This window comes from Methylocaldum szegediense, from assembly GCF_949769195.1.
In the GTDB taxonomy this organism is placed as follows: domain Bacteria; phylum Pseudomonadota; class Gammaproteobacteria; order Methylococcales; family Methylococcaceae; genus Methylocaldum; species Methylocaldum szegediense.
The window spans coordinates 3,918,358-4,033,700 of sequence record NZ_OX458333.1; the positions used below are offsets into that span (position 1 = coordinate 3,918,358).

The following is a 115,343-nucleotide window of genomic DNA, read 5'->3' on the forward strand; positions in this document are numbered from 1 at the left end:
GTGATATCGAAACCGAGTCGGATATCGATTTTCGAAGCGACGAGGTGCGACCCTACGACTTCACCAGTCAGGATCGCATCGTGCGCGGGCGGATGCCCACGCTGGAGATGATCAACGACCGCTTCGTTCGGCATTTCCGTATCAGTCTGTTTAACTTCCTCAGACGCTCCGCGGAGATTTCGGTACTCGGCGTTCAAGTTCTGAAGTTCTCGGAATACGTGCACAGCTTGCTGGTTCCGACCAATCTCAACGTCATCCGGCTCAACCCGCTGCGCGGGCGGGGGCTGATGGTCATGGAGCCGACCCTGGTGTTCACTGTCGTGGACAATTTTTTCGGCGGCAGCGGCCTTTTCCACAACAAGGTCGAGGGACGCGAGTTCACTCCGACCGAAATGCGGATCATTCAGATGCTGCTCGATTTGATCTTCAAGGATATGAAAGAAGCGTGGGCTCCGGTCATGCCGATCGAGTTCGAATATCTGGGTTCGGAAGTGAATCCTCAGTTCGCCAACATCGTAAGTCCCGCTGAGGTCGTCGTAGTCTCCTCCATTCATATCGAACTGGAAGGCGGAGGAGGCGATCTGCACGTCACACTGCCGTACTCCATGATCGAGCCGATACGGGAGCTTTTGGACGCCGGGATCCAGGGGGACAGAAGCGAAGATTTGGATGGCCGTTGGCGTACCGCGCTGCAAGCGGAAATTCTGGATGCCGAAGTCGAACTGCACAGCACTCTGGTGGAAAAAACCGTGTCTTTGGATGCCATGCTGCGGTTGAAAGCCGGCGACGTGATTCCGATCGAGATGCCGGAAACCGTCACGGTCTTCGTCGACGATGTCCCCGTGTTCCGCGGGAAGGTCGGGATCTCGAGGGGCAGTTACGCAGTGGAAATCTTGGAGAAGATCAGGCGTACCAGCAGCGACAAAGAACGCTTAATCGGGGAACGCTTGATCGGGGTATTGAAAAGGGGAGTTGAACGAGTATGAGCGACGAACAGGAAGAACCGACGGAAAGGGTCGGCGGCACGGGCAAACCGAAAGGTTTCGCCGACGATTGGGCAGCGGCGCTATCGGAGCAGCGAGAGGCTGCCAAAAAAATGGCTCAGCCTCCCCGTCAATCGGCGCCTTCAGCGGCGGAGCCTGCGACCTTCGAAGAGCTCGGGAAGTCGCAGCCGGCAGCCGGTACGGCAAGATCCGAAGACATCAATCTGGACGTGCTGTTGGACGTCCCGGTGACGATTGCGATGGAAATCGGCCGGGCCAAGATCAATATCCGCAATTTGCTGCAACTGACGCAGGGCTCGGTGGTTGAATTGGACCGTTTGGCGGGCGAACCCATGGACGTGCTGGTGAACGGTACACTGATCGCCCACGGTGAGGTGGTGGTGGTCAACGACAAGTTCGGCATCCGCCTGACCGATGTCATCAGCCCCTCGGAACGGGTGAGAAAGCTGAAATGAAGAGGGGGTTCCCGATCTGGGCATCGCTGCTGATATCGCCGGTTCTGCTGGCCGATTCCGTGCCGGCTTTGCCCGAGACCTTACCTGCGATGGGTATGACGAAGAGTTTGGGCGGATTGCTGGCGGTCTTGACGCTGATTCTTGCCTTGGCCTGGCTGCTGCGGCGTTTCGGCACGTTCTCCCGGCTTGCGCCCGGGCGTTTCCGTGTGTTGGCGGCGGTGTCGCTGGGTTCGCGGGAACGGGTCGTGCTGTTGCAGGCTGGGGGAAAGCAATTGGTGCTGGGCGTGGCGCCGGGGCGGGTCGAGACCTTATGCGTTCTGGAAGATTCTGAAATGATCCCGGTCGAGGGCGGCGCGCCAGCAGCCGAGGTCTCGTTCGTGGAGCGTCTGCAAGAACTGACGGGGCGACGGCCATGAATCGCCGATTGCGCATCTCCTTGACGACTCTCGGGATGATTTCGGCCCTGTTGGCGTTGTCGACTCTCCCGGCGCAAGCCGCTCCCGGCATCGAGGCGTTTACGGTGGCCACTAACGGCCAGGGCGGCCAGACCTATACGGTCACCATACAGGTCCTCGCGCTGATGACAGCGCTGACCGTGCTGCCTGCGTTGCTGCTCAGCATGACCTCGTTCACCCGGATCATGATCGTTCTGGCCATCCTACGCCAGGCGCTGGGTGCCGGGCAAACGCCCAACAATCAGGTCTTGCTCGGCATTTCGTTGTTTTTGACCCTGTTTACCATGCTGCCGGTGTTCGAGCAGGTGAATGAGCAGGCTCTGCAACCTTATCTGAAGGAACAACTCGCGCCGGGCGCGGCTTTGGAGCGCGCCGCGGTGCCGTTCCGCGAGTTCATGCTCAGGCAGACGCGGGAGTCCGATTTGGAACTGTTCGCGCGCATTTCAGGGAAGGAGGAGATTTCGAGCCCTGAGGAAACCCCGTTTTCGCTGCTGGTGCCGGCTTTCATGACCAGCGAGCTGAAAACGGCCTTTCAAATGGGATTTCTCTTGTTCCTGCCGTTCCTCATCATCGACCTGGTAGTGGCCGCCATTCTGATGTCCATGGGCATGATGATGCTTTCCCCCATGATCATTTCCCTGCCTTTCAAGCTGTTGCTGTTCGTCCTGGTAGATGGCTGGGCACTGGTGGTCGAGACTTTGGCGGCCAGTTTTTTCGTCGAATAGGACTGTATAAGCAGGTATTTGAGTATTTTCTAAAGATGTACGGCATTCCGGAATCGTCCCGTATGGCGCGCCCGAGCATCGTCGGCTGGAGCCGGAACTGCCCGAAGGGGCACGCGAGGGATCGCGTGCGGCGACAGAGGTACAGGGACGTGCCTTCTGTCGCCCCCGGCGTAAGCCGGCGACGCGCAGGATCAGCGCGCCATCCGGGTGCCCGCCGATTCGCACCCTCCTTGGCGCGAACCCTTCGGGCGCACTCCGTGCGTCCAAATCGGCTCCCGGCCGATTTGTCTTTTGGTTACTTTTCTTTGGGCACGCAAAGACAAACTCGCCGGGAGCGACCATTCCGCTGGGAGCAGAATGGGACGAACAAGGTTCGCCCGAAGGGCAAACCCCAGGGATGGGGTTTGCAGAAGTAACTCGCCCGCGGGGCGAGACCCGCTTCGAACTTACTTGCTGCCGGAGGCAGCTTCCTTATTTTCGAGCGTACAGCAACGATGAAAACCCTCCAGGGAGAGGTCTCGAGATTACCCGTTACTTTGCCAAGGACTGGCGACGTGTTGATGCCCCTCTAACCCTGCCACGGGTAACAATAGGATTTGACTTCATTACGAGCCGTACATGACACCCGAAACCATTGCCGCCTTGGGCCAGCAAGCCATGACCGTTACCCTCCAGATCAGTGCGCCCATGTTGCTGGCGACGCTCGCCGTGGGTTTGTGCATAGCCTTGTTTCAGGCGGCCACCCAGATCAACGAAATGACGCTTACCTTTGTGCCCAAGCTCATCGCCATCGCCATCGTGCTGATGCTGTCCGGGCCATGGATGCTGCAAATTCTGATCGATTACACGCGGTCGCTAATTCGCAGCATACCCAGTCTCATAGGTTGAGATGCCGTTGCAGTTCAGCGAAAGCTATCTTCTCGCGCTGCTTGCCGGTGTGGCCTGGCCTTTCTTCCGCGTGAGCGCGTTGTTTCTTTCGATCCCGATTTTTACCGGCCATATGGTCCCGATGCGGGTCCGCGTCATGCTGGCGGTTTCCGTCACCTGGCTGATTTCACCGACCCTGCCGGCCATGCCCAACGTGGCCCTGTTCAGTCTGTCGGGGTTTTGGATCGCCGTTCAGCAATTCTTGATCGGCCTCGCGATCGGCTTGGTTTTGCACCTGGTATTTGAGGCCATCGTTTTCGGCGGACAAAGCGTCGCCTATAGTATGGGGCTCGGTTTTGCGTCCCTGGTCGATCCACGGACCGGCGTGCAGGTTCCAGTCATCGCCCAGTTTTACCAGATCCTCTCGACGCTGCTGTTCCTAACCATGGACGGACACCTGGTGGTCATTCGGCTTCTGGTCGAAAGTTTTTACGCGCTGCCGGTGGGGTTCGCCGGTTTGAGCGCCGAAGGAATGAGGCAATTGGCGCTGTGGGCGAGCCGCTTATTCGCGGCCGGTGTCCTGCTCTCGCTGCCCCTGGTGACGGCTTTGCTGCTAGTCAATCTAGGATTCGGCGTGGCCAGTCGCGCGGCGCCCCAACTCAATATCTTCTCGGTCGGATTTCCGGTCAGCTTGGGATTGGGGCTGTTTCTGATCGGTATCAGCGTGCCGGACGTACTCAGCCTTTTTTCCGGTTTTCTCGATGAGGGATATCGGCTGATGACGGCGGTATTGCAGTAGCAGGGGAGGTCATGGCCGAGGAGTCCGATCAGGAACGAACAGAGGAACCTACCAGTAAACGCCTGAGCGACGCGCGGAAGAAAGGACAGGTCCCGCGTTCCCGCGAATTGAATACGCTGGTTCTGCTATTGACCGGTTCGGCGGCGGTGTTCGCTTTGGGCGGCAGTCTGACGCAAAGCCTGTGGCAAATCATGGAGGGCGATTTTCGGCTTGAACGCCGCGATCTTTTCGATCCGACGGCGCCGCTCGCCCATCTCAGCCGGGATCTGTTGGCTGCGGGCGAGGTCTTGTTGCCGTTTCTCGGCCTGGCGGTATTGGCCGCCCTAGCGGCGCCCATGATGCTGGGTGGCTGGAATTTCAGCAGCGAAAACCTTCTGCCCAAGCTGGAAAAGCTCGATCCGCTGAAAGGTTTAGCTCGCATGGTGTCCGTGCAGGCGCTCGCGGAAGTCGTGAAATCAGTGCTGAAGTTTCTCCTGATCGGGTTCGTGACCGGCGAGCTGCTGATGACCTATTTCGACGATCTCATGGCTCTCGGCAGGATCCCTTTGCTTCCGGCCGTGAACGAAACCGTGCACCTCCTCATAACGTTCATGTTCTGGCTGTGCGCGTCCTTGGGGTTGATCGCGGTTCTGGACGTGCCTTTCCAGCTCTGGAGCTACAAGCGCCGGTTGAAAATGACACGCCAGGAGGTCAAGGATGAGATGCGCGAAATCGAAGGTAAGCCGGAGGTCAAGAGCCGGATTCGCAGTCTGCAGATGGAACTGGCGCGCCGCCGCATGATGGACGAGGTGCCGAAGGCGGATGTGATCGTGACCAACCCGACTCATTACGCGGTAGCCTTGAAATACGACCAGGCCAGCATGAAGGCGCCCCGCGTGGTCGCCAAAGGCGCGGACCTGGTGGCGGCACAGATCCGTACTCTAGCGCTAGGTGCCGGTGTGCCGCTTGTGTCGGCGCCGCCGCTCGCCCGCGCGCTCTACGCGTCGACCGAACTCGGCTGTGAAATACCCGCCGGGCTTTATTTCGCGGTCGCCCAGGTGCTCGCTTACGTCTATCAGCTCAAGGCGGCTCGGGTTTACGGCGGCGATATTCCGACGCCGCCGACCGAATTCAAAATACCTGAAGAGTTTCTGAGTCGGTCCAACGGCGCATAAGGGCCTGGCGGTCGGCGTTTTTCCTGGGTTTTTCCAACTTGCGGCTATTCGGCACGAAACGTGATTGCCTTCGGTGTCATCGAAGGTTTTCTACGATTTTCCGTCATGGCCGCAATCGTACTCGAAAGAATTAAAGTCGTCGGCACGCTCGGTCTGGGCGCGCCTCTCGTCATCCTTCTCATGATGATGATGATGGTGCTGCCGCTGCCGCCGTTTCTCCTGGATCTCCTGTTCACGTTCAATATCGCGTTTTCGCTGCTGATCCTGCTGGTTACGATTTACACGCTGCGCCCGCTGGATTTCGCCGTGTTTCCCTCGGTTCTTCTGGTCGCCACGCTGCTTCGGCTGAGCCTCAACGTGGCTTCGACCCGAGTGGTTCTGCTGGAAGGGCACCAGGGGCCCGACGCGGCCGGCAAGGTGATCGAGGCCTTCGGCGAATTCGTGATCGGCGGCAATTACGCCGTGGGCATGGTCGTGTTCATCATTCTGGTCATCATCAATTTCGTGGTGGTGACCAAGGGCGCCGGGCGCGTGTCCGAGGTCAGCGCACGGTTCACCCTGGATGCGATGCCCGGCAAACAGATGGCGATCGATGCCGACCTCAACGCCGGCCTCATCAATCAGGAAGAAGCCCGGGCAAGACGCCAGGAAGTTTCGCGCGAGGCGGATTTCTACGGTTCGATGGACGGCGCCAGCAAGTTCGTGCGGGGCGATGCCATCGCCGGCATTCTCATACTGCTCATCAACGTGATAGGCGGTTTGATCGTGGGCATGCTGCAGCACGGTCTGTCGTTCTCCGAGGCTTTGCACAACTACACCTTGCTCGCCATCGGCGACGGACTGGTGGCCCAGATTCCCTCGCTGTTGCTGTCGGTCGCATCGGCCATGATCGTGACCCGGGTGTCCAGCAGCAGCGAGAACATAGGCGCTCAGTTCAGTGCTCAATTCTTAGCCGATCACAGGCCGCTCGGGCTTTCCGCGGGTGTGGTCGGACTTTTGGGGCTGATTCCGGGCATGCCGAATCTCGCCTTTCTGCTCTTGGCCGCCGCCTTGGGCTCTTCGTCCTATGCCATTTTCAAACGCCGGCGCCGCGAGCGCGAACAGGCGGAAGCCCGGGTCGCGGCGCGGCCTCCGGGCTCACCCGAGGTGAAGGAACTCGGCTGGGATGATGTGATGTCGGTGGATCTCATCGGGTTAGAAGTGGGATACCGCCTGATTCCGCTCGTCGACAAGAGTCAGGGCGGGCAGCTCACGTCGAAGATCAAGGGTGTGCGCAAGAAACTATCCCAGGAACTCGGATTCCTGATCCCGTCCGTGCACATCCGGGATAATCTGGATTTGGCCCCGAATGCTTATCGCATCAGCTTGCTCGGCGTCATCGTGGGGGAGGCCGAGGTGTTCCCGGATCGCTTGATGGCTATCAACCCCGGGCAGGTCTACGGAACGTTGAACGGCATCGAGGGCAAGGACCCGGCTTTCGGCCTGGACGCGATCTGGATCGACCCGGATCAGCGCGAGCACGCGCAGACGCTAGGCTATACCGTGGTCGATCCTGGCACGGTGGTGGTCACGCATCTCAGTCATTTGCTGCAGTCCCACGCTCATCAGCTGCTCGGACACCAGGAAACGCAGCAGCTGCTCGATATGCTCGCCAAATCCATGCCGCGGCTGGTTGAGGATTTGACGCCTAAAACGCTACCTCTCAGCGTCATCGTGAAAGTGCTGCAAAACCTTCTTCAGGAAAACGTGCCGATCCGCGATATGCGAACCATCGCCGAAACTTTGGCGGAGTTCGGCGGCAGAAGCCAAGATCCCGGCGTTCTGACTGCGGTGGTGCGCGCCGCGCTTGGACGGCTGATTGTCCAAAAAATCAGTGGCTTGGAGAAAGAAATTCCGGTTCTGACCCTGGATCCGGATCTGGAACAGTTGTTGCAAAAAATCCTCCAAACGGCCGGGCAAGAGGGGGCGGGCATCGAACCGGGATTGGCCGAGCAACTCCTCAAGTCTCTGGAAGAAAAGGCACAGAAGTTGGAAATGGAGGGGCATCCCGCGATTCTGCTGGTGTCCTCGCCAGTAAGGCCATGGTTGGCGCGCTTCGTACGCCATTCGATTCCGGGACTCAATGTTCTGGCCTACAACGAGATTCCGGAAGACCGGCAGGTCAGGGTGGTGGCCAGCATCGGTCAACGCGGGTAAGTAGGCCGCGAGCGCGGGCTCAATACAAAGGTTCCGAGAAAAGTCTTCCGAAAGACTAGGGCATAGGCATGAAGATCAAACGATATTTCGCACCCGATATTCGCCAGGCGATACGGATGGTCCGCGAAGAGCAGGGGCCGGATGCCGTCATCCTGTCCAACCGCAAAGTGGACGGTGGTGTGGAGATCGTCGCGGCCCGCGACTTCGACGAGCAACTGTTGTTGGAGCGGGCGAAATCGGCACCGACCGGTGCCGATACCGAAGCTTGCGCGAAGGCCGAGACGGATGCGAGGCGGCGCGCCGAGGAGGCTTTTCGCGAGGCCTTGGGCAAGGCTGCCGCCGCGCCGGAGACTGCCACGGGCGATTTGCGCAAGCCAGCTCCGCTGTTTTCGAGACCGGACGGACAGGCTAGCCCGACGGTCGAGCCCGCCGCCTTGAAGCCGGCCGCACAGTCCCGACGGGATCGTTCGGAGGAGGCTGCCGCTAGGTCGCCGGAACCGACCACGCCTAGCCCGGACGCCGACGCCCTGAAGCAGGTGCAACAAGAGCTCAAACAGATGCGGCGCCTGATCGACGCCCATTTGAGCGAGACCGGATGGCAGGCGGCGGCGAGCAGGAATCCGACCCGACTGGATTTGTTGCGTCGTTTGAGCGCGCTCGGTTTTTCCAAAAAACTCAGCCTGGAGCTCGCCGAACGGCTGGGTGGCGTCAGCGATGCCGATGTAGCCTGGCAAGCCGTTCAGCATGTCTTGGCTCGGCAGATTCTGCTGGCCGAAGACAGTCTGCTCGACTACGGCGGTGTGGTTGCCCTAGTGGGGCCGACCGGCGTCGGGAAAACGACGACGATCGCCAAGCTGGCGGCTCGCTTCAGGCTCAAGCATGGTCCCCGGCAGATCGCACTGATCACCACCGACAACTACCGCATCGGAGCGCACGAACAGCTCGCCACCTACGGCCGCATCCTCGACGTGCCGGTTCGGGCCGCATCCAGCGTCGAGGATTTACGTCAGCTGCTGTCCAGTTTCTACGACAAGCGCCTGGTGCTCATCGATACCGCGGGGATAGGGCAGCGGGACCGGCGCTTGGCCGAGCAAGCCGAGTTGTTCGCCGGTGTCGACATGCCGATCAAATCGTATCTGGTCCTGTCCGCGGCCAGCCAGTTGCGTGTCATGCAGGAAGCAGTGAACGCCTTCAAGGTGTTTTCTCCGTCGGCTTGTATTCTGACCAAACTGGACGAAACCGGCCAGCTCGGTGCCGGCGTGTCCGCGGTCGTGGAAAACCGGCTTCCGCTTGCATTCTTGTGCGACGGACAGCAGGTTCCGGAGGATCTGCACGTCGCGAGAACTCATCTATTCTTAAACCGGTGTTTTGCCGAGCAGCCCGGCACCGAGGCTGTCGGCGGCCCGATGCCTTCCTATGAAGACTGGATCGTCCATGCGAATGTTTGACACAGACCAAGCCGACGGAATTCGACGTATGGCGCCGCCGAGACCGGTGCGCGTCTTGGCGGTGAGCAGTGGCAAGGGAGGGGTCGGCAAGACCAACGTTGCCGTCAATCTAGGGGTCAGCCTGTCCGAGTTGGGCCGCCAAGTGGTCCTTTTGGACGCTGATCTCGGGCTCGCGAACGTCGACGTGCTCCTGGGGCTGCAGCCCCAGTTCAATCTGTCCCATGTGTTGAGCGGTGAGCGCACTCTGGACGAAATTCTGATCGAAGGGCCATCGGGCCTCAAAATCGTGCCAGCCTCGTCCGGCATTCAGCGCATGTCCGAACTGACCACTGCGGAACAGGCGGCGGTGATTCGCGCGTTCGGGGAAATGAATCAGAACATCGACGTACTGCTGGTGGACACTGCGGCGGGGATCTCGGGGGGCGTGGTCAATTTTGCGCGTGCCTGTCAGGACATCGTTCTGGTGGTGTGCGACGAACCTACATCGCTCACCGATGCTTACGCCTTCATCAAGTTGCTCCACCGAGACTACGGAGTTCATCGCTTCCAAATCCTGCCCAACATGGTTCAGGACTATCAACAGGGGCGGGCTTTGTTCTCTAGGCTGTGCCGGGTGACCGACCGCTATCTCGACGTGACGCTCGATCTTCTGGGCGTGGTTCCCGACGACGAGCACGTGAAGAAAGCGGTGCAAAGGCAAACGCCGGTGGTCATCGCCTATCCGCACAGCAAGGCGGCGCAGGCGTTCCGCAGCTTGGCGCAGAAATTGGACGCCCAGCCGATCTCTGGGCAATCCAGCGGCCGGCTGGAGTTTTTCGTGGAACGCATGATTCAGTACAACCGTGCGGCGGCCTTATGAGCGGTGTTGCTTTGTATGCATCGGTGCAGGCGCCCGGCTTGGAAGCCCTCGTCGGGCAGCATGCACCGCTGGTCAAGCGAATCGCCCACCATCTCATGGGCCGGCTGCCGTCCAGCGTACAGGTGGAGGACTTGATCCAGGCCGGTATGGTGGGTTTGTTGGAAGCGGCCCGCCAGTACGACCACAAGCAGGGCGCCAGCTTCGAGACTTATGCCGGGATTCGAATACGCGGCGCCATGTTGGACGAACTCAGGCGTTACGATTGGACCCCGCGCTCGGTGCATCGCAAAGCGCGTGATGTAGCGGAGGCGATACGGGTTATCGAGGCCAGGACCGGCCGCGATGCGCGCGATGCGGAAGTCGCCGAGTATTTGGGGCTGACGCTGTCTGAATACCATCAGGTCCTCCAGGACACCGTGAGCTGTCGCATGTTCAGCTTGGACGAACTGCTGGAGTCGGGGGATACGGTCTTGGATGAGTGCGAGGATTCCGCCGCGCCTCCGGTCGAAGCGTTGACCCAGTCCGGCTTCGCCGAAGCACTGGCGGATGCCATCGCCGGGTTGCCGGAGCGTGAGCGGTTGGTGATCTCGCTCTATTACGAGGAAGAGCTCAATCTGCGCGAAATCGGCGAAGTGCTTGGGGTCAGCGAATCGCGGGTGTGCCAGCTTCAAAGCCAGGCCATGTTGCGTCTTCGGGCGAGGATGCAGGATTGGCTGGATATTGAGCAATCCGCCGCGGCCCGGCCGAAGGGTCGGCGTAAGGCCGTATCGAAAGCTTGAGGCTCGGATGCCCGATGACTCGAAAGATCAATAGCGGAACGAGAGGTGAGCGTCCTTGAACAAGAACATGAAAATCCTGGTTGTGGATGACTTTTCCACCATGCGAAGGATTATCAAGAACCTGCTGCGCGAGCTTGGGTTCAACAATATCTTCGAAGCCGATGACGGGCAGAGCGCCTTGCCCAAACTGCAATCGGGGGAAATCGACTTTCTAATCACCGATTGGAATATGCCGGGAATGACGGGCATCGATCTGCTGCGCGCGGTGCGCTCCAATCCGAGCATCTCCCAGCTTCCGGTGCTGATGGTGACCGCCGAGGCTAAGCGCGACCAGATCGTGGAGGCGGCCCAGGCCGGCGTTAATGGCTACGTGATTAAACCGTTTACCGCGGCGACCTTGCAGGAGAAGATCGAAAAGATCTTCGAGCGCCTGGAAGCCTGAGCAAGACCGGCTAGAGGCGGGCAATGACCGATATTCAACCGTCCGCCGAGGTGCGGATCGAACAGGTGCGAGCGCTGCTCGCGGCTCTGGAGAGGGGTGACCACGAATCGGCCGACCGTATTCTCGATGACATCGGGCGTGTCCGGGAAACTCTCATGTTCCGGGAAATCGGCAAGCTGACCCGCCAGCTTCACGACACGCTCGCGAATTTCGCTTTAGACGGACGCATTGCGGAACTCGCAGAAAAAGAAATCCCCGACGCCAAGGAGCGCCTCAACTACGTCATTGCCATGACCGAGCAGGCTGCGAACACGACGTTGAACGCCGTGGAGTCCATCCTGCCGTTCGCCGAAAGCCTTCGCGAGCGGTCCAACGAGTTGGGGGCTCAATGGCGGCGCTTTCGCCAGCGGGAAATGCCGTACGAGGAATTCAAGTCGCTCACCCAGGACCTCACGCAGTATTTCGATGTTTCCGCAGGACATTTGGAGACCATTCAGCGGAGTCTGACCGAAGTGCTCATGGCGCAGGGATTTCAGGACCTCACCGGGCAGATCATTCGGCGCGTGATTCGGCTCGTTCAAGATCTGGAACACAATCTGGTCGATCTGATCCGCATTTCGGGGCGGCGCATCAAGCCGTCCGACGAAAGCGCGCAGGATCTCAAAGTACAGACGCTCGGCCCGGCCGTTCCCGGCGTGGACAAGGACACCGTGCAGAACCAGGACGATGTGGACAGTTTGCTGTCGAGCTTGGGCTTCTGAAGGTCCCACGCCATGGCGATCGATCTTGACGACGAAATCGTTCAGGACTTCCTGGTCGAAGCCGGAGAAATACTGGAAAAGCTCAATGCTCAGTTGGTCGAGCTCGAGCAGTCGCCGGACGATTACGACTTATTGAACGCCATTTTTCGGGGGTTTCATACCATCAAGGGCGGGGCAGGTTTTCTCAACCTCACGGCCTTGGTCGACGTTTGTCACAGAGCCGAGGACGTGTTCAACGCGCTCCGGCAGGGCGAACGGCGCGTCGACCCGGCACTGATGGACGTCATTCTGGAAGTCTTGGACGTCGTCAACACCATGTTTCGGGATATCCGCTCCGGGCACGATCCAGAGCCGGCTGATCCCTCCCTGATCAATAAGCTGAAAGCACTGGCTCAGCCGCAAAGCGAAGCGGATCCCGTCGCCAATGGGAAAGTGCCGGCATCTACTGGAGCCAAAGCAGCTCCGTCCCCGAGCAGCGTTGTGGAACAAGCGCTTGCGGCGATGCTGGAACCCGCTCCGACCGACGATCCGCCAGGGCCGGATTTCCAATCATTGTCGGACCCGTCCTTGGCCCGCTCGAAGGTCGGAACGACGAGTCCCGATTCGGACGAGATTACCGAGGAGGAATTCGAGCGCTTGCTTGACGAACTCCACGGTAAGGGCAGGCATGGCGGTGTACCCAAGGCTGCGCTGCCGAAAGCGCCCAACACCGAGCCGGAGGACGAGATTACGGAAGAAGAGTTCGAGCGCTTGCTTGACGAACTCCATGGCAAGGACAAGCACTCGGGCGTACCCGGCAACGCGATTCCGGACGCGCCGACATCGGCAGTCGAAAGCGATCACATCACCGAGGAAGAATTCGAGCGTTTGCTGGATCAGCTTCACGGCAAAGGCCGGCACGGTGGTGTGCCGAAGCAGGCGATCACCCATTCGCCCGCCATACCCTCGGTGCCTGAGGACACGCGTGGCACGCCGAAAAAGCTAGCCGAGCCGACCAAGGCGCTGCACGCTCCCGCCGTAGAAACCACGGTGCGCGTCGATACCCAGCGTCTCGACGAGATCATGAACATGGTGGGCGAGCTGGTCCTGGTCCGAAATCGCTTCAAAACTTTGAAGAGCGCGCTCAACGATGAAGAGATCGCGAAGGCTGTCGCCAATCTAGACGTGGTGACCTCGGATCTTCAGCTGTCGGTCATGAAGACGCGCATGCAGCCCATCAAGAAGGTCTTCGGCCGTTTTCCGCGCGTGGTGCGGGATTTGGCCAGAAGCCTCAACAAAGAGGTACGGCTCGAATTGCGCGGCGAGGAGACCGATCTCGACAAGAATCTCGTCGAAGCCCTGGCCGACCCTTTGGTGCACCTAGTGCGCAATGCGGTCGACCACGGTATCGAGACGCCGGAAGAGCGGACCGCGGCGGGCAAACCGCGTGAGGGCTTGATTGTCCTAACCGCGTCGCAAGAGGGCAATCACATCGAATTGACCATCGAGGACGACGGCAAAGGCATGGATCCAGAGGTACTTCGGCGCAAGGCCGTGGAAAAAGGGTTGATGGACGCGGAAAGCGCGGCGCGTTTGGACGACAAGGACTGTTACAACCTCGTTTTCATGCCCGGTTTTTCTACCAAGTCGGAGATTTCCGATGTTTCGGGGCGGGGCGTTGGTATGGATGTGGTCAAGACCCGGATAGCCCAGATGAGCGGTTCGGTCGCGATCGATTCGGTTAAGGGGAAGGGCAGTCGTATCACCATCAAGCTGCCGTTGACTTTGGCCATCATGCCGACCTTGATGGTGAAGCTGAACGATCAACCGTTTGCGCTTCCCCTGGCGAACGTCGTCGAAATCCTCGACCTCGATCTCAAGAAATCCAACACAGTCGACGGACAGTTAGTCGTACTGGTCCGCCAGCGGGCCTTGCCGCTGTTCTATCTGAAGGAATGGCTGATTCCGGGCTATCGCCACGACAGAAGCCGGAAGGAGAGCTCCGGTCATGTGGTGGTCGTGAACGTCGGGGGCCGGCATGTCGGCTTCGTGGTCGATCACCTGGTCGGGCAGGAAGAAGTCGTCATCAAGCCACTAGGGGCAAAACTCCGCAATGTATCTGGCATGGCCGGTGCCACGATCACCGGCGATGGCAAGATCGCCCTCATTCTGGACGTGCCGGGCTTGATGAAGCGGTACGCCTCTTTACATTGAACGCTGAGCAGCCGCGAGGTTTTCATGACGATTCGAGTCTTGGTGGTGGACGATTCCGGCTTCATACGCAGGAGGCTGACGGAAATCTTCAATGCCGATGCTGATCTGGAGGTGGTGGGAAGCGCGGCTGATGGCGCCGAGGCGGTGCAGAAAGCTGCTGCCCTGAACCCGGATGTCATCACCATGGACGTGGATATGCCGGTTATGGACGGTATTACCGCCGTGCGCCACATCATGAAGGAACAGCCCACGCCGATTCTGATGTTTTCCGCCTCCACCAAGGCCGGAGCCAAGGCCACCTTGGACGCTCTCGAAGCCGGAGCCATGGATTTCATGCCCAAGCAATTGCAGGAGATCAGCGGAGACCAGGATTTGGCCAAGCGTATCCTGCGGCGCCGGGTTCGTGATCTCGCCGAGCATGCGGGAAGGCTGAGGCGGCTGCGTCGGACGTCGAAGCCTGTTACCGCGTCGTCCGCTGCTGGAACCGGCGCTGCCAAGACGTCGATTCGGGATTTCCGTTTGCTAGTGATTGCCGCGTCTACCGGAGGGCCGGTAGCGCTACAGAAAATTCTGACGGCGATTCCGGAGACCGCGTCGGTTCCCATCCTCTTGGTTCAGCACATGCCGGGAAACTTCACCAGCAGCTTCGCCGAACGGCTGGACCAGCTCTGCCGCATTCGAGTCAAGGAAGCCCGGAACGGCGACGAATTGAGACCAGGCGTCGCGCTTTTAGCGCCGGGCGGTTTTCAACTGGAGTTGAGCGAGCACAGGGCACGGAAGACGGTCGTCGTTCGTGAGAGCGAAAGTGGAGAACATTTTCGCCCTAGTGCCGACGTCACCTTTACATCCATAGCCAGAAACATGCCCGGCAAGGTTCTCGCCGTCGTACTTACCGGCATGGGTTCGGACGGGAAGCTCGGAGCAGAAAGATTGAAAGCCAAGGGCGCGGTCGTCTGGGCTCAAAGCGAGCAGAGCTGCGTCGTTTACGGCATGCCAAAAGCAATCGTCGACGCCAACCTAGCCGATTGCATCTACGATCTGGACGAGATGGCGGGCGAGCTGAGGAACCTTTAGGCATGGACCCTTTAAGCGTCATCGGATTGATTCTCGGCGTCGCCGCAGTCCTGGGCGGCAACTGGCTCGAGGGCGGACACGTAAATTCGCTGCTGAACGGGCCGGCGATCGTGATCGTGTTCGGCGGCACGCTGGGTGCGACCATGCTGCAGACACCGCCGGCGGTGTTCTTCTATGCGGTGAAAATGCTCAAGTGGGTATTCGTGGCTCCGCCCATAGACCATAAGGAGCAAATCAAGAAGATCGTCGGCTGGAGTGCGCTGGCGCGGCGGGAAGGTTTGCTCGGCCTTGAAACCTTCATCGGCGAGGAGAGCGATCCCCTGGCGAAGAAGGGGCTTCAGTTGCTGGTCGACGGCAACGAACCCGGGATGATCCGGGATAGTCTGGAGGTGGAAATCTATGCTCGGCAGGAGCGGGACTTGGTCGCGGCCAAGGTATACGAGGCGATGGGAGGCTACGCGCCAACCGTCGGCATTATCGGTGCGGTGATGGGCTTGATTCACGTGATGCAGAATCTGTCGGACCCCGCCAAACTGGGAAGCGGCATCGCGACGGCTTTCGTGGCGACGATCTACGGCGTCGGTTTCGCCAATCTGGTCGTGCTTCCCATCGCCAACAAGCTGAAATCCCGTGCGCAGGCCTACAGCCAAGCGCGCGAACTGATTCTAGAAGGCATTATCTCCATCGCGGAAGGTGAGAATCCGCGAAATATCGAGATGAAGCTGACCGGTTTTCTCGACGGATGACGTTACGATGGCGCGACGCAGGCATTCCGAAGAAGAGCACGTGAACCTGGAGCGCTGGCTGGTGTCCTATGCCGATTTCATCACGCTCTTGTTCGCGTTTTTTGTCGTCATGTACGCGATTTCTTCGGTCAACGAAGGCAAGTACCGGGTGTTGTCGGAATCGCTGTCCGAGGTCTTCAAGGAACCTCGGAAAGATCATGACCTTGCCGCGACCTTAGAGCCGATCCAGATTGGCCATTTGAAGAAGGGGCAGGATCTCTTGGGCGAGCCGGTGACGCAAGAAGACTCGAAGTCCTTCGAAAGTAAGGTTGACGCGGCAACCGAGGATCTCGAGACGGAATACGCACGGCTGGAACATCTCGCGGATCAGATCGAGGCAGCGCTGTCACCGTTCATCGACGACGACTTGGTTGTTGTCAAGCGCCATGAGCTATGGGTAGAAGTCGAGATGAAAAGCGGCCTGTTTTTCGCCAGCGGCAAAGCGGATCTTTCGAAGGAATCGCTGCCCATTCTTGACCGGCTGTCTGAAATCTTGCGCGAAGTCGACAACACCATTCATGTCGAAGGCCATACCGATAGTGTGCCGATCAATACATCCCAGTATCCTTCCAACTGGGCCTTGTCTTCCGCCCGGGCTGCCGTGGTGGTTCATCAGTTGATGCGAAACGGCATCGATCCGCGCCGGATGGCCGCAATCGGGTACGGTGAGTATCATCCGGTTGCTGACAATGGGACGGATGAAGGACGTTACCAAAACCGGCGAGTGGTGATCGTTCTGATGTCCCATGCGGCGGCACGTTACAAGCTTTCATCCGCAGATCAGGTATCCGACCTCGACGCTCCCCAAAAGCCTGTGTCCGGAACATCCCCTATCGTTTCGACGGAGGTTGCCAAGCCATGAAGATCTGGGCCGTATCCAACCAGAAAGGCGGTGTCGGCAAGACCACGACGGTCGTGACCTTCGGTGGAATTCTTGCGTCTCGGGGATACCGTACGCTATTGATCGATCTCGACCCTCACGGTTCGTTGACCAGCTATTTCAGGATGAACCCGGACCGGATCGATTTCAGCGTCTACAACCTGTTTCAGGACGCGATGGCTCGGAAAAAGCCGCTTCCAGAGCCTTACATCGTTTCAACCGGGTTCGAGGGGTTGTGGGTATTGCCCGCGTCCACCGCGATCGCAACCGTCGAGCGTCAAGGCGGTGCTGGCGGCATGGGACTGGTGATCGCCAATAGCCTGGCCGCGGTTCGTGCACAATACGATTTTGTGGTGATCGACAGCCCGCCCATGCTCGGCGTTTTGATGGTGAACGCGCTTGCCGCGTGTGAGCATTTGTTCATACCGGTGTTGTCCGAGTTTCTCGGGCTCAAGGGCTTGGAACGCATGCTCCACACTCTGGATATGATCGGCAAATCTCGAAAGGCGCCGCTGAACTACACCATTGTCCCTACCTTGTTCGACCGGCGCACCCGGGTATCGGTACAGACACTGAGGATCATGCGCGAACGTTATGGAGATCGGGTCTGGGACGCAGTTATTCCAGTCGATACTCAGGTACGGGAAGCGAGCGACGCCGGAATCCCGCTCTCCCATTTCATGCCCCGGTCCCGAGCGGCCATGGCTTACACCGAATTGCTCGACCACCGGTTGTCGCAGGATCGATCGCGTTCGGCCGAGTCGGCGTTTGCGACAGCATGAAAGCCGGCCGTCCTCGACAAACGAAAACCGGCTGGCAGGAGCAGGTTGTCCTCTTTTATCTGAGGGGTTTACTGAACCAGACTTTCGGGCAAGCGGAGGGAGTGGCGGCAGAACCCGAGGAACCCCGCGCCTCGACAATACCTGAGGAGACCTCGACCGAGCCCGCGAGAGTGCCGGACTGGGGACGACCAGAATTCCAGGTCGTTTGCTTTCGGATTGGGCGGATGGTGCTTGCCGCACCTTTGGCCGAAGTGAGGCGAATCGAACGACTCGATGATAAGACGGTGGTCACCGTCCTACCGGGAAAACCCGCATGGTTCCAGGGAATCGCCAGGTTTCAGGGCGAATTGATCCAACTGGCGGATGCCGGTCTTCTCATCAGCGGCAAGCGTTCTGCGCCAGTGGATGGTGATCGTCGCCATGTCCTGCTCCTCAATGACGGAAGGTGGGGCTTGGTCTGCGGCGACATCGTTGGTTTGGTCCGGTTGCACGAAAGCGATGTCAGCTGGCGCGCCAACCAAAAGCGGCGGGCATGGGCGGTTGGTACCATCAAAGACCGCTTGTGTGTGCTGGTGGACCCGAGCAATCTGATTCCGGTAGGTCGATGCTCGGATACGAATACTATGGCTTTACATGGCTCTGAATAATGGGCGGGTTCGATTTTTGCCTTTCGACTCGGCTCAGGCGAGTGTTCAACCGGTCTGTCGAACGGCTTAATCACGGTTTCCTTGATGATGACGCTAGAAGCAAGAGGACGATATGAGCGAAGCGCTGGCAAAAAAACGCAGCGATCCGGTGAACCAATGGGTAACATTCCGCTTGGGTGACGAGACCTACGGCATCAATGTGATGCAGGTGCAGGAGGTGTTGCGCGTCACCGAGATCGCGCCGGTCCCCGGAGCCCCGGAATATGTCGTGGGTATTATCAATTTGCGCGGAAATGTGGTCACGGTCATCGACACCCGAAAGCGTTTCGGGCTTACTCCTCAGGAGCCGGACGACGCCTCGAGAATCGTCATCATCGAGGCGGCGGATCAGGTGATTGGGATTCTGGTCGATAGCGTCGCGGAGGTGGTGGAACTCAGGGCTTCCGAGATCGAATCGGCTCCCAATATCGGTAATGAGGAAAGCGCGAGATACATACAGGGCGTGACGAGCCACGGCGGGCGGCTATTGATTCTGGTCGACCTGAATCAGTTACTGAGCGACGAAGACAAAGCGCTCGGTCAGCTTTGACCGGTGCGCTCGAAGGTCGCTTTTCGAAAAGCAGCGATAAGAAAGACCATGGTCGATATTCACCCCGTGGAGCACGTGCAGCCTTTACCGGCTACAAAAAGGGTTACGCGAGACCAAGATCGAGAAAAACGGCGGGAACCCGATTTGCAGGGCAAGAATGAAAAGCGGCCGGAGAACGACGCAGACTCGCCGCCTCACATCGATAGCTACGCCTGATGGACTGGCACCTTCCCTATTTCATTCTGGCCGGATTGCTGGTTGCCTTGCTGGCAGCAACACTCATGCTGGCCCGGGCGTACCTGAGCCTTAAGCGCGCTCATGCGGCCCTGGTCGCGAAAGTCGCTCAGCAGCAAAATGACTTGATCGGGTTGTCGTCTGCCGCCGTACAGGTCGATCAGCGCATGTTGAATCAGGAACGAAGGCTTAGGGAATACGAGGAGAAGCTGGCGTCTCTTTCCCAGCAAGATACCAGCTATCAATCGTACAGGACCGCAATCGAAAAGCTCAAAGGCGGCGTCGCGCCCCAGGAACTGGTTTCCCAGTTGGGACTCTCTCTGTCCGAGGCCAACCTGCTGGCGCACCTTTATGCAGAACGCCAGGATTGATAAATCCGATTTCGTGGAAAAGAACGATTCCGGCAGGTCCGAATCGAATAGAAAAAGCTCAATCGGAAGATCATCCTGGATATGGTGGTCGAACGTGACTTCACCAATACAGTGAGCGAGAGGAGGAGGGATGCCATGATTCTTCGCGTGTTAGTTTCCATTCAAGCGGTCGGCAAACACTCCTGGAATTATTTGTTGTTTGCGCGCAAAATCGTAGCGGGATAGCAACTGAGCGTAGCGTTTCGTCGGGACTTTTATGATATAGTCGCGACGAATTTCGATTCGGACTCATGGGAAAAACAATGTTTCTTCAATTTCTCCTGGGATTATTCCTGATCGCAGCGTCCACCTTGTCCGTCGCAGGGGATGCCGTGGCGGATGCGAAACAAACGGTGGACTTACTCAACAACACCTTGATCGATGTGATGAAGGACGCCAAGAAATTGGGTTATCAGGGACGCTATAAAAAGCTCGAACCGGTGGTCAAGCAGGTGTTCGAGTTCGAGGCTGTTTCCCAAATCGCTCTCGGGAACCATTGGAAAAAGCTCGACAGGCAGCAGAAAACCGCTTTCATCGAGAAGTTGACCGACCTGAGCATCGCCACCTATGCCGCCCAGTTCAACAGCCACTCAGGGGAAGAATTCAAGTACGACTCCGCTCAAGAAGTAAAGAGCGACCGTGTGTTGTTACGCTATTATCTCGTCGCACCGAATGAAAAGCCCATCAAGTTTGAATACGTCGTGAATCAATTCGGCGGGCAATGGCACATCATCAATATCGTTGTCGACGGTATCAGCGATTTGGCTCTCAAGAAGGCGCAATATACCAGCGTTATCGACCGCGAAGGCTTTGACAGTCTCCTAAACAAGCTTTCTCAGAAAATCGCCGATTATTCGAGCAACAATTCCACGTCTGGCTAAGTTCGTCGAAGACCGCATGAAAACGTCTTGATCGGCGTTTTCATGCGGCCCGGTCTGCCAAGGGCGGGAACTATTCCTCTCAATCAGGTCTGGGGATTCTTCGCTAGGTCCAGGATAGGTTTGTCGGAAGGCTCGGGGTGAATGCCCTCGCTCGTAAGAATCCGGAATAAAAAATGCCCGTCATTCGACGGGCATTTTTTTGTGTGTAATGTCTGGTTTTTCGAATCGACTCTAGAATAGCGGCTCGCGATAAACCATCAGTATCAAGCCGATCAGGAACATCGCCACAATACCGATGAAGCCGGCGATTTTTCCTTCCAAGACACCGCCGACTGTATAACGCTCGTCGGTTTCCGCCAAACGCAGTTCCAGCCAGCGTCCGCTGGCCACGATGACGGATAAAAGTCCCATGGCCGTATGCGTCGATTGAATGAGGTATTCGCTCTTCAGCTCGAACTCCGCATGGGCGTGGGTGAGCAACAAAATGCCACCGAATGCGCACAATATCGGAAACAAATAACGTAGTTGCCGAGCCTTTGGGTTAGTGCGCGCCCGTATTTCGAGCACGCCCAACGCGAACGCCAGAAGAGTGGCGATACGGTGCTGGAACACTTCGCCGTTGCCGAAGGTGCTCTCCCAAAAGCCGATCGGGCCCAAGGGCCAGGTTTCGGCGTCGCTTCGGAAGAATAGGAAAATGCTCAGTCCTACGAAACCGAGAGGCCAGTAGCGAGCCCATTCGAAGCGCTTGCTGTAGGAAAGCATCGCAACCAGAGCCATCACGGTCAGGAAGATGCCCGATACATTGTGATTATAATCCGACCATTCCGTGGCAGCGGGTGACGGAACCTTGTCGACCACTGCCACGCGCCCGGGCTCTCCGGCCAGCAGCTGTTCGTGCGTAGGCGACGTGAGCCGGGGCATGCGAGGGGCGAACATTTCCGCGACTTCGGAAACGGAGGCGGTCAGTTCCTTGATGTCGACGGAAGGCGGTTGGGAGGACAAGGTGGCGGCGATGAACAGTATGCCGACCAGAATGAAGGTTTCGGCCTCGATATAATGCGGGACCTTGTTGTCGAGTCCTTCGGTTTGGCGCTGCTGGAGCCACAGCCGACCGGCCCGGTTGTTCAGATAAGCGAAGCCGAGCGCGACCATGAGTAGAAGGATCTTCGTGAAAACCAGGCTGCCGTAACCGGTACCGAGAAGGCCGTCCCAGCTGCCGACGTAAGTCCACGCCAGCGGAAGCCCGGTCAGTAGGAGAAGGACCACGGAACTTACGCCAAGCAGGGCGAAACGGGTGATGGCGACGGGCCAAAACGCTTTCGCTTCAGGAGATTGCCGGCTCATGTACCAGAGCCATAAGAGTTGTGCGACGCCTCCGAACCACACGGCGGCCGCAAATTGGTGCAGCACGGTTAGAATCATGAGCGGCTCCCGGTTCTCGAAGCGGCCCACGCCGTGTACCAGCCAGGCGCCGGCAATCACCAAGGGAACGATCAAAATTGCAGTGAGGTTCCAGGAAGACGCCTTGTCCGGTGTCTGTTGCAGTTGCCTGGCGACAAAAATCAGACCCAAGGAGAGCAGGAAGCGTATCAGTCCAGCCTGGAACTGAACGGTGCCGATGTAAGCGTCGACCGGGAATTCGCCCAGAACCGATGCCAGTATCACCGCCTTGATGACCAGTTTGAGCCCTTGGGTGATGGCAAGCGCAATAGCGCCGGCGCGCAGCAAGGTGACGGCTCGTCGGACCATGGATTCATGGGCGGCGAAACCGGGAGACCACACCCGCAGAATGAAGGCACTCCAGAGTAGACTTCCCACGACCAACGCGTAGCTGATCAGAATCAGTCCACCGAGAAAATCGTCGATAAAGTTGGCCAAACCTTGCATGTACATAGGGATCACCGCGGCTCGGAAACGTGGAAACGAATGACGTTCTCGGTAAAGTGTCCGTCCGCTGCGAACACCTTGTATTTCAAGGCGTACTCCCCTGGATCGAGAGCGGGTACTTTAATGTGGACCTCGCCCGGCTTCTTGCCTTTCGCTATCTCGACCGGATGGTAGATATCGCCCTTGGTGACTAGAAAAACCCGTGACAAGGGCAATTCCACGTTGGAATTGAAAAAGAGCACGACGGTCGTAGCGTGATTCGGCCGGATCGGATTTTTCGTCAGGGAGGACTCGGTGACGACGGCGTGCGCCGAAAGCCGTTCGCCGTAAGCCAGAAGCATGCAGACGGAAAACAGCAAAGCGACGAATTTCGTTCTGCGGGATACGATGGGGTGGTGCATGATGCGTACCGGTTGTGGAAGTGGAAATTAGCCCGCCTTGGATTTCAGCGCATGGCTGGTCAAGTTCTTTCCGAGGTCCCAGATGGCTCCCGGAACCTTGTGGCAGTCGGCAATGACTTCGTCGAGAGCGGCGAGTATCCACTGCGTGTCCTTTTCAGTGATGACCAGCGGCGGAAGAAACTTCACCACGTTCATGCCGTGCCCAGCAACTTGGCTCAGGATGCGGTGGTTCTTGAACAGCGGAATCGTGATCATCTGGCTGAACAGTCCTTTATTGGCGGTTTCCAGGAGGTTCCATGCGGCCTTCAGGGAGAAACTCTTGGGCGAGCCGAATTCGAGAGCGATCATCAAGCCCTTGCCGCGAGCTTCCTGGAACAACTCGTATTTGTCGACCAGCTTCTGCATCCCAGTCAGAAGTTCTTCTCCATGGCGGGCGGCTTTCTCGACCAGCTTTTCGTCTTCGATGACCTTGAGCGTGGCTAGACCAGCCGCCATCGCCATATTGTTCTTGGAGAACGTCGAGCCGTGTACCACGGCACGGTCCATGCGGTTGAAGACGGCGTCCATGATGGTTTTGGTCATCGCTACTGCACCGACCGGGACGAACCCTCCGGACAAAGCCTTGGCCGTCAAAATCATGTCGGGTTTTACGCCCCAGTGTTCGATCGCCCAGAACTTGCCGGTACGGCCGAGGCCGGTCTGAATTTCGTCGGCGACGAACAATGTTCCGTATTTGGCGCACAAGCGAGCCGCTTCCGGCAGGTAATCGTCGCTCGGCAGGTTGACGCCCTTCCCCTGAATCGGTTCGACGATGAACGCCGCGACATCCTTGTTGCGCAAGGCTTTGTCCAAAGCCTCGATGTCATTGAACGGGACGGCGATGCATTCCGGCAGCAAAGGACCGAATCCTTCGCGGAAAATCTTTTCGCCGTTCAGCGACAAAGCGCCCATAGTCAGGCCGTGGAAACCATGTTCACAGTAGACGATCTTTTCGCGCTTGGTGGTATAGCGGCTGAATTTGATCGCCGCTTCAACGGCTTCGGCGCCCGAGTTGCAAAAGAACATCTTGCTGAGATTGTCAGGGCAGCGTTTCAGCATTTGTTCCGCGAGGAGACCGCTCAGCACGGAAACGTCCATCTGCACCATGTCAGGCAGTTCGCTTTGGAGCACGTCCTGCAGGGCTTGAATGACAGTGGGATGGTTGCGGCCTAGGGCGAAGACGCCGAAGCCACTCAGGAGATCCAGATATTCGTTGTTTTGGTCGTCATAAAGGTACGGACCTCTGGCTTTTGTGTAGATGCGATCATAGCCGATGGCCTTGAGCACCCGCACCATTTGGGTATTCAGGTAATTCTCGTGCAGTTCGAAGTTTTTGCCGCGATAGGTGGCCAGCAAATCCGCTATGTAGGTGGACATCAAAACCTCGGGAAGCTTGGGGTTGACAAGACGCTCGAATTTTACACGGATCAACGCCGGTGGGAGACCCTCAGCGTACTGAAGGCGGGTAGCACGACCATAGCGCAGATCAGGGTGAGCAGAAGGCCGATCGTGAGGATCATTCCCATGCTGGCGGTGCCTTGATGAGTGGTGAAGGCCAAGGAGGCAAAGCTGAATACCGTGGTCAGCGAGCCGTAGAAGATACCCTGAGCCTCGCTGGTACTAAGCAGGTTTTCGTCGTCCGAGCGCAAATAGTGTAGACGATGCGCCATGTGTATGCCGTTGTCGACGCCGAGGCCGAACAGCAAGGGTAGGGCGATGATGTTGGCGAAATTGAACGAAATGTCGAGCAGCACCGTCGAAGCGGCGGTAAACAAGGACGCCAGAAGCAATGGCAACAAGACCAGCAGCGTGTCCTTCAGATTTCTCAAGATCACCAGCAATAATACGGTAGTGGCGACGAAAGCGATTCCGAACGCTTGTTGAAACGCTTTGATCGCCTCGTTCATGGATTCGAGATAAGCGACGGGCACGTCAGTGACGTTCTTGTCGACTTTCTGTGCCTCAAGAATGAACTCGCGCAGATTCTCAAGATCATTCAAATCCTTTTTCGGGAAAATTTGCAAACGGTACAGTCCATCGGCGCTGACCCAGCGGTTTTTCAAATCCTGGGGCAGAGTTTCCATGGCAATCGGATGCGCCTGAAGGCTGTCGCGAAGATTGGCGATGGTGGTCGGGAGCGGACCTAGGATGCTGTCCTGGAGTCGGGCGAGTATCGCTTGCCGCGTGCTTTCGTCCACGCTTTCGAGACGGACGCGCAGCCGCTTCAGGGCTTCGTCCAAGGCTTTGATCACACCGTTCTCACCTGCTGCAGCACGGACTTGCAATACCTGATAAAAATTCTCGATGACTTGGGGATCGACGTTCTCTCGTGTGGGAGGGGGGAAGCTGTCGAGTTGAGGTCCCATGATGAGCGCCAAGTCACTGATAACGGCAAGCTTCTCGTCCTGGTTTTCAGGAATGAAGTCGAAAACACTGACGACCTTGTCGACGGTGGGCAAGGCCTCGAACGCGGCTTTCTTAGCTCTGACCTCGGCTTCGCTCTGCGCCAGGGATGCTAGCGTCATGGGAGAGGTGTCTTCGAATTGCAGGAGGTACTTGAAAGTCTTGACCGACTCTGTATTGGGGTCGCGCAGATTGATCGGGTTGAAGTCTACGGTGATGTCACAGAGTAGGCCGACAGAGATCAGTCCGAGAACGACAGTTACCGTGCGGATCGGGCGTGCATAGCGAAGCGGCCAGTTTGATGACAGGAAGGAAGTTCCCTTCTTTTCTTTGCCTCGGCGTGCCGGCTTCAGGGGCATAATCTTCAGCAGCGCCGGCAGTATGGTGAAGGTCGTCGCCAGCGCGATGAACATGCTGGTGCCGGCGATGATGCCGAGTTCCGCGACACCGGAGTAATTGGTGGGGATGAAGGCATAGAGACCGGTCGCCGCGGTGATAGCGCACAAAACGAGCGAAGATCCGGTGGACGTCAAGGTTTCCCGCAAGGCTTGGCGCTGCGAAACCCCGCGCAGTATCAATTCACGGTAGCGAAGACAGAAATGCGAGGAATACGCATCACCCATACCAATGAATAGAACGGCGAAGCCGATGGAGATCAGATTAAGCTGGCCGATGGCGACAGTTGCAAAGCCCAGCGAGAAAATCAGCCCCACGGTCAGCGCGACAAAAGTCGCGAACATGAGCTTGAAGGATCGGTAAGCGACCCATAGCGTCGCCGAAACGAGAATCATGGACGCGACGCTGGCGAGCGAAACGCCGGTGCCGACCGTCAACATTTCTTCGTGTTCCAGCACGACTTCGCCGGTTTTGCGGACACTGACGTTGGCGAGGTCGCCTTGTAGTACTTCTGCCAAGACCTTGTCGATGGCAGCGATCGATTTTTCGGCGGGCAGTAATTCCTCGAAATTGAGGACCGGTGTGATGTTAATAAACCGTTTGGTGACCCCCAGACCCTCGTCTCGGGTGAGCATCAACTGCTGCCACGACAGCCGGTAGGGTTTGTCTTCGGTGGCTGCAACGACCGCCTCGCGAATTTTTTCTAGCAAAGGATTCAGTTCGATCTCGAAGCCTTCGTCCGACGCTTTCAGCGCTTCGCCCAGAATATCGAGGAGACCGCCGAGACTGTTGTTTTCTGAGATGCGACCGATAAACGGCTGGGCATTGGCGAGCTGGGCGGACAAATCTTCCAACTCTTCCAAATCCAGATAGAGCAATCCGTTTCGGGCAAAAAATTCCCCTTCGTCCGGGATGTGGACTGCCTTGATGTCGGTCGTATTCTGCCTGAGCTTCTCACCGATCAGTTTGACCGCGTCTGCGGTCTCCTCAGGTGTCTTGCCTTCGACCAGGAGAATGATGGTGCTGACGTCCTGAGGAAAGGCTTTTTCCAGCCTGATGCGGTTCTGCTGGAACGGCAGCTCCGTGGAAATCATATCCGCCGTATTCGTGTCGAATTGCAGGTTGTTCTTCGTGTACTGGAGCGTGAACCCGGCGGCGATCAAGAACAGCACGACGACCAGCCATGGCCGGCTGAGGAAGTTTTCGTCCCACCAGTTGACTATGCGGATGAAAAGGTTCTCGGCGGTTTTGCTCATGAGCGTTTGGCTTGTGAGAATTAACCGTCGGCGGACGGCATAAAAGAAAACTCCGGTCCCAAGCGATGCGCGACTCGCCGCAACGTGTTTGCCGCAGCATAGAAGGACTTGCCGAGCCGAGCCAAGGCAATGAACTCGGCAGGACGAGCCAAGGCATGACCTAGGAGCTTCGGTAGCTTGACATCGCCGCGGCTATCCACGGCGGCGATCACGGAGTTCGGGAGATTCATGCCGGCCGGATCGGCTATAGCCCGAATCGCTAGAAAAGGCAGACCTTGGGCTGTTGCAAGCGAAGCCACGGCAGCGCTTTCCATGTCGACGGCAACCGCGCCTTTGGTCACATGAAGTAGCTGTTTTTCAGCCGCGTTCGCGACAATTTCGGGGCTTCCCAACAAGAGGCCAGTCGAGATCCGCAACGCCGGTGCCAAAGTTTTTCGAACCCGTTCGTGCCATTCCGGGCAGACCGCATGTCGGTTGCCGTCAGGCGCTAGGATGTGATCGGGTAGTATCAGATCGCCAGCATTCAAGGAGGGGGCTAGTGCCGCGGCACAGCCCCAACTGATCAGAGCATCGACTTTGTGCTCAAGTAACCGTGCCGCAGCGTTTTCTGCATGAGTTGGTCCGGCTCCGGAGACGATCAGGCGATGGCCGCCCGGCAGTTCGACCAGTTCGTCGAAACGAACGCGCTGCCGGACCAGCGTGCGTGCTTCGGCCGGCAGCGCGGTGACAAACCCGACGACGTTCACGCCTTGCCGTAGCGCTCGTTACGATAGCGAGCCAGCGCCCAGAGCGGGAAGAATTTATCGTAGCCGTGGTATTTCAGATAAAAGACTCGCGGGAAGCCGGGGGCCGTGAAACACTCATCCTTCCAGAAACCATCGGCTTTTTGAGTTCGGATGAGATAGTCGACGCCGGCCTCGACCTCGGGCGAATCGGCTTCGCCGGCTGCCATCAGTGCAAGCAGTGCGAGACCGGTCTGGAACGCCGTGCTGGTGTGGAACCGCCCCCGCTTCTCGGGGCTGGCGTCGTGATAGGTGAAGTTGTCTTCGCCCCAGCCGCCGTCAGGGCGTTGTACGCTTTTCAGCCAGGCAACGGCTCTCTGTATACTGGGATCGGTCTTGGGAATGCCCGCGGCCTCGAAGCCCAAGAGTACCGACCAGGTGCCGTAAATGTAATTGGTTCCCCAGCGTCCGAACCAGGAGCCGTCGGGTTCCTGCTCCTTACGCAGATATTCGATCGCACGATCCAGTACCGGTTTCAGATCCGGACGCCGTTTCAGCATTCCGGCCAGAAACATCACACAGCGCCCGCTGACATCGGCGGTAGGAGGATCGAGCAGAGCGCCGTGATCCGCGAACGGAATGTGATTCAGGTAGTAATGCGTGTTGTTGACATCGAACGCGCCATATCCGCCGTTGTCCGATTGCATGCCGGCGATCCAGTTGGTGGCACGGCGAAGGTTCTCGTCGAATTCGGGGGTTTCCGCTTGAGCCAGGGCTTGAGCCACCACGGCGCTGTCGTCAACGTCAGGGTAATACGTGTTTGCGAACTGGAAAGCCCAGCCGCCGCCTTCCAGATTCGGTCGATTCACGCGCCAATCGCCGGGTTCATCGGTGAGCTGCTTGCTCGCCAGCCAGCGGAGCCCCTTCATCAACGCATCCGCGAGCTGCGGGTCTTTTTCGAATTTGTTGACTTCCTGCAACGCGAGGCTGGAGAGCCCAGTGTCCCAGATCGGCGAGACGCAAGGTTGGCAATAGGCGCTGTCTTCCCCGATAACCAATAGACGGTCGATCGCTTCTTTTGCGATGCGGCGGTTCTCGTCTTCCGGCGGGAAACCGAGACAGTCCATGGCTTCGTAAGCGTTGACCATGGCAGGGAAGATGGCACCCAGACCGTCTACTCCATTTAAGCGCGCCATGAACCAATCGCGCGCCTTTTCGGTTGCCTTCCGGCGTACGGCCTTCGGAATCAGCGGTTCCATAAGCCGGCCGATGCGTTCCAGCGCCAGAATGCACTTCCCGAGCGGCGTCTTGACATGGCTGAAATAATTTCGCTCCTTCTCTGGCGGGACGGTGAAGAGTTCGCGAATGCCGATCTTGCTCGGGTTACGCGCCTTCACTTTGTTGCTGCAAAGAATGAACAAAGGCACCATCACCGTGCGCGACCAGTAGGAGACCTTGTCCAGGTGAAACGGAAACCAACGCGGCAGCAGCATGATTTCCACCGGGATGAACGGCACGGCGCGCCATGGAACCTGTTCGAACATGGCCATCATGATGCGGGTGAAGACGTTAGCGCGAGCTGCACCGCCCTGAGCTAGAATCCATTCCCTGGCTTTTTTCATGTGCGGGGCATCGATGTCGTCACCGGCCAGTTTCAACGCATAATAGGCTTTTACGGTACAGCTGATATCGCCGGGACCGCCGAAGAATAGCGGATAACTACCGTCTTCCTGTTGATGCGCACGGAGATAATTGGCGATTTTGGACTGCAACCTGGTGTCGATTTCGTCCATGTAATGCATCATCAGGATGTACTCAGCCGGGATAGTGCAGTCGGCCTCGAGCTCGAACACCCAATAGCCCGATGGATGTTGCAATCGCAGCAGTTCCTGTTTGGCGCGGCGGATGGCGTTGTCCAAGGGCGATTCGTTATAAGGCTGATGGAAAGCCGTATCGAGCGCGGAAAATGCAGTCGCTTCTTTCAACATGAGTAAAGAATCCCCTGTTTTAAGTTGGCTTCTCACGTGTCGGCACGATGGCCGAACACCGGGAGCTGACCGTTGTGGCGCGGCAAGCCGGAGCCCGCGATGGAAAAGGCGGCGTTGAGTAAGAAGTCGCTTGTACGTAGCAGGCGGCTCGTGAGAACGGTCGCTTTCACTGCCCGGCGTGTAATCTTGACCTGAGACGAATCGCTGAAATAAAGATTCTTGTTGATTTTGCGCAGGGTTAGCACAGCCATCCCGAGCGCCCACAGACAAAACTCGCGTAGTCCCCTCTCGTACGAGGGAATATACAAGGTGTAGGTGAGTGCATTTTTTAAATGTCCATGAGCAATCCCGATTAATTGTCTAAATCCCTCGCAAAATGCGGGGTCGTTATGATTCGGTTTGAGTTTGCGCAAATCAAATCCGTGCTGAGCAAATAGATCGCGCGGTAGCCAGCAGACGCCCCGGGCGTGATCGTCCCAAAGATCCTTCAGAATATTCGTCATCTGCAGGCCCTGTCCAAATGAGACGGCCAGCGTCATCATCTCGTCGCGATGGGCTCCGATCGCCGGCGAGTAATGACAGAACAGCCTGGTTAGCATTTCGCCCACTACGCCGGCTACGTAATAACAGTAGTCATTCATTTCCTCCATGTTCGAGAGACCGTATCTCAGGTCTCGGTCCTGAAACTCGGCCATGCCTCTAGCCATGATCTCGACGCAGGTCGCGAGTGCTTCTTGCTGCGGCGGATCGAAGCTGTGCGTGATGGCGATGACCCTAGGAATCAAATGGATCAGCTCGTGTTCGGCCGGACTGGTGCTCGTTGAGAGGCGGGGGCCGAGCCCGTCCCTAAGTTGCTCGGCGCTTTCGCTGCCTTGGACTACGCGCGCAAACCGTTGACAGAACTTGCGCTTTTCCGCGGACGTGAGTGCGGTTTCGTCCTCGATGGTATCGACGATGCGGCACAGCAAATAGGCGTTCGAGACCGGTTTGGCCAAGACAGGCGGCAATTGTGGAATGGTGAGCGCAAACGTGCGGGAAACGCCTTCCAATAAGTGGGACTGCAAAGCGTCGTCGTCGCTCATCACGTCTGCGCCTGAGGGAAGGCTTCCGCTCGTACGGACGAGTGTTGCTCCGTTCAAGTTCAAAAATTCCAACCAGTTTTTTAGATGCGATGTTCCGGCCAGTTCGTCTTGAGATGAGGCAGCAACGGTTCGCTTGGAAAGCCGCCAATTCTAATGGTCTCGCCTCGATCGTCAAGCTATGTTGTATTTTAACGAAATTTAGTTGAGGAAAATACAACTACAAGCTAGCATGTTGCGCTAGAATCGAATTAGACCAATCCGAGTGAACCGAATTTAACTCTAAGGCAGGCGGTTCGAAGAATTCCAAAGCGTGTTGGTCAGGAATTCAGTTATGGTTTATAGTCTGCGGCGTCTTTCTGACGTTACGGAACCGGAAATATGTTGAAAGTTAATCGAACTCGTCAGACCGGGGGAAGGTGAATGAGCGTTCCAATAAGGCAACAAATCAGCGTCGCGAAGTATCTTTTGCGACAAAAATTAAGGGGAAACAAGCGTTATCCGTTAGTGTTGATGCTCGAGCCCTTATTTCGCTGCAATTTGGCCTGTGCCGGTTGTGGCAAGATCGATTATCCCGATGAAATTTTGAATCGCCGGCTCAGCGTCGAGGAATGTTTGGCGGCCGTTGATGAGTGTGGCGCGCCGATTGTTTCCATTGCCGGGGGCGAACCGCTGTTGCACAAAGAGCTGCCGCAGATCGTCGAAGGGATCATTCAGCGTAAGAAATACGTCTATCTTTGTACTAATGCGCTTCTGCTCAAGAAACGCATCGACGATTACAAACCTTCCCCCTATCTCACTTTTTCGATACACCTCGACGGCAATCGCGAGCGTCACGATGCGTCCGTCTGTCAGAAAGGCGTGTTCGACCGCGCTGTTGAAGCGGTGAAACTCGCTATCTCGCGCGGGTTCCGCGTCACTATCAATTGTACTCTGTTTCAGGGCGAAAGCGCCGAAGAAGTCGCCGAATTCCTCGACTTTTGCAAGAAACTTGGGGTCGAGGGCACGACGATCGCGCCGGGGTTCAGCTACGAACACGCGCCGCTGCAGAACATTTTCATCAAGATGCGCGACAGTAAGGAATTGTTCCGCAAGGTGTTCAAGCTCGGGCGCGGCCGCAAGTGGAAGCTAAACCATTCCAGTCTGTACCTGGATTTTTTGGCGGGCAATCAGGCTTATAACTGTACCCCTTGGGGCAATCCCACCCGTAACGTATTCGGCTGGCAAAAGCCTTGTTATTTGTTGGTCGATGAGGGATATGCTCCGTCATTCAAGGCGTTGATGGAGGAGACGCCTTGGCACAAGTACGGTAATGCCAAGAATCCGAAATGCGCCAATTGCATGGCGCATTGTGGATACGAGGCGACCGCAGTGGAAGACGCCGTGAAACATCCCTTGAAAGCCGCCTGGGTTGCCCTGTTCGGACCGCGTACGGATGGTCCGATGGCGCCGGAGCCGGTGCCGGAATACGATGTGGATACGGTAGGCGTCAAGGCTCGACCGGCTATTCGCATCCAAGCTATTGACTGAATTTGAGATTTAGGAAGGGGCCGGCGGTACGGCTTGGAGCCGAAGTATCGCCGGCCTTTTTCATTTTAGCTTCGGTGATCGATTTCGACTGGGGGTCGGTTTTGCCGTGACGGCGGGTTGCCTTTTCCTTTTGCTACAGCCAGCGCGGCACGCGGCGTTGGTATTCCTGGTAACTTTCCGCAAATAGACTGATTAGCTTGTTTTCCTCGTAAGGAATAAAGTGCCGGTCGATCACGAAAAAGAAGCCTATCGGCGCGATGAACATCGATAGCGAGCCGACGAACAAGGCGAGCCCCATCAAAGCCGTGAGAATTCCCAAATACATCGGGTTGCGAGTCCAGCAATAAGGCCCATCTTTCGCGAGTGCAGTAGGATCGTCCGTCGGCACGAACGTGGTTCGGAGAAGGCGGAATTGAAACAGTGCTGAGGCGCTCGTGGTGGCGCCCACGGCCATGAGTATGATTCCCAGGCTGGGCATATGGATGGACGGGAATCCAGTGGTTATCTGAGCTAAGCCATAGCCTAGGCCAGCAAGAGCCAAGGCGATGACAGGAGGCGGAAAACGAAGTATCTGCTGCATGATCGAATAATAATTAATAACTAGACAAGCTTAAGGCACGGCGGCGATGATACGGCAGGCATCTGTCGCCTGAAAAGCCCAACCGCGATCCGAAATTCCGGAGCGACAGCACGGGGTACGGTTAGCTCACCGCAAAAATCGATCGACGTCGTTTAATTGCCAGTGAATATCCGGTGCTCGGGCGCAGAGCGCGGCACTGACGTCCTCGCCGAGATTCAACTTCCGTAGTGACCAGTCGTCGGGAGGACCGCACGATTCCGGTATCTCTTCCCAGCGCGGAATTTCGTCAGGCGAGAGGATGCATCGGGTTAGTCCGAGCCCCAGACCCCGGCCTACAGCCTTGATGAACGCCTCCTTGCACGTCCAGACATCAAAAAATGCTGCCAACTGCCTAGAAGGGGGGAGCGCCTGCCAGCGATCGCGCTCGGAAGGGGCGAAACAACGTTCGACCAAACCGTCGACGTGCGCCAGTGGACGCCGGACCTCGATGTCGACTCCGAGCGCCATGTCCGAGCCCACCGCAAAAAGTGCCCGATCCCCGGAGTGGGAAACGTTGAATACCAAACCCTGGTCAGGTTCCGTTCCAGCCAACCGCGGTTTGCCGTGTTCGCTGCGTTCGAATCTGAGCGTATGCGGTGGTAAACCCAGATATCGGGACATTAGGGTTCGCAATGTCCCTTGCGTCGCAATGAAACGCTGCTTATGGAGCTCAGAACGGAACTTTGAGCAGCGGTTGCGCTCGCTCGGATCGAGCGTGTTCCAAAGGGCCTCCTGATCGACCGGTGTAACGGCGAGGTTCAAATGCCAAACATGGACTTCGTTGCCACTGGGCCTCTGGATCGCATTGGGTTGTGACTTCATGTGCTCTTTTGGCCGGACGAGTTCCAATAGGAATCAGGTAAACGCCGAGCTTCGTCCGCTGTTTTTTGCAGTTTGGTTCCGTAGCTTGCGGATTCGCTCTTGGGAATCCGGATCGGGATGGTTTTCATGATCCGTAAAACTTAAAATTCGCCCTCCGTTTCGACGAGTTGACTCGTTGATTGTCAATCGGCCCTGAAAATTCTTTCCGGGTATTTCGGACTAGTGCCTCCGATTCGCGTGGTCTGCCGCCGTGTCAGGGCAGACCTGCCTTGGATCACTCCTGCCTGGGCTACGGCGCGGGTCGATAAACGATGGCCGGCTAACGGGAACCGGAACATTTTAGGGTAAAGCGAAAATTTAAAGAAAATGAGCCGACATCGGCGGAGGTATCGCTTGCTCCATAATTTTGATCTAGGGTGGCCTGTTCCATGAAACGGGCATTGGTAACCGGCGGCAGCGGTGCGATCGGCGGAGCGATCGCGAGGCAATTGGCCGAAGACGGCTTGCATGTCATCGTACACGGTTTCTCAAATCGTGAGGGCGTATGCCGCGTGGTTGAAGACATTCAGGCACGGGGTGGATCTGCAGAGGCCGTTTACTTCGATGTCGGGGATGGCGCGTCCGCCGAAGCGGCACTGGAAACGCTGTTGGAAGCCGGCGCCATCCAGGTGTTGGTGAATAATGCTGGCATTCATGACGACGCGCCGCTGGCTGGCATGCGTCGGGAACAATGGCGGCGTGTTGTCGAAATTTCGTTGAACGGGTTCTATAACGTTACCCAGCCGTTGCTCCTGCCCATGATCCGGACCCGATGGGGGCGCATCGTAAACGTGTCGTCGGTAGCCGCGCTCATGGGGAACCGCGGTCAAGCCAATTATGCGGCAGCCAAGGCCGGCTTGATTGGCGCTTCCAGGTCGCTCGCTCTCGAACTTGCGTCTCGCGGAATCTCGGTAAACGTGGTCGCGCCAGGTATCATCGAAAGTCCGATGATTTCGGGTACCTTCAATCCCGAATTGATCGAGCGGCTAGTGCCGATGAAGCGCGCCGGAAAGCCGGAGGAGGTGGCCTATCTGGTCAGCTTCTTGGCCTCTGATAAGGCGTCCTATATCACGGGGCAGGTGTTCTCCGTGAACGGCGGCATGGCATGAGTCTGACTCGAACAGAGGACCCTGGTTTCGAGGGTAACGCGCAGTACGCCGTGGTGATCCCGGCCTTCAACGAGGCGGCGACCATTCGGGATGTCGCGAGCGCGGCGCTTCGGTTCGTGCCGCGCGTCATCGTGGTGGACGATGGTTCGACCGACGGCACGGCTGCGGCTCTGGCCGGGATAGCTGTCGAGTTGCTCCGGAACCCGACGAACCAGGGTAAGGCGGCGAGCCTTTGGCGCGGTTTGCAGCACGCCCTAAGGGATGAAAGCCTCATGGCCGTGATAACCATCGACGGCGACGGACAACATGACCCCGCTGAAATTCCCAAACTGCTTTCCGCGGCGCGCCGCTTCCCGCGCCATATCGTGATCGGGTCCAGGTTGTGGAATTGGGCGGCCATACCGCCGGCTCGCTACCGCGCCAATCGTTTCGCTAATTTCTGGATTGCTTGGGCTTCCGGGCAGCCGATCGAGGACAGCCAATCGGGTTTCCGGGTTTATCCCGCGGACTTGATTCGCTCGGTGAGGCTGTCCTGCACTCGGGAAAAAAGTTTCGTATTCGAAAGCGAAATTCTCATCGAAGGTGCCCGCTTGGGGTTTTATGCCATGCCGGTGCGGGTCAGCACCGTCTATCGTGGCCATGCCCGACCCAGCCATTTTCGTCCGGTGATGGACATTCTCAGGATTACGCGCATGGTGGCGTGGAAGCTGATTGCCAACGGCCTTTATCTGCAGGGACTTTGGCGCAGCCTGACCATGCGCCCGATGAATTGCGAGCAGTGTGGCTCACAACGGGACCTAACCGAAACAGAATAAAGAGAATAATTAATTTAGGATGGCGATCAACTCGGCTCAGAGCGGCGTTCAAGCCACCGAACACGTACTCTTTTTTACTCTTGTACAGCTGGCTGTCATCATCATCGCGGCGCGCGTGGCAGGTTACTTGGCGAGGCAGATCGGCCAGCCCCGAGCGGTAGGGGAGATCGTCGCGGGCCTTTTGCTCGGGCCTTCGCTGTTCGGATTGGTCGCGCCGGAGACCTTCCAAGTGATATTTTGGTCAACCGACACGACCCCCATCAGTGTCATGAGCCAGATCGGGTTGATCATGCTGATGTTTCAGGTGGGGTTGGAATTCGACTTTTCCCACCTCAAGTCGCCGCAAAACAAGCGTGCGGTCGGCTTGATAAGCATTCTCGGGGTTGCGTTACCCTTTGCGCTGGGAATGGCAGTCGGTTATGCGTCCGCACCCCATCTCGCCGCGGGTATTTCCGTGCTGGGATACGCTTTGTTCATAGCCACCGCCTTTTCGATCACGGCTGTGCCGATCTTGGGACGCATTATGATGGAGTTCGATTTGACGCGCACTCGGATCGGGGTTATCACCATCTCCTCGGCTGCCGTTAACGACGTGGTTGGCTGGATGTTGCTGGCATTCATTTCGGCTGCCGTGACGGCACATTTCTCGGTTGCCGGCATGCTGGCACAGCTAGGTTTGTTGTCGCTTTACGTCATCGTATGTCTGTACGCAGTGCGGCAAGTGCTGCGGTTCATCGTGCGCCGTTTCGAATTCAACCATCAGGCATTACCACAGGACCTCATGGCGATTCTCTTGGTTATCGTGTTCACGTCGGCTATGTTGACCAGCAAACTGGGGATCTTCGCCATCTTCGGCGGTTTCATGATGGGGGTCTTGTTGCACGATCAGCGCGAGTTGGTGGAAGCGTGGAAGCACAAAGTCGCTGATTTGGTGACGGTATTCTTTCTGCCGATTTTTTTCACCTATACCGGGCTGCGTACCGACATCGGAGGATTAGAAACCGGGGCACTTTGGCTTTGGTGCGCGGTGCTCGTGTTTCTGGCCGTTTTGGGAAAATTCGGCGGCTGTTATGTCGGGGCGCGGCTCTCCGGCTTGGGACGCGCGGATGCACGGAACATCGCCATCATGATGAATACACGCGCGCTGATGGAACTGGTTGTCGTAAATGTGGGGCTCGAACTCGGCGTAATCCCCAGCCAAGTCTTTACCATGCTGGTGCTCATGGCGATCGTGAGCACGATCATGACGGCACCGGGGCTTCGTGCCTGGTTACCGTCCGTAGGACGCGCGATTCCTGCAGAGCGTGATGCTTAACCCGGCGCTTACGCGCGCAAGCGGCGTTTCTCCAGGCTCTCGCGCCAGGATTGGGACAGCGCGTCGATGCGCAGGGCCTTTGCAATAATCTCTTGTTGACGGGGGCCTTTTATGATCGCCAGCATGGCATCCGCAATTGTCAAACGCTCCGGGTCTTCTTGAAGACGGATGATGGGATCACCGGAACCCACTTCGCCCTCTTTCAGTACGCGAAAATAAAAGCCAGTTCGGCCTGACTTGAGGAAGATGTCGACAAATGATGAGTCACCCATCTTAATCCCGAGTTTGAAACAGGGGACGCGCGGTTGGGTAACCTGAACTACGATTTTGCCGACCTGGAAGATATCGCCGATGTGAACGGCTTCGTCGGGCATCCCGCTGACGGTAAAGTTTTCGCCGAATTGGCCGTAAGGGAAAGGGGGCTTATCCAGTTTCTTTTCCCAGAAACGGTAGTTTTCCTCCGTATAAACATAAATGGCTTTATCTTTGCCGCCATGATTTTCGAGGTCGGCTTGCACATCTCCCTCGAGTCCGAATGTGCCGGCTTTAACGGGGCCGGGGACGGGTTCTTTGAAAATGCCCGTGGAAACCGAGCGGCCGTTGTATTCGACCTGTTTCGCTTGAGCCAAGCTGACTGCCAAGAGTTTCATCGGCGTTTCGCTGATTACTGAAGTGTTCTAATCGAGTTCAGGAGCGCTCGTTAACCTGACTGGTGCGAATGACCGTCGGTGGCCCGGACTCGGTCCGAATTGACGTAAGCGTGAGGTATGGAGGCGCGTGGGGTAGCCTTTGTGGAGAAAGAACTCGTAACCCGGGTAGAGGCTGTCCAGGATTTCCATCTCCCGGTCCCGGAATACCTTGGCTAGTATCGATGCGGCGGAGATCGCCGGCACGCTTGTATCGCCGCCGATGATGGCTTCTCCGGGACAAGGAAGGTCCGGATAACGATTGCCGTCGACCAATGCCAGATCCGGTTTCACGGGCAAGGCGTTGAAGGCGCGGCGCATGGCCAGCAGCGACGCCTCAAGGATATTGATCCGATCGATTTCGCTAGCTTCGGCCCGTCCAATTGCAAAGGCTACGGCTTTCGACCGGATAGCTCGGGCCAATTGTTCGCGCCGCTGCGATGTCAGTTTTTTCGAGTCGGTCAGACCCTCGATATGAAAATGACTGTCGATAACGACCGCCGCCGCGACCACAGGTCCGGCGATACACCCGCGACCCACTTCATCGAAACCGGCAATCAGCGCCATAGGAATCGATTTCGAGCAACGCCGTTAGCGGATGATGCTCCGACCGGTTTGCCTAAGAAAATCCACCATCGCTTGAATCTCTGGCGTTTCCGCCGTCATTTCGACGAGCTGCTGAATGGCTTCTTCGAGCTTGAGTCGAGATTTGTATACGATCTTGTAGGCTTTCCGAATCTGTCGGATCGACTCCGGGCTGAAACCTTGCCGTTCCAGGCCGACCGTATTGATGCCGTGGGGTTTGGTCGGGCTACCACCTACCATGACATACGGGAGAATGTCGCGGGTAATGACGCTGCCCATGGCCGAAAAGCTATGCTGGCCGATCTTGCAGAACTGGTGTACCAGCGAGAATCCGCCCAATATGGCGTAATCGTCCACGCGGACATGGCCTGCGAGTGACGCGGCGTTAGCCATGATGACATGGCAGCCTATGACGCAGTCGTGGGCGACATGGGTGTACGCCATCAGCAGGTTATCGTTTCCAATTCGTGTAATGCCTTGATCCTGGACGGTGCCGCGGTGAATCGTGGCGTACTCGCGAACGATGTTGCGATCGCCGATGTCGAGATAGGTGACCTCACCACGATATTTCTTGTCTTGTGGATCTTCCCCCACGGAAGCGAACTGAAAGATCCGGTTGTCTTTTCCGATTCGGGTCGGCCCTTTGATGACCACATGAGGACCGATTTCGGTGCCGGCGTCGATTCGGACATTGGGGCCGACGATGGAGTAGGCTCCTACACTGACATCGCTAGCTAACTCACAGGAAGGATCGATGATAGCTGTGGGATGAATCAAGACTCCTTCTCCGCCGCCGCACACATGATTTCCGCACTGGCCACGAATTCCCCATCGACCTCGGCACGACAAGAAAACGCCCAAATATTGCGTTTGTGACGCAGATAGGTCGCTTCCAACATCAGTCGGTCGCCGGGAACGACCGGGCGTTTGAAGCGCACTTTATCGAGGCCGACGAGATAGTAAACCATTCCTTTCCCCAAAACGTCCGGTGCAGTCTCCGACGCCAGCAAGCCGGTCGTCTGCGCCAGCGCTTCGATGATCAAAACCCCGGGCATGATGGGGAGTTCTGGGAAATGCCCCGTGAAAAAAGGCTCGTTATAGGTCACGTTTTTGTATGCCAAGAGCCGTTTGCCGGGATCTACCTCGAGAACCCGATCCACGAGGAGAAAAGGGTATCGATGAGGTAGATACTCTTGTATTTTTTGAATATCCAAAGGCGCTTTTCCTATTTCGAGGATGGATGGGATCACGGCTCGGCAGTATTACCGCCTGAAGCTGTCTTTCAGTTTTTTCTCGACCTTGCTGGTCACGTCGACAGTATCGCTGGCGAATACCACGCCGTCAGTTAAGAGTAGATCGAAGTTCTCGTCTTTGGCTAGGGATTGAATAGCCTCAAAGATTTCCTTCTGCAATTGGGTAAGTTCTTCGTTGCGGCGGAGATTGAAATCTTCTCGAAATTCGTCCTGCAAGCGTTTGGCCTCGCGCTTGCGGCTGAGGATTTCCTTATCCAGTTTTTGCCGTTCGGCTTCGCTCATGATTGCTGCATCTCTCGCAAGTTTTTCTTCCATTGCCTTAATTTGTTTCTGTTCCGCAACCAATTTCTTGTCGCGTGGCGCGAATTCTCGTTCGAGCTCTTTTTTCGCCCTCTCAGCTTGTGGTGCCCTTTCCAATAACCGAGCGACGTTGACGAAGCCAATCTTGAGTTCAGCGGCTTCAAGGCTCATACTCGCCAATATGCCAAGCAGTGTAAAACCAATGCTTTTCTTTAACATGTTTTTAAGTCTCACTTCGAAAATTCGGTTGATGGAAAGGTAATCGGTGGCAGAAATAGAGTTTGTAATGGTTTTGGAATCTGTAGTTGCCGTAGCATCCTAATTCCGATTATACAAAAACTGTTTGACCCCCAGCGACTCTCCACATTCTCTCTGACCGTGGGCGCATCCCTAGAATCCGGAGCCGAACGAGAACTGGAAGTTCTGAATCTCGTCTCTGCCCCGCGCATTGATCGGTTGTGCGACACTGAAGGCCAGAGCGCCGAAGGGCGATAGCCACCTCGCCGAAAGTCCCGCGGAATATCGGATTTCCCCTAAGTCGTAGGTACCGTCGAAAACGTTGCCCGCATCTATGAATGTTCCGAGGCGGAGGTTCTTGCTGTCCTGTATAAAGGGTACAGGGAAGAAGAGTTCTGCAGTGCCGACCAGTTTGCTTGATCCGCCGAAGGGATCGTTTCCGCCGAAGCCCTGGCTGTTGGGCCTGGTACGTGGACCCAGCGTATTGGGCTGAAACCCTCGCACGGATTGAGGACCGCCAGCGAAATAATGTTCGAAGAACGGCAAATCCCGGGTGTTTCCATAACCATCGCCGTAGGCGATTTCACCTTCGATCATGAAGGTCAGATCTTTTGCGATCGGAAAATAATGCTGAATTTTGTAACTGGCTTTGTAATAAGTCAGATCGCTGAAAGGCAGCGACGCCAACACCGAGATTCGCTGCGCCCCTCCCTTGGTTGGGAAGATAGCTCGGTTCAAGGTGTCGTGTACCCAGCCGGCCGATAGAGACAGAGTATTGTATTTATTGCCGTTTTCTTGGATGAAGTCGAGAATTTCCTGCGACGATCTGGATGCGGCATCAAGTTTCGTGTGTTCGAAATCCACGTTGAAGCGCAAGCTATCGAATTCGTTCAAAGGAATACCGAGGTTGGCTCCCGCCGAGGCAACATCGGTGTTGTAGCGAGCGATGTACATTCGTGACGCATCGGTGTTTCGATAACTGAGATCGAAGCCGCTGCTGATCCCGTCTAGGGTCGTGTACGGATTGAAATAGCCGATTCGGTAGATGGTGTTGACGCTACTGTTGTTGAAGGTCAGATTGATGCGTTTGCCGGTGCCGAAGACGTTGTCCTGGGTAATGCTAGCATTGAAAATGATACCTTGCGCTTGGGAAAATCCGACGCCAGCCATTAGGTTTCCGGACGGTTTTTCCACGACGCTGTAGTTAACGTCGATCTGGTCGGTGGTGCCTGCGACGGCTGGCGTTTCGACGTTAACTTCCTGGAAATAGCCGAGCCGTTCTAGTCGGGTCTTGGAACGCTCGATCTTGCTGGTCGAAGCCCATGCCGCCTCCATTTGTCGCATCTCGCGCCGTAGTACCTCGTCCCTGGTTTTGGTGTTCCCTTGGAAGTTGATTCGGCGAACATAGACCTGCTTGCCGGGATCGACGAAGAAGGTGATGGCTACAGTTTTTTGTGCCTCATTGATATCGGGCACCATGTTCACGTTGGCGAAAATGTACCCTTCGTCTCCCAATCGATCGGAAATGGCTTTGGAGGTTTCGGTAGCCAGCTTGCGCGAGAAGATATCGCTAGGACCAATCTTGACCAGCGGTGTCAATTCTTCGGGCGGAACGATCAGTTTGCCGGTTAGCTTTACTTCGTTTACCGTGTAAACCTCGCCCTCTTTGACATTGATGGTGATGTAGATCTCTTTCTTGTCCGGCGTAATAGAAACCTGGGTGGATTCAATTTCGAAATTGATGTAGCCCCGATCTAAATAATAGGACCGCAGCCGTTCCAGGTCGGCGGAAAGTTTTTGCTTCGAGTATTGATCGTCCTTGGTATAAAACGAGAGCAAGTTCGGTGTGCTGAGCTCGAATTGGTCCAAGAGCTCTTCATCACTGAAGACGTTGTTGCCGACGATGTTGATCTGCTTGATTTTGGCGACCTTGCCTTCGGAAATCTTGATGTTGATAGAAACTCGGTTACGTGGAAGCTCAGTTACCGAAGAATCGATTTTCAGTCCGTATTTTCCGCGGCTGTAGTACTGCCGCCTGAGTTCCTGTTCCACCTTGTCCAAGATTTGGCGGTCGAATACTTTGCCTTCGGAAAGCCCTACTCCTTTCAAGGCCTTGGTTAAGTCTTCGGTGCTGATGTCCTTATTGCCCTCGATCTTGACACTTGCGATGGAAGGTCGTTCGTCGACGATGACAACCAGGACGTTTCCGTCCTGTTCCAGCCGTACATCTCTGAAAAACCCCGTCTTGAACAAGGCTTTGATCGATTCCGCTGACTGCCGGTCGTCGAATAGGTCGCCGACTTTCACTGGGAGATAATTGAATACGGTGCCCGCCGAAACCCTCTGTAAGCCTTCGACGCGAATGTCTTCAATGACGAAGGGCTCAAGTCCCCAGGCCGAGAAGGAGCAGAAAATCCCTAACAGCAGCGATTTCGCCTGGATGTAGCGGCTCATGGATTATAGGGGACGGGGGTCGCAGGGGCTGATCGTTTTAAACAAACGGCTCGGGAAAACTAATAGATTAAGCTTATTAAACGTTTGAGATTCAACCGATAACGAAGCCGGAGAGCTCAACCTCCGATGCTCGAAAGAATTCCGAATTCCGTGTCGTCCACCGGAGGAACATCAAGTTTCCCGCAAATCCTTCTCCACCTGCTCAAGACTGATATGCCGGATATTTTTACCCTTGGCATAATAAATTACGTATTCACAGATATTACAGGAACGGTCGCCGATACGTTCGAGCGAACGAGCCGACCACATGATATCGAGCGACACCGGAATGGCACGAGGGTCTTCCATCATATATGTGATTTGCTGGCGTATGATGCTTTCGTATTCTCGATCGACCATCCTGTCCCCTTGGACGACGCGCAAGGCTTCATCCACATCCATGCGTGCAAAAGAATCGAGCGCCTCGCGAAGCAGTCCACGCACATTTTTAGCCAGCTGCTCGACCTCGGTCAGCTGGTTCTTCTTCGGATAATGGCTCGCGAGATCAATAGACAGTCGGGCGATACGCTTCGCTTCGTCCCCGATCCGCTCCAGATCGGTAATCGTCTTGATGACCGCCACCACTAAACGCAAGTCGCGGGCGGTGGGCTGGCGCAGGGCGATGATTTGGGTGCACTCCTCATCGATGGAAACTTCCAGAGAATTCACTTTGTAATCGTCGGCGATGACGCGCTCGGCGAGCTCCACATCGTTATTCACCAGTGCGGTAACGGCCGATTCGACCTGTTCCTCTACCAATCCACCCAGGGTGAGTACCCGGTTGCGAATGTCCAGCAGCTCATGGTCGTACTGCTTGGAAATATGCTGATGCAAATTGTCGGTGTCGAAGAAACTGGTCATTGTATTGGGTGATCGGGGTTAGCACCGGCGCAGGCGCATTGCTCGGCATTCTATCAACTCATATCGGTGCATGAAAGCTTATGCGGCGCGGTTCGGCGTCGATGAATGCCAGAAGAGTTTCGAGTGTTACTCGGTGTGCTTCGAAATGTAACCGGTAATTTCGGCGCGATCGTGGTAAAGCTGTTTGAAGGCGAGCGTATAGTCGGTGAGCGCACTTCCAAGTCGTGTTTCGATCAGTCCCCGACAACGCTTGACCTCTTCGTAACGCTTGTTCATGGGCAATTTCAGGTTGAATATGGCTTTTCGGCATGAACCTGAGGCCACCCAGTCTCCGACCAAGGCCGCGATTCGGGCAGGTTGTTCGACGACGTCACAAACCAGCCAGTCCACTGGTTTGCGGGGGCGATAACGAAAAGCGTCCATTCGCAGATGTTCGACCAGACCGGTCTCGAGCAGGGCAGGATCCAGGTTTCCGTTGTCGATAGCGGTCACTTTGATATGGCGCCGGGTCAGTTGAAAAGTCCAGCCGCCCGGTGCCGCACCCAGATCGACCGCTGTCATGCCAGGGCGAAGACTCTCTTGGGGATCGTCGAGAAAGGCCAGAAAAGCCTCTTCCAGTTTGAGCGTGGACCGGCTCGGTGCGCCGCGGGGAAATTTCAAACGCGGGATGCCCATGGGCCAGGGACTGGAGTTGCCGGGTATCGAGATGCCAACATAGGCGGCGACGGAGCTTAGAAAGAAGAGATGTAGCCGAGGATCCGGGGGAGCGCCGAGCATGCCGCTATCTGTGATGGCGCGATTGAAGGGCGCCGCAAACTTGCGCAGGAAGGTGGCTAGCGGTTTTGCCTCGTTAGTGTCCGGAGTCTCCAGGAACACTGTGGAAAATTGGTCTCCCATTTGCCTTGCCGCCCCCAGTAACGCCCGCGCGCGATCGGCGACGGGAAGGTCGCAGATGGGACCCATGGCGAAAACTAACTGTCGAGCAAAGACCAGGTCTTTGAGCCGGAAGCCCTTGTCGTGGGGTGAAATGACGAGGGCTTCGTGCGGTACGAATACGACGAACCCGCTCTCGGGTTTAGCCTTGACGTAGCCGGATATACCAAGTTCACCGGCGCGCTCCAGGATTTCGGCCGCGCATTCTTTCTCAAATCCAGCGCGGCAGTAGAGCAAGATGCAACGGGGAAGGTCAGTGATTGAGATCGTCAAGCCGAAGCCGCTTTCACTCGCCCCAGGGATGTTCGATGAGCTTCCTTTCCCAATCCAGGGATGTCTTCACGATGAAATGCAGGTCGTCGTAACGCGGTTTCCAGTCGAGCACGTCATGAATCTTGTCGACGGCTGCGACCAGTTGAGGCGGATCGCCGGGACGCCTCGGCATTTCCTCTACCGGGATCGGTGTTCCGTTCACTTTGTTAACGGCATCTATGACTTCTCGAACGCTATAGCCATGGCCGTAGCCGCAGTTCAGCGTCGTCGAGCTGCCGCCGTTGCGTAAATAGGTCAAAGCTTGAATATGGGCATCGGCGAGGTCGCTGACATGGATGTAATCACGTACGCCAGTACCGTCCGGCGTGGGGTAGTCAGTGCCGAACACACATAATTTTTCCCGCTTGCCAACAGCCACTTCTGCCGAGACCTTGATCAGTAGGGTTGCGTTGCGCGTCGACTGGCCGATTTTCCCTTCCGGATCCGAGCCGGCCACGTTGAAATAACGCAGGATGACATGTTTCAAGTCGGTTGCAGCCGAGAGGTCCCGCAGCATCCATTCGCTCATTAGTTTCGACGCACCGTAAGGGTTGATAGGCGCGGTGGGCGACGACTCGGACGCGTAAGGCCCGTCAGGAATGCCGTACACGGCGGCAGTCGACGAGAAGATGAAATGCTTCACGCCGGCATCGCGGGCGCATTGCAGCAGGTTGCGGGTATTACAGGTATTGTTGCCGTAATATTTCAGGGGATCGGACACCGACTCGGGAACGATGGTATGGGCGGCGAAGTGGAGTACTGCGTCCACTTCGTAATCACGCAGGATGCGAGATACCAAGTCCGTGTCGCCGGTATCTCCTACGACCAAATCGCCGTAAAGCACGGCCTCCTTGAAGCCGGTAGAAAGGTTGTCGAGTATCACCAGGCGTTCACCCATTTCGCCCAATTGTTTGACGACGTGGCTGCCGATGTAGCCGGCGCCGCCCGTGACCAAGACGCCTTTTCTTGCCATGGAGTGCTCCTTGTTGATGGGTTAATGCGTTGATGATATGGCCGCCTTTCTCAATTTCTTTAGCAAATTCCGTGCTGTAAATCGAACGTATTGGGCCCGTTTTGAAGACGGTAGGTGCAAAGTACTTCGAGTAAAAAGGGAAAGGGCGGCAACAGTTTCTCGGCGCAACAATCAATATCGTGCACTGGGAAGAAATTCCTCGCAAATGAACCGGGCGATTTGCTCTGGATCATTGATGTCGAGCTTTGGGATGTTGCATGTGACCGCAAGTTCGGCATCCGTGGCGATCGCGATGATGGTGTCGTCGTTGGGAAACAAAAGCGGTTTGCCGAGAACGGGTCGGTGCAACTCGATTTTCGGGAAGCGCTCTAGCTTGAATCCTTCCACCAAAATCAGATCCAGGCCAGTCTGGTCGAAATAGGCCAATTCCTCAGCCAACACCGGTTCCTCGATTACCTGGCGTTCCACGATAATGGCGCGGCGATGCGACGAAGTCAGCATGACCGGATTTGCGCCGGCTTTGCGCAATTCATAACTGTCCTTGCCTGGATAGTCTATTTCGAAATTATGATGACCGTGTTTGATGAGTCCGATATTGAGCTGGTTAAGTCGGAGCAGGGGGATAATCTTCTTCAGGAGTGTGGTTTTACCGGTGCCGCTGAACGCCGCAAACCCGAGTAGCGGTACCTGCGCATTGCTAAGATTCAGCATTCGGTTGCTACGGGTGGGCTTGTAGAGGGATCGCAGGTGAAGTGAAAGAAAATCTGACTAGGGCCGACAGGCATCGGCGCGATTCCGAGGCGTATCCGCTTCGGACAAGCCAATCGGACGCTGTTTTCTTCATTGTCGGACCCTAGGACACACCGTAGTAATCTTTGTACCAACTGACGAAGTTGGCGATCCCGACTTCTATCGGCGTTGTGGGCCGATAGCCCACGTCACGGATGAGATCGTCAATGTCCGCGTAGGTATCGGGCACATCGCCGCTCTGCATCGGTAGAAGGTTTTTTTCGGCTTTCTTGCCAAGACATTCTTCCAAAACTTCGATGAAGCGCAGAAGCTCGACCGGCTGGTTATTGCCGATATTGTAAAGACGGTAAGGCGCCTTGCTGGTTCCGGGATCTGGGTGATCGCCATTCCAATCTGGGTTCGGCGTCGCTACATTGTCAAGGACTCTCACGACGCCTTCCACGATATCGTCGATATAGGTGAAGTCGCGCCGGTGATGGCCGAAGTTGAAGACGTCTATCGGTTTTCCGGCCAGGATGTTGCGGGTAAACATGAACAAGGCCATGTCCGGGCGTCCCCAGGGCCCGTACACGGTGAAAAAGCGTAGGCCGGTGGTCGGCAAACCGTAAAGATGGCTGTAAGTATGAGCCATCAGTTCGTTGGCTTTTTTCGTCGCCGCATAGAGGCTGACGGGATGGTCGACGTTATGGTGAACCGAAAACGGCATCCTGGTATTGGCGCCGTAGACGGAGCTGGAAGAGGCATACACCAGGTGCTCAATATCGTAACGTCGGCATGCTTCCAGTATGTTGCAGAAGCCCACCAGATTCGCATCGATATAGGCATGGGGATGCGTGAGTGAATATCTCACGCCGGCTTGGGCGGCGAGATTCACTACGCGTTGCGGCCGATGGTCCGAGAATGCCTGATTCAGGCGATCGCGATCTTCCAAGGCGATGCGGACTTCGGTGAACCCGGCGTGCTGCTTTAGCCGGGCAAGCCGCGCTTCCTTGAGGCCGACATCGTAGTAATCGTTGACGTTATCGATGCCGATGACTTCGTCGCCTCGCGCCAGAAGCACGTGGGCCAGCGCCGCGCCGATGAATCCGGCCGTTCCTGTGACCAATACTTTCATTGGCGATGTTCCTGTGTGTTACAAGTAGTCGTCTACGCTGTCGTGCGGCAGCGTATACTTGACATCGAACAAGACGCCTTGAGGTTTTGCCAACGCCCGAATAGCCTGTGGGCCCATCGCCTTAAACTCCCGGTGTGCGACGGCGATTACAACGGCATCGTACTTTCCTGTCGGGAGTTCCTGGACAAGATCGATGCCATATTCGTCATGGACTTCCTCGGGATTTGCCCACGGGTCGTAAACATCGACTCGCGCGTTATAGCTTTCTAATTCTTTGATGATGTCCGTTACTCGAGTGTTCCGGATATCAGGGCAGTTTTCCTTGAAGGTCAGCCCCATGATGAGAATGTTCGCCTGGCAGACTTGAAGGCGCCTCTGGGTCATCAGTTTGACCAAACGATTGGCGACATATTCACCCATGCCGTCGTTAATGCGGCGCCCAGCCAATATGATCTCGGGGTGATAACCGATTTCCTGAGCTTTATGGGTGAGGTAATACGGGTCCACGCCGATGCAGTGTCCACCGACCAGGCCGGGACGGAAAGGAAGAAAATTCCATTTACTCCCTGCCGCCTCCAAAACCTCCAACGTGTTCAATCCGAGTTTGTTGAACAGGATCGCCAGCTCGTTGATGAGTGCGATGTTCACGTCCCTCTGCGTGTTTTCGATGACTTTTGCGGCTTCGGCTACTTTAATGCTGCTCGCTTTGTGCGTGCCTGCGGTAATGATTTTTTGATAAAGCTTGTCAACGAAATCGGCGCATTCCGGGGTCGAGCCCGAGGTAATTTTCTTGATGTTAGTAACGCGATGTTCTTTGTCTCCCGGATTGATGCGCTCGGGACTGTAACCGCAGTAAAAGTCCTGGTTGAAGATTAATCCCGAGTGGGATTCCAGGATCGGCACGCAGACTTCTTCGGTCGCTCCCGGGTAGACTGTGGATTCATAAACTACGATGTCGCCCTTCGACAGAAGTTTGCCGACGGTTTCGCTGGCTTTTTGCAGTGGCGTCAAATCCGGTCGTTTGTGCTCATCGATCGGGGTCGGGACGGTAACGATATAGACGTTGCAGCTCGACAAATCCGCAGGATTGGTCGTGTAGCTTAGACGCTTCGCCCTGGCGAGCTCTTCGGTGTCGACTTCGAGCGAGCGGTCGATGCCATCTTTCAGCTCCGCTATGCGCTGAGCATTAATATCCAAACCCACAGTATCGAATTGCTTGCCGAACTCCACCGCGAGCGGAAGTCCTACATAGCCCAGTCCAATTATGCCGATCTTTGTGTCAGCGAACGAATGCATTATGCCTCCAGATGAGTGGCGAGTCTTGGAAATCCGGCGAAAACTTAGATATATCTAGGCACCTTCTGAGATCAAGTCACGGCCGTGCGCTTTCATCTCTACGTTCGCTCTGCATAGGTCTCGAAGCAGGACGAATCCGCGCGATGCTGTGACGAAACGCCGATGCCGTAATGTCCCTTTTAATTCTAGAGGACGGTTAGCGAAGCGGAAAGCTCTTTATCGCATGAATGCTTTGAGCGTTTGGCGCGATAAAGGCATGCGTCCAACGAAATATTTGGATTCCTTGCTGAGTTTGTGGCTAGCATCGTGTCGAAGTGCTGGCTGCAAGAGCTCGGCATATCATGTTTCGTAAGATCTTGAATGTTAAACCTAAAATTGGGGTCGCTTCTCGTGGCGAACGAATGTGTTAAAGTTGTGACCGATCGCGGTCGCAGCCTGAAGGATCAGCTGGCTCGACGGTGATAGCAAAAACTCGCGAATAACAGGGAATCAGCTTCCCAAAGAACACGCTTCGTGTAGGTTCCGGGTGGCAAGTAACAATAAGAGTCTTGGTGCTTGAGGGGCGGGCATGCCCCGAAGCCGTTCGTTTCGTTTTTTCCAGAAGATCAGCGTCGACGTCCTGTGTCACTTTGGTCTTACAAAGACTTTCTAATAACTATGATTTCAATACGCTTTTTTTCCTTTGATATCGATTGATCGATTCTCATTCGGTAGTGGTGCCGACATTAAGGCAACTTAAAGGCACTTTCATACGCTCTGGCGACAACAATCTGATTGAGAATCGGCAAGATTTATGGTTCGCGTTTTTCGCCATTATATTTCGCGCGTTTATCTTGTTATTTTTTTGCTGGATTGCGTTATTTTCTTTTCCGCCTTTTATATGGGGGCGGTTCTGCGGTTTTTCCCCGATCTTGAAGGCAATTACGCTGCCATCGATTTGACCAATCCATCCGCCATTTTCTGTGCATTCATGCTGGCGAGTACGACTGGCATGGGGCTTTACCAGCGGGTGCAGCAAGGGGGCGAAGCAGCCATGCTGCTTCGCGTGCTAGTGAGTTTTGTGTTTGGCACGCTTCTGATGGGTGTCGTCTTTTATGCCTTCCCCACGATTTTCGTAGGTCGGGGCGTATTCGGCTATGCCTTGTTGTCGGCCCTAGTGCTGACAGTGTGTTCGCGCACGCTGTTCTTGAAGTTCGTGGATCGGCAGGAACTGAGGAGGCGGGTATTGGTATTAGGGTCGGGGAACAACGCGCACATTATTCAAGAGTTCGAAAAGAAAGAGTCCAATCCAACCTTTCGCGTCATTGGTTTTGTGCCGATGGGCGGCGATATTTGCCGGGTAGAGCCTCACCGGCTATGTACGTTGGAGATGCCTCTCAATGAATTTGCCATTGCGCATGATATTGACGAGATTGTCGTCGCACCGGACGACCGCCGAGGAGGGCTTGCGGTGGACGAAATTTTGGATTGCAAGATGAGCGGTATGGACGTTGTAGACCTGTTGCATTTCTTCGAACGTGAGGCGGGCCTGATTCGTGTCGACTGCCTGCATCCCAGTTGGCTGGTATTTTCCGACGGATTCCGATACAGCGGTTTTCAGCAGTTTACCAAGCGTGCCTTCGATATTTTAGCTAGTCTCGTCTTGCTCGCCGTCAGTTGGCCTATCATGTTGCTGACGGCATTGGCGATTGTGGTCGAGAGCGGTTGGCGAGCGCCGATTTTTTATTCTCAGGTCCGTGTAGGCAAGAACTGGCGGTTGTTCAAAGTGATAAAGTTTCGGAGCATGCGCGTCGATGCCGAACAGGATGGGAGAGCACGTTGGGCGACACAGAATGACGACCGAATAACCCGCGTAGGGCGGTTTATTCGGAAGACACGGATCGATGAATTGCCGCAGCTGTTCAATGTGCTGAAAGGTGAGATGAGTTTCGTCGGTCCTCGTCCGGAACGGCCTGAATTTGTGGAAAAGTTCGCGGAAACCATTCCGTATTATTCGGAGCGCCATCGCGTGAAGCCCGGTATTACCGGCTGGGCACAGCTGTGTTATCCGTACGGATCGAGTTATCAAGACGCTATAGAGAAACTTCAGTACGACTTGTACTACGTCAAAAATTACAGTCTTTTTCTCGATTTTCTCATTATGTTACAAACAATCGAAGTGGTTATTTTGGGCAAAGGTGCCCGCTGAGCGCCTGTCCGGAAGGTTTCTGCTCACCGTTGTCGCGGCTGCGCTCATCAGCGGAACGCCTTCACTTAACGCAGAAGACGCATGACGATCGGCGCCGTCAGCTATTTGGCTGGTTTTTTTGCTTTTCTCTTCTTGACCGCGCTGGTGCTGGTTAGTTGGCGCGGTAATGCTACAGGTCGCTGGCTGATTCTGGCATCGGCGGTAACTACCGCCTGGTCTGGCATCCTGGCTTTACAGGACCTCTATCATTTTTTTCCCTCAGCATTCATTTGGTCGGTCGAGATCATTCGGACCTATATATGGCTGCTTTTTCTCGGCAGGCTGTTCAATCCGCTTAAAGAAAGCGGCGCCGGATCATGTTCGACAGTGTCGAAACTCATCGATCGTGGCGTTCACGTGGCGGCCGGTGTTGTGGCGGCTTATGTCTGGATTTCGCCGGTTTTAGACCAAGCCTTTCCGGACGTTTTTTGGCCCGCATTACAGTTGTCAGGGCATGTCTGTCTGGCCCTGATCGGTCTGATCCTGATCGAGCAATATTTCCGCAATGTCCGGACCGATATTAGATGGCGGATCAAGTTTCTGTGCTTCGCACTGGGAGGCATGTTCGCCTATGACTTTTATCTTTACTCGGATGCCTTGTTGTTCCGACATATCAATTCGGACCTGTGGACCGCGCGCGGTGCCGTATCCGCCCTGTTGCCCCCTCTCTTGATCGTTTCGGCTGCCCGCAATCCCCAATGGTCGGTAGACGTGTTCGTCTCCCGCCAGGTGGTCTTTCACTCGGCAACTTTGCTCGGGTCCGGCTTTTATCTGCTGCTCATGGCGACCGCCGGGTATTACATCAAGATTTACGGCGGGGAATGGGGAGCCGTAGCACAAATCGTATTTTTGGTCGGGGCGTTCTTGTTGCTCGCGTTGCTCCTTTTTTCAGGACAGATGCGGGCACGTATGCGGGTTTTCCTGAGCAAGAATTTTTTCAACTATGCGTATGATTACCGGGAGGAGTGGCTACGCATCATCACGATGCTTTCGGACACCGCTTCCGGATTATCGCTGGAAGAGCGCGTCATCGTAGCTTTGGGGCAAGCTGTCGAGAGCCCTAGCGGCGTGCTTTGGGTGCGCGAATCAAACGGGCACTTGGTGTGGCGGGCATGCTTTGGAGATCCTGGCTGCGACATCTCTTTCATCGATCGCGACGATGCCCTGGTACGCTATATGGAAGATAAGGAATGGATCGTCAATTTGCCCGAGATGGTGGAGATGCCAGAGATGTATCACGGTGTCGTCCGTCCGTCCTGGCTCAGACCCAACTGCGATGCGTGGCTGTTAGTGCCGTTGTTTCAGCAGAAGCATCGAATGATGGGGCTTGTGTTACTGAGTCGTCCGCGTACATCGATACAATGGAATTGGGAGGTCATCGATCTGTTGAAGACTTCCAGCCGATTGGCCGCGAGCTATCTAGCGCTCGAGGATGCCGGTAGGGCACTGGCGGAGGCTCGGCAGTTCGAGGGTTTCAATCGCCTCTCCGCTTTTGTTATTCACGATTTGAAAAACCTCATCGCGCAACTAAGCTTGGTGGTGCGTAACGCGGAGCGGCATCACAATAATCCTGAATTCATGCGAGATGCTATAAAAACGGTGGACCATGCGGTCGGGAGGATGAGTCGGCTGTTGTCTCAATTGAAGAACTCCGGTTCTGGACAATCGGAGCAGATTATCGATCTTGGAGAGCTTCTTCGCGAAGTTGTGAAAGCACGGATGGTTCAGGCGCCAATCCCCACCTGTGATATGTTTAGGAAACCGATCCGGATCAAAGCCAATCGCGATCGCCTAGCGTCCTCTTTCGAACATATTATTCAGAATGCCCAGGATGCTGCCGGTAAGAACGGTCGAGTGCGCGTTCGAATGGGATTGAGTGAAAACGGATATGCTACCGTTGAGGTCGAGGATAACGGTGTAGGCATGGACGAGGAATTTATCCGTACCCGTCTGTTCAAGCCTTTCGAAACGACGAAAGGCGTTACGGGTATGGGCATAGGTGCGTACGAGAGCCGCGAGTACATACGTTCTTTGGGAGGGGAGCTCAGCGTGAAAAGCGAACCGGGCAAGCGCACGCTGTTCACCTTCTCCATACCCGTCGTATCTGATTCCGAGGCGCTTGCCCTAAACGAGGTGAAGTCCGCTTGAGCGAGCAAACGTTATTAATCGTCGAAGACGACCTTGGGCTGCAAAGTCAGCTTCGCTGGAATTTTGAGCAATACAAGGTTCTTGTGGCCGATGACCGGGAATCCGCCATTGCGGCGGTTAAACGCAACCAGCCGGCAGTGGTCACGCTCGATCTCGGATTACCACCGGATCCCGGCGGCGTAAGCGAAGGTTTCGCTACGCTCAGCGAAATCCTGACTATTGCGCCGACGACCAAAGTCATCGTCATCACCGGCAACGATGACCAAGTCAACCCGGTTAAGGCCATAGGACTCGGCGCCTATGATTTCTATCAAAAGCCGATCGAACCGGAAACCTTGTCTTTCGTAGTGGAGCGGGCATTCCGTCTTTACCGGCTGGAGGAAGAAAATCGCCAGTTTCGGCGGATGCACATTACCAACCCGCTTGTCGGTGTGATCGCAGCCAGTCCGGAGATGCACGAAGTATGTCGCATGGTCGAGCGCCTGGCACCGACCGACATTACCGTATTGCTGTTGGGCGAGAGTGGCACCGGTAAGGAAGTGCTCGCACGAGCACTCCACGCCTTGAGTCCGCGTTCGAAGAAGCCTTTCGTAGCCGTCAATGCCGCCGCGATACCGGACAGTTTGTTAGAAAGTGAGCTGTTCGGTTTCGAAAAAGGGGCGTTTACCGGCGCTACTCAGCAAACTAAGGGCAAATTCGAGTTGGCTGACGGCGGAACCTTTTTTCTCGACGAGATCGGCGATATTCCGCTTTCATTACAGCCGAAGCTGCTCCGAGTTTTACAGGAACGCGTTATAGAGCGGGTCGGGGGACGACAGCCGATCAAAGTTGACGTGCGTTTGATTTGTGCCACCCACCAGAATCTTACCAAGCTGATCAGTGAAGGGAAGTTCAGGGAGGATCTTTATTTCCGCATTAACGAGATGATCATCAATATCCCTCCGCTCCGGGAAAGGACCGGAGACGTGGTGGTTTTGGCGCGTGCGTTCCTGGATAAGTTTGTGCACCAAATGCGCCGCACCAATATCCTCGGGTTCAGTCACGGGGCATTGGCTGCCATGGAGGCTTATCACTGGCCGGGAAATGTTCGGGAACTGGAGCATAAGGTCAAGCGGGCGGTCGTTATGGCTTCCGGTCCTCTCATTGAAGCCAAGGATCTGGAACTGGCGCCGGGCGAGTTCAAAAGGCGATTATGGAGTTTGAGGGAGGCCCGCGATATGGCCGAGCGACAGGCCATTTGCGCGGCACTGAGTGAAGCCGGCGAGAACGTTACCAAGGCGGCAGAAATCCTCGAGATTACGCGTCCAACGCTCTATGCCCTTTTGAGCAAGTTCAATCTCAAAATTTAGGCGGTCAACATGGTCCGGTTTTTTCAAGCGTTTCTTCTATTAACTGCGACCATTGGTTGCAATGCGGCGAGCGCCGAGAAGGACCCACTCGAGCAGGCTAGAAATTATTTGCGGAAGGGCGAGTCCAAGGCAGCTGTGATCGAGCTGAAAAACGCTCTTCAGGCAAATCCGGAAAACGCCGATGCGCGGGTGCTGTTGGGCGAGTCTTATCTGAAGTTGGGCGATGGTCCGTCAGCGGCCAAAGAACTGGAAAAAGCGCGAGACCTGGGGGCTCCGAAGGAAAGTTGGATCGTCTCTCTGGCGCGAGCCTACTTGCTGCAGGACAAGCCGAAAGCCGTTCTGGATCAAATCTCGCCGGATGAACGCTTGAACGACATGCTTCGCGCTCAAATCCTGGGTATTCGAGGGTTGGCTCATATTTTGCTTAAACAGACAGAGCAGGCAAAGGAGAGTTTCGATGCCGCACTGAAGTTCGATTCAAAGGCGAGCGATGCGCTGTTGGGGCTGGCCATGTTGGAAGCGCAACAAAAACGGTACAAGCAGGCAATCGAATACGCCAACCAATCCATCGCCGCGGATTCCAAGAACGTTAACGCGTGGATCGTTTTGGGAGAAACGAAGAGACTGTCTGGTGACCTGCAAGGGGCAGCCGACGCGTTTACCAAGGCGCTCGATCTTCAGCCTTTCGATATAAGGGCGCGTCTCGGGCGAGCTACGGCCTATCTGGCTTCGAACAAGGCAGATGAGGCGCAAAAGGATATCAATGAAGTTCGAAAATCGGCGGGAGAAGTTCCGCTGGCCTTATATCTAGAGGCGGTCATCGCTTTTCAGAAGGGGGCATTGCAGGAAGCCGAGGACGCACTCGTCAAAGTCACTGGCGCGCTCCCGGATCATCTCCCCAGCAGACTGCTTTTAGGAGTGGTCGCATATCGGCAGGGCAAATACGAATCCGCGGAAAACAATCTCGCGCAATATGTCCGAACGTTTCCCGAGCAGTTGCCTGCGGCAAAGTTGTTGGCGGCGACGCAGATGAAGCTGGGTCGCCCGAGTGAAGCCATCCGCACATTGAAGGGGTTGGAGGATCGGGCATCCGACGACTCACAGTTCTTCGCACTGCTCGGCAGCGCTTACCTCCAGGCGAAACAATACGATTCGGCGACGGAGTACCTGAACCGAGCCTCCGAGCTCGCGCCCAACGTGGCGTCAGTGAAAGCGCAATTGGCTCTAGGGCGTATTGCGTCAGGGCAAATGGAACAAGCGGTGGACGATCTGAAATCCGCCGTCGAACTGGATCAGAATCTGTTGCAGGCGGATGTGCTGCTGGTTCTAGCCCTGATCCAGCAGAAGAAGCTGGACGAGGCGGTTGCTGCGGCCGAGAAAATGAAGGGCAAAATGCCGGGCGACCCGATGCCGCACAATCTGCTAGGTGCCGCCTATATGGCGAAGGGGAATACGGAAAAGGCGCGCGAGCACTGGCAGCAGGCTTTGAGGCTCAAGCCCGATTATGCGACAGCCGCACTTAATCTGGCGAAACTTGATCTTAGCGGCAACAACCCCGATGCCGCGGCTCAGCGTTACCAGCAGGTTCTCAAACACGACCCGAAGAACCTGGCGGCGCATATCGGTCTGGCTCAAATCGCCGAGATGCGCAAAGATTTTGAAAGCGTGGAGAAACATCTCACGGAGGCGCGGGAAAAGAATCCTAAGGCGCTGCAGCCGGCGGTGACCTTGTCCCGATTCTATTTGGCGAGGGGCAAGGCCTTGCAAGCACTTGAGGTTGCTCGTGCGACCTTGAGCGATCATCCCGATCACCTCATGGCGCTGCAAAGCCTAGGCTTGGCCCAGATGGCCAACGGGCAAGAGGCCAGTGCCATTGCGACGTTCAAAAAACTAGTGAGCAAGGTTCCGAATAATCCGGAATATCGTCATCAGCTTGCCCAAATGCTGTACAAAAAGGGCGAAAAGCAAGCCGCGGTGGCGGAATGGGAGCAGACTTTACAACAAACCCCCGATTATTTACCGGCCCTTCTGGCCCAGGCAGAGCTAAAGCTAAGGGAGAAAAAATACGACGACGCGTTAAAGATTGCTGAACGTATCAAGACTGCGCATCCGAAGTCGGCTGCGGGCTTTCAAGTGGAAGGGGATATCCGATTCGCTCAGAAGCAGTTCAAGGAGGCGTTGCCGGCATACGAAAAGGCCTTCCAATCGGCTCCGAGCTCGATTTTGGCGCGGCTCCTGTTTCAAACACGACGCGCTTTGGGGCAAGACAAGGAGGCTTTCGACGGACTGACCCAGTGGCTGGAATCGTCTCAGGAAGATGTCGATGCGTGGACGACACTTGCGATGGCCTATCAGGAATCCGGGAGGCTGAGGGAAGCCGTGGAGGCGTATGAGAAGGCTCAAAGTCTAGCGGCGGGCAGCACCGTCATCCAAAACAACTTGGCTTGGTTATACCAGGAACTGGGCAGTGATAAAGCTCTTCCGTTAGCCGAAAAGCTGCTAGCCGCGTCCGAAAATCGTCCGGAGGTCATGGACACGGTCGGCTGGATTTTCGTGCAGAATGGCAAACAGGCCGAGGGCTTGAACTTGTTGCGGGATGCTGCCGTGCATGCACCCCATATTGGTCAGATACGTATTCATTTGGCCGAAGCCCTGGCTCAAATGGGGCGGAAAGACGAGGCGCGAAAGGAGCTTGAACGTCTCTTGAAGGAAAAGAAAAATTTTGCGGAACGGGATAAAGCAGAAGCTCTGCTCAAGGGACTGTAACATAAAAAATATAAGGGAGCAGGGCGAAGAAAAACGCCCTGCGTTTTTCTCGACATAGCGGAATGATTGGCCTGGCGCTCGGATCGGGTTTCACCTGATCGCAGCAGACGGGCTATTCTGCGCAAAGCTTTGTGCACTCGATTCGGCTGTGGGTCCTAGTTCCTCCTCTCGCTGTTGATAAAAAAATTGCTCTGCCAATGCAAAAAAATACGTCCAAACTAAATCTTCTCGTGTTCATCCTTTTTGCTCCCTTTATGGTCCACGCGGCAGAGAAAGCCTATGTGACTGACAGGCTGGAAGTGCAGATGCGCAGAGGCCAGAGTTTGCAGCATAAGATCATCAAGATGGTGCCCTCTGGTACCGAGCTTACCGTGCTAGAGACAAATCCCCAGACTGGCTATTCCTTGGTGCGTTTGGTAACCGGCGAGGAAGGATGGATACTTAGCCGGTATCTGTCTGAACAACCCATCGCCATCAACCGGCTGGACGAAATGGCGAAAAAACTCGATGCGGCAGTGGAAGAAAACAAACGCCTGAAAGCCGAATTGGCTACCGTAAGGACCGGTAAACAGAACACCGATAAGGCGGCCGAACTGCTTCAGGGGGAAAACGCCCGCCTGAACACGGAACTGATGGCAATCCGCCAGTCCTCAGCCAATGCCATTCAAATTCAGGCCGAACGCGATGCGCTGCGGGAGCGTGTCGTCAACCTAGAGCGGGAGTTGGACACGCTTCGTCGGGAGAAGCAGGCTTTGGACGAAGATCAACGCCAGGCTTGGTTCATGATCGGTGCTGGCGTACTTCTCGGCGGGATTTTCCTAGGAGTCGTCCTGCCACGCTTGAGCTGGCGCAAGAAAAGCAGCTGGAGCTCGTTCTAAGAGCCTATTCCGTTAGGTCCAAAGACCCTTTGGCCCAGCAAAGGCTTTTGAGAGGCTCCGAGCATACGGTTCACCTAGGTTGTAAAAGGCAGGCCGTGGTGTCTGATGGCATTCTGGTTGAGGCAGCACCTATCCCTTCCAAGCCGCGACATCCTGGTAGTGAAAGATCCACCGAGCCGCTGAATTTACAAGCCGTAACTCGGCTCCGCCGGCGTTTGGGGATGATTGATGTCCGACAGAGAAGCCCGTTCCCTGTCACGCTATGCCATGACGGAACCGACTGAGATCGGCGGCATCTTATCTTTGCTGAAGATGTTGGCCATGAGCGACTATTCGTTGGCAAGTCTTTCGCGATGACTGGCAAAACACTTGCCCGGCTGTTGGCGGGTACACGTCCCGATTCCAAGGCGCAGGCGAAGAGACATTTCCTCAATAAACTGACAAAAATGGACCGCTGCTTGATCATCGTCAAAAGGCGCTCTCGTACACGAGGGTACGGTCGCCGAGTTTACCGAAAAGATAGGACTTTCCTTTCTAGAGGAGATTCCCGGGTATTCGATTGCGAAGAATTGGCCCTGAAGGCGATTCGGGACGGGAAGGTCCAAAAAGCCAACGAAATCCTGCTACGCTACGAAGGGCCCGAAAGGCGGGTCCGGCATGCGCAAGCAGCTTTTGCCCGCCTTCGCCGTTGTGGTCGTGGGTTTGGTCGAAGACGCGGCACCATTACCATCGACCCATCGACGTCGAGAAGCGAGAAACCAGGTTGCACCTCGCGAGGACGAGATTCGATCGTGGCTCTCAGCTTGGCACCAGTTCAAGCTGTGTAATACAGAAGGATATGCTGGCGGAATATGCTAAGCTGGCGTTGTCCGCTTCTCTGGACGCGATAACCGATATGAGTTTTGGAGAACACTGAGGCTGTGCGTCGCTCGATCCCGAAAACGCTCGAAATGATCGAGGCGCTCATCGCGCGCCCCTCGATCAGTTCCACCGATCCCCGTTACGACCAGAGCAATCTTCCGGTCATCGGTCTTTTGGCGGAATGGTTGGACGCACTGGGCTTTTCTATCGAAATCCGTCAGGTTGGCGATCGAAAAGCCAATCTCATCGCAACGCTGGGCAACCGAGAGGACAATGCCGGGCTGGTTTTATCCGGTCATTCCGACACGGTTCCCTGTGATCCCGACCTTTGGTCTTCGGACCCCTTCAAGGCGGTGGAAAAGGACGGCCGACTCTACGGCCTCGGAAGCGCCGATATGAAATCGTTTTTCGCGCTGGCGATGGAGGCGGCGAGCCGCTTCCAACCGCAGGCGTTTCGGCATCCCTTGGTGATACTCGCTACCGCAGACGAAGAAAGTTCGATGTCCGGGGTGAAGGCTCTGGTGGCCGACCAAGTGAAACTCGGGCGATACGCCGTTATAGGCGAACCAACTGGGCTCAAGCCGATCCGTATGCACAAAGGCGTCATGCTTGAATCGATCGTGGTGAAGGGGAAGGCTGGCCATTCGAGTGATCCCTCCTTGGGCGCGAATGCAATCGAGGGCATGCATGCCGTTCTGTCGGAAGTACTGGCTTTCCGGGATGAACTCAAGGAGCGGTATCGCAATCCGGCGTTTAAGGTGGACTATCCAACGCTGAATCTCGGCTCGATCCACGGCGGAGACAACCCAAACCGGATTTGTGGCCACTGCGAAACCCAGATCGACATTCGTCCATTGCCGGGAATGGAACTCGAGGATTTGCACGAGAAACTGGCAAAACGGTTGGAACCTGTATTGGGCGGAGCGGGAAGGCTCTCGTTGGAAATTCGCCCAATGTTCGAGGGATTGCCGCCGTTCGAGAGCGATCCGGACGGGGAAGTGGTGCGCTGCTGTGAAGAACTCACAGGCCACAGTTCAGGTGCCGTGGCTTTCGGCACCGAGGCGCCGTTTCTGAAGAGACTCGGACTTCAGACTGTCGTGATGGGACCGGGTCATATCGAACAGGCTCATCAACCCGACGAATACCTTCCGCTCGTACATATCCGCTCAGGAACCGAAATCTTGAGCCGATTGATCGAGCGGTTTTGCATCCAGCCCACGGCTTGACCAACGATGCCTCTGCCAACCTCGCCCGGAGATTTCGTCCGCTGGTTTCGCGATTCTTCGCCGTACATCCACGCGCATCGAGGTAAAACCTTCGTCGTGTCTTTCGGTGGGGAGGCCGTTGCCGATGACGGTTTCCCGAACACGATTCACGATTTCGCCATGCTTAACGGTTTGGGCGTGCGCTTAGTTCTGGTACACGGGATCCGTCCCCAGATCGACGCACGTCTCAGCGCCCGTGGCGTCGAGGCGCGTTACCACAAAGGACTGCGCATTACCGACAAAGTCGCGCTCGAATGCGTTAAGGAAGCCGCGGGAACGGTTCGGGTGGAAATCGAAGCCTTGTTATCGCAAGGCCTCGCCAATTCGCCGATGGCTGGCGCACGCATCCGGGTGACGTCGGGCAATTTCGTCACGGCCAAGCCGGTGGGTGTCCGCGATGGTGTGGATTTCCAGCACACCGGCGAAGTCAGGCGCATCGATGTTGATGGGATTCGCGGCGCATTGGACCGAGGCGATATCGTGCTGCTTTCCGCCATCGGTTATTCGCCTACCGGCGAGGTGTTTAACCTCAATGCCGAACAGGTGGCCACCTCGGCCGCGATCGCGCTCCGGGCCGACAAACTGTTGCTATTGACAGAACAAGATTGTGTCTCCAGTGCGGACGGCAATCTGATCCGACAGCTCACAACCGGCGAGGCCGAGTCCTTGTTGATGGATGAAGGCGCTTTGACCAGCAAGGAAGTCGTTCCGCATCTCAAGGCAGCCATCAAGGCGTGCCGCGAAGGCGTCCAGCGTGCTCATCTCATCGACCGTCACATCGACGGTGCCGTGCTACTCGAATTGTTCACCCGAGACGGCATAGGAACACTGATCAGCCAGACGCCCTTCGAAACCATGCGTCCAGCGAAGGTACAGGATGTTACCGGAGTGCTCGAGCTCATCGTACCGCTAGAACAAGCCGGTATACTGGTGCCGCGTTCGCGCGAGCGTCTGGAAACGGATATTGACGATTTCGTCGTGATCGAGCGAGATGGCCTCATCATCGGCTGTGCCGCTCTGCACGTGTTTCGGAAAGAGCGGATGGGCGAGTTGGCCTGTCTTGCGCTTCATAACGACTACCGCGGTGAAAAGCGCGGCGAGCGTTTGTTGGACTATCTAGAGTCCAAGGCACGCAGCCTGCACCTGGACCGGTTGTTCGTGCTCACCACCCAGACCTCACACTGGTTCCGGGAGCGGGGTTTTGAGCCGGCGAGCCCGGACGATTTGCCCGAGGTGCGGCGAACCACCTATAACGCCCAACGTGCCTCCAAGGTATTAATCAAGCCACTCAGGCTCTCGCGCGTTTGACCGGCGTTCCGGCGGGCTTATATGGCCTATCTCGGTAGGCTCGGGTTCCCCGAGCTCTTCGACCAGACTCGGGATGGGCTCTCACTGCACCGGCCCTATTTCTCGCGGATGTAGTCGTAGATATTGAGGTAATCCTGTCCCGGATTCTTCCACGAGAAGTCGTAACGCATCGCGTTTTTCATCAACTCCCGGAAGTGTTCGGGGTAGTCGTAATAACAGCTCAATGCCCGTCCTAATGCCGATTCCAGTCCGCTGTAATCGTAATTCTTGAACACGTAGCCATTGCGCTCGTGCAGCGGCTTGTACGAATAATCCTTGTCGAACACCGTATCCGCGAGCCCGCCGACCTCCCGCACGACCGGTATGGTGCCGTAGCGCATGGCGATCAATTGGGTCAGTCCGCAGGGTTCGAACTGGCTGGGTACCAGCATGATGTCTGCGCCGGCGTAGATGAGGTGCGAGAGTTCCTCGTTGAAGCCGATTTCGATGTGACAATCGGGATTGTCGTTCAGCTGATGTTTCAGGCTCCAGAAATAGCTGTTGATCTGTCCGTCTGGACTGGAGCCGAGCAGTACGAACTGACCGCGCCGATGCAATGTATAAAAGATAGCGTGGCGAATCAGTTCCAGCCCCTTCTGTGGGTCCAGCCGGCCGACGAAGGCAACGATGGGTTTTTCGTTGTCGGCGATCATTAGGCGGTCTCTCAGCGCCTTTTTGTTCTTGTACTTGTCGTCGATATTGTCCAAGCCGAAGTGGTAAGGAAGATAGCGATCGATTTCCGGGTTCCAAACGTTGTAATCGACGCCGTTGACGACGCCGCCATATTTGACGTGATGGATATGGAGCGTAGGCTCGAGACCGAACCCCTGACCTTGATCCTTGGCTTCGCTCGCGTGGCGCGGTGAAACGGTCGTGACGAAGTTGGAATAGACCACGCCGCCTTTCATCAGGTTCAATGCGTGAGGGTTGAAGTTATCCTGCAGCCGGTCGTAATGGAAATAGTACTCCGGCCGGTTGAGCCCGGTCGCATGGAGCAATTGCGCGCCGGTGACGCCTTGATGCTTGAAATTGTGGATCGTGAAGCACACCCGCGGGTGGGTCATACCAAGGAATTTGTAGATTTCGAACAAAAACACCGGCGCCAGCGCGGTCTGCCAATCATGGCAGTGGATGATTTCGGGATTCTTGCCTGACTTCCAAAGGAACTCCATGGCCGCCCGCGTGAAGAAGGCAAAACGCATCACGTCGTCGTTGAAACCGTAGATGCAGCCGCGGTTGAAGAAATTGTCGGCCGAATGCGGTTCGATGAAGAAACACTTACGGCCGTGCACGAATCCGAAATAGACAGTGCAATGAATGGCGCCGCCGTACCAGGGTACCCACAGGTCGTTGTAGGTTTCGCACAAACCCCAGATATGGTCGTATCTCAGGCAATCGTATTTGGGTAGTATGATTTCGACGTGATTACCGCGGATTTCCAGTTCGTTGCTGAGGCCGAACACGACATCGGCGAGACCTCCAACTTTGGCTACCGGAGCGAGTTCGGGCGTGATCTGGATGATAAACATCGACGGGATCGCCGAAACGGTATGGTGCGGCGTTGGTTCGGGCTTAGCCTCGACTTGGGCCGCCGGCGGTTCCGTTTCCGCCAGTATGAACTCCGGTTCGGGTGGGGGTGTTTCTTCCGAGGGTTTCAGATCTTGCGGTACCGGCGCGGGTCCGGCTGCCTCCATGGGCACGGGCTCTTCGTTTGGCGCGTGGTTGAGGAAGACTGGTTCGGTTGTCGGCATCGCGTCCTCGGCGTTTACCGGAACGGAAGGGGGTTCGTCCGTTTCCGCCAATGTTTTCTTATCCTCGAGCGTCGGTTCTGCCTCAGGAAGTTCTGCGGTGAAGGCGACGGAAACGCGCTCGACCGGGTTTTTCTGAGCCGGCGAAACACGGGTCGTATCGGGCGAGGAGGCTTCTGATCGGGCGTTTTCCGGTTTTTTCTCCGAAACCTCGGGCGAGATTGTTTCGGGTGCTTCCGGAGCTTTTGCTGCCGATGCCATGGTGGGAGAGGAAGTCTGTTCAGGTGCTTGATCAGCTATGTTTCTGGACACAGCAGACTCGGATTTCGCGGAAACTGCCACACGCTCCGGTGTGATGTTCGATAAGGCCTCTGCTTTTCCATCCTTCGGTCGACCGGTTTGGGCACGCTGTTTTTCAGTAGCTTTTGCGGGTTTTCCTTTCGCTTGAGCTTCGGAGGCGTCTGTTTGCTTGCCTTTAGGCGGGGTCTTTTGGGTCATGAGGTGCGTCCGGTTGCCTAACATGAACTTGACAGGGCTAGTTTAAGCGATCAACTGGTGCGAAAAAACGCCGAGCAAGGTTCAGGTTAGAAGTTAGTTTATTACTTGAGCGAACCATGACTCTGGTATTTGGCTTGGGAGTGGTCACGGGTTTGGGTGAACGGATTTGTTACTGTGTAACTAAGACTCTCCCCATTCCCGGCGTCAGCTCGAACTGGAACGGCGTCGGCAGGTAGTCCAGAGGCCATTCCGGCGAAACGTCGAACAGCGGAGGTTCACTTTGAATGAGCGAATACAGGTTGTCGGAGACGAAGTTCTGCCGATTCCACGGATCTTTGTTCAGGATGACCAAGGCTTCGTTGCGCTTTCGGCTGGCGGTCTTGTGCATCAGCAAGATTTGCGGATTGGAGTGGTCAATGAGTTGAGTGACACTCTCTTCGTTGAATACCGGATGCCGGCTCTTGATTCCGTTGATTTGTTTAATGTAGCCGGTCAAATCGATACTCGTGTTCTCCCAGTCGGCGGGTGTCGTGTGAACGACGTGAAGTGGTTTCTGGAAACCGAATTCGAATCCCATCGGGATCATCACGCCGGCGGAAAAAAGCGCCGCGAAGAAATAACGCTGTTTGATGGCTTCGATATTCTGCTGGTACTCAGCGAATGCGCGCGCCGTATCGTGGCTTTCCGGAAAGCTGATGGACGGTACGATGTCGCGGGTGAGCTGGTATTGCTCGAGGAGCCAGGGAGAAGAAAAATCCCACCATTTCGAGCTGTTGAAGATGAAGTCGAAACCGGCCCGAGCGGTTTCCCGCGTCTGTTCGGCACTGCAACCCAGGGTTTCGGCTAGAAATACGGTGTCTGGGTGTGCCCGCTTGGTTTCTTCGATAAGCCGTGCCCAGAAGCGACTGGGTAACTGGTATGCGGCGTCACAGCGCAGTCCTTTGAAACCCAAACCGATCAGGTATTCGACGACATCACGGCAATACTGGTAGAGACCTTCCGGATCAGACGTGTTGAGGTGGTCGAACTGAGCGAGATCGCGCCAGACGACCTTTTCGCCGTCGTGCATGCAATAAGGATGGGCGATGCGGGGGCCTTGTTTGACGAACCACTCGGGATGCTGCTTGAGCAAGGCCGAATCGTAGGCGCAATGATTGATGACCAAGTCGACGATCATGCCGAGCCCGAGACTTTCCGCTTGGCTCACGATTTCGCGCATTTGCGTCTCCGGTGCCGCGGAGGATCGGGGGTTCAGCAACCAGGGGTCGATTTGAAAGTAATCCTTGATGGAATAGAGGCTGCGGGAACGTCCGAGCTTTTGAACAGGATTGACGAAGATCCAATCGAATCCCATGTCCGCCGCTCTCTCCAAATGCGGCTTCCACTGATGCAGAGGACCCGCGAGCCGCGGGAAGAGATTGTAAATTTTCATATGCGTCGGAAAAAATCGGCCTTGGTACGGAATTGCCATGGGACCAAAAGCCTATCCCAGTAGGTTGTTGCCCGGAGCGCTTCGGCAGGCTCTTCGACTTCTCTCAGCGCAGGTTTGTCGAGAGGGTTCTCAAGTCTGCAGGGATAGGCTCTAACGCTGTCCGATATTGTAGACCCCGGTAAAGAGAGCCGGGTTCATTCACCGCCTTTGGTTTGAGATCTTCGCGCCACCGGTCCGTCGCCGCACCGATTCGTGACCTTTCGGCCAGTCGAGGCGCCAAGAACAGTATCGGAGCCGGTTCGATTGTGTTTCAACGGTCGATCGAAAAAGGGATGGAGGGAGGGCATCCCTTTTTCCGGTTTGAGCGTCAGACCATGGTCCTGGCGATTTTGAAAGCCTCGCGGAAGTCGTAGAAAACAGGTTCTTCCTGTTTAAGGAGCGAACGCAGCAAGTGCTGTTGCAGTTTGTATTTATAATCGCCGACCGCCAAAGCGCCGATGCCCACGGCACCAGGCGAGTTGATGGCGTGTTTGAGCGGAACACCCAAGTCCGAACGCTTGACGCCCTCGATCCCTAACGGCGGAACGGCATTAACATCGGCAGCGACCTTGAGCTGATACGCTTCCGCCAAGGTACTGGCTTTCAAAACCTGCACCCCCGCCTTGGCTGTGCAGAACACGACGTCCGCCTTATGAAGCAAGTGGGCTTTATCGGCCTCGGATGCTGCACAGGTACCTTCGAGGCGGGTTTCGAACAAGCGCCCGTAGGTCTCGGCTTTTTCCAAGGCGTTGTCGAGCGAGGCATGATCGACGATGGTGGTTTCTGCCCCGCACAATGCAGCAATGACGCCGGTGGCTATGCCCACCGGTCCGGTACCGCCGAATACGACAGTGTTACATCCTTTCAGCTCCAAGCCGTGCTTTTCCTTGAGCTGCTTTTCTACAACCGCGACCAAAGCCGCCGCCGTGGTGAAACCTCCGCTGGGGTCGGCGAGGACCGAGAATTGGAAGGGAGGCACCATGGCCTTTCGAGTCGCTTCCAACATGCTCACGGCCAAACCGATGTCGCGTCCACCGATAAACATTCCCGTCTTCTTTACGCCTTCCGGTCCGCGCGAAAAAATGGCGTCTTGTGTCAGGCCGTTGACGTCCTCTAGCCTGACATTATTGAGCGGGATAATCACGTCGAAATCCGCATCAACCGCCATGTTGATATCGAAAGGGCTGTTATGCGGCATCGGATCGAGCATGTATAAAACACTGCGCTTGGACATATTTCTGTTTCTCTGGTTAGCAAAAAAGGATTGGCCGGATGTTATTCGTCATGGACGACGGTTATGGTGACGATGCCGTGCCCAAAAACCAATTCTCCGGGCCGCTTGGCGTTCCGGATTGAGTTCGGCATCCGCTTTGGGTTTCCCAATAGGGTGTACGGAAGTTTTCTGAATCTTGGACGAGATTGCAATAAAAATCGAATAACGTCGTCTATAAAGGTACTGCCGGTTAGGTGTCAAGTCCCGCAAGATCGTAAACCTTCTTTCGAAAAAGATGAGGATGGGACAGTTGCCAGTTTTTGAGAGCCTGGATCGGGGTGAGATGGCCTAAGGCCTTTTGGGGAATGTGATGATTGTACAGCTCGACATAGCGGTGCAGGGTGGTGTCCAGATCGGCGGTTGAATCGAAGTGATGGGTTTGCAACACCTCCTCGATGCGGCCATTGAAGCGTTCCACCAGGCCATTCGTTTGGGGCCGGCCCGGCGGAATCAGGCGATGTTCGATGCCTTGTTCAGTACAGAGGCGGTCAAACTCATGCGTCCCCGAGGGCTGCCGAGTTCGGGTCAGGAAACGGTCGGTAAACTCCGAGCCGTTGTCGGTCAGGCATTTCTGGATGCGGAAAGGCGCGGCCTGAATCACCGCTTTGAGGAAGTCCTTTGCGCTTAAGGCGGAGCGGTTGGGCTTGAGGGCGACATAGACCCAGCGGGTGGCGCGGTCGATGGCGACGAACAGGTATCGGCGGGGTTCGCCGTCGATGGCGGGCAAGTACTTAACATCCAGGTGAAGGAAGCCGGGCTCATAGGCCTTGAAGGGTTTGACCTTCGCCTTCTCTGTAGGCGGAAGCAGGGTCTTGAGGGACGCCACCCCGTGGCGGCGCAGGCAGCGGTCTAGCCCGGAACGGGACACGGCGGGATTGAGAAATTCCCGGGTCACGGCCAGGAGATCATCCAAGGGGAGGAGCAGAGCTTGGCGGAGGTAGACCACGATGGCTTCCTGGGCGGGCGTGAGCGTGGTTCTGAGGGTGTGGGGCCGGTGTGAGGCATCTTCGACCGAGGAGCGGTGTTTCCACTTGCGGACGGTCGTTCGGCTAATGCCATGCTTTTGGGCCAAGGCGCGCTCGCTCAACGTGGACGCTTGAATGGCCTGCCGAACGGCCGGGGTGGTACGGGCGTTCTTATGAAGACGAATCTGCATGGAGAGAAACCTCACTTGGACGAACCGAATATCTCCTGGAGAAGGCTCCGGGCTTCGAACAGAGCATAACTCCTTCTCGGTAAATAATCACACGAGACGCGACAGTTAGGCTGCATCGGATATGACACCACTCCGCCGTCTCTTCAGCGGTGATTCGTTACCAACACCCAGGACATCAAAGATTGCGGCAGTGTTACTCATTGATGAGTATGCTTTTCTTCGCTGATCCAGTTAATTGGCATCTGAAATTGATCATTCAGTAATACTAAAAACCGCAGTTCCGGGCAGTCCTGTATTCCCTCACCCCCCTCCCAGAGGGAGAGGGGCTAAACTCGTTTCTCCCTCTGGGAGAAGGGCTGGGGATGAGGGCCTGGCGCTTTTCAGGTTGTATGCAAACGCCGGATTAAAGGTAATGTTTACCGGCCAGACGCTAGTCGCCGAACGAGGCTGCCGTCAACTCTACTCAAAGGATTAACGCACTAATGAGGCTTTTCTCTGGGACTTTAAAGCTTCTTGACGTATTCCCGAGCTACCTCGAAGGCGTCGTTATAATCCAAAAATACCGGCTTATCCGTTTGCCGCAGCTGGTATCGCATGAGATTCAGGAGTCTATGTTGGGTCTGGTATTTAATGTTGCCGATGGCTAAGGCCCCTACACCGACGGCGCCGCTGCGGGAACCTTCGATCTCCGTGCCTGCGTGGTGAGGGCCTAGGCCGGCGATTCCGGACGGAGGAACTGCATTGACGTCAGCAGCGACCTTGAGTTGCGGTGCGGAGGCGACCAATTCCGCGTTCAACACTTCAATTCCGGCGGCGGCAGTGGCGAACACCACATCGGCGGTTTTCATCAGTTCCGGTTTATTGGCATCGGCGTCGCCTTGAATATGGGTTTCACCGTTGCCGAATTCGGTATTGCACAGTTCCGCAATTCTTTGCGATCGTTCCAACTGGCGGCCAACGATCGTGACCTTGGCTCCCGCCTTGGCGGCTAGAACCGAGGCGATCTGACCGACTGGTCCGGTGCCGCCCAAAGCGAGGACATTCTTGCCTTGCAGGCTGGTTTGATGGCGTTTTTCAAGCTCCCGCTCGACCATTGCGACCATAGCTGCGGCCGTGGTAAAGGCGCCGCTCGGGTCCGCGAATACGGAAATCACGAAGGGAGGGACCATGGCTTTCTTGGCAGTGCGAAGCATGTCCATGGCCAATTTTACATCCCGTCCGCCTATGAAAATGCCGGTCCGTTTTACGCCGCTTGGACTCCTGGAGAAAATCGCGTCTTGTACCAGGGCGGTCACTTCACCCAGCTCGATGTTGAGGTACGGAATGGCGGAAATCCAGCCGGCGTCCAGAGCCATATTGACGTCAAACGGGCTGAGGTTCTTTTCCGGCGTGAACATGTGCAGGATAAAAGGTTTTTCCACAGATCGCTCCTCTTTTCGTTGTTGCTCGGAGAATACGGTTTGGGATTCAGTCGCCACAATGAATCGAGTCCGGGCGCATGACCGATCCAGGATAGCACAGTTCGCAATGCGGCGGAGAACGTGGAATTCCTAGTCCCGCCGCGTCGCCGCATGGCTAAGTCGGTCATTGCCGATCCGAGGCAAGCGTGGGAAAGTGGACAGGAGCATAATACGCCGAGGCGGATGCGTCGGGCTTGTGGTTACCGAAGAGGACCTGAAATATCGTGAGCAGGCAGCCGTACCTGATCATACGGAAAGGTCGTTCCCGTTGGCCGCCGCTCGATCGCGCCACGGACGAAGGTGTTCCAGTGCTTTCTGTCGGGCAGGATGAGTGCCGAACCGCCATGAAGGCGGACAGCTACGGCGAGCGGCTATGCCATTGCTTTGTTGTAGTGGATCACACGGATGTCGGCCTTTCCGCTGACGAAGATTCTGCCGCGGGTATTGAGTGACGGTATATGGGGTCGCTATTACGGTGTGGTTCCCGAGATCCGGCCGACGTCGCCTCGATGATCTTCTTGAGCTTCCATTCGCGATGCTTGTTCATGATGTCGACAACCTCTAGCGGATCGTCCGTCATCGAAACATAGTTCAAGTCGGCTTTGTCGATGAATTGGTTAGCAAGCATGACCTTATTGACCCAATCCATCAGCCCTTTCCAGTAGTCCGAACCAAATAGGATCAGCGGTACGGGATGGATCTTGTGTGTTTGCATTAGATTGAGCGCTTCGAACAACTCGTCCAGGGTGCTGAAGCCGCCGGGAAAGCAGACGTAGCCTATCGAATGTTTCACGAACATGAGCTTGCGCGCGAAAAAGTAGCGAAACTGCAAGCTGAGGTCCTGATAGGTGTTCGTTTTCTCTTCACCGGCGATATTGAGTCCGACCGATCGCGCTTTTTTGAGACGAGCACCTTTATTCGCGGCTTCCATGATGCCCAGTCCGCCACCGCTGATGATCGAATAGCCGTGACTTGCGAGAAGCTCGGCGACGGTTTGCGCGGCTTGATAGTATGGACTATTCGGCTTGATACGTGGGGAGCCGAAAATCGAGACGCCGTAGCGAATATCCGAGAGCTTGTCGAATCCTTCGGTGAACTCGCTGATGATTCTGAACATGCGCCACGATTCGCTGCCTTTGAGATCTTCAATCATAAAATCTGTCCCGGAATTGAAGTGAATGGAGTCTTAAAGGAAGCTCTGATTAAGTTCTTCAACAGACCTGTCCTGAGCCGAGTCGAAGGGTCTGTCCTGTGCTTGTCGAAAACCTCAGGACGAACGGCAAGCTATTGATTCCGTTCGTGGAAAAGGCATGAACGGAATCTAGTTGTTTCAGAGCTTCCTAAACCAAGAAACGGCACAATCGGCCGGCACCGTCAGGCCCCGGCACTCAGCTGGTCCAGCCTGAGGCGCATCGTGCGAGGGTACGCCGCCGCAGGGGTTCAACAGCCGCTTCCAAGTCTTAAAGTATGGCAGCTAATGGTGAAATTTCAGCGACGCCGAGGCCGTCAACGCTGGCCGAACGTTTCCACGTCAGCGATGGTCGTCAGGAGAACCCGGCATGAACAAAGAACGAATGCCACGGGCTTTTGCGGGGGAGAGCGGACTGCATACGGCTAAGCCCTTTAGACGGCGACCAGCAATCTCACCGAGTCCAGACGCAGATGCGCTCCCTGGATGCAATTGCTCATCTCGATCGCCTGTTCCTTGAGCTGGTCCAACTCTTCCTGGCGCACGTTCGGGTTGACGCGGCGCAGGGCGGCGAGGCGCTTGAGTTCGGTCGTCATCGTGTCGAGCATTCGTTTTGTGCTGTCGCTAATCACGCTAGGCATCCGCGCCCGCGCCTTCTTCTCGGCATTCTGGATTAACCGATTGATGAGCTTTTGCCGGCTTCGGACCAATTCCAGCGCTTGTTCCCGGTCGAACTGGCGGGGCTGTTCGACGAGGCTTTCGAAAGGCAACGCGCTGAGATCGTTGCCGTCCTGATCGAAGAGGAAGCGCAGCACCGTCGGCGGAAAGAACCGGCCGATCTGCAAGCGCTTCGGTGCGGCGCATTCGAGCACATAAACGGTTTCGAGTAGTAGTTGGCCGGTTTCGAGTTCCGGGTGACGGACCAGGCTCATCGCGGCATTGCCATGCTCACTGTTGAGGATGAGATCCATAGCGCCGCGTACCATCGGGTGCTCCCAAGTCAGGAACTGCATGTCCTCGCGCGCCAGACCGATGCCGCGGTCCAGGGTGACCGTCACGCCGTCCTCCGGCAGTTCCGGGAACTGAGTGCGCATATGCTCGCCGGGGCGGAGAATATAACAATGGTCCGAGTGTTCCTCGACCGCTACCCCGTAAGCGTCGAACACGTCCTCCAGATACGGCCAGAGATCGTTTTCGCGATCTGTCGCTTCGATCAGCCGAACCAGCCGCTCCGCGGCATCCTTGCGGCAGGAGTTCAGTTCCAGCAGCCGGTCGCGACCCTGATGCAATTCTTCCTCAATTGCATGGGCCAATTTCCGCGCCCGTTCAATCAACCTGATCTCCTCTTCGGCATTGGGGACCCGCAACAAGGCAGCGAGCTCGCTCCCCAGTCGGTTGAAGACGGGGAGTGCCGCGGGGCTGGGCTGGCTGAACGCGTTCAATCCTTGGTCGTACCAGCGGAAAAGAACGCCCTGAGCGCCATCCTCGAAATAGGCGACATGGATGCGAATGGTTTCGGTTTGCCCGATGCGGTCGAGCCGCCCGATTCGCTGCTCCAGGAGGTCGGGATTGAGCGGCAGATCGAACACCACCAGGTGATGGGCGAATTGAAAATTTCGTCCTTCGCTGCCGATTTCCGAGCAAACTAGCGCCTGAGCACCGTTTTCGGCATCGGCGAACCAGGCCGCCGCTCGATCGCGGGCCACGATGCTCATTTTTTCGTGGAAAACCGCGGCGCGTATGCCTCGTATTCGAAGGGCTTCCTCCAAATCGATCGCGGTTTGGGGTTTCGCGCAAATCACCAGTACCTTGGCCGACCTGAGACTTTTTATGGTTTTGGCCAGCCACTCCACGCGGCTGTCGAGGCGCCACCATTCGGGGGTGTCCTCCTTGGCATGCCGGGCGTAAAGCGTTTCCGGATGCAGCAAGTCTTCGATCTCGGGTTGGGTCTCGGCCAGCAACCGCCTGTAGGCTTCGGGTATGGGCAGGGGATGGGTAATCAGCTCCCGCCCGGGGAAACCCTTCACCGTGGCCCGGGTGTTGCGAAACAGGACCCGGCCGGTTCCGTGGCGATCCAGAAGAAGCTGGATTAATTCGGCGCGTGCGCTCTCTGCGCGTTCCGGGTCGTCCAGTCGGTTTAGCAAATCCTCGGCCAAGTCGTGGGCGATCAAGGATTTCAATTGGCTCAAGGTTTCCCGGTCGAGTATCGGATCGTCCAGCAGATGGTTGACCACGTCGGCTAGCGATTCATACTGCATTTCTTCAAGCTGGAACCGGTCGTAGCTGTAGAAGCGGTCGGGGTCAAGGAGGCGCAAGCGGGCGAAATGGCTGCGCTTGCCGAGCTGTTCCGGTGTCGCCGTCAAAAGCAGGAGGCTCGGCACGGACCGGCCCAGCCGTTCGACGAACTGGTATTCCGGACTCGCGTTCTGTTCCGACCATTGCAAGTGATGGGCTTCATCGACCACGCACATGTCCCAACCAGCGGCGAGGGCGGCCTCCTGGCGTTCCTCGTCGTCCATGAAGAAATCCAGGCCGCAAAGCACCAGTTGTTCGCTGAGGAAAGGATTACCGTGTTCGAATTGCCAGTAGCGCTCGTCGTCAAACAAGGCGAAGCGCAAATTGAAGCGTCTCAGCATTTCCACCAGCCACTGATGCAACAAAGGCTCCGGAACAATGATGAGGACGCGTTCGGCGCGGCCGGTCAACAGTTGATGGTGGATGATCAGTCCTGCTTCGATGGTTTTGCCGAGGCCGACTTCGTCGGCGAGTAGGACGCGGGGAGATGGGCGATGAGCGACCTCGTGGGCGATGTAGATCTGATGGGGGATGATACTGGTACGCCCGCCGATCAAGCCGCGCACCGGAGATTGTTCGAGCTGGCCGATTTTTTGCAGGGTTTCATAACGTAGTCGAAACAATTCCGAAGGATCGAGCTGGCCGGTGAAGAGCCTGTCTTGTGGCCTGTTGAACTGCATGAAGTGGTTGAGCTCGACCTCCTCCAGGGTGCGCGGAGTTCCGTCTTCGTCTACGCCCTCGTAGGTGATGAGGCCGTTCTGTTCCTTGACCTCCGTCACTTTGAGCTTCCAGCCGTCGGCGCTTTCGATCAAGTCGCCTTTGGAAAACCTTACCCGGGTCAATGGCGCGTTATTGACCGCATACGTGCGACGTTCGCTGCTGGCGATAAATAGCAAGGTCACGCGATTGTTTTCCACGCTCAACACGATGCCCAAGCCTAATTCCGGCTCGGTTTCGCTGATCCAGCGCTGTCCAGGGACGAAAATCGGCAACGTTGTTTCTCCTCAGTCTAGTTTTAGGAATGACAATAGACAATTATCAAGGATTGTAACAGGGCTGCTGGCGTTGTCGGTTTCAGTGCCAGTCTCCAAACCCAGTATGAGCGGAAATGGGCGGCCAAGTTTCCGCTTTTGATAGCAGCCGTTCTTGCGGCTGCTGTACAGGAATGGTCCTCTTGAGGGGCTATCCTAGAAGGGGCGTTTGCCTTGGTTTCTTCGACAGGGCTCAGGGCAGGCCCACCGAAAGGTTTTTCGGTCCAACCGGGATAAACTCGAAGACGGGCCAGGTGCCACCTGCACATGGGAGAGGCTTCTTATATTTAAAGAATACTTTGTGCCGACCACCGTTTGGTCGGCGTGGATGGAGGAGTAAGGTGGTGCCGGGTCTTTCGTTTCTGGGCTAGCTAGGCACGACCGGCGAGTCGTTCCGACGATCATTGGTCGGGTGGCGGTTCGCTCGGTGCAACTTCGGTTGGCGGTGTTTTGGGCTTCCGAACCACGGAGAAGTACGACTTGGCGACAGCCTTGCTGGTGCCGGCGCGAACGCGATGTTCGACGGTGTAGGTACCGGATTTCATATAGGAAGGGACGGTAAATTCATTCGAAGCTGTGTTGATGCCGGCCGTGGCCAGCTTGAAATCGGAGCCTTCCTTGCCAATGCGCCGGCCGCCAGCTTTCAAGACCCAAGTCAGATCGATATCCGCATGCGTGGTGTCCGAGGGAAGCGTCACGTCGTAAGTTGTGACGAACTCCACCGTTTCACCGGGGCTGACCTGACGCGGGGTCGCCGTAGCGCTCCGAATCGTGACGACCGTTTGATCCGCCGGCGGGATATCCCGCTCTGTCGTTCCGGTATTTTCGGCCAGAGTTTCGTCCTTTGCCGCTTGTTTCGATTCGCTGGCTTTGGCCTTACGCAGACTCAGTTGCCGTCGGAGGGTTTGCACTTCGGCATCGCCCAGTATCGCGGCGGCCTGATCGATATAGGTTTGTGCCTTGTCCCATTCCTGGCGATTGAGAGCTCGCCATGCGCGGCCGATGAGGCGGTCCACTGTTGGGTTGCGCCGGGTGTCTTTCTCGGAAGCGGACGGATCGGTATCGCCGCGAGCCTCGGTTGTTTTCACCTCGTCCGGCGATTGGGAGACTTGCTTCACACCGGATGGCTGTGCCGTAGCCTGCTCGGCGGGCTTTTGGCTAGCCTGGGCTTCGGAACTCTCCTTTGCGGCTTCGGCTTTGCGGGTGTTGAGCTCCTCGCGCAAGATTTCGGCTTCCGGCAGAACGATCGTCACTTCGTCGATGCGTGCCAGTGCCTGGTCCCAATCTCGGCGTGCCATGGCTTCGCGCGCCGGTTGAGCAAACCGGTCGACGATCTCTTTAATGCCTTGTTTGGCTTGAGGCTGATCGGGATCCAGCGCGAGTACCGAGCGAAACTTGGCAAGCGCGTTGTTGTCCTTGGGGCTGATGAGGCGGCCCGCCCGGATGTCTTCGGCGGCCCGTGCCAGTAGCTCGAACAGCGCATCGATCTCGGCTCCCTCATACTTGGCAGGGTCCTTTTTGACGTCGGCATTCGTCTCGCCGGTCGATTCTCCGGGTGGCGAAGCCGGAGTGGTCGAGGCGAGATCCTGAGGCTCGGCGTTAGCGGATTGACCGGTGTCGGCCGGTTTATCTTCGCGCCCCGTCTGTTCGAAATCGGATGATGCCGTCAGTCGCTCAGGCTCTTCGATCGTCTCACGGCTCAGCCAAATAAACCCGCCGGCGATGAGTGACACCGTTAAGGAAAAGACCAAAATGCGCGAGAGGGGAGCATCGGGGATCGGCGGGCGCACCGACGCATCCGCCGGTTCAACGATCAAGGATTCGACTTTCGGTTCGGGCTTCTTCGGCGGCTCTTCGACCGGTAATTCGAGCGGTTCCGGCGACGAGGAAAATTCACGCCGCCAGGACGGGATGCTCTGCGGCCGTTTCGGAGGATTCAAGCTCAGGGCGTGGTCGATGGCACGAAGCAACTTTTCGCTGTAGCGGGGTCCGCCGGCTTGCTCCGCGGGGACGAGGATGTCTTTCGAGGCCAGAATGAGGGTCTGGCTCCGCTCGAGCGCATCGGGCGGAGCGACGCCGGCAATGCACCGATAGAGTGTCGCACCCAGGCCGTAGATATCGGTCCAGGGTCCGAGCCGATCGCTTTTCCCATAGTACTGTTCTACCGCTGCGTAACCAGGCGTAAGCATGGAGGAAAGGGTCTGCGTTTTTTCGCCCAGGGTCTGGCGGGCAAATCCGAAGTCGAGGAGCACGGGGCTTCCGTCCTTGCGAAGTACGATACTCGCCGGCGAGATGTTGCCGTGAAAGAAGCCGGCTTCGTGTATCTTCTCCAGCCCACTCAGGATTGGGATCAAGAATTTGAGGAGCTCGCCTTGTTCCAGGGTTCCACGGTGCTCGAGGACAGTGCGCAAGCTTTCGCCTTCCTCGTAGGCCATAACCATGTAAGCGGTATTGTTTGCGACGAAAACGTTGAGCACCCGTACGACATTGGGATGCTCCACTTTCGCCAGCCTGCGCGCCTCGTCGATGAAAATCTCCAAGCCCGCGAGATACTGTTCGCCGTAATCCTCCGTGATCGGCCGGATCAAAGCGGCGCCGTCTCGAACGGCTAGTTTTACCGGGAGGAATTCTTTGATGGCGACGTGGCGGTCGAGAATAGAGTCGTGGGCGAGATAGGTGACGCCGCAGTCACCCTGACCCAGAACTTGCTCTATCGAAAACCACTGCAGGCGATAGCCCGTACTGAGCGCGTTGTGGTGCATGTTCTGTGGCATAAACAAAGAGACGAGAGCGGGGCGAAATGGGGCCTCGTGGGACGAGACACGGAAAAATGGCAGGTAAGCAAATCGGATAGCCCCGGAAATCGTCGGGTTTCACATTGTGCCGATTGGAGTGGGATAAGGCAACCGAAACGGTGGAAATTGTCAAGCGCCGGCCGCGCGGCCAGTCCGTTGTCCTCGTGAGCGCGTCATGCCAGGCACGGTCCGGTCGTCGGGGTCCGTCCCCAGTCTTGTACCGTTCGCTGAGGCCGGTAGTCATTTCCCACATCGTTTCGGCATTTGCCGCATGGGTGCCGCGGGCAGCCGGCAGGAGAGCCGCAGATTTCCGATTATTCCCCGCGTGGCATGGGGATTGCTATGGAGCTCCATCGTTATTGAAGCGCGGCGTCGCCTGTTTCCGTGACCGAAACTTCCGTACATGATTGGTTCTCCCGCTACGCAGACGACCTGCTCGGTTTCCTGCGCCGCAAAGTGGGCGATTTCGACGCGCCCGACCTGGTCCAGGACGTCTTTCTCCGTATGCTCTCGTACCCGTCGGCGTCCGTCCGCGAGCCGCGCGCTTTCCTTTTCCGCGCGGCGGCCAATTTGGTCGTCGACCACCTGCGCAAGGAAAGCCATCGCGATCACGAAGACATCGCCGACGTTTCGGAAGAACTCGCCGCTTCGGCGCCCACCCCCGAGGATACCGCGATCGGCGCAGAACGCATGGAGCGCTTTCGTGCCGCGCTTGCCGAGCTTCCGCCCGTGTCCCGCCATGCCTTCGTGCTCAACCGATTCGACGGCATGACCCATTCCGAAATCGCCGAACTTCTCGGGATTTCCCCCAAGACCGTACAGCGTCATATCGAGAGGGCTCTGGACCACTGCTTGAGTCGCCTGGAAAAATAACGTACCGGAACGAGCCCGAGACCGCTTTGCGATCGCCGCCGGTGACCTTCAGGACCGCCCTTGCACGTCTTATCATAAAAAGCCTACTAAAGAGGCTGCCTGCGACAACACCGACACACGGCCATGGCCAATCCCGTTTCCTCTTCCGACCGAATCCGCGAACGCGCGCTTTACTGGTTCGCGCGTCTTCAATCGGGCGAGACCGATTCCGCCGAGCGGGCTGCGTTCGAGCGTTGGCTGGCGGCTAGTCCCGCCCATCGGCAGGCTTACGAAGCGCTTCGCGCGGCTTGGGACGACCTGCCGCGACCGGAAGCGGAATTGGCCGCCGCGCGCGGTTACGCTCGCCGCCGTGGTTCTTTCCGCCGGGTCTTTGGCCCGGCGCTTGCCGCAGCACTCGTTCTAACGATGGGACTCGCGGCATACGAGGGTTGGCCTTTGTCCGACACCGGCGTTTACCGCACGGCCAAAGGTGAACGGCGGACGGTGGTCTTGCCGGACGGCACGCAGGTCGAACTCAACAGCGACACCGTGCTGGCCATGCGCTACGGTTGGTCCTCGCGTTCGGTCGAACTCGAACGCGGCGAGGCGTTTTTCAGCGTCGCGCCGCGGAAATTTAGGCCGTTTGAAGTACGGGCTTCGGGCGGATCCATCCGCGATATCGGCACCCGTTTCGATGTGGACCGGCGTCCCGCGTCGGTACGGGTGGCGGTGCTCGAAGGCGCGGTGCGGATCAGGCTCGCCGACGCCGGGGACGAGCGGCAGGTAAACCAGGGGCAAATGGCCAGCTACAGTGCGACGGGCGTACTCACCGAAGCCGCGCCGGCCGACCTCTCGGCGGCGACCGCCTGGCGCGAGGGCAAGCTGATCTTCCGCGCGACGCCGTTGCCGGAGATTCTGGCGGAACTCGGACGTTACCATCCGGTTGTCTTCCGCCTCGCGGATCCGGCGCTGGAGCGATTGTCTTTGAGCGGGGTTTTCAAAGTCGACGATCTGCCGCTGTTTCTCGCCACACTGGAGGCGGTTCTTCCGGTCAAGATCGGCCGAGCCGAAGACGGCAGCATCGCGGTGGAACGGACGAAACGGTAGCTGCCGGTGCTCCGCCGTTGTACACAGTCGGGGGCAGGCTGCATCGGCCCTGGCCGGGAGTTTTCCCGCGATCGGTCAGTGGAAGACCTCGTCGACGGTTTCGGCGGCGAGAAGCCGTTCGGACCATTTCAGTAGCGTCTCGGCGTCCGCCTGTTCCACCCGGTTCCGGTAGGCCGTTACCGCCTCCGGCCCGTATTTGCGCTCGATCAGGCGCAGCAGCACGGCGGCTTCACCTTGCCGTAACCCTTGTTCCAAACCTTGCTGCAGGCCCTTCTCGATTCCGAACCGTTCCGCACTCGTGACATAGGGCATTTTCTTCGTCTCCTCAAGTTCGTAGACTGCCGTCAGAAATTGACGCTCCAATCCTTCCGGCAAGCGCATCATCCAATCGATCACCCGGAACAATTCCAAGACGACCTCCCGCGGGTATCCCCGCTCGTACAAACGTCGCACCAACTGAAATGTCCAGACGCTGCACTCCTCGGCGTCGCGGCTGGTCTTCGCCCGAAGCTGCGTCATCACCATCAGGGCAAACACGTTCTCGCTCGCCTCCAGTTCCGACCAGCGCGCCTGCCAGTCGAGCAGCTTCACGCAAGGAAACCGGAATTCGATCGCACATCCCCAACGGCTCCACCGGTAGCCCGCGGGCCGAAAGCCCGCCGTCATGTCGGTCAACACCCCGAGACTCACCACGTCCACCCGGTAGCGGTCGAACACGCGATAATGATAGACATACATATGCTCGGCAAATGCCCGTTCCGCCTCGCCCTGGATCTCGACGTCGATCAGCACCCAGGTCTCGCTGCCGTCGCGTGCCCAGACTTTCACCAGCTTGTCCGCATGGCGCCGTCCCGATTCCGCGTCCTGTACCACCTGTTGCATTCCTTATCCAGAAATATCTGGTCCCGGTGCCAGTCCACCTCCGCGTGGATGGCTGGAAACAGCAACGCCATAAACTCCGGGAAGCGGTTTTCCAGGGCTTCCTTCCAGGGGCTGTCATAGTCGTCGCGTTCCGCATTCGGCATCGTTTGCTTCTCGATTGATCCGTCCCGGTAATGGTATATCCCGCCCGGTCAGGCCGCCAGCCCGGGCGGGCAAGGCCGGCTTCACTGGCCCGTACGAGGCTGGGATGCCCCGTCATTTTCGGCCGCGCAGCCGGTTGAAAACGCTAGCCGGCCCAAGGCGCGCTTGGGTTTTCGAGGTTTCCCAAAGGTCCGTAGCGGGTACAACGGTCGCCCGAAAAAATTTGAAAAAGCCTGTCCAGTTCGGTCCTGGCCATACGTCTTTATCGGTACAACCCTGTAACAACTGTGGGAATAGCGATGAAGAAACTCTTGCCGCTCGTCCTTGCTCGGTTTCTCGCCATCAGCCTCGCGCATGCCGATGAAGGAACGGTCGATGTGGACATCCGACCCCAACCGCTCGCCGCCGCTTTGGAAAGCTTGGCCCAAAAGGCCGATTTGCAGCTCCTCTACCCGGCCGACGCGGTGGCCGGCAAGCAAGCGGCGGGGTTTTCCGGAACGTATACGCCGAAGCGGGCGCTGGAAAAACTGCTCGAAAGGACGGGCCTGACGTTTCAATTCACCGGCCCTCGTACGGTGGCGATCCGGACGGACGGCTCCGCCTCTCGGCACTCCGCCGCGCAAATCGACGAATCGTCGCCCATCGACCTGGAAACGGTAGTGGTGACCGCGACCAAGACCGAACGGCCGGCCTCGGAGGTTCCCGCAACCACGGCGGTGATCGACGAGAAGCAGATCAGTCAAATGTACAACCGCGATCTCAGCGACGTGCTGCGGCGCGCCGCCGGACTGGACGTGCAGCGGGCGGGCACCAACGGTATCGCCGTGATCAATATCCGCGGCCTCGGGCTGGGGCGCAGCTCCACGCTGATTAACGGCCAGTTCGCCGATTTTCTCGACCCCGGCATCGGCAATCGTTCGGCCATCCAGACCGTCGACTGGGACAACGTGGATCGGATCGAGATCGTGCGCGGGGCGGGCTCGGCCCTGTACGGCCCGAACGCCATGGGCGGCGTGGTCAACATCATCACCAAGGAGGCGCCCGAAGTACCCAACGTCACCCGGCTGTTCTTTCTGTTCGATTCCCTGCCCACCTACGGCGGCGGCTTCACCACCGGCGGCACCGTGGACAGCGTCGGCTATTTCCTGGATTTCAAGCATCTGAGTTCGGACGGTTACAAGTCCGCGCCCGAACCGGCGTTTTCTCCCGGCGCGATGGGTACGATGATGCACTCGCTGGAAAAGGGCGAATGGAACAAGACCATGGCCGGCGGGCGCTTGAACTGGAATCTATCCGATAAAGCCAATCTGAAGCTCGGATTCAATTACCTGGACGATCACAACAACGCCTTCGATCGCCCGCATACCCCATCCGACGGCCAGTACGGCCAATACAGCCTGGAATATGCTCATTGGCTCACCGACGACGACCAGCTCACCGTCAACCTGAGCTACCGGGACCACCAGACCGACTTGACCTTCGACAGCTATTTCTATCCCTTCTTTCTGACTACCAATCCCCAGTATCTTCTGAAAGAGGACGCCAAGAAACTGAGCGGGGAAATTCGCAACCGCTGGAATATCGCCGAGGGGCATACCCTGCTGGTCGGCTTTTATGGGAGTCAGGACTGGGCGCGGCGGCGCACACTCAACCTCGTCAGCGGGACGCTGGACGACCATCCCCGCAACGACATCACCAATTACGCGCTCTACGGCCAGTATGAGCTGGCGTTATGGGACCGGCTGTTCCTGACCATGGGCGGACGCGGAGACTGGTTCGAGTACGATCTCGACAACGACGTCACCGGGCGAGCCGCCCGGCAGTCCTACGGCATCTTCAATCCGCGCGGCGGCGTGCGTTTCAAGTTCAGCGAGGAAATCTCCCTGCGCGCTTCCGTCGGCACCGGGTTCCGCCCGCCGGATCCGTACGGGCTGACCGGAGCCCGGAATATGCCGTTTTACGAGGTCCGGCCCAATCCGTCTCTGAAGCCGGAGAAATCCGACAGTTTCGATCTCGGCCTGGACGTGACGACGCCGTTCGGATCGAAAATATCCGCTACCGGCTATTACAACCATCTCACCCAATACCAGCTTCTGTCCATGCATCTGGAAGACAGCAGGCTGATCTACCAGACCCGGAATCTCGGAAAGGTCGACAGCTACGGCGCCGAGCTGGAAATTCAGCAGAAGATCACCCCGGAGCTGGGGCTGTTCGTCAACTATACGTACAGCATATCCGAGGCGGCCAGCGATTCGCCGCCCGGCGTCTCGGGCCTGCCGGAGAAGGGCCGGCAGTTGCCTTTGACGCCGCGCAACAAGGCCGCCTTCGGCTTGGTGTACGAATCCAACCGCTTCAGCGGCCGCTTCGAGGGCCGCTACGTGGATCGTCAGTACATTTTCGGGGATAGCCGCAACGATCCGGCCTATGCCCTGGGTTCGTACGTGACGGCCGACTTCCGCGTCACCTACCGGCACCCGATCGGCGAAAAGCAAACCATGGACGTGTCGGCCGGCGTGCGCAATCTGCTGGACCGCCGTTACGAAACCCGGTTCATCGATGTGTTTGCCGAGCCGCGGGTGGGATTCGTCCAGCTGGGGATGGAGTTCTGACCGGCAGGAGAACCCCGCCGGCGATGGGTTTGCCGCGGCAGGACGCCGCGGCGGCCCGCGGCTGCGCCACAGCCGCGGGCAAGGTGAAAAGCAACGTCACTGCTTTTCGGGCCGAAACGTCATGGGACCCGGCATTTCGGCATATCAACGATCCTTTATAGAGCCCGATACGGGCAGGAGTCAATTATGGTACGTGAAATCGTGATCGAAGAACTGGACGCGACGTTCGGCGGCTATGCCGAGACCGCCATGTGCAGCAACCCGGGCCCGATGTGCCCTCCGGGCCAGGTCCATTAAGGCCTTGGTCAGACCGGGGGAGTCCTTCGGGACTCTCCCTCCGTACTTCCGAAACAAGGGATGTCGCGATGACTGTTACCAGCAAAGATTTTCACGTTTTGGACACTGCCCTGGGGCCGGTGGTTTTCCATGCCCCGTCGTACCGCCTGTTCCAGGTGGACGAGGAGACGGCGGAGCGCGTCGGCGCCGCGGAATCGATGACGGACGAGGAGCTGGAGCGCCTGCAAAAGACCCTGATCGGCAAGACCGACGGTCAGGCTTTCCGCCTGAAAACCAGCCTGTTGGGAGAGCATGCGCAACTGAACGGCTTTTATCTCTTCGTCAGCCAGGAATGCAATCTCGCCTGCACCTACTGCTACGGCGACGGCGGCGAATACCACAAGAGCAAGATGAACATGGACGAAACGACCGCGCGGAACTTCGTCGACAAATTTCTGACCGGCGAAAGCCCCACTTACGTCGTCAACTTTTTCGGCGGCGAACCGTTTCTCAATTTCTCGCTGATGCAGAAGGTCGTGGCGTACGCCAAGGAAAAGGGGAAGGAACGGGGCTTCAAGGTCTCGTTCAAGGTGACCACCAACGGAACGGTGTGGAGCGAGCGGATCAAGAAGTTCGTCGACGAGGAAATCGACAATCTTACCGTGAGCCTGGACGGTCCCAAGGACATCAACGACGCGCAAAGGCCGCCGCTGGGCCGTTTTTCGTCTTATGACAAAACCCTCAATACCATCAACGAATTGAAGGCGATCAAGGACAAGCGGTATACGATCCGTACGATTCTGACCAAGAAGAGCTGCGAGAAACTCGACGAGGTATACCGGCATAACAGCGCCCTCGTGGCGCCCGGCGGCGTGGGCATGACCATCGCCGACGTGGACGCCGACAATCCCCTGGCCTTGTCCGATGCGGATTACCGGACGGTTTACGACAGCGTGATCCGGAGGAATTCGGAGAGCCTGAAATCCCTGGCGCAAAGCGACGCCCCAAGCTTCAACGAATATACCTACCAGTTGTGCGAATTGCTGCTGTTCCGCAAGTACCGGCCGAATCCGTGCAACGCCGGCAGAACGGTCGTCGCCATCGCGGCGGACGGAGACATTTATCCGTGCCATCGCTTCGTAGGATACGACCAATTCCGGGTCGGCAACGTCAACGACGATCCGCCCCTGCACGCCGACTATTTCCAGGTGACGAAATCCTTCAAGGACACTTGGGTGGAAGCCAACGAGCATTGCTCCCGGTGCTGGGCCAGGTACCTGTGCGGCGGCAACTGCTACGTCATTTCCTGGCTGCGCGAGGGGGATGTGTTCAAGCCGCCGGCCCGCGAGTGCCATTCCCGGAGACGAGTCTACGACCGGCTTCTGGCCGAGTTCGCCGAGATCATGGCCGATCCGGACAAAAAGGATCGGTTCATGCGCAACGTGACGGCCTTCTATCAGCAGTCCCGCGCTTCCGCCTAGGAGAACAAGACATGCGCAAGACGATCGTTATCGGCCTCTTGGCCGCGTTCTGTTCGCCGCAGTCGTTCGCCGCCGCCTGCGGCCCGGTGTATGGAGCCGACGGCATCGCGGCGGACAAGGACGGCAAGGTGTGGGTCAGCCATTATGAGGACGTGCGTCTCGGCCGGCTCGACCCGGGCAGCGGCGAATTCCACGAATTCCTGCCCAGCACCAAGGGCAATCCGTTCGCCGCGCTCCGCAATACCTGGAGTAAAACGGCGGGCTTCGACTATTCCTTCGATTTCGGCTTGCAGGGCATCGCCCTCGACGAAGCCCGCGGCCTGGTGTGGAGCACCCGCTTCAACGACAACAAGGTGCTGAGATTTTCCAAGGCGGAACGGCAATTCACCGAGCTGACGGTGCCTGGCCAAATCTCCGTCCGCTTCGACATCCCCATCGACGCCCAGGGCAACGTCTGGTTCGTTACGGGCAGCGCTCCGCCGCAGGGCGCCGGCGGCGCCGTGATCAAAGTGTCCCCGGACGGCAAGATCGAGACCTTGCCGTTCCCCCTGGAGAAATTCGGCAGCGGCGCCGTCGCCGTGGACCCGGCGGGACATCCGTGGGTGAGCGCGACGCCGGACAACGGCCGCGCCGAGCTGTACGCCTGGACGGAGGGTGGGTTCAAGCGCCAGGATCTGCCCGACGTGGGCCGCTACATCGGCAGCTTGCACATCGACGCGCGGGGAGACCTGTGGTTCACCGCTCCGGAAAAGAACGCCATCGGCCGTTTGCGCCGGGGAAGGGTCGAGCTGTTCGCCATCCCTACCGCCAATGCCAGCCCCGGAACGATGGCCAGCGATGCCCAAGGCTACCTGTGGTTCACCGAATGGTACGGCCGCAAGCTCGGACGCATCGCCCCCGATGGCACGATCGCCGAATACCCTCTGCCGCCGGAAGAAGAGATTCCCCTCGCCGTGAAGCCCGACCGCGAGGGTCGGGTGTGGTTTTCCGTGGCCTTCAACTACGGCCTGTTCCGGCTCGATCCGGCCACCGGAAAGATCGATGAATTTCCGCTGCCGGTGCCGACCAACTGGTCCAAGAATGCTTCCCAGGGGCTATCGGTCTGCACGGTGCGGAGCAAGAAGACGGCGCTCGTCGCGGACGCCGGCACGGTCAAGACGGAGCAGTCGGCCGCCACCGAGCAGATGGTGCAGAACGCCGTCCTGCGGCATCCCAAAGGCTATCCCCGCAACCGGGACGCGGTGTTGTTCGAGCAAAAATGCCAGACCGCCTGCCACACTTGGTACCGGGTGGACAAGGCCGCCGCGCGGCGCTCGGATTGGGGCCCGACCGTGGACCGGATGATCGAATTCAACGGTGCGGCGATCAGCAAGAAGGAGCGGGAGCGCATCGTGCGCTACATGAACAAGAACTATGCGCAGCTGAAATGATACCGGCAATCGAGGTTTGCGGGCTGATCAAGACCTATCCCGGCGGTGCGCGTGTCCTGAACGGACTGTCCTTCAACGTCGGGACTGGCGAAGTGTTCGGACTCGTCGGCGAGAACGGCGCCGGCAAGAGCACCCTGATCAAGATTCTGGCGACGCTCCTGACGCCGTCCGCGGGACAGGTGCGGATACTGGGCCTGGATACGCGGGAATATCCGGCGCGCATCAAACGCCGGCTAGGCGTGGCGACCCAGGACAGCCATTTGGACGTGCGGCTCTCGGTCCGACAGAACCTCCGCTTCCACGGCCGCTATTTCGGTCTGGACAGCCGGAAGATCGACCACGCGGCGGATTGTTGGCTGGAACGGTTGGGGCTGACGGACAAGGCGGTGGAACGGGTGTATCGGCTGTCCGGGGGCACCCGGCGCCGGCTTATGTTGGCCAAGGCATTCCTCACCGATCCGGATCTGGTGATTCTGGACGAACCTACCGCCGGGCTGGATCCCAAGGCGCGTCTCCAGGTTTGGGAGGCGATCCGGGTTTTTCGCCGCCAAAACAAGACCATTCTGCTTTCCACTCATCATCACGAAGAGGTTCGCGCACTGTGCGATCGTTTACTGTTATTACGGGAGGGCAGGGGAGAATGCCTGAAGACTCTGCAGGAGCCGGCGGCGCCATTTTCCGAGGGAGCCGTTTCGCTGTCCTGAGTTGTCTTTGGGCACTGGTCCTCAGGGATATCGTGGCGGAATTCCAGGACTGGCGGACTACGCTGGCGCGCCTGATTCTGCAGCCCTCGGTGTATCTGTTCGTATTCGCCTACGTGCTCGGCGGCATTGCCGTTTTCCCCGGCGGGGGCGACTATGTCCGGATCGTGGTGCCCGGCGTCGCCGTCATGGCGGTGATGCAGGACGCCATTCAGGGCGCCGGCGGCGCGCTGCTCAACGGCTACTATTTCCGCACCATGGAAGCCTGGCTGCTGGCGCCCGTGAGTCTGCGCATCCTGTTGCTCGCTCGGGTGCTGAGCGGAACCCTGTTCGGCGTCCTCGGGGGAATCGTCGCCAGCGGTATCGGCATGGCCATGCTGGGATTCCGGCCGCATCATCCCGGCCTTTACCTTTTGTTCCTGCTGCTCGGCGCGCTATTTTTCGCCCTGCTGGCGCTATTGGCGTTCGTGCTGCCGAAGTATCCCGACCGCGGCCAGGAGTGGCTCGCATTTCTCATGACGCCGATGGGTTTCTTCGGCTGCACTTTCTACACCTACGCCATGCTGCCGCCCTCCCTCGCGCCGTTTGCGCTGTTTGTCCCCACCACTTATTTCAGCGAGGGTCTGCGCGACGCCGCAAACGGCGTATCGGCGTCCTTCGAACCGCAGGTGCTCTGGTCCGGCCTGGCGGCGGCGCTGACGGTGTGCCTGGCCACGACCGACTGGGCATTCCGCCGGCGCTTCAAGGATTTCCTTTGGTAGATGTCATAGTGCGTTTGTTACGCCGCACTCTGCGGCCATGGGTACTCGTGCTTGCCGTGTCGGCAGCGAGTTTCGTCCCTTTCGTTCGGGCCGATGGCGACCGGGAAGTGATCACCGCCGAGGAGATCGAGCGGCAGAAGCCTGCAACCTTGATGGAACTCCTGAATCGGCTGGTCGGTCTCGGCAGCAGCGGCAATCAGCTCAGCCTGCGCGGCGTGCCTTCCGTGGCCCTGTACGTGGACGGATTCCCGCGCGGCGGCAATGTCGTGGAGGTGGACAAGATCAAACCCCAGGATGTGGCGCGCATCGAGATTCTGCGCGGCGCCGCGTCCAGCCGCTACGGAGCGGAGGCTCTGGGCGGCGCGATAATCGTTACCACCAAGCAGGGATCTAGCCGATGGGGATTGGACGTGGTGCAAGGCTACAATAGCCTCGACAGCCGCTACAGTCGGGCCATCGGCAGCGGCGCCTTCGGGGATGCCGCCCTCCGCTTGAGCTTCGAGGACGGCCTGACCAATAAGGTTTTCATCACGGACCGGCATAACAATCCGTTTCCGTCCCTCGCTCAGACCCAGGATGCCTTTCAAACCAAGCGCGAGGGAAACGCCAAGGGCAGTTACCGCCACGATTGGCTGAATACCGGTGTCGAGGTGAATTATCTGGAACAAACCTACAATTACGGCCGCCCCAACGCCTTCAACGAGTACACGACGATACGCTCCAAGCTGATGGCCGAAGCGGCGTTCGGCGATCTCAAGCTGAGTTCCAACTTGCTCTACCAGGACTATGGCGTCGACGTGTTCCGGGACGCGGGCGGGGTGGACGCCGCCGGGCTCGCGCCGTATTTGCGCGGACTGGAGACGACCCGGACCGTCAATTTGGAGATCCAGGCCGGCTACCGGGACGTCAATCTGGGACTGGTTTACGGCAACGAACGGGAAGCCATCGACCGGCGGCCGGACGGGAGCAAGCGGCGTATTTTCAGGTTGGAGGACACGGTCGATCGGATCGGGGTGTTCGCCGGCTACGGCTTTAATTTCTGGACCGATTGGCGCTTCGATCTGGGTGGGCGCTACGACCTATACAACTATTCCGATATTTCGGTGTTTTCCTCGGAGCGGCTGACCCATGAGCCCGAGACCACGAAAAAGGCGTTCAATCCCAAGGCCAGCCTGTCGTGGAAGGCTTTGCCCTGGCTCAGCCTGCGCACCTCCGCCGCCACCGGCTTCATCCCGCCGGCGCCTTCCACGCTGTATTTCCGCCAGGAGCAGCCGAGTTACCGTATTGTGGCCAATCCCGGGCTCAAGCCGGAGGAATCGCTCACCGTCGACTTCGGACTGGAAGGGAGTTACCGGGACAGCACCAAGTACAGTCTGACTTTCTTCTATACCCGTTGGACCGACAAGGTGGAGATGCTGACCATTGCCGGTACCCCGGCCATCCAAACTTACAAGAACCTGGGCGAGTCGGAATCGAAAGGCGTGGAGTTCAGCCTGAACCAGCGCATTACGGACGATTTGAATGCCTCGCTCAATTACACGCTGAACTTCACCGAGATTACCGATGCTCTGGACCCGGCCGTCATCGGCAACCAACTGCCGTTCCAACCTCGCCACCGGCTAAATGCGGTACTCGATTACCGAGGACCGTGGAGCACTTCAGCCCGCGCCAATCTTCACTACGAATCGGAGCAGTTCATGGACTTCCGCAACATCGTCCGGGACGAACAGGGTATCACCTGGCTGAACGGCGAATACGCCATTCTGGACCTGCTGTTGACCAAGAAGTTTCAGTGGAGCGGTGCCGGCCTGGATCTCACGTTTGCCGTCAATAACCTGTTCGACTCCCGGTATCAGAAAAATTTTTTCCATCAGGACCCAGGACGCGTCTTTCGCGGCGAACTGGCGGTGAAGTTTTGATGCCGAACCCGCCGTTCGGAGGGCCGCGTTACGGCAAACGGGTGGATGCGATGGCCCCATCACGGCGAAGCCCGTCAGGTATCGAATGCCGGAACGAGCGCCCTTGTCGACAAGCCGAAAACTTCGCGGGCGAGCCGACCGCGCCGAGACCGCCACGGATAATCCCGGAAACTTCGGGTGGACGCCCGCTCGGCCCAAAAAGGCAAGCGCAACCACTCGCAGGTCGGCAATCCTTTGCCGACGAAGGCGCCGAGAAGGGATTCGATTCCCGACCTCCTTCGGGCCACGGGGTTCCTTGACCAAACTGTAGGCCGGATTAAGCGAAGCGTATCCGGCACTCGCCTGCCGCCCTTTCGACTTCGCTCTGGACAGGCTTATCCCGACTTGCATTTTGGATGAAGGGGACCGCTTTCCGATCTACGCCGCTATACTGTAGTGAAACTCGCTCTATCCCTCGTCCACGGTTCCGGGGCTCACTTCGAAGCGGCCGATATTCCTGAAAACGGGCGCGGGGTTCACGCCGAAGGTGTCGCGAAAGCTGTGGCTGAAATGCGTCGCGTCGGCGAAACCCGCGTCCAGCGCGGCGCGGGTCATGTTGTCGCTGCCATGGAGCAGCTCCAGGGCGGACAACATTCGCTTCCAGGCTCGGAAGCGGCGGTAGGGGAGTCCGGTGCATCGCCGGAAGAGATGAAGGAACCTTGAGGGCGAAAGTCCGATCAGGCTCGCCAGCTCCTGCTGCGAGAAATTCCGGTCCGGTTCCAGGCAGATCCGTTCGATGACCTGCCGGATACGTCCATCGATCTCGACCGGCGGCTGATCGCGGGTATTCAGCAGACGGTCCAGGCGCTGTTCGACGGCGATACGGTTCGGATCTTCCTCATGGATCCAGCGGAAGCATTCGATCGTCTCGGCGTCCTCGAAAAACCTCACGAACGTGTCTGAATAAGGAAAACGCTTCCGGAATCCTGTCGCGTCGGGGCCGTTTCGCTCCACGAACAGCTTTCCGTGCACGCCGCCGGCCATGTCCAGGGCATGCCGAATCCCCGCGGGCACCACCGCGCAACGGCAACTCCGCCATTCGCCGTCTGCCAGCCTGATCCGAAACGGGCGATAGATGCCCACGTGCAGAACGTCGGCGCCATAGACGTGGTTTTCCAGATGCTGGATCGGGCCGCAATAGAGTACCCGTCCGCGTCCCATGTAAAGCTGCGAAGTCGCTGGATAAAGCGCGCGCATAGCCAGTTTATGCAAGTCCTGTCGGCGAGACGTGAGTACAATCCCGAGCGCCGGCCATAGGCGGAGACGGTCTGGCGGCTCGGCAATCCATAGTGATACGCCGTCCATCATAATGAACCGGAACCGGCGTTTTCCAGAACTTTTCCCGGGAGGATTTCCATGAACGACACAGTGACACGCACGGACTTTAAAGCGCGCTTCGAGGCTTTGCTGAGCCGACTCGCGGCGGATGATCTCATGGGTTACGCCGTCATCGACGTTCCCTCGGATCGAAAACCCTGGCTGGATACCGGCATCGACTTGTCAGCGGGCGAGCGGGTGACCACCTTTGCTGTGGGCAAGACTTACCTCAAGGGCACCGACCTCTGGTTCGGCGCGGATTTCCAGCTATGGTGCCGAATCGGTCAGGATGGCGAAATCTTCCGCGGCACCCGGGCGAGCAACACGTTCACGGCGCAGAAGCCGGGGCGGCTTTATCTCGCCAGCTATTTTCCCGGCGAATGGGCCACCCGAACCGGCGAGTTGGCGACGCCGGACGAAGTCTACGAGCAGGCGAGCGGAAACCTAGCCGCGTTGATCGTACGCTGGCGGGTCGAACCGATCGCAGGACTGAAAAGGCTGGTGGCGCTCGGCGACGTGGACGGCCTGATCGCGTCCGAAATTGACCGTTTGAGCCATCCCGTTCTGCCACCGCCGGGTTGGAACTATCTATGGTTCGTGGGCCCGGCGGAAATCTACCGGCCGTGCCGGACGCCGGAAAAGGAAGCCGCCATTTGCTGCCATACCCATCGCGACGTGGGTTTGCTGCAGAAGGACGTTTCCCTGCCGCTCGAGCCGGACACGCGTTTGCGCTGGGCGTGGCGCATGGATCGCCTGCCCTCGGAGGTGCGCGAGGACACGCTCGCAACCCACGATTACATGAGCATTGCCGTGGAATTCGACAACGGCCAGGACATCACCTATTACTGGAGCGCCGAGTTGCCGGTAGGCACCGCCTACCGCTGCCCGATTCCCACCTGGACCGCGCGCGAAACCCATGTGGCGATCCGTTCCGGCTCCGAGGGGCTGGGCGAATGGTTCGACGAGGAGCGGGACGTTCATCGCGACTACCTGGAGTTCATCGGCGGCCCGCCGCCGGCGCACATCGTGCGGGTGTGGCTGATCGCATTGAGCCTGTTCCAGGGAAAAGAGGGAGAATGCCGGTATGCCGATATCGCGTTCGTGACGAAAGACGGGGTGACGCCGGTAGAATAGGGCGTCAACTCAAGCTCGGCCGCACCCCGGGCGGTGTGGCGCCCACGCCATCAGGCCGTCCGCTCCGAGTCCCCGTCGAAGGGCCTGTCCTGAGCCTCCGTCGAAGGAGCGTTGCGAGGCCGCGGAGCCGTTTTCCGCAATGAGGACCAACGCCGCCCGGCATGCACTCAAGGGCGTGCCGGCGTCATCCAAAAGTTGAGCCATTCCGGGCGGGACGTTGCATCGAGCTTTTCTGGCGCATCGAAGCGGACAGCTGCCGTTTCCAGGGCCGTAGCAGTTACCGCCGGTGATCTCCTTTCTCTGTGGTCTCAGCTGGGCAGCGCTCGCCCGCGGTCAAGTTTTCCGGGCAATGAACGCCCGTCGCCGCGGGGCGAGAGGATAGCCGCCGTAATGTGATGAGACGGTTACCTCGAATCCCGCGTGGCGGAGAAGCCACTCGACTTGAGTACCGTCTAAAACCAGGACCCGATGCCGTTCTTCGGAATGGCGGTAGCCGTGGCCGACCTCCCGGAACACGGTAATGTCCCGAATCAGAAGGCTTTCCTTCCGCCGTTCGGAGACTTCGAGCAATACCGCCCAATCGGTCCCCTTGCGCCAAGTACGGTAGTGCATAGGTTCGTCTTCCGAGCGGACAAGGATATCGAAGGCAAAGACTCCTCCTTTGGGTAGATGGGACGCGATGTTTCGGAACAATCGGTCGAGGCGCGTTTCCGATGGCTCTTCGTCCGTCCAATAGTTCAGGGCTTCTCCCAAGGCGGTGACTGCCACACAGGGGCGGAGGGCTGTCCGGTACAAGGAATCGACGTGAAATTCGGCTTCAGGCGCGGTACGCCGGGCCAGCTCGATCATCGCTGCGGAAACATCGATACCCAAAACCGAATATCTATGCTCCAGGAGTTTTTTTGCCCAAGTTCCGCTTCCGCAGCCGAGATCGATGACCAGGCCGGAATCAAGGCCCTGGCCACGGAACAGCGCCAGCAACTCATCGCCTGCGCCTTCCACCAGATCGGGAAAGCCGAGGTGATGAACATAGGCAAGATCTTCCTGGTAGATCGACGTCATCCCATTGCCTCTGCGTTTCGATTGGGTTTCCGACAGTCGTTGGTTATGGACGCAGGCCGGTCAATGCGGGCTGAAAGAACACCCCGTCGTGGCGCCGGACTGAATGGAAACCTGCTTGGGTCATCAGTTCCGCCAGCCGATCGATGGTGATGGCGTAATAGGTGGAGCGTATAACCCAGGTTTTGCATTCTTCTCCGAGATCGCGGACGACGTAGAAATGAAAGTCGTAGAGATCTCCCCGCCATTCCCACACCTGAAACAGCAGGTGGCGCACCCCGTTTTCGGTGCGAACGCCGTACGGCCTGAACTGGACGCCGCCGCGTTCGAGTGCGGCGTAATCGCGGACGGTGATCAGGCACAGACCGCCCGGCCGCGTGCACTTATAGAATTCGCGTAGCGCCTCCAGGATCTCGTCGTCCGTCAGTAGATGGGGCAGGGCGTTGTCGGCGCAGAGAACCACGTCGAAACCGCCCCCGTGATGGTCGTGGGCGCGGCGCATATCGGCGACGGACCATGCGAGGTCAAGTCCTCGTGCCGGAGCTTCGCGGCGTGCCCGTTCGACCGCCGCCTGAGAGAGGTCGGATGCCGTCACTCGGTACTCCTTCGTAGCCAGCCCCAGCGACTGGGTTCCGATACCGCAGGCCACGTCGAGCACGGTGAGGGCGCCGTCGGGCACGAGCGACCGAATCAGCGCGTCCAGCGCGGTACTCTGTCGTTCGATACTGTCGTTCCAGTTTTCATAGACCAAGTGGTAGAACGGTGCGAGCGCGTCGTAGAACGCGGCGGTGGTCATGAACATCACCTCGGCCGGCCCGTCAAAGCCGCTCCATGCGGACGGCATCGCTGCGATCGGCGCGCGTTTTCGCCAATCGCTGTTCCGCATCCGCCGCGGCGCTGTCTTTGCCCTGCTTTCGATAGACCTCGATCAGTGCCCAGAGGGCCCAGGCGTCGTTCGGCGCCTCCTGAAGCGACGCATCGAATTCCCGCTCCGCCCCGGCGAGATCGCCTTGAAGAAACCGCAGCGCGCCTACCGAGCGACGCACGGGATAGTACCAGTACGGCGGCTCCATGTAGGCAAGCTTTTCTTGAAGCACCGAGGCTTTCTCGAAAGCCGAAACGGCGTTTGCGAGATCGCCCTCGGCTTGAGCAATTCGGGCCGTGAGAACCTCCTGAGCGATTTGCACGATGTCCAGCGCCGGAATGCCGCCTTCCGTCAAGTCGGAAAAGTCCGCCTTCTTGCCGATTTCGATCAGGGCGTCGAGTTCCGCCCGCGCCTCCTTGGGCGCTCCCTGGTCCACCGCCGCAACCCCTCGGGCATAGCGCCACATGGCCTGTACATAGGGGAACTTCGAGCCCGGATCGGCCATTTTCAGGACTGTATCGGGCGGGCCGAACTGAGCGCGGGCGAAGTAAGGCGCGGCCTTGATCGGCTGCACCCAGGGTACGGCGCTGACCATGTCATCGGAAATCACTTCGTCGAGTTTCTGGGCGGCCGCGAGCGCGGTATGGCCGTCGCCTGCCATCTGTGCCGAAACCATCAGAAAATGCACGTTATGCGGGTAATAAGCTTCCGCGTAGATACCCTTAGCGCCGGTTTCCTTCAGATAAGCCTCGTCTACTTCGATAGCGGCGCGGTTGGCTTCGAGAGCGTCCCGATAGCGGCCCAGCCGGTAATACAGGTGCCCGGGCATGTGGACCAGGTGCCCCGCGCCCGGCATTAGCCCGGCCAGGCGGTCCGCGTAAGGTTCCGCCCGCTCGGGACGGTCGGAGGCTTCCGCCATGTGGATGTAGTAATGAATCGCGCCCGGGTGGTCGGGATGGTCCGCCAACACTCGCTCCAGGATGTTCAGGATTTCAGCGGTCCGTCCTTTCGGTTTGCGTCCGTGGTCTTCCCAATAATCCCAGGGCGTAAGATCCATCAGGCTTTCCGCGTACAACGTGGCAATCTCGGCATCCTTAGGGAAGCGCTCGGCCACCTTGCCCATCGCCGCGGCATAGGCTTCGTCCAGGCGTTTACGGTCGGCCTTTGGATTTTTGTCGTAACGTTTCGAAAGCGCTTCGATCAAGCCCTTTTCCGAGGGGCTCGTATGCTTGGCGAGCGCCTTCGCCCGCTCGATCGCCGTCCAGGCCGGGCCGACAGCGGAAGGCTCCATAGGCGCATTGATGTTCGGTCCCAGCACCAAAGCTTCGCCCCAGAAACACATCGCGCATTTGGGATCGAGCTTCTGTGCCATGCGGAACGCCCTTTGAGCCTCCAGGTGGTTGAAAGCATAAGCGAGCCGCAAGCCCTGATCGAAATAGTGCTGGGCGCGGGCGTTGCTCGTGGTGATCTTATAGCTCAGCGTGCCGAGGTTATCCCACAAGGGCGGTTCGCTGTCGACATAAGCGGCCTGGGCGGAAGCGGGTTGCTTTAGATAATGGCCCGCCTCGGTGTGAGCGTGGTTGGCGGCCGGGTTTGCGAAAACGACACGGGTTACGAACAGCAACGCGGCTGCCAGCGTGACATAGTTCGTGCTGTGGTTGCGATGTTTCATATCCGATTCCCATCCTAGTCGCATGGCGTACGGCTGGAGCATTATCGACAGCCGGCCCCGGATCGAACGGCTGGCCGACCTGGAGCGTCGAAGATTCTAAAGAGGACTTGCGCATTTTGCTCGTGAATTTTCCCGGAGAAGACCAAATCAATCCGTATCGGGAAGCATCTCTTCCACTTTGCATATGGATAGCCATAAACGTTTCCGGGTTGTCTTTTGATCCCGTTTCCGCGGCCGGCACGGCATCGTTTGGCGGGATTAGGCCGATCGTGACGCGACAGTCGCAGCGTTGTCTGGGGTTCGCCCTTTCGGCCCGGTTCCGCTCGACAAGATTTGCTGCTGTCCAATTCGTGGGGACGAGAGGCTTTGCGCGAAGTGTAGTGTTTGTGGGAAGGACGAGGGGACGAACCGCGGCGCGCTGGCCGAATCGCCGCCGGTTGCCTAACGTGCCATTGGTTCTGCTTCGAACGCGCCGTGGTTTCGAAGCAAATAACCGCTCACGAAAGATAGTCGGATCTTTCGCGAACCGGTCGGTTCCACATTAAGCTGGGCCCTACCCCCGGTCAGTTTCGCGAGGGTTTATCGCAACTGCGGTTTATCATAGCCGGCGCGGAACAGATAAACCGTGGTGGTGGTCAAGCCATTGCCGTCGCCGGTGTAGTCGAACGTCAGACTAGGGAATTGATCGGCTACCTTGAGCTGCAATGATGCCTGGAATTGTTCTAGCGCCGTCTGGTCGCTATGTTGTGCCACGATCCGGCAGATCGTGGCGCGGCAATGCAGGTCGATGGGAGCGGTTTGGCCGAGTTCTGCGCCGGCTAGGGCCAGCCGCAGACTCTCCTCGGCTTTCGCAACCCAGGCCCGGTCTACGGGCTGAGACTCAAAAGCGGTTTCGATGGCATCGAACTTTTGGCGAAGCTCGGTCTCCGCCTGCGCCTCGTCAAATGGCGGTGCGTACGGATCGATCTCCGAATTTCGTTGGGCTGCCGAGCGGCCAGCATCGGACCGAGACCGTGACACCTCGGCGGCAAGCGTATCCAAGCGCTGCCGCAGATGTTTGACCTCGGTCCGAAGCGCGACGATATCATCCTTGACGGCTTGGGCGGTGAAATCCGGTCTGTCAGCATGCGCATCGGCGCGCGGGTCGGAATCCGGTGCAGCCGCCGCCATGCGCGAATTCACCGTCCCTCCCTGCGATTCGGCCGTTCGACCGTCCCAGATCAGGTAGCCGCCGGCGCAAATTGTCATTACGCTGCCGATGAGCAGCGAAGTACAGCCAGATTTCATCGCTTTTTCCTCGCTCTTCGGTGTCGTCGAAAGCCCTAGTTCTCGATAACACTATAGCTATAGATGCCGGCACCCGGCGGAAGTTGGCACCGAATCACGTAGTAACCGTCGCCCGTGCTGATATTGACGTCTGGTAGTGAAATTTCGCCATTGGCAGGGACAGTGGCGGGTGCAGTGAACGAGCCGGTGTCTGTACTTTTTGGGGCGCCGAATTTGTCGAAGGAATATGCCGTACAGTTGACCGTATCACCAGCCGTCGGCACCCGGACCCGCACTCGAAGATCGGCGCCGTTGACGGATCCCTCCTCATCTTTGATGACAGGACAATGCACTATGTAGGTTGTGGTAGTGCTGGTGTTTTCCAGCCTATTGTTCACCCACCGGAACTGCGTGACCTGGTTCCCTCTTTCGGGATGGCATTCGATCCCGGCGTAATATTTCGTATCGGCGGCGAAGCTCTCGGTCGGCGTGGTTGCGAGTATGCCGATAACGGCAGCGGCAAAGGTAAGAGAGGCAGTGCACTTCATGTTCGACCTCCTATCGCTTCAAGGTTTGGGGTGGAAAGAGATTGCATTCCTGCAATGATTAACCCTTTAAGCAATAGTGATGCCAAATGCGAATTCGACGCGTGCTTCGTCTCGTAGGTTGCTGATGCGAAAAGAAAAATCGAAAATCCAAACACACTCAAGGTGGGAGGGGACACGCTTAACGGAGGGGATCGCTACCGATATTTCGGGATCATGCCGAAATGTCGGCATGATCGATCGTATTTCTTATGTTCTGCGTGTGATCCTGAGTTTTTTCATCCGTGACTCGAGAGTCGATCGCTTGACCCCCAGAAGCTCCGCCGCACCGCCCTTGCCGCTGACACGCCAACCGGTCGCTTCCAGGACCTTGATGATATGGGCGCGCTCGGCTTCCTCCAGAGTCTCGAAGCGCAATGTATGCTCCGGATTTTCGGCCTTGAAGAATTCTTGTTCCAAGCTAAGTTCCGTCCCGCGGCTTAGAATGACCGCCCGTTCGATCACATTTTCGAGCTCACGAATATTCCCCGGCCAGTCATAGGTCTGTAACGAGGTCATGACTCGCGCGGGAATCGTTTCGATCTGCTTCCCATATTTCTCGCCATACTTGCGCAGGAAATGCCGGATGAGCAGCGGCAGATCGTCTCGGCGCTCGCGCAGTGGGGGCAGCAGAATCGGGAATACGTTCAGGCGGTAATAGAGATCCGGTCTGAAGCTTCCTTCTTTGGCGCGCTTGGCGATGTCGCGGTTGGTAGCGGCGAGAACGCGCACATCCACTTTGCGCGTTTCGGTGCTTCCCACCCGCTCAAATTCGCCTTCCTGAAGCACTCGAAGAAGCTTGGCTTGGAGGTCCAGGGGGAGTTCACCGATCTCGTCGAGAAAGAGCGTTCCCTGATCGGCCAATTCGAAGCGGCCGAGTTTCCGTTCTATGGCGCCAGTGAACGCCCCTTTTTCGTGTCCGAACAGTTCGCTTTCCACCAAGTCCTTGGGGATGGCGGCGCAATTGAGTTTGACCAGGACTTTGTCCCTACGACGACTAAGGGCGTGCACCGCCCGCGCCACGACTTCCTTGCCGGTGCCGGTCTCGCCTAGGATCAGAACAGTGGCGTCGGTAGGCGCTACCTGCTGAATTCGATCCACCACCCGGCGCATGACCGGCGATTGCGCGACGAAATCCTCGGCAGCCTGAGAGGCTCGCAATTCCTCTGCGAGGTAGAGATTGATGCCGCATAATCTTTGATGCTCGGCCTCTGCCCGTTGACGCTCTTCAACGTCGCGGAGGATCACGGTGTACAGACCCTGACCGTTGACATCGGCGTAGGAGAAGGTGGCTTCTACCGGAAAGGACGTGCCGTCGGCACGTACGGCACAATGGCCTGGGGGAACCCATACCGGCGCTTTATCCTCGACGCACATGTACTGGCGGAGCAGCTGACACAGTCCGTCGGAGAGAAACCGGCAGCAGGATCCACCGATGGCATCGCTGCTCTGACAGCGGAAGACCCGCTCTGCAGCGCGGTTGAAGAGGACTATGGCTCCTGCCTCATCAAAGGTGACGATGGCATCCATCGCGTTATCGATGATGCTGAAAAGACGCATTTCGTTTTCCTGTAATCGGGCCTCGAGGCGCTTCAAGGTAAGCTGAGTGGTGATACGGCCCAGCACTTCTTCCTGTTGAAAAGGCTTGGTGACGAAGTCGACCGCACCCAGCACGAAGCCTTTGACCTTGTCCACCGTTTCCGTCAGCGCGCTCATGAAGATGACCGGTATATCGCGGGTATCCGGCCGCTCCTTGAAGCGCCGGCAGGTCTCGAGCCCCTCCAGCCTTGGCATCAGAACATTGAGCAGGATCAGGTCCGGGCGAACAGTTTCGAGCTGCTTCAGGGCACTCTCGCCGTTTTCGGCGACCGAGAGGTCGAAGCCTTGTGTGCTCAGTAGTTCGAATAGCGGTTGCAGCTTGGTCGGAGTATCGTCCACGACCAGAATCAGAGGCCTTTTCGCCGCCTTCTCCACCGCCGAGTTCATAGCTCCTCGATGAATCTTGGATAGCAAAAAATCAGGACGCCGTGGAGGTCGATCGGATCGGTTCGCGCTCTGGCATCGAACGATGTCAACGGTTCGTCGATGAGGCGCAATCGAGCCGAAGGCACCCTGTCCGCCGTTTTGCCAAATGGTGTGAGGGTCGATGCGGCACCGAGCCGGAAGACGGAATCGAATATCTCGAAAGCGTTGCGGGTTTCCTCGAGACGTCGCGTCGCCCCGGATGCTTCGAGAGGGATGGCCAAAAGGATCGGAATCGCTGTGCGCATGGCGATGCCACGGCGCTCATTCCTTATGACGCGCCAGACGACAATCGGCGTCTGAAGCACCCGGATCGCCAGTGGGTGTATGGTCTCTACCTTCTGACGATGGAAGCTGTAGCCATTCACCACATTGCCCGCTATCGACCACAGCAAGTGCAACAGGCGATTATGAAAATTCATGTCGCATCTCCATGCGTTGCGGTTCCGTTCGCCAAATCGCCTCAGCGTCCGGTTACACTCTGTCCTTTTGTATCACCGGGTTTCCGAAGACATCCGGCCACTATATCAAAAACGATTCAACCCAAGCATTTAGTACAATTCTGTACGAAATCCCGTGCCGAAGAGCCGGCGATAGCTTCGCTGAACCAGCTTGCCCGGCATGCGACATTCTCGAATCAGCAAGTGGCCGCTGCTTGGTCGAACGTGCACTCAAGGCCGGAAAGGCAAGCAAGTCCGCCGCATCGGCAGCCACTGTCCTCGGCTGGTGTGCCGGATTAACGGACATCCCGAACTGATCGGGCTTGCACGAAAAGGCCCTGCTGAGCCAGAATAACCCTTTGACACGCTCTGAATATTCACTCGTATCCGATCCGATCCATGAATCTCCGTCACTTTGCCATTCGTCGCATCGTCGCCCTGGTGGTCGTCGTGCAAGTGGTGGTGACGCGCGCACCCTCGTGGGTTGGTGGTGAGTAAATAAGATCTGATTCAACAACCCCCGACGGCGCAGGCCGACGGGGGTTTCTTTTTTGGGGCTCCGGGGCTACCGATTTCCGTTAGAGCGTTTGGCCGCGGCGACCGTTACAGTTCGGCAACTACAAACCTCGCAATAAGTCTCATTAGTTAGGCAAGTGCGGCTAAAAGCCGTGACCACGGTTTGATCATACCTACAGCGAGGACGTAGTATGAAATGCAATGACGGACAAAGGACAGGTCGGGTTTTTTCCCAAAAAGACGCTCTCGGGGCGGAGCCCCGGCGCAACTTGTCGAAGGGCTGGTTCGGTCTCGTGACCGGGTTCTGGGTGGCCTCGGTCTACGCCCAGCCGGCTTATACGCCCCATATCATCAACAATCCGACGCCTCGGGCCGAAGCGGGCTTTGGGACATCTGTGGCCAAGGTGGGCGACGTGAACGGAGACGGCAAGGCCGACTTCCTGGTCGGGGCTCCGGGTCATACCGCTGACGGCAATCCTCGTCAAGGCCGGGCATTTGTCTTGAGCGGAGCTGATAGGAGTCTTCTCTACCGGGTGAACCATCCGGAACCTCAAGCCAACGCGCACTTCGGTCAAGCCGTGGCCGGAACGGGCGATGTCAATGGCGATGATATTCCCGACCTCCTCGTAGGGGCTCCCGAGCAGACCGTAAAGGGTAACGATCGGCAGGGTCGGGCTTTCGTTTTCAGCGGTGCCGACGGGCGACTCCTTTACAGCCTAGATACTCCGACGCCCCAGAGCGACGCCGTATTCGGGTTTTCGGTGGCCGATGCGGGCGATGTCAACGGCGACAACATTCCCGACCTGCTGATAGGCGCACCGGGTCAAGACACGCCCGACATGTCCAAGCGTGGCCAGGCTTATGTTTTCAGCGGTGCCGATGGGCGTCCCATTCTGACGCTTAGATACCCGAAATTCGAGGGTAGTGGTTTCGGCCTATCCGTGGCCGGCGCGGGTGACGTCACCGGCGACGGCATTCCCGACTTTCTGGTGGGAATGCCCGGCCTAGGTCGGGTGGGTAGAGCCCTGGTTCTCAGCGGGGCCGATGGCAGCCTCGTTCATATTCTCAATGCAGAACAAGCGCCGGAGGAGAGGGCCTTTTTAGGCTCGGCGGTGGCAGGCGTCGGCGACGTGAACGGCGACGGCGTTCCCGATCTGTTGGTGGGAGCACCGTTTCTGCCAACAGGCGAGTACGGGAGCTTTATCTTCGGAGGCGGGGCATTCGTATTCAATGGAGCCACCGGTCAGCTTTTGTACCAGGTCGAAAACTCGGCCCCGGAGAACAATGCCGACTTCGGTTCTGCCGTAGCCGGATTGGATGACGTGAACGGAGACGGTATTCCCGATCTCCTGGTGGGTGCGCCGGGACGAGAAACCGATGATGCGCCCGAGGGTAAGGTCGTGATTGCGAGCGGGGCGGACGGCCGCGAGCTTCTGGTTCTTCGCAACCCAGGACGTCAAGCTCTTGCCCATTTTGGCCGATCCGTGGCAGGAATCGGGGATGTGAACGATGACGGTGTCCCCGACCTCGTAGTAGGAGTGCCTTTCCAAGATGCGCGGGGTAATCGTGACCAGGGCCGAGCGGTTCTTTTCCTCAGCCGCGCTTCGGCTTCCATTACTTGCCTCGGCGTACCCGCCACGATCGTCGGCACGCCGGGCAACGATATCTTGCGGGGAACACCGGGCGACGACGTGATCGTCGGCCTTGCCGGGAACGACGTGATCGATGGTCGGGGAGGGGACGATCGTATCTGCGGCGGCGACGGCAATGATGTCATCCAGGGCGGTGCCGGCAGCGACAGGGTCGACGGCGGCGCCGGAAACGATGTGATCAACATGGTGGACGGCGTTCGTGGTAACGACACGGTCAACGGCGGCAGCCACGTCAGCGGCGATGTTTGTGTGGCCGACCGAGGAGACACGGTACGCAACTGTAATCCGTGATCGAGTTTGCCGCTTGGCAGTCCCTGATGTTCGAGTTTGCCAGGTCGCAGTTGTTGACGGCGAGCGATTGCAACGGCTGGTTGAGGTTTCCTATAGAAGGTGCCTGTAGCTTGACTACGGGCACTTTCATTCGGGTATTCCGCGGGCACTCGGATAACGTTTTACGAAATGCTTGGATCGGATTTTGTAGCCCTTGGCTAGGTAAAAGCGGTGCGCTTCAAGGCGTCGGTCGCTGCTGGTCAATTCGACCCGGTCACATCCCTTGCCGACGAAGAAATCGTCCGCCACCTTCAGTAGTTCGGTTCCGATGCCTCGCCGCCTGATGTTCTCGTCGACCACCAGAGCGGAAATACGTCCCCATTTTCCACGTTCATGGAGCGGAGCGATGACATGCAGCACGATGGCTCCGACCACCTCCCCGCCGATTTCGGCCACCAAAGCCAAATCTGAATCCGATTCCTCATAGGCCAGGAGCCTTTCCCGAAGTTCGTCGGCTCCGATGGCATAGCCCAGTTGTCGGAACAGCTGGACCAGCCGTTCACAATCCGAGGGTGCGGCTAGACGCACCCTCACGGGCTGTTCTCCAGAATAAGCTGGACCTCAACTTTTCTCGGCCGCGCCAGAGGACGATCAAGCTTGTCGGCTGAGATGTGCCAACCTGTGCGCATGGGCTTCCCAGTTTCGACCGTCGAAGGGTTCGACGACCAATTCCTTGGGCTGCGGTGTCAGACAGCGGACGTTCACGTCGTAGCCGTCCGGGTTGGACCTCGGGATGTAAAAAGGCTTGATCCCGCAAGTCTTGCAGAATAGATGCTTAGCGACGCCGGTGTTGAAGGTGTATACGGCGAGGTTCTCCTCTCCCGTCAACAGCCTAAACCTGGACTTGGGAACGATGAGATGCAAAAAGCCGGACTTGGAACAAATCGAGCAATTGCAGTCCTGACAAACGACTCGCTCGGGAGCTTCGACTTCGAAGACGACCGCTTCGCAGTGGCAACTGCCGCGATAGATCATGGTTTTCCTACTCATGAAAAAATGCTGACATCGCAGACCTCGTGTACGACCTTACGGGCATACGTAAACGATCCAGGGTCATGATAGCAGACAGGTCGTCCATCGATGGCGTGGGCGGTGGGTACGGTTTTATGGGTCGTTGTTCGCCCAGCTAACGGATACGCATAGCCTTACAAAGCATTCATCCTTCGCTCGAGAATCCACCGCGATCATCGCCTGCACGGTGTACTGGCCGAAGCGGCGCGACGATTGCGGTACGTTCCGCTAGCGCCAAACCTCCCGCGATCGGATTTCGGTTTCACAAGTCGCAGTTCTGTTCGTCCAACAGGATCGGCTCGCCGCCCGGCGAGATGCGTGCGAGGCGACCCCGATTTAGCAGCCGCAGTAGTGCCAGCAAGCCCTCTGCATCGCGCTCCGGAAGCGGTTCGACCAGCAAGCGCTCAGCGGGGTCACTTCCTCCGAGAATTTTGGCGATCAAGGCTTACACCGAGCGGGAATCCCGGACGATCAACGTGTCGACAATCTCTCTCCGGCACAGGGCTTCCGACTAGAGATAGCCGAGTGAGGCGCGCGGTGGACGAGTGCGGGTGTTTCACCAGACGTGATACCGGACGTGGTCCCCGCCTGGAAACTGGAAGAAGCCCTGCAAGCAATGGTGGCGCACCAAGGCGAATTTCAAAGTGAATGTGTCACATCGCTGAGTGAATACGTCACATTTAAATTACACATCCCCGTCTAGACTTTTGCCCCTGAGAACTCCTCACCAAAAAAACACGGACAGAGAGACAACTCTCCAGCCGCTCCCCAGCGCGTTGACCCGATGTGAAGTCGTGAGGAACGAGAACGAAATTCAAGACGAAGAGGAGCATGCGAAATGAGCATAGCGAGGCGTCCATCCGCCGTGCGCCTTCAGAATGACTGGAATGAGGTCACCCAGTGGGATGACTATGGCCAGTCCGCTTCTGCCCCGAAGAACACGGCAGAAGCGTACTGCTTTCATCCCGGCGTGTTGCCTGAGGAACTTCGCATCCTCATGGTAGGTATCGGCGGGCTAGGTGTGGCCAATCTGACCCGGCGACTGCGCGACCTCATCGCCGACCGGTACTGCCATGTGTGTACGGCGGAGCAGCGCGGTGTCGCGCAACGCCGGGCAAGCACCGCTGCTACGCTGGTCGCCGGTCGTTCGGTGTGCGCGCCTTCCCTCGACGTTTCGGACGTAGACATCCTGATCGGACTGGAACCCCTTGAGGCGCTCCGGTATCGCGATCGGCTGCGGCCCGGCTCCCTGTGTCTTCTTTCCGATGTACGTATCGAAACCATCTGCGGCGGACTCCGGCAGTACGCCGACACGCGGGAAATCGTATGCGAACTGGAATGGCAGGGTGCTCAGTGCGTGTTGATTCCCCTGGCGCAATGGCATCGGTCAGAGCGCATGGAGCCGGTTTATGCATCCAGTGTCATGCTCGGATTGTTTTGCGCCGTCTTCGATATCGATATCGAACGGGCCAAGACACTCGCCTTCTGCGGTTTGGCGCCACGTATCGCGCACAAGAACATACGGGCGATGGAATGGGGGTTCCGTCAGTTCCGCAGAGAAGCATCCGACATGGCTCTCTTCAATAGTCGCCAAGACTCATCCGATTACATCCTCCACGGCTATGGCGAAACGGAACTCGCCGAAGCCAAGGTTTAACAAGAATCGAGAATCGACAGATGTCTTGCTGTTACATGTTTCCGGGTTTGGGGGCGGATTACCCCGGCATGATCGAGAAATTCCGTATTTACCATCCGTGGTCGCAAAAGCTCTTGGCCGATTGGAGCGAGCTGGTGGGCTGCGATCTCAGCGCCGAGCACGCCGCTAGTGACTGGGAGCGTGAAAACCTACACCAGCTGCGGATACATACCCTCAACCTCCTGTGGTGGCGCGTCGTACGCCAATCCAGCCTCGACGCGAACTACAGCTGTTGCGGCCATAGCTTGGGTTTTTACGCCGCAGCGGTGGCTGCAGGCTCATTGACCGAGGAAATGTCGTTCCGTTGGCTTCAGGCGATGTTCAGCGCCGCTTGGGACGAATTCCAGGAGAATACCGGGAAAATCGCGGTTATCACCACCAACACCCCGATTGGGGCCCATAGTCTCGCGCGCCGCTTCTCCGTGGAAGTGCTCGCGATCAACAGCGCCTACCAGATCGTAGTGTACGGGAGCGAACAAGATATCGAGCGGCTGTGCTGCACGCTCGAGGGAGCGCTGATTCGTCGGGACGATTTTGATGCCCGTATTCCCTTCCACTCTATCCGTATGTGGCGCGTCACCGAAACGGTCGCCGCGCGTGCCGCAGAGCTGGGTTTGACCGTCGGCCCGCCGGTACAGGCTTTGTGGTCGCACATCACGGGCGAGCGGCTGTTTTCGGCCGACCAGGTGTTCGCCACGCTTACGCGCCAGCCCTGCCAAACCGTGTTGTGGCAGCAACTGGTTCGAAATCTCCGTTCGCAGCACTACAGCGAATTCGTGGAAGTCGGTCCCAGTCGGGTGTTGACCCAGATTGCTCGATGGAACGCCCCGCATACTCCCGTGCGGTACGTCGACAATCTGCGAAAAGCCAAACGATCCGAAGCGAGGGGTTGAACATGGCGTTCCTTAATGGTTGCGAGGCGGTAGCGCGCGGCGCATGGGAAGCGGGTGCCGCGTTCGTGGGTTCGTATCCTGGCTCGCCGGTCACCGGCGTCGTGGAAGGACTCCTGCGCTTTCCCGAGATCAAGACCCAATGGATGGCCAACGAGAAGGTCGCCCTGGAGGCCGCCATCGGCGCCGCACATGCCGGGCAGCGCGCCTTGGCTGTGATGAAGCACGTAGGTTTGAACGTAGCGGCCGATCCGTTCTTCAACGTCGCCTACACCGGCACCCGCGGCGGGCTGGTCATCGTTGTCGGCGACGACCCGGGCGCCAAGGCTTCGCAAAACGAACAGGACACGAGGATGCTCGCCCAGGCGGCGCACGCACCCGTGCTCGAACCTTCCGATATCGACGAGGCGTTGATCTTTCCGCGACTCGCTTTCGAAATCAGCGAGCAGTTCGACGTCCCCGTCGTGGTAAGGGTAACGACCCCAATCTGCTACGGCACCTCCAGAACCGTAATGGGCGCAAGACGCCGCGTTTTCCGGAATCTGGGCTTCGCCGCTCCGATAGAGAAATACCTGTTGCTGCCGGCATTCGTCCCAGCGCGGCACAAGGATTTGGTGCGGCGAATCGACCGCCTGGCGAGCGGACACTGGAGCCGCTGGTTCATGCAAACCCTGATGCCGACCGAACGCCTGGAAAAATATCCTTACGGCATTGTGGTGACGGGCTTCCCCTATCATACTGTCCGCGAACTGTTCGAGGGGCGGGCGCCGATCTTGAAGGTCGGCATGAGCTACCCCTTGAATAAAGAAGCGATCCTGGAGTTCTCTGCCCGCTGCGAGCGCATTCTGGTGGTCGAGGAATCGAGCCGATTCCTGGAGCAGAGTATCCGCGCCTTGGGCGTCAATGTTGCCGCGCGTCCTCATTTCGACGGGGTCGGCGAATTCTCCCTCAAACAACTCGAGAGTCCGGACATCCCTGAGATTGCGGAGCGTCTGCAGGAACGGATCGGCCAGAAACGAAAAGTGATCCCGATCCGGCAGCAGGTTACGACGCCGGAGAAACGCTCCAGGCTTCCGTTGCCGCCCCGTCCCCCCGGGTTTTGTGCCGGCTGCTCCCATCGCGGGATCTTTTACACGCTGGGCAAGCGCGATCTCTATGTGGTCGGCGACATCGGCTGCTACACCTTGGGCGCACTGGAGCCCCATGGCGCGCTGCACGCGAATCTGTGCATGGGGGCAAGCCTCGGGATTCTACAGGGCTACCTTGCCGCCATGGGGCCGGAGGCGGCCAGGTCCTGCATCGCCGTGATCGGCGATTCGACCTTCTTTCATTCCGGTATTCCTTCGTTGCTGACCGCCGTGGCGGCGAAGATACCGGGAACCATCCTGATCCTCGACAATGCTGGAACAGCCATGACCGGCTTCCAGCTCACTAATCGGCCGTTCCAGCGCGACGATTGGGAACGCCTGCTGCAGGCGCTGGGCGTGCCTGAATTCGCCGTGGTCGACGCATTGGACTTGGACCAGCTGGACTCTACCCTGGATGCCTTCCTGGCGTCCGACCGCCTGTCGGTCATGGTGGTCAAGGGTAGTTGCGTGCAGGGATTGCCGCGGAAGGGGCCGACCAATTACCGGTACACGATTAACGCCGACCTTTGCACCCAGTGCGGGGAATGCCTGAAGGTCGATTGCCCGGCGATCGTGCCGTCTTGGGACCGGCAGAATGCTCGACTGGGTTCGGTGGCCATTTCGAGCGAGTGCATCGGCTGCGGTTTGTGTTCGCAGTCGTGCCCTCAGCACGCCGTCATCCCAAGAACTCTGTCCTTCAAGTCTCGCGTTCTGACGCGGATGATCGCGCCGGTGCCGTGGCATCGGGTGATCAGAAGGCTACGTGCGATTCCGCCGATTCGAAAGCTGTTAAACGCATTCGAAAAAGAGACTCATTAACTTTCTTCTTAACTCTTTTAGCCACAAGCGAGGAGAAAAGCCATGCAAATCGAGCAAATCAAGACCGAACTGAAAAACATTTTCGCCGACCGCCTGAACATGGATATTGCCGCGATCAATGCGAGCGACGATGACGGATTGTTCGATCCGGAAGGATGGAACATCGACTCCATCGACGTGATCGACATCGTGCTCGGCGTGGAACAGACCTTCGGGGTGAAACTGAAACAGGACGAGGAGGTGCAAACCCACTTCCGGACCCTCAACACTCTGGCCGAACACATCGGTCAGCTGTTAGCGGCGAAAGCCTGAGCTCGTCACAAGCGGCCGGTCAAGTCCGTAGGGGAGTATCCATGAAACGTATCGCTATCACGGGCCTAGGGATAGTCAGCCCAATTGGCAATAACGTGAGCCAGTTCGAAGCCTCGCTCCGGCTCGGCCGGTCGGGGGTGAAGGAGAACCGCTGGCACGACACCGAGGGCTTCGCCTCAAAACAGTTCGGCAAGATCGAGGGATTCGAGGTTCCGGCGGAAATCGGGAACCGCGCCAAGAGGCACTACTCGTCGGTCGACCTGTATGCTCTGGCGGCCGCCATAGAAGCTGTGGAGTCGGCACGCCTCCCGATCAATTCGGTCGTTCGCGCCGGTACCGGCGTGGTGCTCGGGAGCGGCGGCGCGGTCGCTGACACGGAAGCCTACGTGACCCGCGCCGTCCGCAAGGAACCCCGGCGCCCGTCCCGCTTGCTCACGACCAATCCGGACAACGCCGGTAATGTAGTGGCCGCCCATTTCGGGTTCCAGGGGCCGCGCAGCAGCATCATGACTGCTTGCTCGTCCGGCGCCACTGCCTTGGGCTACGCGGCCGATTTCATCCGCGAGGGCTATGCCGACGTGGTGCTCGCCGGCGGAGTCGAGGCGGCCTCCTACGTGACCCTGTCCGGTTTCAACGCGCTCGGCGCCTTGAGTCCGACAGTGACCCGGCCGTTCGATCTCAACCGGGACGGTATCGTGCTCGGAGAGGCGGCGGCAGTGTTGGTACTCGAGGACATGGATTACGCCTTGCGCCGCAAGGCGCCGATCCTGGCTGAGTTCGTTTCCTACGGCCTGACCTCGGACGCCAATCACATCACTGCCCCCCATCCCGAAGGGGACGGCATGGCACGCGCCATGAACATGGCGCTCCGCAAAGGAGGCGTAAAGCCAGAACAGATACGCTACATCAATGCCCACGGCACCGGCACGCAGCTCAACGACAAGTCGGAAACCGCCGCGGTCAAGCGTGTCTTCGGCGAAAAACCCGAAGGCCTTTGCATGAGCACGATCAAGCCGATGATCGGCCACACGCTATCGGCGGCGGGTGCCATAGAAGCCGCCGCGACAGTGCTGAGCCTGCAGGGCCAATTCGTCCCGCCGACGCTCAATTACCAGACGCCGGACCCCGAATGCGATCTCGATTACGTGCCGAATCGGGCCCGCAATCACGCCATGAAATACGCCATGTCGAATTCCCTGGCCTTCGGCGGCAACAACACCTCTTTAATTTTTAGACGCTATGAAGGGTGAAACCATGGGATTCGAAGACAAGGTCGCGTTAGTGACCGGGGCTTCGCGTGGCATCGGCCGCGCCATTGCTAAAGCGCTCGCGGAGGCGGGCTTCAAGGTAGCCGTGAATTACGCCAGCAACCGTGACAAGGCGGAAGAACTCTGCCGGGAAATCCAGGAGGCCGGCGGAACCGCCCGGGCCTATCCGGCGAACGTGGCGGCGGCCGCCGAGGTCGAGTCCATGGTCGAGGCGGTGACCAGCGATCTCGGACCAGTCGAGATCCTGGTCAACAATGCCGGCATCATCCGCGACAGCTTTCTCGCCATGATGTCGGAGGCCGCCTTCGACGACGTGGTCGACACCAATCTGAAAGGCACCTTCCTGGTGTCCCGTGCCGTCGTCAAAGACATGATGCGGCGGCGCTTTGGGCGGATCGTCAACGTGGTGTCGATCAGCGGCCTGATTGGAACGCCGGGGCAGGCCAACTATGCCGCGTCCAAAGGCGGTGTCATCGCCATGACCCGCGCGCTCTCCAAAGAACTGGCCCGCTACGGCATCAGCGTCAATGCGCTGGCGCCCGGGTTCGTGGACACCGACATGCTGGCCGGCATGAATCCGAAACAGCTCGAGCCGCTGATCAAGTCGGTTCCCATGGGCCGTGCCGGAACCCCGGAGGAAATCGCTCGAGTCGCCTGCTTCCTGGCTTCGCCCGAAAACAGCTATATGACCGGGCAGGTGATCGTCGTGGACGGAGGTCTCAGTGTCTGAGAAAGCGCGGGTCTACCGCTTGAACCGGCCCACTCGGATGACGCTTCGTGCCAGTGCGACCCTGGTCGTCGACGGACCGCGGCGATTCCTAGTGGACGGCGGCGACTTCGCCTCGACGGCGGAACTCGACGCAGCCTTGCGCAGCGTGGTCGGTTTCGGTCTGGACGGCATCACCGATGCCTATTTCACGCACCTGCATTTCGACCACTACCGGGCGTTGGCGCCCGAGTGCAGGGGATGGCAGGTGCATGCCCCCCGACAGGAATATCGATTCGTGTGCGAGTTGATGCGCTATCGGGAGGACCGCGCAGCGTATAAGGCCTTTCTTAAGGAGACCCATGAACTCATCGCGCCGGTGTTTCTACGCGAATTCCTGCGCCTCGCCACGGACCCGCGTTACGACTTCGAGTCATCCGACCGTGTGCCGGAGTTTCATCTGTGCGATCCCGGCGAGCAGCTCTCGCCCCATGTCGCCACCGTGGATCTAGCCGGCCATTGCCCCGGCCAGATGGGCCTCTGGGTGGATACCGAACAAGGTGCCTGCATGATCGCAGGCGACGCGGTGCTGTCCTTGGACGATTTTCTCGCGACGGGCATCGATCATCATCTCATTGTCCACGATCGGGAACTGCTGCTGGCCTCCCGCCGCCGTGTGGCCGAGGCCGATTTCGTCGTGCCCGGCCACGGCGAATGGTTCGATCCCCGGCGCGGCAACCTTACACCTTTTTAACGGAGTGATTCGTCATGACTGATCAGATCGTCATTACCGGCATTGGCATCGTGAGCTCCTTGGGCTCCGACGTCGATACGGCCGTCCAGGCAACGGCCGAAGGGAAGAGCGGCCTTACGGAGACCGATCGCTTCGGGCCCGAACGCCGCCTTGGCGTCGTCCAGGGATTCGATGTCGCCGATTACCTGAACCCAAAGAAGGCGCGCCGGATGGACCCGATCAATTGCTACACCATCGCAGCCGGCAGCCAAGCGTTGGCTCACGCGGGGCTGCCGTCAGACCTGCGTCGGGATTGCGGTCTCCTGGTCGGAACCGGTTTCTCCGGTCTCAGCAGCGTGGTGGAGCATCAGAAGAAATTCCTGCGCGACGGTATCAAGACTCTGAGTCCCGCTCATTTCCCGACTACGGTATACAACGCCAGCGCAGGGCTTGCAGCGATCGAGCTCGGCGTGGCCGGCCCTAATTCCACTGTCACCGGCGTCGACGTGAGCGGCGAGTATGCGCTTCTGTATGCGTCCATGATACTCCGCCAGGGACTTACCGAACGCATCCTGGTGGTGGGTGCCGACGAGCTCAGCCCCGCGCTGGTGGAAGCTTTCCACGATCTGGGCCTGTCGGGCGACGAGGATTCCTACCCGTTCGCCCGCCGCCGTTCCGGTTTTATCCTGGGCGAAGGCGCGGCAGCTCTGCTGCTGGAGACGAAAAACGCCGCGTTGGAGCGTGGGGCGAAGATTCTCGGAACTATCGAAGGCATCGGCCTGCGATCGTCGGCCAGGGACGCGTTCGGCCACGATTCCGAAGGCGCCAGCGCCGCGATCGATCAGGCGCTGACTCGATCCGGGTGTGAACTCGCCGATATGGACTGGATATCCAGTCCCGCCAACGGCGGCAAAAGCCTAGATCGCTTTGACGCCGAGGTCTGGCGGCAGATGCTCGGCGACGCCTCGGCGAGAGTTTCGGCAATCAAGGCTTACACCGGCGAGTTCGCCGCCTCCGGCGTCCTGCGCCTGGCTCTGGGCCTCGCTTGCGCTCAGCGCGGCGTCGTTCCGGCGATGAGCGAGGGCGTGGATTACGACGAAGGTATTGCCTCCCTCCTCAATTACAGCACGTCTAGGGAACGGGTGTCCCGCTTCCTTCACCACGGCTCAGGCGTCGGCGGCACCCACGTCTCCGTGGTCGTCGGCTGCGGTTACGCGGCTTAGGAAGAAGAACTATGCGACTCGAACGCTCAGACATCGAATCCCTACTGCCTCACCGCCACCCTATCCTGATGCCGAACTACATCGACATCGAGGTGCCGGGCGCGGCCGGGACCGGCCACGTCACCTTGGCAGAGGATCGGACCATCTGGAACGACTGGACCGGGCGCGATCTCGCCGACGAACTGGTGCTGGAAAGTGCCGCCCAGATCATGGGCGTGGTGCTCGCCACTGGCGCGGATCGCCCTGAATCGCGCGAGGACGCCCGCCATTTGCTCCTCGGATTCGAGCAAGTGGAATTCGACGCACCCGCCGATCCGGAACGGGACATCCATATCGAAGTCCGCATCGACGCTTGCTTCGGTGGCCTCTGCCGGGGCGGCTTCCGGGCACTTCAGGGCGAGGCTGTCATTGCCGCCGGCCGGGTCACGGTCACGGGAGCTTGAGCCATGACGACGAAATCCTATGCCGTTTCCGCTGAGCAACCTGTGTTCGTAGGGCACTTTCCTGGCAATCCCATACTGCCGGGCGTGTTACTGCTCGCCTTCGCCCGCAAGACTCTGACCGAGACGTACGGCCGTCCTTGCCGCATCCGCCGCATCGTGCGGCAAAAGTTTCTCGCACCAGTGGTTCCGTCCCAGACCGTTCAGGTGGAATGCGTGCCTACCGAAAGCGAGCGCCTGCCCACTGAAGTCGCGTGCCGCTTCGTCAATCAGGACGGCGTCCTGGTCGCCAAAGCAGACCTTGTGATCGAGTTTTCGTTATGAACCGTCGTTCCGCACTGAAAGCACTGGCCGTCCTTGGGGGACTCGGATTGGGCGTTGGAGCGAGCTTTCGTGTCGACGCCAAAGGCCGGCCCAAACTCGTCAACCTTCCGGACACTTTTGACGAAATCGACCACTTCGGGATCACACACCAGGTTAGGGATGGCGTTGCCTTCAAGATCCCCGAGCCTTCGCTGCGTAAGGATATCGTCATCGTGGGTGGCGGCATCTCGGGGCTGACCGCTCTGTATCGACTCGCCGAGTACGATTGCCTGCTGGTCGAAAAGGAGGATGCGCTCGGCGGCAACTCGCGGCGTCGACAAAGCCGAGGCATCTTTTATCCCCTGGGGGCGCTGGTCAGCCAGGGTCCGGTGTACCCCTTCATCGATTTCTTCCGGGAACTGGACGTGCCGTTCGAGCCCGTTCAGGGCTCCAGACTGGCCTATCATGTCCGCGGCCGGCTGGTCGAAGACCCCCTGGCGGAAGACGGCTGGCGCCGCTTGCCGTTTTCAAGGCAGGAACGCGAAGGGTTCCGTCGCGTGCGCGACGATCTGGCGGCGCTGCGCCACCCCATCGACGGCATCTTCTTTCCGCGCGCCGACAATCGGGCGGAGATCCGCCAGCTCGACCGTATTACGCTGAGCCGCTATCTCGCGGATAAAGGTTACCCGGAATCCGTGAACCAGTTCTTGAAGCTGATGCTGAGCTCCCGTCTCGGCGAAACCGGTGAGGAGGTCTCCGCCTGGATCGCCCTCTACCTGCTGTCGAATCTACCGGCTCCCGCCTATACGCTGCCCGGTGGACATGGTGCCATCTCCGACATCCTCCGCGAGCGCTGCCAAGCGATCCGCCCGAATGCCTTGATGACCGGATTCACCGTAATCCGGGTCGAGAACCGTCCGGACGGCAAGGTTTGGGTGACGGGATGCGCGGACGACGGTTCGCTGCAAACCATCGAGGCGCGCTGCGCCGTGATGGCCGTCCCCAAAGTGTTCGCGAAGCACGCCGTGGTGGGTTTGCGCGAGGAGCGGCCGGATATCTATGACCGGTTTCGCTACAACGCCTACCTGGTTGCCCAGGTGGAACTGTCGAGACGGGTCGCGCCCGCCTTCGAGACTGCGAGCGCCTCGAGGTTCAGCCGCTTCGTCGTCGCTGCCGACTGGCTTCGCAGCAATCGCGATCCGAAAGGATCGAGCCATTTGACCGTGTACGTGCCGTATCCCGGCAGTGCGAGCCGTATCGAACTGTTCGGCAGCTCGGCCAGGCAGCTCGCGGCGCGCATCGTGGCCGACCTGAACGCCATTTTGCCCCGAAGCCGCGGCGCTATCGAGACGGTTCGGCTACACCGTTGGGGACACCCGATGGTCGGGTGTGGGCCCGGCATGGACGACATCCTGAATGCTGCTAAGCAGCCATTCGGCAATATCGTCTTCGCGCACAGCGACTCCTTCGGCATCGCGGGACTTTATTCCGCCGTATGGACGGGCATGGAAGCCAGCAGCGATGCGCGAATCGTTTTGGAAGAGATCTAGCCGGATTCTGTTCAACCACCTAGAGGAAAATGAACCATGATGTCAGTGAAACGACTGCTTTCCGTACTTGTGCTTGCATCCATCAGTGCCCACGGCCTCGCGGCCAACGTGATCTATCTTAAGGGCGCCGAGGCCAAAGACGCGCTGGCGAAATACGAAGCCGCCTTGCGCCAAAATCCGGACGATTTCGAGGCATTGAAATCCGCGGGCATCATCCTGCATCAACTCAGCCGCGCCGAACCCGACAAACAGCGGGTTGAGACGGCGGAGCAGTATCTGAAGAAGGCTCAGAAGCTGCACCCTGAGGATCAGGAGGTGGTCGGCTGGTTGGGCAGCGTAATCACCATGAAAGCCCTGTTCGAAACCGACCCGGGCAAGCAGACCTTTTTCGTCAAATCCGGTACGCGCCTGCTCGACAAGGCCGTGCAGAAGGATCCCGACAATCTGGTGGTGCGCCTAACCCGTGCTTACAACAGCATGGAGCTGCCGGTCTTTCTGAAGCGGACCTCGTTCGCGGTGGTCGACTTCAAACATTATCTCGCGCTGTGCGAATCCCGGGAGTGCCCGGCGGAACAGCTGGCGGATGCCCGCGGCAAGCTCGCCGAGGCGGAAAAAATCCTCGCCGAAAACCGTTAAAAGCTAACGTATCAGAAGGACATCGACTCATCATGCCGTACGCAGCCATCAACGACACGGCAGCCGGATCGGGTCCGGCATCGCTCGCCGAGCGTCGCGTGCTGATCACCGGTGCCAGCGGCGCCATCGGTGCCGCGATCGCCGCGGCCATCGCCGACGCGGGTGCGCGGGTTTGCCTCCATTACCATCGGAGCGGCGGCCCCGTCGAGCGCCTGGCCCAGCGCATCAACACGGAGCGGGGGCCGTCCCGGGCGTTTTCCGCGCAGGCCGACCTGACCGACCGCGAAGCGGCGGAAAACCTGTTCGATTGCGCGTTCGAACGGCTGGGCGGCGTGGACATCCTGATCAATTGCATCGGTACCGCACGCGACGATTCGATCCTGATGCTGACCGAACGCGATGCGGACCTCATGATGCGGGGCAACCTGGCGCCGGTGGTCTACCTGTGCGAGGCCATGCGGCGCCGATGCGCCGCCCGGGATTACGGCCGCATCATCAACATCACCTCGATCACCGGCCTGGTGGGGCAACCCATGCGTTCGCTGTACGGGGCGGCGAAAGGCGCGGTCATCGCCTACACCAAGGGTCTGGCGCGGGAAATCGCCGGCCGCGGCTGGACCGCCAACTGCATCGCGCCGCAGGTCCTCGACGGCGGCATCGCCGATGTCATGAAACCCCAGGTGCGCGCCGCGATCATGGGCAGCACGCCGATCAAGCGCAGCTGCACCCCGAACGATCTGGTCGGCGCCGCCCTGTTCCTCGCCTCGGCCGAAGCCGGCTTCATCACCGGAACGGTCTTGAACATCACGGGAGGGCTGGTCACATGGTAAGCCATCCCCGGATCTGGCTCCTGGGGCGCGAAACCTACGCCGGCGCACTCGCCGACAGGCTGGCGGCGCTAGGCGCCACGGTCCACCACTCCGAGGATTCGGATGCGACCAATGCCGAATCAGCGACGGAACGTCTGGAACGATCGATGGAAGCGGCGCACGCGGCGTTGGGCGGTATCGATGCGCTGGTCTTCCTCGACCGTGTGCGTCGGGCCTCGCCCGAGTGCGATCCGGACGAAGTACTCACGGAAACGATCGCCGCGAGCAAGAGGCTGTTCCTCGCGGTACGCGCGCTGGCGCCGAGGATGGCCAAAGATGGCGTCGAAGGCAATGTGATCGTGATCTGCGATGACGC

100 protein-coding genes (2 of these 100 only partly in view) are annotated in these 115,343 nt (G+C 57.9%); 58 read left to right on the plus strand and 42 right to left on the minus strand.

From position 1 onward, the window contains the following. The 22 genes from fliM to QEN43_RS17125 form a co-directional block, all read left to right on the plus strand. Positions 1 to 986 carry the 3' portion of a flagellar motor switch protein FliM gene (gene fliM, locus QEN43_RS17020; RefSeq protein ID WP_084161720.1) on the plus strand. The gene continues 64 nt to the left of window position 1, outside the view, so only the last 986 of its 1,050 coding nucleotides appear in the window; its start codon lies off the left edge, out of view; it ends in the stop codon at positions 984 to 986. 110 nt (positions 987 to 1,096) lie between these two features. Beyond that, entirely contained in the window at positions 1,097 to 1,459 is a 363-nt protein-coding gene (fliN, locus tag QEN43_RS17025; RefSeq protein WP_202901121.1) for a flagellar motor switch protein FliN, read from the plus strand. Further along, on the plus strand, positions 1,456 to 1,875 hold the full coding sequence (fliO, locus tag QEN43_RS17030) for a flagellar biosynthetic protein FliO (protein WP_026609507.1): 420 nt from the start codon (positions 1,456 to 1,458) through the stop codon (positions 1,873 to 1,875). The genes fliN and fliO overlap by 4 nt, the downstream gene beginning before the upstream one ends. After that, on the plus strand, positions 1,872 to 2,639 hold the full coding sequence (gene fliP, locus QEN43_RS17035) for a flagellar type III secretion system pore protein FliP (protein WP_036267969.1): 768 nt from the start codon (positions 1,872 to 1,874) through the stop codon (positions 2,637 to 2,639). The genes fliO and fliP overlap by 4 nt, the downstream gene beginning before the upstream one ends. A 618-nt stretch (positions 2,640 to 3,257) precedes the next feature. Further along, the gene (fliQ, locus tag QEN43_RS17040; protein WP_026609509.1) at positions 3,258 to 3,527 is read left to right on the plus strand and encodes a flagellar biosynthesis protein FliQ; all 270 of its coding nucleotides are present in this window, start codon (positions 3,258 to 3,260) and stop codon (positions 3,525 to 3,527) included. Positions 3,528 to 3,534: 7 nt separating this feature from the next. Beyond that, complete coding sequence (fliR, locus tag QEN43_RS17045; protein WP_026609510.1) at positions 3,535 to 4,305, plus strand: flagellar biosynthetic protein FliR; 771 nt, start codon at positions 3,535 to 3,537, stop codon at positions 4,303 to 4,305. 11 nt (positions 4,306 to 4,316) lie between these two features. Beyond that, positions 4,317 to 5,459: a flagellar biosynthesis protein FlhB gene (flhB, locus tag QEN43_RS17050; protein ID WP_026609511.1), complete on the plus strand. Its 1,143-nt coding sequence runs from the start codon at positions 4,317 to 4,319 to the stop codon at positions 5,457 to 5,459. Between the two features lie 105 nt (positions 5,460 to 5,564). Further along, positions 5,565 to 7,655, plus strand: a complete 2,091-nt coding sequence (flhA, locus tag QEN43_RS17055) for a flagellar biosynthesis protein FlhA (protein ID WP_051331662.1) — start codon at positions 5,565 to 5,567, stop codon at positions 7,653 to 7,655. Between the two features lie 68 nt (positions 7,656 to 7,723). Further along, entirely contained in the window at positions 7,724 to 9,103 is a 1,380-nt protein-coding gene (gene flhF, locus QEN43_RS17060; protein ID WP_026609513.1) for a flagellar biosynthesis protein FlhF, read from the plus strand. Positions 9,104 to 9,131: 28 nt separating this feature from the next. Then, positions 9,132 to 9,962, plus strand: a complete 831-nt coding sequence (locus QEN43_RS17065) for a MinD/ParA family protein (RefSeq protein ID WP_036267972.1) — start codon at positions 9,132 to 9,134, stop codon at positions 9,960 to 9,962. After that, positions 9,959 to 10,741 (plus strand): RNA polymerase sigma factor FliA, encoded by a 783-nt coding sequence (locus QEN43_RS17070; RefSeq protein WP_051331491.1) that lies wholly within the window; start codon positions 9,959 to 9,961, stop codon positions 10,739 to 10,741. The genes QEN43_RS17065 and QEN43_RS17070 overlap by 4 nt, the downstream gene beginning before the upstream one ends. A gap of 55 nt (positions 10,742 to 10,796) precedes the next feature. After that, positions 10,797 to 11,183, plus strand: coding sequence for a chemotaxis response regulator CheY (gene cheY / locus QEN43_RS17075; RefSeq protein WP_026609515.1), 387 nt, complete (start codon positions 10,797 to 10,799; stop codon positions 11,181 to 11,183). 23 nt (positions 11,184 to 11,206) lie between these two features. Then, positions 11,207 to 11,944, plus strand: a complete 738-nt coding sequence (locus QEN43_RS17080) for a protein phosphatase CheZ (RefSeq protein ID WP_026609516.1) — start codon at positions 11,207 to 11,209, stop codon at positions 11,942 to 11,944. 12 nt (positions 11,945 to 11,956) lie between these two features. Then, a complete protein-coding gene (locus tag QEN43_RS17085) occupies positions 11,957 to 14,137 on the plus strand; it encodes a chemotaxis protein CheA (protein ID WP_026609517.1) in 2,181 nt (726 codons plus the stop codon). Positions 14,138 to 14,161: 24 nt separating this feature from the next. Next, complete coding sequence (locus tag QEN43_RS17090; RefSeq protein ID WP_026609518.1) at positions 14,162 to 15,211, plus strand: protein-glutamate methylesterase/protein-glutamine glutaminase; 1,050 nt, start codon at positions 14,162 to 14,164, stop codon at positions 15,209 to 15,211. A 2-nt stretch (positions 15,212 to 15,213) separates the two neighbouring features. Next, on the plus strand, positions 15,214 to 15,957 hold the full coding sequence (locus tag QEN43_RS17095) for a flagellar motor protein (protein ID WP_026609519.1): 744 nt from the start codon (positions 15,214 to 15,216) through the stop codon (positions 15,955 to 15,957). A gap of 7 nt (positions 15,958 to 15,964) precedes the next feature. Then, complete coding sequence (gene motD / locus QEN43_RS17100; RefSeq protein WP_036267977.1) at positions 15,965 to 16,858, plus strand: flagellar motor protein MotD; 894 nt, start codon at positions 15,965 to 15,967, stop codon at positions 16,856 to 16,858. Next, on the plus strand, positions 16,855 to 17,658 hold the full coding sequence (locus tag QEN43_RS17105) for a ParA family protein (protein ID WP_026609520.1): 804 nt from the start codon (positions 16,855 to 16,857) through the stop codon (positions 17,656 to 17,658). Before motD ends, QEN43_RS17105 begins: the two co-directional genes overlap by 4 nt. Beyond that, positions 17,655 to 18,305, plus strand: a complete 651-nt coding sequence (locus tag QEN43_RS17110; protein ID WP_026609521.1) for a chemotaxis protein CheW — start codon at positions 17,655 to 17,657, stop codon at positions 18,303 to 18,305. Before QEN43_RS17105 ends, QEN43_RS17110 begins: the two co-directional genes overlap by 4 nt. 112 nt (positions 18,306 to 18,417) lie before the next feature. Then, complete coding sequence (locus tag QEN43_RS17115; protein ID WP_026609522.1) at positions 18,418 to 18,894, plus strand: chemotaxis protein CheW; 477 nt, start codon at positions 18,418 to 18,420, stop codon at positions 18,892 to 18,894. 215 nt (positions 18,895 to 19,109) lie between these two features. Next, positions 19,110 to 19,499 (plus strand): DUF2802 domain-containing protein, encoded by a 390-nt coding sequence (locus QEN43_RS17120; protein ID WP_317963434.1) that lies wholly within the window; start codon positions 19,110 to 19,112, stop codon positions 19,497 to 19,499. Between the two features lie 302 nt (positions 19,500 to 19,801). Then, positions 19,802 to 20,419 (plus strand): HpnM family protein, encoded by a 618-nt coding sequence (locus QEN43_RS17125; RefSeq protein WP_026609525.1) that lies wholly within the window; start codon positions 19,802 to 19,804, stop codon positions 20,417 to 20,419. Positions 20,420 to 20,650: 231 nt separating this feature from the next. On the opposite strand, the gene QEN43_RS17130 is transcribed toward QEN43_RS17125, so the two are convergent. The 7 genes from QEN43_RS17130 to QEN43_RS17160 are packed head-to-tail and all read right to left on the minus strand — an operon-like array spanning position 20,651 to position 30,593. Further along, positions 20,651 to 22,312 (minus strand): copper resistance D family protein, encoded by a 1,662-nt coding sequence (locus QEN43_RS17130; protein WP_036267979.1) that lies wholly within the window; start codon positions 22,310 to 22,312, stop codon positions 20,651 to 20,653. Positions 22,313 to 22,317: 5 nt separating this feature from the next. Beyond that, positions 22,318 to 22,707 (minus strand): copper resistance CopC family protein, encoded by a 390-nt coding sequence (locus QEN43_RS17135; protein ID WP_235726529.1) that lies wholly within the window; start codon positions 22,705 to 22,707, stop codon positions 22,318 to 22,320. Positions 22,708 to 22,734: 27 nt separating this feature from the next. Then, positions 22,735 to 24,123: an aspartate aminotransferase family protein gene (locus tag QEN43_RS17140; protein WP_026609528.1), complete on the minus strand. Its 1,389-nt coding sequence runs from the start codon at positions 24,121 to 24,123 to the stop codon at positions 22,735 to 22,737. A 50-nt stretch (positions 24,124 to 24,173) separates the two neighbouring features. Beyond that, positions 24,174 to 26,801, minus strand: a complete 2,628-nt coding sequence (locus QEN43_RS17145; RefSeq protein WP_026609529.1) for an MMPL family transporter — start codon at positions 26,799 to 26,801, stop codon at positions 24,174 to 24,176. Positions 26,802 to 26,821: 20 nt separating this feature from the next. Beyond that, positions 26,822 to 27,547: a phosphorylase family protein gene (locus tag QEN43_RS17150; RefSeq protein WP_026609530.1), complete on the minus strand. Its 726-nt coding sequence runs from the start codon at positions 27,545 to 27,547 to the stop codon at positions 26,822 to 26,824. After that, positions 27,544 to 29,511, minus strand: coding sequence for a squalene--hopene cyclase (shc, locus tag QEN43_RS17155; RefSeq protein ID WP_026609531.1), 1,968 nt, complete (start codon positions 29,509 to 29,511; stop codon positions 27,544 to 27,546). The genes QEN43_RS17150 and shc overlap by 4 nt, the downstream gene beginning before the upstream one ends. Before the next feature lie 32 nt (positions 29,512 to 29,543). Then, the gene (locus QEN43_RS17160) at positions 29,544 to 30,593 is read right to left on the minus strand and encodes a phytoene/squalene synthase family protein (protein ID WP_051331492.1); all 1,050 of its coding nucleotides are present in this window, start codon (positions 30,591 to 30,593) and stop codon (positions 29,544 to 29,546) included. A 420-nt stretch (positions 30,594 to 31,013) separates the two neighbouring features. Here QEN43_RS17160 and hpnH point away from each other — a divergent pair, with 420 nt between their 5' ends. Next, complete coding sequence (gene hpnH, locus QEN43_RS17165; RefSeq protein WP_026609532.1) at positions 31,014 to 32,120, plus strand: adenosyl-hopene transferase HpnH; 1,107 nt, start codon at positions 31,014 to 31,016, stop codon at positions 32,118 to 32,120. 133 nt (positions 32,121 to 32,253) lie between these two features. Here hpnH and QEN43_RS17170 read toward each other — a convergent pair whose 3' ends face one another. Continuing rightward, complete coding sequence (locus tag QEN43_RS17170; protein ID WP_084161723.1) at positions 32,254 to 32,700, minus strand: methyltransferase family protein; 447 nt, start codon at positions 32,698 to 32,700, stop codon at positions 32,254 to 32,256. A 126-nt stretch (positions 32,701 to 32,826) separates the two neighbouring features. Beyond that, positions 32,827 to 33,561 carry a 4'-phosphopantetheinyl transferase family protein gene (locus QEN43_RS17175; protein ID WP_051331494.1) on the minus strand — a complete coding sequence of 245 codons (735 nt, stop codon included), beginning with the start codon at positions 33,559 to 33,561 and terminating at the stop codon, positions 32,827 to 32,829. A 428-nt stretch (positions 33,562 to 33,989) separates the two neighbouring features. On the opposite strand from QEN43_RS17175, the gene fabG (QEN43_RS17180) reads away from it, so the two are divergent. From fabG (QEN43_RS17180) to QEN43_RS17190, 3 genes are read left to right on the plus strand one after another with little or no spacing between them, the layout of a single operon-like run. After that, complete coding sequence (gene fabG, locus QEN43_RS17180) at positions 33,990 to 34,709, plus strand: 3-oxoacyl-ACP reductase FabG (protein ID WP_026609533.1); 720 nt, start codon at positions 33,990 to 33,992, stop codon at positions 34,707 to 34,709. Then, on the plus strand, positions 34,706 to 35,524 hold the full coding sequence (locus QEN43_RS17185) for a glycosyltransferase family 2 protein (RefSeq protein WP_051331495.1): 819 nt from the start codon (positions 34,706 to 34,708) through the stop codon (positions 35,522 to 35,524). Before fabG (QEN43_RS17180) ends, QEN43_RS17185 begins: the two co-directional genes overlap by 4 nt. Positions 35,525 to 35,543: 19 nt before the next feature. Further along, positions 35,544 to 36,839, plus strand: a complete 1,296-nt coding sequence (locus tag QEN43_RS17190; RefSeq protein ID WP_036267981.1) for a cation:proton antiporter — start codon at positions 35,544 to 35,546, stop codon at positions 36,837 to 36,839. A gap of 8 nt (positions 36,840 to 36,847) precedes the next feature. On the opposite strand, the gene QEN43_RS17195 is transcribed toward QEN43_RS17190, so the two are convergent. The 12 genes from QEN43_RS17195 to tviB form a co-directional block, all read right to left on the minus strand. Further along, complete coding sequence (locus QEN43_RS17195) at positions 36,848 to 37,357, minus strand: MOSC domain-containing protein (RefSeq protein ID WP_235726530.1); 510 nt, start codon at positions 37,355 to 37,357, stop codon at positions 36,848 to 36,850. Positions 37,358 to 37,516: 159 nt separating this feature from the next. Continuing rightward, positions 37,517 to 38,092 carry a ribonuclease HII gene (gene rnhB / locus QEN43_RS17200; protein ID WP_026609536.1) on the minus strand — a complete coding sequence of 192 codons (576 nt, stop codon included), beginning with the start codon at positions 38,090 to 38,092 and terminating at the stop codon, positions 37,517 to 37,519. A gap of 24 nt (positions 38,093 to 38,116) precedes the next feature. Further along, positions 38,117 to 38,887, minus strand: coding sequence for an acyl-ACP--UDP-N-acetylglucosamine O-acyltransferase (lpxA, locus tag QEN43_RS17205; RefSeq protein ID WP_026609537.1), 771 nt, complete (start codon positions 38,885 to 38,887; stop codon positions 38,117 to 38,119). After that, positions 38,884 to 39,324, minus strand: coding sequence for a 3-hydroxyacyl-ACP dehydratase FabZ (gene fabZ, locus QEN43_RS17210; RefSeq protein WP_026609538.1), 441 nt, complete (start codon positions 39,322 to 39,324; stop codon positions 38,884 to 38,886). Before fabZ ends, lpxA begins: the two co-directional genes overlap by 4 nt. A 48-nt stretch (positions 39,325 to 39,372) precedes the next feature. Then, on the minus strand, positions 39,373 to 39,882 hold the full coding sequence (locus QEN43_RS17215; RefSeq protein ID WP_026609539.1) for an OmpH family outer membrane protein: 510 nt from the start codon (positions 39,880 to 39,882) through the stop codon (positions 39,373 to 39,375). 171 nt (positions 39,883 to 40,053) lie between these two features. Continuing rightward, positions 40,054 to 42,354, minus strand: coding sequence for an outer membrane protein assembly factor BamA (gene bamA / locus QEN43_RS17220; protein ID WP_026609540.1), 2,301 nt, complete (start codon positions 42,352 to 42,354; stop codon positions 40,054 to 40,056). 171 nt (positions 42,355 to 42,525) lie between these two features. After that, the gene (gene phoU, locus QEN43_RS17225; protein WP_036267984.1) at positions 42,526 to 43,254 is read right to left on the minus strand and encodes a phosphate signaling complex protein PhoU; all 729 of its coding nucleotides are present in this window, start codon (positions 43,252 to 43,254) and stop codon (positions 42,526 to 42,528) included. Positions 43,255 to 43,380: 126 nt separating this feature from the next. Further along, on the minus strand, positions 43,381 to 44,454 hold the full coding sequence (gene rlmM / locus QEN43_RS17230; RefSeq protein ID WP_026609542.1) for a 23S rRNA (cytidine(2498)-2'-O)-methyltransferase RlmM: 1,074 nt from the start codon (positions 44,452 to 44,454) through the stop codon (positions 43,381 to 43,383). A gap of 19 nt (positions 44,455 to 44,473) precedes the next feature. Next, the gene (galE, locus tag QEN43_RS17235; protein ID WP_026609543.1) at positions 44,474 to 45,472 is read right to left on the minus strand and encodes a UDP-glucose 4-epimerase GalE; all 999 of its coding nucleotides are present in this window, start codon (positions 45,470 to 45,472) and stop codon (positions 44,474 to 44,476) included. Between the two features lie 171 nt (positions 45,473 to 45,643). Next, complete coding sequence (gene mobB / locus QEN43_RS17240; RefSeq protein WP_026609544.1) at positions 45,644 to 46,183, minus strand: molybdopterin-guanine dinucleotide biosynthesis protein B; 540 nt, start codon at positions 46,181 to 46,183, stop codon at positions 45,644 to 45,646. 142 nt (positions 46,184 to 46,325) lie between these two features. Continuing rightward, positions 46,326 to 47,336, minus strand: coding sequence for an NAD-dependent epimerase (locus tag QEN43_RS17245; RefSeq protein ID WP_026609545.1), 1,011 nt, complete (start codon positions 47,334 to 47,336; stop codon positions 46,326 to 46,328). Positions 47,337 to 47,354: 18 nt separating this feature from the next. After that, positions 47,355 to 48,632 (minus strand): Vi polysaccharide biosynthesis UDP-N-acetylglucosamine C-6 dehydrogenase TviB, encoded by a 1,278-nt coding sequence (gene tviB / locus QEN43_RS17250; protein ID WP_317963435.1) that lies wholly within the window; start codon positions 48,630 to 48,632, stop codon positions 47,355 to 47,357. Between the two features lie 793 nt (positions 48,633 to 49,425). On the opposite strand from tviB, the gene QEN43_RS17255 reads away from it, so the two are divergent. The 8 genes from QEN43_RS17255 to argA all read left to right on the plus strand — a co-directional run bounded on the left by QEN43_RS17255 (position 49,426) and on the right by argA (position 61,434). Continuing rightward, positions 49,426 to 50,820, plus strand: coding sequence for a TIGR03013 family XrtA/PEP-CTERM system glycosyltransferase (locus tag QEN43_RS17255; RefSeq protein WP_317963436.1), 1,395 nt, complete (start codon positions 49,426 to 49,428; stop codon positions 50,818 to 50,820). A gap of 81 nt (positions 50,821 to 50,901) precedes the next feature. Continuing rightward, positions 50,902 to 53,007 carry an XrtA/PEP-CTERM system histidine kinase PrsK gene (prsK, locus tag QEN43_RS17260; protein ID WP_317963437.1) on the plus strand — a complete coding sequence of 702 codons (2,106 nt, stop codon included), beginning with the start codon at positions 50,902 to 50,904 and terminating at the stop codon, positions 53,005 to 53,007. Further along, positions 53,004 to 54,356: a PEP-CTERM-box response regulator transcription factor gene (gene prsR / locus QEN43_RS17265; protein WP_026609550.1), complete on the plus strand. Its 1,353-nt coding sequence runs from the start codon at positions 53,004 to 53,006 to the stop codon at positions 54,354 to 54,356. The genes prsK and prsR overlap by 4 nt, the downstream gene beginning before the upstream one ends. 9 nt (positions 54,357 to 54,365) lie before the next feature. Next, on the plus strand, positions 54,366 to 57,122 hold the full coding sequence (prsT, locus tag QEN43_RS17270; protein ID WP_026609551.1) for an XrtA/PEP-CTERM system TPR-repeat protein PrsT: 2,757 nt from the start codon (positions 54,366 to 54,368) through the stop codon (positions 57,120 to 57,122). Between the two features lie 281 nt (positions 57,123 to 57,403). After that, a complete protein-coding gene (locus QEN43_RS17275) occupies positions 57,404 to 58,000 on the plus strand; it encodes a TIGR04211 family SH3 domain-containing protein (protein ID WP_317963438.1) in 597 nt (198 codons plus the stop codon). Positions 58,001 to 58,228: 228 nt separating this feature from the next. Continuing rightward, positions 58,229 to 58,357, plus strand: coding sequence for a hypothetical protein (locus QEN43_RS17280; protein ID WP_268870459.1), 129 nt, complete (start codon positions 58,229 to 58,231; stop codon positions 58,355 to 58,357). Positions 58,358 to 58,920: 563 nt separating this feature from the next. Continuing rightward, complete coding sequence (argE, locus tag QEN43_RS17285; protein ID WP_026609553.1) at positions 58,921 to 60,087, plus strand: acetylornithine deacetylase; 1,167 nt, start codon at positions 58,921 to 58,923, stop codon at positions 60,085 to 60,087. A gap of 6 nt (positions 60,088 to 60,093) precedes the next feature. Continuing rightward, positions 60,094 to 61,434: an amino-acid N-acetyltransferase gene (argA, locus tag QEN43_RS17290; protein ID WP_026609554.1), complete on the plus strand. Its 1,341-nt coding sequence runs from the start codon at positions 60,094 to 60,096 to the stop codon at positions 61,432 to 61,434. A gap of 95 nt (positions 61,435 to 61,529) precedes the next feature. Here argA and glgA read toward each other — a convergent pair whose 3' ends face one another. The 8 genes from glgA to QEN43_RS17330 form a co-directional block, all read right to left on the minus strand. Beyond that, entirely contained in the window at positions 61,530 to 63,482 is a 1,953-nt protein-coding gene (gene glgA / locus QEN43_RS17295; RefSeq protein ID WP_235726534.1) for a glycogen synthase, read from the minus strand. Between the two features lie 406 nt (positions 63,483 to 63,888). Next, entirely contained in the window at positions 63,889 to 65,151 is a 1,263-nt protein-coding gene (locus QEN43_RS17300) for an alpha-amylase family glycosyl hydrolase (RefSeq protein ID WP_026609556.1), read from the minus strand. Positions 65,152 to 65,518: 367 nt separating this feature from the next. Then, the gene (locus QEN43_RS17305) at positions 65,519 to 66,424 is read right to left on the minus strand and encodes an NAD(P)-dependent methylenetetrahydromethanopterin dehydrogenase (protein ID WP_026609557.1); all 906 of its coding nucleotides are present in this window, start codon (positions 66,422 to 66,424) and stop codon (positions 65,519 to 65,521) included. 229 nt (positions 66,425 to 66,653) lie between these two features. Further along, a complete protein-coding gene (locus tag QEN43_RS17310) occupies positions 66,654 to 67,619 on the minus strand; it encodes an IS481 family transposase (protein ID WP_317963439.1) in 966 nt (321 codons plus the stop codon). Positions 67,620 to 68,122: 503 nt separating this feature from the next. Continuing rightward, the gene (locus tag QEN43_RS17315; RefSeq protein WP_026609558.1) at positions 68,123 to 69,040 is read right to left on the minus strand and encodes an NADP-dependent methylenetetrahydromethanopterin/methylenetetrahydrofolate dehydrogenase; all 918 of its coding nucleotides are present in this window, start codon (positions 69,038 to 69,040) and stop codon (positions 68,123 to 68,125) included. Between the two features lie 436 nt (positions 69,041 to 69,476). After that, positions 69,477 to 70,232, minus strand: a complete 756-nt coding sequence (locus QEN43_RS17320; RefSeq protein ID WP_051331498.1) for an LOG family protein — start codon at positions 70,230 to 70,232, stop codon at positions 69,477 to 69,479. 470 nt (positions 70,233 to 70,702) lie between these two features. Further along, positions 70,703 to 73,555 carry an RNA polymerase-associated protein RapA gene (gene rapA, locus QEN43_RS17325; protein WP_026609559.1) on the minus strand — a complete coding sequence of 951 codons (2,853 nt, stop codon included), beginning with the start codon at positions 73,553 to 73,555 and terminating at the stop codon, positions 70,703 to 70,705. 440 nt (positions 73,556 to 73,995) lie between these two features. Next, entirely contained in the window at positions 73,996 to 76,356 is a 2,361-nt protein-coding gene (locus tag QEN43_RS17330) for a serine/threonine protein kinase (RefSeq protein ID WP_317963440.1), read from the minus strand. 417 nt (positions 76,357 to 76,773) lie between these two features. Here QEN43_RS17330 and QEN43_RS17335 point away from each other — a divergent pair, with 417 nt between their 5' ends. Then, the gene (locus QEN43_RS17335) at positions 76,774 to 77,262 is read left to right on the plus strand and encodes an RNA polymerase sigma factor (protein ID WP_026609560.1); all 489 of its coding nucleotides are present in this window, start codon (positions 76,774 to 76,776) and stop codon (positions 77,260 to 77,262) included. 123 nt (positions 77,263 to 77,385) lie between these two features. Continuing rightward, positions 77,386 to 78,348 (plus strand): FecR family protein, encoded by a 963-nt coding sequence (locus QEN43_RS17340; RefSeq protein WP_026609561.1) that lies wholly within the window; start codon positions 77,386 to 77,388, stop codon positions 78,346 to 78,348. Positions 78,349 to 78,423: 75 nt separating this feature from the next. On the opposite strand, the gene QEN43_RS17345 is transcribed toward QEN43_RS17340, so the two are convergent. Further along, positions 78,424 to 79,230 carry an RpnC/YadD family protein gene (locus QEN43_RS17345; protein WP_317963441.1) on the minus strand — a complete coding sequence of 269 codons (807 nt, stop codon included), beginning with the start codon at positions 79,228 to 79,230 and terminating at the stop codon, positions 78,424 to 78,426. Next, positions 79,173 to 79,373 carry a hypothetical protein gene (locus tag QEN43_RS17350; RefSeq protein ID WP_202901090.1) on the minus strand — a complete coding sequence of 67 codons (201 nt, stop codon included), beginning with the start codon at positions 79,371 to 79,373 and terminating at the stop codon, positions 79,173 to 79,175. Before QEN43_RS17350 ends, QEN43_RS17345 begins: the two co-directional genes overlap by 58 nt. Positions 79,374 to 79,670: 297 nt before the next feature. Here QEN43_RS17350 and QEN43_RS17355 point away from each other — a divergent pair, with 297 nt between their 5' ends. The 6 genes from QEN43_RS17355 to QEN43_RS17380 all read left to right on the plus strand — a co-directional run bounded on the left by QEN43_RS17355 (position 79,671) and on the right by QEN43_RS17380 (position 88,548). Then, positions 79,671 to 81,980 carry a TonB-dependent receptor domain-containing protein gene (locus QEN43_RS17355; RefSeq protein WP_317963442.1) on the plus strand — a complete coding sequence of 770 codons (2,310 nt, stop codon included), beginning with the start codon at positions 79,671 to 79,673 and terminating at the stop codon, positions 81,978 to 81,980. A 365-nt stretch (positions 81,981 to 82,345) separates the two neighbouring features. Continuing rightward, the gene (locus QEN43_RS17360) at positions 82,346 to 83,737 is read left to right on the plus strand and encodes a radical SAM/SPASM domain-containing protein (RefSeq protein ID WP_317963443.1); all 1,392 of its coding nucleotides are present in this window, start codon (positions 82,346 to 82,348) and stop codon (positions 83,735 to 83,737) included. 11 nt (positions 83,738 to 83,748) lie between these two features. After that, positions 83,749 to 85,167: a virginiamycin B lyase family protein gene (locus tag QEN43_RS17365; protein ID WP_036267991.1), complete on the plus strand. Its 1,419-nt coding sequence runs from the start codon at positions 83,749 to 83,751 to the stop codon at positions 85,165 to 85,167. Next, positions 85,164 to 85,871 (plus strand): ABC transporter ATP-binding protein, encoded by a 708-nt coding sequence (locus QEN43_RS17370; protein ID WP_051331500.1) that lies wholly within the window; start codon positions 85,164 to 85,166, stop codon positions 85,869 to 85,871. Before QEN43_RS17365 ends, QEN43_RS17370 begins: the two co-directional genes overlap by 4 nt. After that, positions 85,808 to 86,629 carry an ABC transporter permease gene (locus QEN43_RS17375; protein WP_084161739.1) on the plus strand — a complete coding sequence of 274 codons (822 nt, stop codon included), beginning with the start codon at positions 85,808 to 85,810 and terminating at the stop codon, positions 86,627 to 86,629. Before QEN43_RS17370 ends, QEN43_RS17375 begins: the two co-directional genes overlap by 64 nt. After that, positions 86,623 to 88,548 carry a TonB-dependent receptor gene (locus tag QEN43_RS17380; protein ID WP_235726535.1) on the plus strand — a complete coding sequence of 642 codons (1,926 nt, stop codon included), beginning with the start codon at positions 86,623 to 86,625 and terminating at the stop codon, positions 88,546 to 88,548. Before QEN43_RS17375 ends, QEN43_RS17380 begins: the two co-directional genes overlap by 7 nt. Positions 88,549 to 88,995: 447 nt before the next feature. Here QEN43_RS17380 and QEN43_RS17385 read toward each other — a convergent pair whose 3' ends face one another. Continuing rightward, on the minus strand, positions 88,996 to 89,895 hold the full coding sequence (locus tag QEN43_RS17385; protein WP_084161742.1) for a helix-turn-helix domain-containing protein: 900 nt from the start codon (positions 89,893 to 89,895) through the stop codon (positions 88,996 to 88,998). Between the two features lie 48 nt (positions 89,896 to 89,943). On the opposite strand from QEN43_RS17385, the gene QEN43_RS17390 reads away from it, so the two are divergent. Beyond that, positions 89,944 to 91,038, plus strand: a complete 1,095-nt coding sequence (locus tag QEN43_RS17390) for a DUF3047 domain-containing protein (RefSeq protein ID WP_317963444.1) — start codon at positions 89,944 to 89,946, stop codon at positions 91,036 to 91,038. A gap of 333 nt (positions 91,039 to 91,371) precedes the next feature. Here the strand turns inward: QEN43_RS17390 and QEN43_RS17395 are convergent, their stop codons facing one another. From QEN43_RS17395 to QEN43_RS17425, 7 genes are all read right to left on the minus strand, one after another. After that, positions 91,372 to 92,100, minus strand: a complete 729-nt coding sequence (locus tag QEN43_RS17395) for a class I SAM-dependent methyltransferase (RefSeq protein ID WP_317963445.1) — start codon at positions 92,098 to 92,100, stop codon at positions 91,372 to 91,374. Positions 92,101 to 92,143: 43 nt separating this feature from the next. Beyond that, the gene (locus tag QEN43_RS17400) at positions 92,144 to 92,941 is read right to left on the minus strand and encodes a class I SAM-dependent methyltransferase (protein ID WP_235726536.1); all 798 of its coding nucleotides are present in this window, start codon (positions 92,939 to 92,941) and stop codon (positions 92,144 to 92,146) included. Beyond that, complete coding sequence (locus QEN43_RS17405) at positions 92,916 to 94,634, minus strand: tetratricopeptide repeat protein (RefSeq protein ID WP_156912673.1); 1,719 nt, start codon at positions 94,632 to 94,634, stop codon at positions 92,916 to 92,918. The genes QEN43_RS17400 and QEN43_RS17405 overlap by 26 nt, the downstream gene beginning before the upstream one ends. A gap of 579 nt (positions 94,635 to 95,213) precedes the next feature. Next, positions 95,214 to 95,921, minus strand: a complete 708-nt coding sequence (locus tag QEN43_RS17410; RefSeq protein WP_026609571.1) for a hypothetical protein — start codon at positions 95,919 to 95,921, stop codon at positions 95,214 to 95,216. Positions 95,922 to 95,956: 35 nt separating this feature from the next. Continuing rightward, on the minus strand, positions 95,957 to 96,448 hold the full coding sequence (locus QEN43_RS17415) for a hypothetical protein (protein WP_026609572.1): 492 nt from the start codon (positions 96,446 to 96,448) through the stop codon (positions 95,957 to 95,959). Between the two features lie 246 nt (positions 96,449 to 96,694). Next, positions 96,695 to 98,470: a sigma-54-dependent Fis family transcriptional regulator gene (locus tag QEN43_RS17420; protein ID WP_026609573.1), complete on the minus strand. Its 1,776-nt coding sequence runs from the start codon at positions 98,468 to 98,470 to the stop codon at positions 96,695 to 96,697. Then, positions 98,467 to 98,928 carry a hypothetical protein gene (locus tag QEN43_RS17425; protein ID WP_026609574.1) on the minus strand — a complete coding sequence of 154 codons (462 nt, stop codon included), beginning with the start codon at positions 98,926 to 98,928 and terminating at the stop codon, positions 98,467 to 98,469. The genes QEN43_RS17420 and QEN43_RS17425 overlap by 4 nt, the downstream gene beginning before the upstream one ends. Before the next feature lie 725 nt (positions 98,929 to 99,653). Between QEN43_RS17425 and QEN43_RS17430 the strand changes: the two genes are divergently transcribed. After that, positions 99,654 to 101,405, plus strand: a complete 1,752-nt coding sequence (locus QEN43_RS17430) for an integrin alpha (RefSeq protein ID WP_026609575.1) — start codon at positions 99,654 to 99,656, stop codon at positions 101,403 to 101,405. 126 nt (positions 101,406 to 101,531) lie between these two features. On the opposite strand, the gene QEN43_RS17435 is transcribed toward QEN43_RS17430, so the two are convergent. The 3 genes from QEN43_RS17435 to QEN43_RS17445 all read right to left on the minus strand — a co-directional run bounded on the left by QEN43_RS17435 (position 101,532) and on the right by QEN43_RS17445 (position 102,897). Beyond that, positions 101,532 to 101,978 (minus strand): GNAT family N-acetyltransferase, encoded by a 447-nt coding sequence (locus QEN43_RS17435; RefSeq protein WP_026609576.1) that lies wholly within the window; start codon positions 101,976 to 101,978, stop codon positions 101,532 to 101,534. A gap of 57 nt (positions 101,979 to 102,035) precedes the next feature. Next, entirely contained in the window at positions 102,036 to 102,434 is a 399-nt protein-coding gene (locus tag QEN43_RS17440; RefSeq protein ID WP_235726537.1) for a GFA family protein, read from the minus strand. Between the two features lie 283 nt (positions 102,435 to 102,717). Beyond that, positions 102,718 to 102,897 carry a hypothetical protein gene (locus QEN43_RS17445; RefSeq protein ID WP_026609578.1) on the minus strand — a complete coding sequence of 60 codons (180 nt, stop codon included), beginning with the start codon at positions 102,895 to 102,897 and terminating at the stop codon, positions 102,718 to 102,720. 396 nt (positions 102,898 to 103,293) lie between these two features. Here QEN43_RS17445 and QEN43_RS17450 point away from each other — a divergent pair, with 396 nt between their 5' ends. The 14 genes in view from QEN43_RS17450 to QEN43_RS17515 are tightly spaced (at most 42 nt apart) and all read left to right on the plus strand, a layout consistent with a single transcriptional unit that may run on beyond the window. Next, complete coding sequence (locus QEN43_RS17450) at positions 103,294 to 104,112, plus strand: 2-oxoacid:acceptor oxidoreductase family protein (protein WP_026609579.1); 819 nt, start codon at positions 103,294 to 103,296, stop codon at positions 104,110 to 104,112. Between the two features lie 20 nt (positions 104,113 to 104,132). Continuing rightward, the gene (locus QEN43_RS17455) at positions 104,133 to 105,044 is read left to right on the plus strand and encodes an ACP S-malonyltransferase (RefSeq protein ID WP_317963446.1); all 912 of its coding nucleotides are present in this window, start codon (positions 104,133 to 104,135) and stop codon (positions 105,042 to 105,044) included. Positions 105,045 to 105,046: 2 nt separating this feature from the next. Then, positions 105,047 to 106,987 carry a thiamine pyrophosphate-dependent enzyme gene (locus QEN43_RS17460; protein WP_051331506.1) on the plus strand — a complete coding sequence of 647 codons (1,941 nt, stop codon included), beginning with the start codon at positions 105,047 to 105,049 and terminating at the stop codon, positions 106,985 to 106,987. Between the two features lie 42 nt (positions 106,988 to 107,029). Further along, positions 107,030 to 107,299 carry an acyl carrier protein gene (locus QEN43_RS17465; protein WP_026609581.1) on the plus strand — a complete coding sequence of 90 codons (270 nt, stop codon included), beginning with the start codon at positions 107,030 to 107,032 and terminating at the stop codon, positions 107,297 to 107,299. A gap of 41 nt (positions 107,300 to 107,340) precedes the next feature. Next, positions 107,341 to 108,549 (plus strand): beta-ketoacyl-[acyl-carrier-protein] synthase family protein, encoded by a 1,209-nt coding sequence (locus tag QEN43_RS17470; protein ID WP_026609582.1) that lies wholly within the window; start codon positions 107,341 to 107,343, stop codon positions 108,547 to 108,549. A 4-nt stretch (positions 108,550 to 108,553) separates the two neighbouring features. Next, positions 108,554 to 109,297, plus strand: a complete 744-nt coding sequence (fabG, locus tag QEN43_RS17475; protein ID WP_026609583.1) for a 3-oxoacyl-[acyl-carrier-protein] reductase — start codon at positions 108,554 to 108,556, stop codon at positions 109,295 to 109,297. Further along, positions 109,290 to 110,027, plus strand: coding sequence for an MBL fold metallo-hydrolase (locus QEN43_RS17480; RefSeq protein ID WP_026609584.1), 738 nt, complete (start codon positions 109,290 to 109,292; stop codon positions 110,025 to 110,027). Before fabG (QEN43_RS17475) ends, QEN43_RS17480 begins: the two co-directional genes overlap by 8 nt. A 14-nt stretch (positions 110,028 to 110,041) precedes the next feature. Beyond that, positions 110,042 to 111,229 carry a beta-ketoacyl-[acyl-carrier-protein] synthase family protein gene (locus QEN43_RS17485; RefSeq protein WP_026609585.1) on the plus strand — a complete coding sequence of 396 codons (1,188 nt, stop codon included), beginning with the start codon at positions 110,042 to 110,044 and terminating at the stop codon, positions 111,227 to 111,229. Positions 111,230 to 111,240: 11 nt separating this feature from the next. Next, positions 111,241 to 111,672 carry a hypothetical protein gene (locus tag QEN43_RS17490; protein WP_026609586.1) on the plus strand — a complete coding sequence of 144 codons (432 nt, stop codon included), beginning with the start codon at positions 111,241 to 111,243 and terminating at the stop codon, positions 111,670 to 111,672. A gap of 3 nt (positions 111,673 to 111,675) precedes the next feature. Further along, positions 111,676 to 111,993: a MaoC/PaaZ C-terminal domain-containing protein gene (locus QEN43_RS17495; protein WP_051331507.1), complete on the plus strand. Its 318-nt coding sequence runs from the start codon at positions 111,676 to 111,678 to the stop codon at positions 111,991 to 111,993. Continuing rightward, positions 111,990 to 113,522, plus strand: coding sequence for an FAD-dependent oxidoreductase (locus QEN43_RS17500; RefSeq protein ID WP_026609587.1), 1,533 nt, complete (start codon positions 111,990 to 111,992; stop codon positions 113,520 to 113,522). Before QEN43_RS17495 ends, QEN43_RS17500 begins: the two co-directional genes overlap by 4 nt. Before the next feature lie 36 nt (positions 113,523 to 113,558). Further along, a complete protein-coding gene (locus QEN43_RS17505; RefSeq protein WP_026609588.1) occupies positions 113,559 to 114,158 on the plus strand; it encodes a tetratricopeptide repeat protein in 600 nt (199 codons plus the stop codon). A gap of 32 nt (positions 114,159 to 114,190) precedes the next feature. Continuing rightward, positions 114,191 to 114,988, plus strand: a complete 798-nt coding sequence (locus QEN43_RS17510; RefSeq protein WP_051331508.1) for an SDR family NAD(P)-dependent oxidoreductase — start codon at positions 114,191 to 114,193, stop codon at positions 114,986 to 114,988. Further along, positions 114,982 to 115,343: the 5' portion of an SDR family NAD(P)-dependent oxidoreductase gene (locus tag QEN43_RS17515; protein WP_051331509.1), read on the plus strand. Its footprint extends 310 nt past the window's final position; only the first 362 of its 672 coding nucleotides appear in the window; its start codon is at positions 114,982 to 114,984; its stop codon lies off the right edge, out of view. The genes QEN43_RS17510 and QEN43_RS17515 overlap by 7 nt, the downstream gene beginning before the upstream one ends.

Excerpts from the sequence above, each read along its gene's own strand:
- QEN43_RS17455 (WP_317963446.1), top strand. The coding sequence starts at position 104,133 with ATGTCTTGCTGTTACATGTTTCCGGGTTTGGGGGCGGATTACCCCGGC.
- glgA (WP_235726534.1), bottom strand. The coding sequence starts at position 63,482 with ATGGCATCGGCAGCAAAAGCTCCGGAAGCACCCGAAACAATCTCGCCC.
- QEN43_RS17125 (WP_026609525.1), top strand. The coding sequence starts at position 19,802 with ATGTTTCTTCAATTTCTCCTGGGATTATTCCTGATCGCAGCGTCCACC.
- QEN43_RS17085 (WP_026609517.1), top strand. The coding sequence starts at position 11,957 with ATGGCGATCGATCTTGACGACGAAATCGTTCAGGACTTCCTGGTCGAA.
- QEN43_RS17160 (WP_051331492.1), bottom strand. The coding sequence starts at position 30,593 with ATGAGCGACGACGACGCTTTGCAGTCCCACTTATTGGAAGGCGTTTCC.
- QEN43_RS17320 (WP_051331498.1), bottom strand. The coding sequence starts at position 70,232 with ATGATTGAAGATCTCAAAGGCAGCGAATCGTGGCGCATGTTCAGAATC.
- hpnH (WP_026609532.1), top strand. The coding sequence starts at position 31,014 with ATGAGCGTTCCAATAAGGCAACAAATCAGCGTCGCGAAGTATCTTTTG.
- shc (WP_026609531.1), bottom strand. The coding sequence starts at position 29,511 with ATGTTGAAAGAAGCGACTGCATTTTCCGCGCTCGATACGGCTTTCCAT.
- QEN43_RS17170 (WP_084161723.1), bottom strand. The coding sequence starts at position 32,700 with ATGCAGCAGATACTTCGTTTTCCGCCTCCTGTCATCGCCTTGGCTCTT.
- QEN43_RS17500 (WP_026609587.1), top strand. The coding sequence starts at position 111,990 with ATGAACCGTCGTTCCGCACTGAAAGCACTGGCCGTCCTTGGGGGACTC.
- QEN43_RS17410 (WP_026609571.1), bottom strand. The coding sequence starts at position 95,921 with ATGAAATCTGGCTGTACTTCGCTGCTCATCGGCAGCGTAATGACAATT.
- QEN43_RS17215 (WP_026609539.1), bottom strand. The coding sequence starts at position 39,882 with ATGTTAAAGAAAAGCATTGGTTTTACACTGCTTGGCATATTGGCGAGT.
- prsK (WP_317963437.1), top strand. The coding sequence starts at position 50,902 with ATGACGATCGGCGCCGTCAGCTATTTGGCTGGTTTTTTTGCTTTTCTC.
- QEN43_RS17080 (WP_026609516.1), top strand. The coding sequence starts at position 11,207 with ATGACCGATATTCAACCGTCCGCCGAGGTGCGGATCGAACAGGTGCGA.
- QEN43_RS17395 (WP_317963445.1), bottom strand. The coding sequence starts at position 92,100 with ATGACGTCGATCTACCAGGAAGATCTTGCCTATGTTCATCACCTCGGC.
- QEN43_RS17145 (WP_026609529.1), bottom strand. The coding sequence starts at position 26,801 with ATGAGCAAAACCGCCGAGAACCTTTTCATCCGCATAGTCAACTGGTGG.
- QEN43_RS17330 (WP_317963440.1), bottom strand. The coding sequence starts at position 76,356 with ATGCACCACAACGCGCTCAGTACGGGCTATCGCCTGCAGTGGTTTTCG.
- QEN43_RS17375 (WP_084161739.1), top strand. The coding sequence starts at position 85,808 with ATGCCTGAAGACTCTGCAGGAGCCGGCGGCGCCATTTTCCGAGGGAGC.
- QEN43_RS17185 (WP_051331495.1), top strand. The coding sequence starts at position 34,706 with ATGAGTCTGACTCGAACAGAGGACCCTGGTTTCGAGGGTAACGCGCAG.
- QEN43_RS17510 (WP_051331508.1), top strand. The coding sequence starts at position 114,191 with ATGCCGTACGCAGCCATCAACGACACGGCAGCCGGATCGGGTCCGGCA.
- fliN (WP_202901121.1), top strand. The coding sequence starts at position 1,097 with ATGGCTCAGCCTCCCCGTCAATCGGCGCCTTCAGCGGCGGAGCCTGCG.
- QEN43_RS17355 (WP_317963442.1), top strand. The coding sequence starts at position 79,671 with ATGAAGAAACTCTTGCCGCTCGTCCTTGCTCGGTTTCTCGCCATCAGC.
- QEN43_RS17120 (WP_317963434.1), top strand. The coding sequence starts at position 19,110 with ATGGACTGGCACCTTCCCTATTTCATTCTGGCCGGATTGCTGGTTGCC.
- QEN43_RS17430 (WP_026609575.1), top strand. The coding sequence starts at position 99,654 with ATGAAATGCAATGACGGACAAAGGACAGGTCGGGTTTTTTCCCAAAAA.
- QEN43_RS17090 (WP_026609518.1), top strand. The coding sequence starts at position 14,162 with ATGACGATTCGAGTCTTGGTGGTGGACGATTCCGGCTTCATACGCAGG.
- QEN43_RS17390 (WP_317963444.1), top strand. The coding sequence starts at position 89,944 with ATGAACGACACAGTGACACGCACGGACTTTAAAGCGCGCTTCGAGGCT.
- fliQ (WP_026609509.1), top strand. The coding sequence starts at position 3,258 with ATGACACCCGAAACCATTGCCGCCTTGGGCCAGCAAGCCATGACCGTT.
- fliO (WP_026609507.1), top strand. The coding sequence starts at position 1,456 with ATGAAGAGGGGGTTCCCGATCTGGGCATCGCTGCTGATATCGCCGGTT.
- argA (WP_026609554.1), top strand. The coding sequence starts at position 60,094 with ATGCCTCTGCCAACCTCGCCCGGAGATTTCGTCCGCTGGTTTCGCGAT.
- QEN43_RS17065 (WP_036267972.1), top strand. The coding sequence starts at position 9,132 with ATGGCGCCGCCGAGACCGGTGCGCGTCTTGGCGGTGAGCAGTGGCAAG.
- QEN43_RS17115 (WP_026609522.1), top strand. The coding sequence starts at position 18,418 with ATGAGCGAAGCGCTGGCAAAAAAACGCAGCGATCCGGTGAACCAATGG.
- QEN43_RS17385 (WP_084161742.1), bottom strand. The coding sequence starts at position 89,895 with ATGATGGACGGCGTATCACTATGGATTGCCGAGCCGCCAGACCGTCTC.
- QEN43_RS17415 (WP_026609572.1), bottom strand. The coding sequence starts at position 96,448 with ATGAAGTGCACTGCCTCTCTTACCTTTGCCGCTGCCGTTATCGGCATA.
- QEN43_RS17245 (WP_026609545.1), bottom strand. The coding sequence starts at position 47,336 with ATGAAAGTATTGGTCACAGGAACGGCCGGATTCATCGGCGCGGCGCTG.
- QEN43_RS17255 (WP_317963436.1), top strand. The coding sequence starts at position 49,426 with ATGGTTCGCGTTTTTCGCCATTATATTTCGCGCGTTTATCTTGTTATT.
- QEN43_RS17360 (WP_317963443.1), top strand. The coding sequence starts at position 82,346 with ATGACTGTTACCAGCAAAGATTTTCACGTTTTGGACACTGCCCTGGGG.
- QEN43_RS17370 (WP_051331500.1), top strand. The coding sequence starts at position 85,164 with ATGATACCGGCAATCGAGGTTTGCGGGCTGATCAAGACCTATCCCGGC.
- QEN43_RS17175 (WP_051331494.1), bottom strand. The coding sequence starts at position 33,561 with ATGAAGTCACAACCCAATGCGATCCAGAGGCCCAGTGGCAACGAAGTC.
- QEN43_RS17505 (WP_026609588.1), top strand. The coding sequence starts at position 113,559 with ATGATGTCAGTGAAACGACTGCTTTCCGTACTTGTGCTTGCATCCATC.
- prsT (WP_026609551.1), top strand. The coding sequence starts at position 54,366 with ATGGTCCGGTTTTTTCAAGCGTTTCTTCTATTAACTGCGACCATTGGT.
- QEN43_RS17110 (WP_026609521.1), top strand. The coding sequence starts at position 17,655 with ATGAAAGCCGGCCGTCCTCGACAAACGAAAACCGGCTGGCAGGAGCAG.
- QEN43_RS17130 (WP_036267979.1), bottom strand. The coding sequence starts at position 22,312 with ATGTACATGCAAGGTTTGGCCAACTTTATCGACGATTTTCTCGGTGGA.
- QEN43_RS17460 (WP_051331506.1), top strand. The coding sequence starts at position 105,047 with ATGGCGTTCCTTAATGGTTGCGAGGCGGTAGCGCGCGGCGCATGGGAA.
- QEN43_RS17405 (WP_156912673.1), bottom strand. The coding sequence starts at position 94,634 with ATGAAACATCGCAACCACAGCACGAACTATGTCACGCTGGCAGCCGCG.
- QEN43_RS17135 (WP_235726529.1), bottom strand. The coding sequence starts at position 22,707 with ATGCACCACCCCATCGTATCCCGCAGAACGAAATTCGTCGCTTTGCTG.
- bamA (WP_026609540.1), bottom strand. The coding sequence starts at position 42,354 with ATGAGCCGCTACATCCAGGCGAAATCGCTGCTGTTAGGGATTTTCTGC.
- motD (WP_036267977.1), top strand. The coding sequence starts at position 15,965 with ATGGCGCGACGCAGGCATTCCGAAGAAGAGCACGTGAACCTGGAGCGC.
- QEN43_RS17470 (WP_026609582.1), top strand. The coding sequence starts at position 107,341 with ATGAAACGTATCGCTATCACGGGCCTAGGGATAGTCAGCCCAATTGGC.
- fliP (WP_036267969.1), top strand. The coding sequence starts at position 1,872 with ATGAATCGCCGATTGCGCATCTCCTTGACGACTCTCGGGATGATTTCG.
- QEN43_RS17440 (WP_235726537.1), bottom strand. The coding sequence starts at position 102,434 with ATGAGTAGGAAAACCATGATCTATCGCGGCAGTTGCCACTGCGAAGCG.
- QEN43_RS17310 (WP_317963439.1), bottom strand. The coding sequence starts at position 67,619 with ATGCAGATTCGTCTTCATAAGAACGCCCGTACCACCCCGGCCGTTCGG.
- QEN43_RS17450 (WP_026609579.1), top strand. The coding sequence starts at position 103,294 with ATGAGCATAGCGAGGCGTCCATCCGCCGTGCGCCTTCAGAATGACTGG.
- flhF (WP_026609513.1), top strand. The coding sequence starts at position 7,724 with ATGAAGATCAAACGATATTTCGCACCCGATATTCGCCAGGCGATACGG.
- flhA (WP_051331662.1), top strand. The coding sequence starts at position 5,565 with ATGGCCGCAATCGTACTCGAAAGAATTAAAGTCGTCGGCACGCTCGGT.
- tviB (WP_317963435.1), bottom strand. The coding sequence starts at position 48,632 with ATGCATTCGTTCGCTGACACAAAGATCGGCATAATTGGACTGGGCTAT.
- QEN43_RS17365 (WP_036267991.1), top strand. The coding sequence starts at position 83,749 with ATGCGCAAGACGATCGTTATCGGCCTCTTGGCCGCGTTCTGTTCGCCG.
- QEN43_RS17490 (WP_026609586.1), top strand. The coding sequence starts at position 111,241 with ATGCGACTCGAACGCTCAGACATCGAATCCCTACTGCCTCACCGCCAC.
- QEN43_RS17305 (WP_026609557.1), bottom strand. The coding sequence starts at position 66,424 with ATGTCCAAGCGCAGTGTTTTATACATGCTCGATCCGATGCCGCATAAC.
- galE (WP_026609543.1), bottom strand. The coding sequence starts at position 45,472 with ATGGCAAGAAAAGGCGTCTTGGTCACGGGCGGCGCCGGCTACATCGGC.
- QEN43_RS17300 (WP_026609556.1), bottom strand. The coding sequence starts at position 65,151 with ATGAAAATTTACAATCTCTTCCCGCGGCTCGCGGGTCCTCTGCATCAG.
- QEN43_RS17140 (WP_026609528.1), bottom strand. The coding sequence starts at position 24,123 with ATGTCCACCTACATAGCGGATTTGCTGGCCACCTATCGCGGCAAAAAC.
- QEN43_RS17465 (WP_026609581.1), top strand. The coding sequence starts at position 107,030 with ATGCAAATCGAGCAAATCAAGACCGAACTGAAAAACATTTTCGCCGAC.
- fabG (WP_026609533.1), top strand. The coding sequence starts at position 33,990 with ATGAAACGGGCATTGGTAACCGGCGGCAGCGGTGCGATCGGCGGAGCG.
- QEN43_RS17280 (WP_268870459.1), top strand. The coding sequence starts at position 58,229 with ATGTCCGACAGAGAAGCCCGTTCCCTGTCACGCTATGCCATGACGGAA.
- QEN43_RS17495 (WP_051331507.1), top strand. The coding sequence starts at position 111,676 with ATGACGACGAAATCCTATGCCGTTTCCGCTGAGCAACCTGTGTTCGTA.
- QEN43_RS17420 (WP_026609573.1), bottom strand. The coding sequence starts at position 98,470 with ATGAACTCGGCGGTGGAGAAGGCGGCGAAAAGGCCTCTGATTCTGGTC.
- QEN43_RS17105 (WP_026609520.1), top strand. The coding sequence starts at position 16,855 with ATGAAGATCTGGGCCGTATCCAACCAGAAAGGCGGTGTCGGCAAGACC.
- QEN43_RS17485 (WP_026609585.1), top strand. The coding sequence starts at position 110,042 with ATGACTGATCAGATCGTCATTACCGGCATTGGCATCGTGAGCTCCTTG.
- QEN43_RS17190 (WP_036267981.1), top strand. The coding sequence starts at position 35,544 with ATGGCGATCAACTCGGCTCAGAGCGGCGTTCAAGCCACCGAACACGTA.
- QEN43_RS17345 (WP_317963441.1), bottom strand. The coding sequence starts at position 79,230 with ATGCAACAGGTGGTACAGGACGCGGAATCGGGACGGCGCCATGCGGAC.
- flhB (WP_026609511.1), top strand. The coding sequence starts at position 4,317 with ATGGCCGAGGAGTCCGATCAGGAACGAACAGAGGAACCTACCAGTAAA.
- rnhB (WP_026609536.1), bottom strand. The coding sequence starts at position 38,092 with ATGGCGCTGATTGCCGGTTTCGATGAAGTGGGTCGCGGGTGTATCGCC.
- QEN43_RS17425 (WP_026609574.1), bottom strand. The coding sequence starts at position 98,928 with ATGAATTTTCATAATCGCCTGTTGCACTTGCTGTGGTCGATAGCGGGC.
- QEN43_RS17070 (WP_051331491.1), top strand. The coding sequence starts at position 9,959 with ATGAGCGGTGTTGCTTTGTATGCATCGGTGCAGGCGCCCGGCTTGGAA.
- phoU (WP_036267984.1), bottom strand. The coding sequence starts at position 43,254 with ATGACCAGTTTCTTCGACACCGACAATTTGCATCAGCATATTTCCAAG.
- QEN43_RS17400 (WP_235726536.1), bottom strand. The coding sequence starts at position 92,941 with ATGCCGTCCGCATGGAGCGGCTTTGACGGGCCGGCCGAGGTGATGTTC.
- QEN43_RS17340 (WP_026609561.1), top strand. The coding sequence starts at position 77,386 with ATGGCCAATCCCGTTTCCTCTTCCGACCGAATCCGCGAACGCGCGCTT.
- fabG (WP_026609583.1), top strand. The coding sequence starts at position 108,554 with ATGGGATTCGAAGACAAGGTCGCGTTAGTGACCGGGGCTTCGCGTGGC.
- QEN43_RS17095 (WP_026609519.1), top strand. The coding sequence starts at position 15,214 with ATGGACCCTTTAAGCGTCATCGGATTGATTCTCGGCGTCGCCGCAGTC.
- mobB (WP_026609544.1), bottom strand. The coding sequence starts at position 46,183 with ATGCTGAATCTTAGCAATGCGCAGGTACCGCTACTCGGGTTTGCGGCG.
- QEN43_RS17350 (WP_202901090.1), bottom strand. The coding sequence starts at position 79,373 with ATGCCGAATGCGGAACGCGACGACTATGACAGCCCCTGGAAGGAAGCC.